At 61.3% G+C, this 101,493-nt stretch carries 87 protein-coding genes and 2 pseudogenes; 54 read left to right on the top strand and 35 right to left on the bottom strand.

Annotated features, from left to right (window positions below):
• The first annotated feature begins 251 nt into the window (after positions 1-251).
• Together rhtA and NTD85_RS08680 are read left to right on the top strand one after the other, a co-directional pair.
• Positions 252-1,139 (top strand): threonine/homoserine exporter RhtA, encoded by an 888-nt coding sequence (rhtA, locus tag NTD85_RS08685; RefSeq protein WP_003226634.1) that lies wholly within the window; start codon positions 252-254, stop codon positions 1,137-1,139.
• A gap of 169 nt (positions 1,140-1,308) precedes the next feature.
• Positions 1,309-1,590, top strand: coding sequence for a hypothetical protein (locus NTD85_RS08680; RefSeq protein ID WP_007965435.1), 282 nt, complete (start codon positions 1,309-1,311; stop codon positions 1,588-1,590).
• 1 nt (position 1,591) lies between these two features.
• Here NTD85_RS08680 and NTD85_RS08675 read toward each other — a convergent pair whose 3' ends face one another.
• Positions 1,592-2,170, bottom strand: coding sequence for a TetR/AcrR family transcriptional regulator (locus NTD85_RS08675; RefSeq protein ID WP_103486599.1), 579 nt, complete (start codon positions 2,168-2,170; stop codon positions 1,592-1,594).
• A gap of 92 nt (positions 2,171-2,262) precedes the next feature.
• Here NTD85_RS08675 and NTD85_RS08670 point away from each other — a divergent pair, with 92 nt between their 5' ends.
• On the top strand, positions 2,263-2,991 hold the full coding sequence (locus NTD85_RS08670) for an SDR family oxidoreductase (protein WP_103486598.1): 729 nt from the start codon (positions 2,263-2,265) through the stop codon (positions 2,989-2,991).
• A gap of 37 nt (positions 2,992-3,028) precedes the next feature.
• Positions 3,029-3,625, top strand: coding sequence for a 2-hydroxychromene-2-carboxylate isomerase (locus NTD85_RS08665; RefSeq protein WP_262141968.1), 597 nt, complete (start codon positions 3,029-3,031; stop codon positions 3,623-3,625).
• A 49-nt stretch (positions 3,626-3,674) separates the two neighbouring features.
• Here NTD85_RS08665 and NTD85_RS08660 read toward each other — a convergent pair whose 3' ends face one another.
• The 4 genes from NTD85_RS08660 to NTD85_RS08645 form a co-directional block, all read right to left on the bottom strand.
• Positions 3,675-5,483, bottom strand: coding sequence for an aminopeptidase P family protein (locus tag NTD85_RS08660; protein WP_262141967.1), 1,809 nt, complete (start codon positions 5,481-5,483; stop codon positions 3,675-3,677).
• A gap of 55 nt (positions 5,484-5,538) precedes the next feature.
• The gene (locus NTD85_RS08655; RefSeq protein WP_262141966.1) at positions 5,539-6,705 is read right to left on the bottom strand and encodes an aminotransferase class V-fold PLP-dependent enzyme; all 1,167 of its coding nucleotides are present in this window, start codon (positions 6,703-6,705) and stop codon (positions 5,539-5,541) included.
• Positions 6,706-6,910: 205 nt separating this feature from the next.
• The gene (locus tag NTD85_RS08650; RefSeq protein WP_262141964.1) at positions 6,911-7,525 is read right to left on the bottom strand and encodes a LysE family translocator; all 615 of its coding nucleotides are present in this window, start codon (positions 7,523-7,525) and stop codon (positions 6,911-6,913) included.
• A 101-nt stretch (positions 7,526-7,626) separates the two neighbouring features.
• Entirely contained in the window at positions 7,627-7,884 is a 258-nt protein-coding gene (locus tag NTD85_RS08645) for a hypothetical protein (protein ID WP_041069780.1), read from the bottom strand.
• 392 nt (positions 7,885-8,276) lie between these two features.
• Here NTD85_RS08645 and msuE point away from each other — a divergent pair, with 392 nt between their 5' ends.
• The 4 genes from msuE to NTD85_RS08625 all read left to right on the top strand — a co-directional run bounded on the left by msuE (position 8,277) and on the right by NTD85_RS08625 (position 12,460).
• Positions 8,277-8,840, top strand: a complete 564-nt coding sequence (gene msuE, locus NTD85_RS08640) for an FMN reductase (RefSeq protein WP_201136976.1) — start codon at positions 8,277-8,279, stop codon at positions 8,838-8,840.
• A gap of 10 nt (positions 8,841-8,850) precedes the next feature.
• Positions 8,851-9,996 (top strand): FMNH2-dependent alkanesulfonate monooxygenase, encoded by a 1,146-nt coding sequence (gene ssuD, locus NTD85_RS08635; RefSeq protein WP_262141963.1) that lies wholly within the window; start codon positions 8,851-8,853, stop codon positions 9,994-9,996.
• Between the two features lie 147 nt (positions 9,997-10,143).
• On the top strand, positions 10,144-11,331 hold the full coding sequence (locus NTD85_RS08630) for an acyl-CoA dehydrogenase family protein (protein WP_262141962.1): 1,188 nt from the start codon (positions 10,144-10,146) through the stop codon (positions 11,329-11,331).
• Between the two features lie 25 nt (positions 11,332-11,356).
• Positions 11,357-12,460, top strand: coding sequence for a sigma-54 interaction domain-containing protein (locus tag NTD85_RS08625; protein ID WP_003226649.1), 1,104 nt, complete (start codon positions 11,357-11,359; stop codon positions 12,458-12,460).
• On the opposite strand, the gene NTD85_RS08620 is transcribed toward NTD85_RS08625, so the two are convergent.
• Positions 12,457-12,822 carry an antibiotic biosynthesis monooxygenase gene (locus NTD85_RS08620; protein ID WP_003226650.1) on the bottom strand — a complete coding sequence of 122 codons (366 nt, stop codon included), beginning with the start codon at positions 12,820-12,822 and terminating at the stop codon, positions 12,457-12,459. The two genes, NTD85_RS08625 and NTD85_RS08620, sit on opposite strands and share 4 nt — an antisense overlap.
• Positions 12,823-12,917: 95 nt before the next feature.
• On the opposite strand from NTD85_RS08620, the gene soxR reads away from it, so the two are divergent.
• From soxR to NTD85_RS08600, 4 genes are all read left to right on the top strand, one after another.
• Positions 12,918-13,367 carry a redox-sensitive transcriptional activator SoxR gene (gene soxR, locus NTD85_RS08615; protein ID WP_003226652.1) on the top strand — a complete coding sequence of 150 codons (450 nt, stop codon included), beginning with the start codon at positions 12,918-12,920 and terminating at the stop codon, positions 13,365-13,367.
• Between the two features lie 103 nt (positions 13,368-13,470).
• Positions 13,471-13,929 (top strand): VOC family protein, encoded by a 459-nt coding sequence (locus tag NTD85_RS08610; RefSeq protein WP_003226653.1) that lies wholly within the window; start codon positions 13,471-13,473, stop codon positions 13,927-13,929.
• A 239-nt stretch (positions 13,930-14,168) separates the two neighbouring features.
• On the top strand, positions 14,169-15,044 hold the full coding sequence (locus NTD85_RS08605) for an alpha/beta fold hydrolase (RefSeq protein WP_262141961.1): 876 nt from the start codon (positions 14,169-14,171) through the stop codon (positions 15,042-15,044).
• Positions 15,045-15,068: 24 nt separating this feature from the next.
• On the top strand, positions 15,069-16,019 hold the full coding sequence (locus NTD85_RS08600) for a LysR substrate-binding domain-containing protein (protein WP_262141960.1): 951 nt from the start codon (positions 15,069-15,071) through the stop codon (positions 16,017-16,019).
• 123 nt (positions 16,020-16,142) lie between these two features.
• On the opposite strand, the gene leuD is transcribed toward NTD85_RS08600, so the two are convergent.
• Positions 16,143-16,757 carry a 3-isopropylmalate dehydratase small subunit gene (gene leuD, locus NTD85_RS08595; RefSeq protein ID WP_262141959.1) on the bottom strand — a complete coding sequence of 205 codons (615 nt, stop codon included), beginning with the start codon at positions 16,755-16,757 and terminating at the stop codon, positions 16,143-16,145.
• Positions 16,754-18,172: a 3-isopropylmalate dehydratase large subunit gene (gene leuC, locus NTD85_RS08590; protein WP_262141957.1), complete on the bottom strand. Its 1,419-nt coding sequence runs from the start codon at positions 18,170-18,172 to the stop codon at positions 16,754-16,756. The genes leuD and leuC overlap by 4 nt, the downstream gene beginning before the upstream one ends.
• 408 nt (positions 18,173-18,580) lie before the next feature.
• On the opposite strand from leuC, the gene NTD85_RS08580 reads away from it, so the two are divergent.
• From NTD85_RS08580 to NTD85_RS08545, 8 genes are read left to right on the top strand one after another with little or no spacing between them, the layout of a single operon-like run.
• Complete coding sequence (locus NTD85_RS08580; protein ID WP_262141956.1) at positions 18,581-19,780, top strand: PepSY-associated TM helix domain-containing protein; 1,200 nt, start codon at positions 18,581-18,583, stop codon at positions 19,778-19,780.
• Positions 19,777-20,319, top strand: a complete 543-nt coding sequence (locus NTD85_RS08575; RefSeq protein WP_262141955.1) for a thiamine pyrophosphate-binding protein — start codon at positions 19,777-19,779, stop codon at positions 20,317-20,319. The genes NTD85_RS08580 and NTD85_RS08575 overlap by 4 nt, the downstream gene beginning before the upstream one ends.
• Complete coding sequence (locus NTD85_RS08570) at positions 20,316-20,657, top strand: hypothetical protein (RefSeq protein WP_003226659.1); 342 nt, start codon at positions 20,316-20,318, stop codon at positions 20,655-20,657. Before NTD85_RS08575 ends, NTD85_RS08570 begins: the two co-directional genes overlap by 4 nt.
• Positions 20,654-21,229, top strand: coding sequence for a DUF6162 family protein (locus NTD85_RS08565; RefSeq protein ID WP_262141953.1), 576 nt, complete (start codon positions 20,654-20,656; stop codon positions 21,227-21,229). The genes NTD85_RS08570 and NTD85_RS08565 overlap by 4 nt, the downstream gene beginning before the upstream one ends.
• Before the next feature lie 35 nt (positions 21,230-21,264).
• Positions 21,265-22,194 (top strand): metal ABC transporter substrate-binding protein, encoded by a 930-nt coding sequence (locus NTD85_RS08560; RefSeq protein WP_262141952.1) that lies wholly within the window; start codon positions 21,265-21,267, stop codon positions 22,192-22,194.
• A complete protein-coding gene (locus tag NTD85_RS08555; RefSeq protein ID WP_262141951.1) occupies positions 22,191-23,039 on the top strand; it encodes a metal ABC transporter ATP-binding protein in 849 nt (282 codons plus the stop codon). Before NTD85_RS08560 ends, NTD85_RS08555 begins: the two co-directional genes overlap by 4 nt.
• On the top strand, positions 23,039-23,938 hold the full coding sequence (locus NTD85_RS08550; RefSeq protein WP_033059198.1) for a metal ABC transporter permease: 900 nt from the start codon (positions 23,039-23,041) through the stop codon (positions 23,936-23,938). Before NTD85_RS08555 ends, NTD85_RS08550 begins: the two co-directional genes overlap by 1 nt.
• Positions 23,939-24,844 carry a metal ABC transporter substrate-binding protein gene (locus tag NTD85_RS08545; protein WP_262141948.1) on the top strand — a complete coding sequence of 302 codons (906 nt, stop codon included), beginning with the start codon at positions 23,939-23,941 and terminating at the stop codon, positions 24,842-24,844. It abuts the gene before it with no gap.
• A 186-nt stretch (positions 24,845-25,030) separates the two neighbouring features.
• On the opposite strand, the gene NTD85_RS08540 is transcribed toward NTD85_RS08545, so the two are convergent.
• The 5 genes from NTD85_RS08540 to NTD85_RS08520 all read right to left on the bottom strand — a co-directional run bounded on the left by NTD85_RS08540 (position 25,031) and on the right by NTD85_RS08520 (position 29,598).
• On the bottom strand, positions 25,031-25,255 hold the full coding sequence (locus tag NTD85_RS08540) for an MbtH family protein (RefSeq protein ID WP_003226665.1): 225 nt from the start codon (positions 25,253-25,255) through the stop codon (positions 25,031-25,033).
• An 83-nt stretch (positions 25,256-25,338) separates the two neighbouring features.
• On the bottom strand, positions 25,339-26,751 hold the full coding sequence (locus tag NTD85_RS08535; protein WP_262141947.1) for an aspartate aminotransferase family protein: 1,413 nt from the start codon (positions 26,749-26,751) through the stop codon (positions 25,339-25,341).
• Positions 26,752-26,894: 143 nt separating this feature from the next.
• Positions 26,895-27,380: a GNAT family N-acetyltransferase gene (locus tag NTD85_RS08530; protein WP_262141946.1), complete on the bottom strand. Its 486-nt coding sequence runs from the start codon at positions 27,378-27,380 to the stop codon at positions 26,895-26,897.
• A gap of 215 nt (positions 27,381-27,595) precedes the next feature.
• Positions 27,596-28,918: an ATP-binding protein gene (locus NTD85_RS08525; RefSeq protein ID WP_003226668.1), complete on the bottom strand. Its 1,323-nt coding sequence runs from the start codon at positions 28,916-28,918 to the stop codon at positions 27,596-27,598.
• On the bottom strand, positions 28,918-29,598 hold the full coding sequence (locus NTD85_RS08520) for a response regulator (protein WP_003226669.1): 681 nt from the start codon (positions 29,596-29,598) through the stop codon (positions 28,918-28,920). Before NTD85_RS08520 ends, NTD85_RS08525 begins: the two co-directional genes overlap by 1 nt.
• A gap of 283 nt (positions 29,599-29,881) precedes the next feature.
• Between NTD85_RS08520 and NTD85_RS08515 the strand changes: the two genes are divergently transcribed.
• The 4 genes from NTD85_RS08515 to dsbG all read left to right on the top strand — a co-directional run bounded on the left by NTD85_RS08515 (position 29,882) and on the right by dsbG (position 34,358).
• A complete protein-coding gene (locus NTD85_RS08515) occupies positions 29,882-30,577 on the top strand; it encodes a hypothetical protein (RefSeq protein WP_262141944.1) in 696 nt (231 codons plus the stop codon).
• A 432-nt stretch (positions 30,578-31,009) separates the two neighbouring features.
• Entirely contained in the window at positions 31,010-32,743 is a 1,734-nt protein-coding gene (dsbD, locus tag NTD85_RS08510; protein WP_103521870.1) for a protein-disulfide reductase DsbD, read from the top strand.
• Positions 32,743-33,612 carry a TlpA disulfide reductase family protein gene (locus NTD85_RS08505; protein ID WP_003226672.1) on the top strand — a complete coding sequence of 290 codons (870 nt, stop codon included), beginning with the start codon at positions 32,743-32,745 and terminating at the stop codon, positions 33,610-33,612. The genes dsbD and NTD85_RS08505 overlap by 1 nt, the downstream gene beginning before the upstream one ends.
• The gene (gene dsbG, locus NTD85_RS08500; protein WP_201136961.1) at positions 33,588-34,358 is read left to right on the top strand and encodes a thiol:disulfide interchange protein DsbG; all 771 of its coding nucleotides are present in this window, start codon (positions 33,588-33,590) and stop codon (positions 34,356-34,358) included. Before NTD85_RS08505 ends, dsbG begins: the two co-directional genes overlap by 25 nt.
• A 30-nt stretch (positions 34,359-34,388) precedes the next feature.
• Here the strand turns inward: dsbG and NTD85_RS08495 are convergent, their stop codons facing one another.
• The 3 genes from NTD85_RS08495 to NTD85_RS08485 form a co-directional block, all read right to left on the bottom strand.
• Positions 34,389-35,423, bottom strand: coding sequence for a ParB/Srx family N-terminal domain-containing protein (locus tag NTD85_RS08495; RefSeq protein ID WP_262141942.1), 1,035 nt, complete (start codon positions 35,421-35,423; stop codon positions 34,389-34,391).
• Between the two features lie 177 nt (positions 35,424-35,600).
• On the bottom strand, positions 35,601-36,425 hold the full coding sequence (locus tag NTD85_RS08490) for an alpha/beta fold hydrolase (protein ID WP_262141941.1): 825 nt from the start codon (positions 36,423-36,425) through the stop codon (positions 35,601-35,603).
• A gap of 198 nt (positions 36,426-36,623) precedes the next feature.
• Positions 36,624-49,622 carry a non-ribosomal peptide synthetase gene (locus NTD85_RS08485; RefSeq protein WP_262141939.1) on the bottom strand — a complete coding sequence of 4,333 codons (12,999 nt, stop codon included), beginning with the start codon at positions 49,620-49,622 and terminating at the stop codon, positions 36,624-36,626.
• A 370-nt stretch (positions 49,623-49,992) separates the two neighbouring features.
• On the opposite strand from NTD85_RS08485, the gene NTD85_RS08480 reads away from it, so the two are divergent.
• The gene (locus NTD85_RS08480; protein WP_003226680.1) at positions 49,993-50,547 is read left to right on the top strand and encodes an RNA polymerase factor sigma-70; all 555 of its coding nucleotides are present in this window, start codon (positions 49,993-49,995) and stop codon (positions 50,545-50,547) included.
• Between the two features lie 134 nt (positions 50,548-50,681).
• Here NTD85_RS08480 and NTD85_RS08475 read toward each other — a convergent pair whose 3' ends face one another.
• The 3 genes from NTD85_RS08475 to NTD85_RS08465 all read right to left on the bottom strand — a co-directional run bounded on the left by NTD85_RS08475 (position 50,682) and on the right by NTD85_RS08465 (position 53,294).
• Positions 50,682-51,695: a GNAT family N-acetyltransferase gene (locus NTD85_RS08475; RefSeq protein WP_262141938.1), complete on the bottom strand. Its 1,014-nt coding sequence runs from the start codon at positions 51,693-51,695 to the stop codon at positions 50,682-50,684.
• An 84-nt stretch (positions 51,696-51,779) separates the two neighbouring features.
• The gene (locus NTD85_RS08470; protein WP_262141937.1) at positions 51,780-52,577 is read right to left on the bottom strand and encodes a substrate-binding periplasmic protein; all 798 of its coding nucleotides are present in this window, start codon (positions 52,575-52,577) and stop codon (positions 51,780-51,782) included.
• 93 nt (positions 52,578-52,670) lie between these two features.
• Entirely contained in the window at positions 52,671-53,294 is a 624-nt protein-coding gene (locus NTD85_RS08465; RefSeq protein WP_045122564.1) for a TetR/AcrR family transcriptional regulator, read from the bottom strand.
• Positions 53,295-53,477: 183 nt separating this feature from the next.
• Between NTD85_RS08465 and NTD85_RS08460 the strand changes: the two genes are divergently transcribed.
• From NTD85_RS08460 to NTD85_RS08425, 9 genes and pseudogenes are all read left to right on the top strand, one after another.
• A complete protein-coding gene (locus NTD85_RS08460) occupies positions 53,478-55,268 on the top strand; it encodes an acyclic terpene utilization AtuA family protein (RefSeq protein ID WP_262141936.1) in 1,791 nt (596 codons plus the stop codon).
• Positions 55,269-55,280: 12 nt separating this feature from the next.
• Complete coding sequence (locus NTD85_RS08455) at positions 55,281-56,150, top strand: SDR family oxidoreductase (protein ID WP_201136957.1); 870 nt, start codon at positions 55,281-55,283, stop codon at positions 56,148-56,150.
• Positions 56,151-56,153: 3 nt separating this feature from the next.
• The gene (gene atuC / locus NTD85_RS08450; RefSeq protein WP_262141935.1) at positions 56,154-57,770 is read left to right on the top strand and encodes a geranyl-CoA carboxylase subunit beta; all 1,617 of its coding nucleotides are present in this window, start codon (positions 56,154-56,156) and stop codon (positions 57,768-57,770) included.
• 30 nt (positions 57,771-57,800) lie between these two features.
• Positions 57,801-58,958 (top strand): citronellyl-CoA dehydrogenase, encoded by a 1,158-nt coding sequence (gene atuD, locus NTD85_RS08445; protein ID WP_003226692.1) that lies wholly within the window; start codon positions 57,801-57,803, stop codon positions 58,956-58,958.
• Entirely contained in the window at positions 58,955-59,752 is a 798-nt protein-coding gene (locus NTD85_RS08440) for an enoyl-CoA hydratase/isomerase family protein (protein ID WP_226501865.1), read from the top strand. The genes atuD and NTD85_RS08440 overlap by 4 nt, the downstream gene beginning before the upstream one ends.
• Before the next feature lie 118 nt (positions 59,753-59,870).
• Positions 59,871-61,347, top strand: a pseudogene (locus NTD85_RS08435) (acetyl/propionyl/methylcrotonyl-CoA carboxylase subunit alpha); the annotation flags it as partial.
• A gap of 125 nt (positions 61,348-61,472) precedes the next feature.
• A pseudogene (locus NTD85_RS27725) lies at positions 61,473-61,832 on the top strand (acetyl-CoA carboxylase biotin carboxyl carrier protein subunit); the annotation flags it as partial.
• A gap of 70 nt (positions 61,833-61,902) precedes the next feature.
• Positions 61,903-62,445 (top strand): exonuclease domain-containing protein, encoded by a 543-nt coding sequence (locus tag NTD85_RS08430; RefSeq protein ID WP_003226699.1) that lies wholly within the window; start codon positions 61,903-61,905, stop codon positions 62,443-62,445.
• Positions 62,446-62,559: 114 nt separating this feature from the next.
• Positions 62,560-62,844, top strand: a complete 285-nt coding sequence (locus NTD85_RS08425; RefSeq protein WP_003226701.1) for a pyrimidine/purine nucleoside phosphorylase — start codon at positions 62,560-62,562, stop codon at positions 62,842-62,844.
• 72 nt (positions 62,845-62,916) lie between these two features.
• Here NTD85_RS08425 and NTD85_RS08420 read toward each other — a convergent pair whose 3' ends face one another.
• Positions 62,917-63,723 carry an MOSC domain-containing protein gene (locus tag NTD85_RS08420; protein ID WP_003226703.1) on the bottom strand — a complete coding sequence of 269 codons (807 nt, stop codon included), beginning with the start codon at positions 63,721-63,723 and terminating at the stop codon, positions 62,917-62,919.
• 191 nt (positions 63,724-63,914) lie between these two features.
• On the bottom strand, positions 63,915-64,850 hold the full coding sequence (locus NTD85_RS08415; RefSeq protein WP_003226705.1) for a chemotaxis protein CheV: 936 nt from the start codon (positions 64,848-64,850) through the stop codon (positions 63,915-63,917).
• 454 nt (positions 64,851-65,304) lie between these two features.
• Here NTD85_RS08415 and NTD85_RS08410 point away from each other — a divergent pair, with 454 nt between their 5' ends.
• The 3 genes from NTD85_RS08410 to NTD85_RS08400 all read left to right on the top strand — a co-directional run bounded on the left by NTD85_RS08410 (position 65,305) and on the right by NTD85_RS08400 (position 67,816).
• On the top strand, positions 65,305-65,775 hold the full coding sequence (locus tag NTD85_RS08410; RefSeq protein ID WP_103483810.1) for a hypothetical protein: 471 nt from the start codon (positions 65,305-65,307) through the stop codon (positions 65,773-65,775).
• Positions 65,776-66,266: 491 nt separating this feature from the next.
• The gene (locus NTD85_RS08405; RefSeq protein WP_003226710.1) at positions 66,267-67,160 is read left to right on the top strand and encodes a sensor histidine kinase; all 894 of its coding nucleotides are present in this window, start codon (positions 66,267-66,269) and stop codon (positions 67,158-67,160) included.
• Positions 67,157-67,816 (top strand): response regulator transcription factor, encoded by a 660-nt coding sequence (locus tag NTD85_RS08400; RefSeq protein ID WP_003226712.1) that lies wholly within the window; start codon positions 67,157-67,159, stop codon positions 67,814-67,816. The genes NTD85_RS08405 and NTD85_RS08400 overlap by 4 nt, the downstream gene beginning before the upstream one ends.
• Here the strand turns inward: NTD85_RS08400 and yegS are convergent.
• Positions 67,800-68,717, bottom strand: a complete 918-nt coding sequence (yegS, locus tag NTD85_RS08395; RefSeq protein WP_262141933.1) for a lipid kinase YegS — start codon at positions 68,715-68,717, stop codon at positions 67,800-67,802. The genes NTD85_RS08400 and yegS overlap by 17 nt on opposite strands.
• Positions 68,718-69,035: 318 nt before the next feature.
• Between yegS and NTD85_RS08390 the strand changes: the two genes are divergently transcribed.
• Positions 69,036-69,344 carry a hypothetical protein gene (locus tag NTD85_RS08390; protein ID WP_177434688.1) on the top strand — a complete coding sequence of 103 codons (309 nt, stop codon included), beginning with the start codon at positions 69,036-69,038 and terminating at the stop codon, positions 69,342-69,344.
• A 58-nt stretch (positions 69,345-69,402) separates the two neighbouring features.
• Here NTD85_RS08390 and glp read toward each other — a convergent pair whose 3' ends face one another.
• Together glp and moaB are read right to left on the bottom strand one after the other, a co-directional pair.
• Complete coding sequence (gene glp, locus NTD85_RS08385; protein ID WP_262141932.1) at positions 69,403-70,629, bottom strand: gephyrin-like molybdotransferase Glp; 1,227 nt, start codon at positions 70,627-70,629, stop codon at positions 69,403-69,405.
• Positions 70,613-71,152, bottom strand: a complete 540-nt coding sequence (gene moaB, locus NTD85_RS08380) for a molybdenum cofactor biosynthesis protein B (RefSeq protein WP_262141931.1) — start codon at positions 71,150-71,152, stop codon at positions 70,613-70,615. The genes glp and moaB overlap by 17 nt, the downstream gene beginning before the upstream one ends.
• Positions 71,153-71,234: 82 nt before the next feature.
• On the opposite strand from moaB, the gene mobA reads away from it, so the two are divergent.
• Both mobA and NTD85_RS08370 read left to right on the top strand, forming a co-directional pair.
• Complete coding sequence (mobA, locus tag NTD85_RS08375) at positions 71,235-71,837, top strand: molybdenum cofactor guanylyltransferase MobA (RefSeq protein WP_262141930.1); 603 nt, start codon at positions 71,235-71,237, stop codon at positions 71,835-71,837.
• A gap of 77 nt (positions 71,838-71,914) precedes the next feature.
• Positions 71,915-72,136: a YgdI/YgdR family lipoprotein gene (locus tag NTD85_RS08370; RefSeq protein WP_003226722.1), complete on the top strand. Its 222-nt coding sequence runs from the start codon at positions 71,915-71,917 to the stop codon at positions 72,134-72,136.
• A 76-nt stretch (positions 72,137-72,212) separates the two neighbouring features.
• Here NTD85_RS08370 and NTD85_RS08365 read toward each other — a convergent pair whose 3' ends face one another.
• The 3 genes from NTD85_RS08365 to NTD85_RS08355 form a co-directional block, all read right to left on the bottom strand.
• Positions 72,213-73,103: a pseudouridine synthase gene (locus NTD85_RS08365; protein ID WP_262141929.1), complete on the bottom strand. Its 891-nt coding sequence runs from the start codon at positions 73,101-73,103 to the stop codon at positions 72,213-72,215.
• 80 nt (positions 73,104-73,183) lie between these two features.
• A complete protein-coding gene (locus NTD85_RS08360) occupies positions 73,184-73,501 on the bottom strand; it encodes a transcriptional regulator (RefSeq protein WP_003226726.1) in 318 nt (105 codons plus the stop codon).
• Between the two features lie 144 nt (positions 73,502-73,645).
• Positions 73,646-73,882 (bottom strand): glutaredoxin family protein, encoded by a 237-nt coding sequence (locus NTD85_RS08355; RefSeq protein WP_103483816.1) that lies wholly within the window; start codon positions 73,880-73,882, stop codon positions 73,646-73,648.
• A gap of 201 nt (positions 73,883-74,083) precedes the next feature.
• Here NTD85_RS08355 and NTD85_RS08350 point away from each other — a divergent pair, with 201 nt between their 5' ends.
• Positions 74,084-75,796, top strand: a complete 1,713-nt coding sequence (locus tag NTD85_RS08350; protein WP_003226730.1) for a cation:proton antiporter — start codon at positions 74,084-74,086, stop codon at positions 75,794-75,796.
• On the opposite strand, the gene NTD85_RS08345 is transcribed toward NTD85_RS08350, so the two are convergent.
• Positions 75,793-77,001 (bottom strand): ammonium transporter, encoded by a 1,209-nt coding sequence (locus tag NTD85_RS08345; protein ID WP_103483818.1) that lies wholly within the window; start codon positions 76,999-77,001, stop codon positions 75,793-75,795. The genes NTD85_RS08350 and NTD85_RS08345 overlap by 4 nt on opposite strands.
• 305 nt (positions 77,002-77,306) lie before the next feature.
• Between NTD85_RS08345 and NTD85_RS08340 the strand changes: the two genes are divergently transcribed.
• From NTD85_RS08340 to NTD85_RS08305, 8 genes are all read left to right on the top strand, one after another.
• Positions 77,307-77,621, top strand: a complete 315-nt coding sequence (locus NTD85_RS08340; protein ID WP_003226733.1) for a YqjD family protein — start codon at positions 77,307-77,309, stop codon at positions 77,619-77,621.
• A gap of 2 nt (positions 77,622-77,623) precedes the next feature.
• Positions 77,624-78,010: a phage holin family protein gene (locus NTD85_RS08335; RefSeq protein ID WP_003226735.1), complete on the top strand. Its 387-nt coding sequence runs from the start codon at positions 77,624-77,626 to the stop codon at positions 78,008-78,010.
• Entirely contained in the window at positions 78,007-78,345 is a 339-nt protein-coding gene (locus NTD85_RS08330; protein WP_003226737.1) for a hypothetical protein, read from the top strand. Before NTD85_RS08335 ends, NTD85_RS08330 begins: the two co-directional genes overlap by 4 nt.
• 123 nt (positions 78,346-78,468) lie before the next feature.
• Entirely contained in the window at positions 78,469-79,632 is a 1,164-nt protein-coding gene (locus NTD85_RS08325) for an EAL domain-containing protein (RefSeq protein WP_003226739.1), read from the top strand.
• Positions 79,633-79,708: 76 nt separating this feature from the next.
• Positions 79,709-81,037, top strand: a complete 1,329-nt coding sequence (locus NTD85_RS08320) for a deoxyguanosinetriphosphate triphosphohydrolase (RefSeq protein ID WP_103521606.1) — start codon at positions 79,709-79,711, stop codon at positions 81,035-81,037.
• A gap of 347 nt (positions 81,038-81,384) precedes the next feature.
• Complete coding sequence (locus tag NTD85_RS08315; RefSeq protein WP_003226744.1) at positions 81,385-82,011, top strand: response regulator transcription factor; 627 nt, start codon at positions 81,385-81,387, stop codon at positions 82,009-82,011.
• 8 nt (positions 82,012-82,019) lie between these two features.
• Positions 82,020-85,664 carry a transporter substrate-binding domain-containing protein gene (locus NTD85_RS08310; RefSeq protein ID WP_262141928.1) on the top strand — a complete coding sequence of 1,215 codons (3,645 nt, stop codon included), beginning with the start codon at positions 82,020-82,022 and terminating at the stop codon, positions 85,662-85,664.
• 48 nt (positions 85,665-85,712) lie between these two features.
• Entirely contained in the window at positions 85,713-88,658 is a 2,946-nt protein-coding gene (locus NTD85_RS08305; RefSeq protein WP_262141927.1) for an HD domain-containing phosphohydrolase, read from the top strand.
• A gap of 8 nt (positions 88,659-88,666) precedes the next feature.
• Here the strand turns inward: NTD85_RS08305 and NTD85_RS08300 are convergent, their stop codons facing one another.
• Entirely contained in the window at positions 88,667-89,149 is a 483-nt protein-coding gene (locus NTD85_RS08300) for a GAF domain-containing protein (RefSeq protein ID WP_262141926.1), read from the bottom strand.
• Complete coding sequence (locus NTD85_RS08295; protein WP_003226753.1) at positions 89,146-90,036, bottom strand: ATP-binding protein; 891 nt, start codon at positions 90,034-90,036, stop codon at positions 89,146-89,148. Before NTD85_RS08295 ends, NTD85_RS08300 begins: the two co-directional genes overlap by 4 nt.
• Before the next feature lie 166 nt (positions 90,037-90,202).
• On the opposite strand from NTD85_RS08295, the gene NTD85_RS08290 reads away from it, so the two are divergent.
• On the top strand, positions 90,203-92,524 hold the full coding sequence (locus tag NTD85_RS08290; protein WP_262141925.1) for a response regulator: 2,322 nt from the start codon (positions 90,203-90,205) through the stop codon (positions 92,522-92,524).
• On the opposite strand, the gene NTD85_RS08285 is transcribed toward NTD85_RS08290, so the two are convergent.
• The 3 genes from NTD85_RS08285 to msrB form a co-directional block, all read right to left on the bottom strand.
• Positions 92,508-92,969, bottom strand: coding sequence for a MarR family winged helix-turn-helix transcriptional regulator (locus NTD85_RS08285; protein ID WP_045122566.1), 462 nt, complete (start codon positions 92,967-92,969; stop codon positions 92,508-92,510). The genes NTD85_RS08290 and NTD85_RS08285 overlap by 17 nt on opposite strands.
• A complete protein-coding gene (locus NTD85_RS08280; RefSeq protein WP_201136941.1) occupies positions 92,966-93,451 on the bottom strand; it encodes a glutathione peroxidase in 486 nt (161 codons plus the stop codon). The genes NTD85_RS08285 and NTD85_RS08280 overlap by 4 nt, the downstream gene beginning before the upstream one ends.
• 166 nt (positions 93,452-93,617) lie before the next feature.
• The gene (gene msrB, locus NTD85_RS08275) at positions 93,618-94,013 is read right to left on the bottom strand and encodes a peptide-methionine (R)-S-oxide reductase MsrB (RefSeq protein ID WP_003226759.1); all 396 of its coding nucleotides are present in this window, start codon (positions 94,011-94,013) and stop codon (positions 93,618-93,620) included.
• Positions 94,014-94,236: 223 nt separating this feature from the next.
• Here msrB and NTD85_RS08270 point away from each other — a divergent pair, with 223 nt between their 5' ends.
• Positions 94,237-95,448 carry a pyridoxal phosphate-dependent aminotransferase gene (locus NTD85_RS08270; protein WP_003226761.1) on the top strand — a complete coding sequence of 404 codons (1,212 nt, stop codon included), beginning with the start codon at positions 94,237-94,239 and terminating at the stop codon, positions 95,446-95,448.
• Between the two features lie 304 nt (positions 95,449-95,752).
• The gene (gene htpX / locus NTD85_RS08265; protein ID WP_045122567.1) at positions 95,753-96,640 is read left to right on the top strand and encodes a protease HtpX; all 888 of its coding nucleotides are present in this window, start codon (positions 95,753-95,755) and stop codon (positions 96,638-96,640) included.
• Between the two features lie 200 nt (positions 96,641-96,840).
• On the opposite strand, the gene NTD85_RS08260 is transcribed toward htpX, so the two are convergent.
• Positions 96,841-97,497 carry a thiopurine S-methyltransferase gene (locus tag NTD85_RS08260; protein WP_103522134.1) on the bottom strand — a complete coding sequence of 219 codons (657 nt, stop codon included), beginning with the start codon at positions 97,495-97,497 and terminating at the stop codon, positions 96,841-96,843.
• 103 nt (positions 97,498-97,600) lie between these two features.
• Here NTD85_RS08260 and NTD85_RS08255 point away from each other — a divergent pair, with 103 nt between their 5' ends.
• Positions 97,601-98,368: a DODA-type extradiol aromatic ring-opening family dioxygenase gene (locus NTD85_RS08255; RefSeq protein ID WP_262141924.1), complete on the top strand. Its 768-nt coding sequence runs from the start codon at positions 97,601-97,603 to the stop codon at positions 98,366-98,368.
• A 182-nt stretch (positions 98,369-98,550) separates the two neighbouring features.
• On the opposite strand, the gene NTD85_RS08250 is transcribed toward NTD85_RS08255, so the two are convergent.
• Positions 98,551-100,224, bottom strand: coding sequence for a DEAD/DEAH box helicase (locus tag NTD85_RS08250; RefSeq protein ID WP_003226768.1), 1,674 nt, complete (start codon positions 100,222-100,224; stop codon positions 98,551-98,553).
• A 423-nt stretch (positions 100,225-100,647) separates the two neighbouring features.
• Here NTD85_RS08250 and NTD85_RS08245 point away from each other — a divergent pair, with 423 nt between their 5' ends.
• Complete coding sequence (locus tag NTD85_RS08245) at positions 100,648-101,439, top strand: crotonase/enoyl-CoA hydratase family protein (protein WP_262141923.1); 792 nt, start codon at positions 100,648-100,650, stop codon at positions 101,437-101,439.
• The last annotated feature ends 54 nt before the right edge of the window (positions 101,440-101,493 follow it).

The raw sequence follows: 101,493 nt of genomic DNA, 5'->3' as shown, positions 1-101,493 counted from the left end.
TTCGATGAACTGAAGCAAGCCACTGTCGAAAACTTCGTAACTCATTGAATCTCAAGGAGTTTTCCGTTTCAACTGCGCCGGAAGTGGGGCGAATTATAGACCTCCAGAATCTGCCGTCAACCGTTAATTTCAGTTTTCTGTCGAGCCCCTGAAAAAGCCTGCTTATATATAGACGCAGTGTCAGCGAATGAGCAGTATATTGCCCAAACCCAAAGCAACACCCTGCTCTCACCTTCGGATGATGCCTCGCAATGACTGACCAACCTCGCTCTCTGGCCTCAATGCTGTTCCCGGTTGGCCTGTTATTAATCGCCATGGCTTCCATCCAGTCCGGCGCCTCTCTGGCCAAGAGCATGTTCCCGGTGGTTGGCGCCCAAGGGACGACCACCCTGCGCCTGGTTTTCGCCAGCGTTATCATGCTGTTGCTGCTGCGCCCGTGGCGCGCCAGGCTGACCGCTCAATCCTTGCGCACGGTGATCGTTTACGGAATGGCGCTGGGCGGGATGAACTTCCTCTTCTATATGTCACTGCGCACCGTGCCACTGGGGATCGCAGTCGCACTCGAATTCACTGGCCCGCTGGCCGTCGCCATTTATGCCTCGCGCCGCGCAATCGACTTTCTCTGGATTGCCCTGGCAGCGGTCGGCCTGCTGCTGTTGATCCCGACCGGAGCGACATCAGCGGGAATTGATCTGGTTGGTGCCGGTTATGCCTTGGGCGCCGGCGTGTGCTGGGCGCTGTACATTCTGTTCGGCCAGAAGGCCGGTGCCGACAACGGCGTCACGACTGCGGCCCTCGGCGTGATGATCGCCGCATTATTCGTCGCCCCGATCGGCATCGTGCATGCCGGTGCAGCGCTACTCACCCCGTCGCTGATCCCGGTCGCCATCGGCGTCGCCATCCTCTCAACTGCCTTGCCCTATACGCTGGAAATGGTCGCCCTCACCCGCATTCCAGCCCGCACCTTCGGCACCTTGATGAGCATTGAACCGGCCTTTGGTGCGCTGTCGGGGCTGTTGTTTCTGCAGGAATACCTCACGCTGTCACAATGGATGGCGATCCTCTGCATTATTCTCGCCTCGGTCGGAGCAACCATGACCATGGGCAGTTCCGCCAAGCCCGCCATTGCGGCAGATTGAAACAGGATTTGACGAAGGTCTGGCAATTGGCGTTCATTTAGGCCATGTTTAGGCCCCTTAACTCAGTGCCAGGCATGGATTTTTTCGGATAGGGATATCGAACCGCTTAAAGCGCAGGCGAATACAGGCAGACCCGAGCGCCAGACTCGCGGCTACCATAAGGACGGTAATGAAACGAATTTTGATACTGATCGCTGTATTGGCAGTAGCGGGGTGCGCAGCGACCTCCAAGACCCAGGTGAAGCACGGTAAAAAAGGGCTACACATCAACTGTTCCGGGCTGTCGTCCTCTTGGGACAAGTGCTACACCAGCGCCGCCAATGCTTGCGCCCCAAAGGGCTACAAAGTCATCGCCAAATCAGGGGACGCCGTGGAAGAGCCAGGCGACTACCCATTCGGTCTCAATCCGGCCGGCTATACCAGCCGCAGCATGATCGTCATCTGCAAATGAATCATTCTGGCTGCTCGCCTCGTCGAGCAGCCAGCTGACGCCCGATCTCCTCATGGCTGGACTTCAAGACCGTCCGTTGAATGTCCGGTGTCACCAGCATCCTCGCCACCACCAGTGCCCCGACACATTGCGACAGAATCGCCCATGCCAGGCTGTCGCTCTCCAGAATCTGTGCCCAACTGGCTTGCAGCCGACAAATCCACAACTCTGCCTGCTCACGAACCTGATCATCTGAACGGGCAATTTCCGCGCCCAGCGTCGGCAAGGCGCAGCCCGATTCTGGCTGCTCTACGTGGGCCATGCTCAGGTATTGTTTGAGACAGCGCTCCAGCCGCTCACGATCCTGTGCTCCCTGCCCTCCGAGTCGCTCCAGGCTTTGACACAGTTCGCGCTCGACGATGGCCGTGAACAGCGCGTCTTTCGAAGAGAAGTGACTATAAAAAGCTGCGCCACTGAGGCCGATAGCCTTCATCAAACCATCGACCCCGACAGTCGAAAAGCCCGAACGCTTGGCTGACAGCGCGCTGCTGTTCAGCAGTTTTTCTCGGGTTTCCAGCTTGTGACCAGCGGAATACCGCATGTACTTGCCCTCTTTATCGACCGCCTTGACGTTATCCGGATCCTAGCATAACGTTCGTTCACTTAACGATCGTTTACTAAAGGGATTCACCCATGAATAACAAGAAGGTCGTGTTAGTGGTTGGTGCCGGTGATGCCACGGGCGGAGCGATTGCCAAGCGTTTTGCCAAAGAGGGTTTTGTCGCTTGCGTCACCCGCCGCAGCGCCGACAAATTGCAGCCGCTGGTCGACGCGATTCAGGCCGAAGGTGGCGAAGCACACGGTTTTGCCTGCGATGCGCGCAAGGAAGAAGACGTCATTGCCCTGATTGAAGACATCGAAACCCGCCTCGGCCCGATCGAAGCGTTTGTCTTCAACATCGGCGCCAACGTGCCTTGCAGCATTCTTGAAGAAACCGCACGCAAGTATTTCAAGATCTGGGAAATGGCCTGTTTCTCGGGTTTTCTCAATGCCCGCGAAGTGGCCAAGCGCATGGTCACCCGTAAACGCGGCACCATTCTGTTCACCGGCGCCACCGCCGGGCTGCGTGGTGCTTCCGGATTTGCCGCATTTGCCGGCGCCAAACACGGTATCCGTGCACTGGCGCAAAGCATGGCGCGCGAGTTGGGCCCGATGAATATCCATGTCGCCCATGTAGTGGTCGATGGCGCTATCGATACCGACTTCATCCGCAACAGTTTCCCCGAGAAGTACGCGACCAAGGATCAGGACGGCATTCTCAACCCCGAACATATCGCCGAAAACTATTGGTACCTGCACAGTCAGCCACGGGATGCCTGGACATTCGAGCTGGACCTGCGCCCCTGGAACGAACGCTGGTAAGCCCCTCCTCCATAACAATAATCAGAGAGCAGCGAAGATGACGAAAACCGTGGAGTTCTATTTCGACCTCGGCAGCCCTGCCACCTACCTGGCCTACACGCAGTTGCCGAAGATCTGTGCCCAGACTGGCAGCCAACTGATCTACATCCCGATGCTGCTGGGCGGTGTGTTCAAGGCGACCGGCAACGCCTCACCGGCAATGATTCCGGCAAAGGGCCGCTACATGTTTCAGGATCTGGATCGCTACGCCAAACGTTATGACGTGCCGCTCAAGTTCAATCCGCACTTCCCGATCAACACGCTGACATTGATGCGTGCCGTCACTGGGATACAACTGCACCAGCCAGAACGCTTTCAGGCGTTTATCGATTGTCTTTTCAAGGCGCTGTGGGTGGAGGGGCGCCCTCTCGATAAGCCGGCCACCGTCGCTGCGGTATTGAGCGAACACGGCTTCGCCCCCGATGAAGTACTGGCCCTGACCAACGACGAGTCGGTCAAGGCTGTACTCAAGGAGAATACGGAGACAGCGGTAAAACGCGGCGTGTTTGGTGCACCGAGCATGTTCATCGGCAACCAGATGTTCTTCGGACAGGACCGGCTCGACTTCGTCGAAGAAGCCCTGCGCCAAGCCTGAATCAGCAGCAGAACTCAGGCGCTGGCAATAGCGCCTGAGCTTCAACCATTCAGATCGCCGCTGTGCGCGTGTTCAGCCACTCCAGCGCGGCCCCCTCAAGCAATGGACTCAGACGCTCACGCACTTCGGCATGGTAGGCGTTGAACCACTGCTTCTCTTCCTGCGTCAGCAAGGATGGCTCCAGGCAACGCGTGTCGATCGGGCACAGGGTCAGCGTTTCAAACTTGAGGAACTCGCCAAACTCGCTGCTCCCCGCCCCGCGGTTCATTGCCAGATTCTCGATCCGCACGCCCCAACGACCCGGACGATAGGTGCCCGGTTCAATCGAGGTGATCATCCCCGGTTGCATCGCCGTTTGCGGTGCCGGTGCTGCCTGATAGGCGATCACCTGCGGGCCTTCGTGCACGTTGAGGAAATAGCCGACCCCATGACCGGTGCCATGACCGTAATCCACGCTTTCCGCCCAGATCGGCGCGCGAGCGATGGCATCGAGCAACGGCGACAGAATGCCTTTCGGGAACTGCGCCCGCGACAGGGCGATCACGCCCTTGAGCACGCGAGTGCAGTCACGCTTCTGCTCAGCCGTCGGCGTACCCACCGGCACCATTCGAGTGATGTCGGTAGTACCACCGAGGTATTGGCCGCCCGAGTCGATCAGCAACAAGCCGTCGCCCTCGATCACCGCATGTTCTTCTTCGGTAGCGTGATAGTGCGGCATTGCACCATTGGCATTGAACGCGGCAATCGTATTGAAACTCAGCGACACGTAATCCGGACGGCGCTCACGGGCAGCGGTGAGTTTTTCATCGATGGTCAGTTCGGTGATGCGCTCGCGGCCCCAGGCCGATTCCAGCCAGGCGAAGAATTCACACAACGCCGCGCCATCCTGCTCCATGGCCTTGCGGATGTGCTGCGCATCGGCCTCGCTTTTTTGCGATTTGGCGAGGGTGGTCGGGTTCAAGCCTTCGATCAGTTTCACCGCACTGTTCAAGTTATCCAGCAATCCGCTGGTCACCCGCGCCGGATCCACCAGCAGGCTCGCGCCGCCTGGTACAGCGCGCAAGGCGTCGGCGACTTCACGGTAATCGCGCAGGGTCACGCCGTCCCGCTCCAGCACCGCACGCAGCTCGGCATCGACTTTGCTCAAGGCCACGAACAGCGTTGCTTGCTGTTGATTGATCAACGCAAAAGAAACAAACACCGGGTTGAACGACACGTCGCCGCCACGCAGGTTGAACAGCCAGGCGATATCATCGAGGGTGGCGATGAAGTGCCAATCGGCGCCACGTTCCTGCAGGGTCTCGCGCAGTTTGGCGAGTTTTTCGCCACGGCTGACCGTCGCTTGCGGTGGCAGATGTTGATAGATCGGCGCGTTCGGCAGGCTCGGGCGATCCGACCAGACTTCATTCAGCAAGTCGATGTCGGTACGCAGACGCGCGCCGCGGGCCTCAAGCTTGCTGCTCAGGGTTCGTGCCGAAGCCACGGCCATCACCGCACCGTCGACCGCGACTACGCCACCTTCCGGGGTCTGCTCGGCCAGCCAGTCCAGCGGGCTCGGCTGCCCCGGTTGCAGCTTGACCAGTTCGATGCCGCTGCCCTTGAGTTCCTTGGTCGCCTGTTCCCAATAGCGACTGTCGGCCCAGACCCCGGCGAATTCAGCAGTCACGATCAAAGTGCCGACCGAACCATGGAAGCCCGACAGCCATTGCCGCCCCTGCCAGTAGCCCGGCAGGTACTCCGACAGATGCGGGTCGGCCGATGGCACCAGCAACGCATGAATGCCTTCGCGGCGCATCAGTTCACGGGTGTGCGCCAGGCGCTGGGGAACCGTTCCTTCGGTCAAAGTCTGGGTACTCATCATGTCTCCTGCCAATCACTTCATCGTTATTGTTCGTAGCCGTATAAACGGCTGGTTAAAGCCCTGTCGTCCAGAATGCCGGGGCACTGGCGCAGGCGCTTTTGATCAGTTCTGCCGCCTGATCGATATCGTCGGCGGTGGTAAAGCGGCCAAGGCTCAGGCGAATCGTGCGACCGGCCAGCCGTGCGTCGTGCCCCAGCGCCAGCAACACGTGAGAGGGTGTGTTGCTCGCCGAATTACAGGCCGAGGTTGCGGAAAAAGCGATCGAATGGCTCAAGGCTGCACTGTTGAACTCACCTTCGCTGAAGGTCAGGCTCAAGGTATGCGCGATGCGCTGGCTGGCGCTGCCGTTGAGGCGCACGCCCGGCAGGCTCAGCAACTGTTCAAGCAACCGCTCACGCAGCGCCACGATGGACTTTTTCTCGGCATCGAATTCGGCAGCCGCCAAGGCGAATGCCGCGCCCATGCCGGCGATCTGATGCGTCGCCAGAGTCCCGGAGCGCAGCCCGCCTTCGTGGCCGCCGCCATGAATCTGCGCCTGCAAACGCTGTTGCGCGCGCGGGCCGACATACAACGCGCCGATGCCTTTGGGGCCGTAAAGCTTGTGCGCGGAAAACGACATCAGGTCCACCGGCCACTGCTGCAGATCAATCGCCACTTTGCCGGCGCCCTGAGCGGCATCGACATGGAACAACGCCCCACGGCCGCGCACCACTTCACCGATGGCCGGGATATCGTTGAGCGTGCCGAGTTCGTTGTTGACCAGCATCAACGACACCAGAAAGGTGTCGTCGCGCATTGCTTCGCTGACCGCTTGCGGGGTGATCAGACCCTCGGCGTCCGGCACCAGATAGGTCACCGCGACGCCGGCATCCTGCAATTGCCGGGCGGTATCGAGGATGGCTTTGTGTTCGATCTGACTGGTAATGATGTGGCCGCCGGCAACACCGCGCGCCTGGGCCACACCCTTGAGGGCGAGGTTGTTGGATTCGGTGGCGCCGGAGGTCCAGACGATCTGCGCAGCCTCGGCACCGACCAGTTCGGCGACTTGCCGACGGGCCTGCTCGACCGTTTGCCGGGCCTGCTGGCCGAAGGCGTGGGAGCTGGAAGCCGGGTTGCCGAAGTTACCGTGAAAACCCAGACAGTCGATCATCACCTGAATGACCCGCTCGTCCACCGGGGTGGTGGCGGCGTAATCGAAATACAACGGACGTTTATTCATAAAAGACTCGCAGAGCGTGTTCCGGGATCAGGAGGCTCGTGTCTGCAAACGGCACAGCGCAGCCTTGTGAGCTGCGCCTGGGTTCGAGACCGTCATCAATACCTGATCGGATGCCGTTAAAGAAGAACAACTTCATTTAAAAGTGCGTAGGAACGCTCCTGAAGTCGAGCTTAACAGGCATCGGGCCGACGGTTGAAGCAATGCGTCAGTGAAAGCTTTCGAGAAGCAGCGGGTACAGCGAAATCACCAACAGCGCCGCCATGCCCCAGTTGAACACGCGCAACCAGCGCGGGTCCTTCAGCACATTGCGCAGCAGCGTGCCGCACGCCGCCCAGACACCGACGCTGGGCAGGTTGATGATGGCGAACACGGCGGCGATGACCACCACGTTGGTGAAATAACCCTGCATCGGCGTGTACGTGCTGATGGCACCGATGGCCATGATCCAGGCCTTGGGATTGACCCATTGAAACGCGGCGGCACCGAGATAGCTGATCGGCTTGGCCTCACCTTCGACGCCCTCGCCTACCGGGCCCGAATGGGCGATTTTCCACGCCAGGTACAGCAAATACGCGGCACCGAGATAGCGCAACACGGTGTAAAGAATCGGGTAAGTCTGGAACACCGCGCCGAGGCCAAAGCCCACTGCGACCACCAATACGAAGAAACCGCAGGTGATGCCGAGCATGTGAGGAATGGTGCGGTTGAAGCCGAAGTTCACGCCCGATGCCAGCAACATGGCGTTGTTCGGCCCCGGTGTAATCGAGGTGACAAGGGCAAACAGGGCAAAGCCCAACAGCAGATCAAGCGAGAGGGTCATGGGAGCAATCCGTCGGGGGTCATTCAGGTGTTGACCCTATCGCACGGCAGCCCGCAAACCCACGGACAGTTACGCGAAAATACGAGCAGTACAGTTTTCGATTAACTTGGACGACCGTGCAGCTGTATCGCACGTCCGGCGCTCATTTCAGCTTTCTTGTCGAATTGCGATTCGCCCAGCAGTGCCGCTTTCTTCGCGTGATATTCGTCGAAGGACAAGCCGCTGCGGTTCAGCGCTTCCATCGCCAGTTCGCGGGTTTCTTCGGCGGTGTACGGCCGTTGTTCAGGGGAAACGTGGGTCGCGCAACCGGCAAGTACGGAGACGGCGAGCAGCAGCGAAACAGTCAGTAAACGATTCATGGGGAGCGTCCTGGCGAGCGGTGGTAGTCGATGGACAAAGGCTACGCCCGCGCCCGTGCGGGCAAAAATCAACGCTCTCAATAGTGGCTATCAGGATTTCAGCTTTAACGCTCTCATATCTCCTAACGATCTATAAATATCGATTAACGTTCTTTTACGGAATAACCAGCAGCCGCTATAAATCCCTGCACGCGGCGAACAACTGTTGCTCCAGCAACTGTTGCCCAGGCAACAGCAGATCAACAAACCCGCCTGATATCTGCACAACCGACTCCCGCCAGAACGCTCAAGCCCAGGTAATCCGGGCCTCTCAGGAATTGGTACAGCGCTTGCTCAAGCCTTGGCACTTACTCACTGCTCGCTGAGCAACTGTTGATAAAAAGGAACTCATCATGTCGCGTCCCCTGAAAGTCGTCGCTCTCTCCGGCGGCACCTGGCGTCCATCGCGCACTCTGGTGCTGACCCAGGCGCTGTTGGCCGAGTTGGCTGGGCACTTGCCGGTCGAGAGTCATCTGATCGAGCTCGGCGATATCGCCCGCCCACTGGGCAGCGCTCTGTCGCGTCAGGAGCTGAGCGCCGAGGTCGAGGCCGAACTGCAAGCCATTGAACAGGCCGATCTGCTGATCGTTGCCGCGCCGGTGTATCGCGGCTCCTATCCGGGCCTGCTCAAGCATTTGTTCGATCTGATCGACCTCAACGCGCTGATCGACACCCCGGTGCTGCTCGCCGCCACCGGTGGCAGCGAGCGCCACGCACTGGTGCTCGATCACCAGTTGCGTCCGCTGTTCAGTTTCTTCCAGGCCGTGACCCTGCCCATTGGCGTGTACGCCACCGAGGCCGACTTCGCCGATTACCAGATCACCAGCGAACCGCTGAAAGCGCGGATTCGCCTGGCTGCCGAACGCGCCGCGCCACTGTTCGGCACGCAAATCAAACCGTTGCTGAAAATCGCTTAAGGAGCTGCTCATGGATGTTTTCTGGTTCCTGCCGACCCACGGCGACGGCCATTACCTGGGCACCACCCAAGGCGCGCGCCCGGTCACCCTGAATTATCTGAAACAAGTGGCGCAAGCCGCCGACAGCCTCGGCTATCACGGCGTGCTGATTCCCACCGGGCGCTCTTGCGAAGACTCGTGGGTGATCGCTTCGGCGCTGGTACCGTTGACCGAACGTCTGCGTTATCTGGTGGCGATCCGGCCGGGGATCATTTCGCCAACCGTTTCGGCCCGTATGGCGGCGACACTCGATCGACTGTCCAACGGTCGTCTGCTGATCAACGTGGTGACCGGCGGCGATCCTGACGAAAACCGTGGCGACGGCAGCTTCCTCAGCCACAGCGAACGCTACGAAGTCACCGACGAATTCCTCAAGATCTGGCGCCGGGTGTTGCAAGGCGAATCAGTGGATTTCGAAGGCAAGCACCTGAAAGTACAGAACGCCAAGGCCCTCTATCCGCCAGTGCAGAAACCCTATCCGCCGCTGTATTTCGGCGGCTCGTCCGACGCGGCGCACGACCTGGCCGCCGAGCAGGTGGACGTATACCTGACCTGGGGCGAACCGCCCGCCGCCGTCGCCGAAAAACTCGCCGATGTGCGTGAGCGCGCCGCTCGGCATGGACGCAAGGTGAAGTTCGGTATTCGCCTGCACGTGATCGTTCGCGAGACCGCCGAAGAGGCGTGGAAGGCTGCGGACAAATTAATCGAACACATCAGCGACGAGACCATCGAGGCGGCGCAAAAGTCCTTCTCGCGCTTCGATTCCGAAGGTCAGCGGCGCATGGCGGCGTTGCACGATGGTCGTCGCGACAACCTGGAAATCGCCCCCAATCTGTGGGCCGGCGTTGGTCTGGTACGCGGCGGTGCCGGTACGGCGCTGGTGGGCAATCCGCAGCAAGTGGCCGCGCGGATCAAGGAGTACGCCGACCTCGGTATCGAGAGTTTTATCTTCTCCGGCTATCCGCATCTGGAAGAGGCGTACCGCTTTGCCGAACTGGTGTTCCCGCTGTTGCCCGAGCCGTACGCAAGTCTGGCCGGACGCGGCGTGACCAACCTCACCGGGCCGTTTGGCGAAATGATTGCCAACGATGTGTTGCCCGGCCAAGCCAAGGCCTGACCAAAATCCCCTGTGGGAGCGGGCTTGCTCGCGAAGGCGGAGTGTCAGGCACCAGAATATTGACTGAACTGACGCCTTCGCGAGCAAGTCGAACCGTCGCACCGCCGCTCCTACAGGGGGGATTGCATCGATTTTGAGGAACACCGTGTGACCGCCAAACCACAAAGCACCCTGCTCTCCCCGCTGCAGACTGCCCGCCAACTGGCTGCCGAATTCGCCCTCACCGCCGTCGAGCGTGACGAGCGCGGCGGCACGCCGAAGGCCGAACGCGATGCCCTGCGCGACAGCGGCCTGCTGGCCCTGAGCATTCCCACCCGCTACGGCGGGCTCGGCGCGACATGGAGCGAAACCCTGCAGATCGTGCGCGAGTTCGCCAAGGTCGACAGTTCCATCGCCCACGTCTTCGGCTTTCATCACCTGATGCTCGCCACCGTGCGTCTGTTCTCGCGGCCGGAACAATGGCAGCCGTGGTTCGAACAGACCGCGCGACAGAACTGGTTCTGGGGCAACGCCCTCAACCCGCTCGACACCCGCACCGTGGTCAAGGATTTCGGCGGTTGGCGCGAGTTTTCCGGGAAGAAAAGCTTCTGTTCCGGCGCCAGCGATTCACAAATGCTGATCGCCTCGGCCGTCGACGAAAGTGCCGGCGGCAAATTGCTGATCGCGGCGATCCCCAGCGGTCGCAGCGGCATCACCCTGCACGACGACTGGAACAACATCGGCCAGCGCCAGACTGACAGCGGCAGCGCCACGTTCGAACGGGTGCGGGTCGAAGAGTCCGAGCTGCTGCTTGATCCCGGCCCGTTGAGCACACCGTTCGCCTGCCTGCGTCCGCTGATTGCGCAATTGACCTTCACCCATATGTTTCTCGGGATCGCCGAAGGCGCTTTTGAAGAAGCCCGGCTATACACCCTGAGCGAAACCCGTCTCTGGCACAAATCCGTAGCCCGCAACGTGCGTGAAGACCCGTACGTGCTCGCGCATTACGGCGAGTTCTGGGTCGCGCTGGAAGGCATTCGCTTGCTGGTCGAACGGGCCGCCGCGCTGCTCGACGAGGCCTGGGCCAAAGGCCCGAACCTGACCGCAGAGGAACGTGGACATCTGGCCACGGCGATTGCCACCGCCAAGGTCGCCGCCAGTCGTCAGGGGCTGGAGATTTGCAGCCGCTTGTTCGAAGTCACTGGCGCGCGTTCGACCCACGCCTCGCTGCGCCTCGACCGGCACTGGCGCAACCTGCGCACGCAGACCCTGCACGACCCGCTCGATTACAAACTTCATGAGTTGGGCGACTGGGCGCTGAATCAGGCGCTCCCGGTGCCGACGTTCTATTCCTGATCTTGCCATTAATGGAGCGAGTCCCATGCAACTGTTGACCCTTCCGCCCTCACCCGCTCTGGCGACGTCGATCCGCGCCACCGCGCAGGTCTTCGAAGACCCCAAGTCCCAGGCCCTGCTCGCGCATCTGCAACAGGTCGCGCCGAGCGAAGCCAGCGTGCTGATCATTGGCGAGACCGGCACCGGCAAGGAGCTGGTGGCGCGGCATATCCACAATCTGAGCCACCGCCGGCATCGGCCGTTTGTCGCGGTCAACTGCGGTGCGTTCTCCGAATCGCTGGTGGAAGCCGAGCTGTTCGGCCATGAAAAAGGCGCCTTCACTGGCGCCCTCAGCGCCAAAGCCGGGTGGTTCGAAGAGGCGGATGGCGGCACCTTGTTCCTCGACGAAATCGGTGATTTGCCGATGGCGATTCAGGTCAAGTTGCTGCGGGTGTTGCAGGAGCGCGAAGTGGTGCGCCTCGGTTCGCGCAAAAGCATTCCGATCGATGTGCGCGTGCTGGCGGCGACCAACGTGCAACTGGAGAAAGCGATCAATGCCGGCAACTTCCGCGAAGACCTGTTCTACCGATTGAACGTGGTCAATCTGGAACTCAGTCCGTTGCGCGAGCGGCCCGGTGACATCCTGCCGCTGACCCGGCATTTCATCGAGGCCTACAGCCAGCGCCTGGGTTACGGACGGGTCAGCATCAGCCCCGGCGCCGAACAGAAACTGCGCAGCTACAGTTGGCCGGGCAATATTCGCGAACTGGAAAACGTCATCCATCACACCCTGTTGATCTGCCGCAACGGCGTGATCGAACGCGACGATTTGCGCCTGTCGAACCTGCGCATCGAGCGCCCGGACGATCAGCAGTCGAACGCCGACGATTCACCGGAAGCGTTGCTGGAGCGGGCCTTTCAAAAACTCTTCGAACAACAGGCCGGCGCCCTCCACGAAAAAGTCGAAGACGCCCTGCTGCGCGCCGCCTATCGCTTCTGCCATTACAACCAGGTACATACCGCCGCGCTGCTCGGTCTGAGCCGCAACGTCACCCGCACGCGATTGATCAAGATCGGCGAACTGGCGGTGAACAAGCGGCGACTCACGGAGAACCTGCACGGTGAACGCCTGATTCAGTTGTCGATCTAGCCCACCAGATTGCAGTGCAGCGCATCGTCATGACTGCGGGCGATGCTGCTCAACACCTGGAATGAATTGAAGGTCACGGTTTTCGCCTGATGGGCGCGGATCAGCTGCCAGAAATCCTGCTCGCCGCTTTCATAGCGACAGAACGCCGCCTCTCCTGCCTCACGGCTCTGCCATTGCAGCAAGCTCAGCACCCGCCGACCGTCGTCGCTGACCTGGACGCTGGCGCTGACGAAGCCTGCGTAGCGCTGCGCCAGATGTTCGCTCTGCTGCGACAGCGCCGAGACCAATGCCGGTTGCTGGCGCGGCTCGATCTCGAATTCGATCAATTGGGTGAAACTGCGATTTTTCGCTGAAGTTTGCATGAGAAGTCCCCACTCATCGTAAGACGAGTCTTGCGACTCGAAGGCCTGCAGGGTAAAACCTCTAGTTAAGTCAAGGTCAAGAGTCATTTTGCAAAATGATCACCAAGGAAAACCTGCACAAGCAACTCACCGTGGGCGAAGTCGCAGCGCGCAGCGGTGTCGCGGTGACTGCCCTGCACTTTTATGAATCGAAAGGCCTGATCAAGAGCCAGCGCAATGCCGGCAATCAGCGGCGCTATCCACGGGAAGTCTTGCGTCGAGTGGCGTTGATCAAGGTCGCGCAGCGCCTGGGCATTCCGCTGGCGGAAATCGGCGAGGCGCTGAAAATCCTCCCGGACGACCGTGCGCCGACCGCGGCGGACTGGAAAGTCCTGTCCGAACAATGGCGCCGCGAACTGGATGAGCGGATCAATCAACTGACGTTGTTGCGCGACCGGCTGACCGGTTGCATCGGTTGCGGTTGCCTGTCGATGGAGGCCTGCCCGTTGCGCAACCAGGGCGATGTGCTCGGAGAGCAGGGGCCGGGGGCGCATTTTCCGGACTGACGGCTCGTCGGGGAAAAATGCTGGCCGCGCAGACAGTTCTATAGTGAATCCTCCACAAATCCGGTGGAGTTCCACCCCGAAAACAAAGAACAGGGAGAACGTCATGAGCGTCAAACCCATTCCCGAGGGGTATCACAGCATTACCCCGTATCTCGGCATCCTCAAGGCCGCCGAGGCCATCGAGTTCTACAAGAAAGCCTTTGGCGCGACCCAAGTCATGCGCCTGGACATGCCCGACGGGCGCATCGGCCACGCCGAACTACGCATTGGCGATAGCGCGATCATGCTTGGTACACCGTGCGATCAAGGACCGTTGAGCGGCCCGGACAACGCGGTGTCGGTCGGTCTGCATCTGTATGTCACCGATGTCGACAAGTCCTTTCAGCGAGCGCTGGATGCCGGGGCGAGTGCGGTGTCCGAGGTCAAGGATCAGTTTTATGGTGATCGCAGCGGGACGCTGAAGGATCCCTATGGACACGTGTGGTTTCTCGCCACGCGCAAGGAGGATCTGACCGAGGAGCAGATCAAGCAGCGGGCGATGGAGATGTTCAGTCAGGGTTGAGATTTTCAGGGGCCGGGCTGGCCTCTTCGCGGGCAAGCCCGCTCCCACAGGGATCTCTGGTGTTTATACAATGGGTGTCACACAGAAAAACACTGTGGGAGCGGGCTTGCCCGCGAAGGGGCCGGCACTGCCGACACACATCACACTTCATGAACCACCACACCACGCTTCAACCCTTGCCCCGAATGCCGAACACTTTCAGGATGCATCCCACCCGCACCTGAACAAGGATCAGCCCGATGTTTGCCGGATTCGTCAAAGACCAGTGCCACGTCAACGGCGTCGACATCGCCTATCGCCTCGGCGGCAGCGGCCCGGGGCTGTTGCTGTTGCACGGGCATCCGCAGACCCACGTGATCTGGCACAAGATCGCCGAACAACTGGCCGAGCATTTCACCGTCGTTGCCGCCGACCTGCGCGGTTATGGCGACAGCGCCCGACCGGCTGCCGATGAACAACACCGCAACTATTCAAAACGTGAAATGGCCCGAGATAACGTCGCGTTGATGCAGGCGCTGGGGTTCGAACAGTTTTCGATTCTGGCCCACGACCGTGGCGCCCGGGTCGCCCATCGCCTGGCCCTCGACCACCGCGCTGCGGTGCAGCGGATGATGCTGCTGGACATCGCCCCGACCCTGGCGATGTACACGCAGACCAACGAAGCGTTCGCCCGCGCCTATTGGCACTGGTTCTTCCTGATCCGTCCGGCGCCGTTGCCGGAGACCCTGATCGAGGCCGATCCCGAAGGCTATCTGCGCAGTGTGATGGGCAGCCGCAGCGCCGGACTGGCGCCGTTCACCGAGCACGCGTTCGGCGAATACCTGCGCTGCCTGCAACGTCCCGGCAGCGCCCGGGGCATTTGCGAGGATTACCGCGCCAGCGCCAGTATCGACCTGGAACATGACCGGGCCGACATCGCTGCTGGCCATCATCTTGATCTGCCGCTGCGGGTATTGTGGGGTGCGCAAGGCACGGTCGGGCGTTGCTTCGATCCGCTCAAGGAATGGCAGCAAGTGGCGACCAACGTCAGCGGCAAGTCACTGCCCGCCGGGCATTATCTGGCCGAAGAAGTGCCGGAACTGCTGCTCGCCGAGGCGCTGGATTTCCTGCGCTGAACCGAGCCGTTCCTGGCCGATGCTATGCTGGCGGCTTGTGCCGCCAGTGCTCGTTCCCACATGTCCCAGAACAAAGACCCCGTGCCCCTGCCCGAAGACTTGCGCGTGCTGCTGACCGTGATCCGCAAGAACGGTTTCGCCGCTGCCGCCGATGAGTTGGGGCTGTCCCCGGCCTACGTCAGCAAACGCATCCAGATTCTCGAATCGACCCTCGGCACCCGCCTGCTGCACCGCACCAGTCGCCGGGTGTCGCTGACCGAGGACGGCGAGCGGGTGCAGCGCTGGGCCTTGCGCATCCTCGATGATTTCCAGCAACTGCACGACGACCTCGCCGACGCCCACGACAGCCCGCGCGGGCGTTTGCACATCTGCAGCAGTTTCGGCTTCGGTCGCAACCATGTGGCGCCTGCGGTTTCGCGGCTGGCCGAACGGCACCCGCAATTGCAGATTCGCCTGGACCTGTTCGACCGCGCAGTGGACATCGTCAACGAGGGTTTCGATCTGGAAATCCGCGTCGGCGACGACCTGCCCGGCCAGCACATCGGCCGGCAACTGGTGCGCAACCGCCGGGTGCTGTGCGCCGCACCCGAATACCTTGAGCGCCGAGGCACCCCGCAGACCCTGGACGATCTGCAACAACACGACTGCCTGGTGATCAAGGAGCGCGACAACGCGTTCGGCGTCTGGAATCTGGACCGCAACGGCACGCAGGAAAGTGTGCGGGTCAGTGGGCCGTTGTCTTCCAACCACGGCGAAATCGTCCTGCAATGGGCGCTCGACGGCCGCGGCGTGTTGCTGCGTTCATTGTGGGATGTAAAACCGTTGCTGGAACAGGGCCGACTGGTGCCGGTGCTGACCGATTACAGCCAGAGCGCCAATGTCTGGGCGGTGTACCCGACGCGGCTGGCCAACTCCGGCAAGCTGCGGGCGTGTGTGGAGTTTTTGCAGGGGCATTTCAAGGGTCTTTCTCTCTAGCCCAAACACCACAAAACCCTGTGGGAGCTGGCTTGCCAGCGAAGGCGTCAGCTCAGCCAATATAAATGTTGGATGTGCTGGCCTCATCGCTGGCAAGCCAGCTCCCACAGGGTCAAAGGTGTGTCAGGCCAGCCACGGGTTGGCGGCCAGGTGTTCGCGCTCGAACGCCTCGATCTGCTCACGCCGCTGCAAGGTACTGCCAATCGCATCCAGCCCCAGCAACAGCGCAGTCTTGCGTAAGCCATCAATCTGGAAATCAATCACTTCACCGTCCACCAGTCGAATCTGCTGGGCCTCTAGATCGACATTGATCTGCGCCGTGTCGGGCTGGCTCACCAGTCGGCCAATGCGCTGCACTTGAGCCTCATCCAGAGTGATCAGCAACACCCCGTTGCGCTGGCAGTTGTCGTAGAAGATCCCGGCAAAACGGCTGCCGATCAGCGCGCGAATGCCCATTTGCTGCAATCCCCACACCGCATGTTCGCGACTGGAACCGCAGCCGAAATTCGGCCCGACCACCAGAAAGTTCGCGCCCTGCCAGGCTGGCTGGTTCAACACGAATTCAGGGTTGGGCGTACCGTCGGCAAGAAAACGCAGATCGAAAAACAGCCCACGATCCAGACCCTGACGGTCGATACCCTTGAGAAACTGCTTGGGCATGATCACGTCGGTGTCGACGTTGGCCGCGAGCATTGGCGCAGCCTGACCGCTGACCTGAGTAAAGGGTTGCAGGCTCATGGGCGTTCTCCGAAGTGGCGGATGTCGGTCAGGTGGCCGTTGATCGCCGCGGCGGCGACCATGGCCGGGCTCATCAGGTGCGTGCGCGCCCCCGCGCCCTGCCGGCCTTCGAAATTGCGGTTGGTGCTGGAGGCGCAGCGGTCGCCGGGGGCCAGCACGTCATCGTTCATCGCCAGGCACATCGAACAGCCGGACTGTCGCCATTCAAACCCGGCGTCGATGAAGATCTGCGCCAGCCCTTCGGCTTCGGCCTGGGCGCGGACCTCACTGGAGCCGGGCACGATCATCGCCCGCACATGCCCGGCCACCCGCCGCCCGTGCACGACGCTGGCGGCGTCACGTAAATCTTCGATCCGCGCGTTGGTGCAGGAGCCGATAAAAGCGTGACTGATGACGATATCGCGCAGCGCCATCCCCGCCTCCAGGCCCATGTATTGAAGGGCGCGGCGCATGTCCTGTCGCAGGATCGGATCGTCGATGGTCTGCGGGTCCGGCACCCGTGCGCCAATCGCCGCCGCCTGATCGGGGCTGGTGCCCCAGGTGACCATCGGCTCCAGCAGACTGGCGTCGAGGTACACTTCGCGGTCGAACACGGCGCCGGAATCGCTGCGCAATTCACGCCATTTTTCCACGCCGCGCGCCCAGAGTTCGCCTCGTGGCGCGCGCGGTTTGCCGTTGAGATAAGCAAAGACTTTTTCGTCCGGCGCCATGAACGCGCCGCGCGCGCCCGCCTCGACCGCCATGTTGCAAATGGTCATGCGTGCTTCGACGCTCAGCGCATCAATGGTCGAACCCGAGAACTCGATCGCATAACCCGTGGCCCCCGACGCACCGATCCTGCCGATCAGCGCCATGATCACATCCTTGGAGGTCAGCCCCGGCGCCAGTTCGCCATCCACCGTCACCCGCATGCTTTTCAGGCGCTTGTAGACCAGCGTCTGCGAGGCCAGCAGATGCTCGATCTCCGAGGTGCCGATGCCAAACCCGAACGCCCCCAGCGCACCGTACGTGGTGGTGTGGCTGTCGCCGGCGGCGATGACCATGCCCGGCAGGATGAAACCCTGCTCCGGGGCGATCACATGCTCGATGCCTTGGCGCTTGTCGAGAATATCCAGCAGTTCGATGTCGAAGTCCCGGCAGTTTTCCGCCAGATACGACACCTGCCGCGCACCGCCCGCATCAGGCATCGCCGCCACCCGTTTGGGGGTGGTCGGATTGACATGATCGACCACCGCCAGCGCCGTGGCCGGCCGCCAGACCTTGCGCCCGGCAGCGCGCAGACCGCTGAATGCCTGTGGACTGGTGTATTCGTTGATCACCTGACGGTCGATATACAGCAGCACATGGCCTTGGTCGTCGAGGCGGCACACGGTGTGCGAATCGATGTGTTTGTCGTAGAGGGTTCTGGGGCTCATCAGGGTGCTCACTCAGGGAAATCCGGTGCTCTCCATCATAGGGAGCGCCGACCGGCCATCAATTGCCTGACAGTGAGTGCGGCATTCATGAATCGTGTTTGATCGGCTGATCACCAAACACTCCCTGTAGGAGCGGGCTTGCTCGCGAAAGCGTCCTCTCAGTCGACATCCTTATTGAATGAACCACCGCATTCGCGAGCAAGCCCGCTCCCACAGGGGGGTGGTGGCGTCTGGGAGGAATTGCGAAACATTTACTTTCATATCGTCTTTCGGGATTTGTCCGGCTCATCCGTCCTATAGAGATGCAGGCCGTTCGCGTAGGCAACAGCCACGACCGCGCCTTTTACGGATAACCATGCTGCGAAGCCCGTAGCAGAGGCTCCTCTCACCGAATCAAGACGCGCAATCATGTCAAAGAAATCCCGCTCGAAACTGTGGTTCCTGGTGCATAGCTGGCTCGCGTTGCCGATCTGGTTTTTTGTCCTGATCGTCTGTGTCACTGGCACGCTGGCGGTGGTCAGCCAGGAAATCGTCTGGCTGGCCAACCCGCAGATGCGCGCCAGCCCGCCGTCGGACGACGCGCCGCTGCTCAGTTACGATCAGGTACTGGCGGCGATCAAACAAGCCGAGCCGCAGACCCTGGTACAAAGCATCAGCCGTCCCGATGAGTCGCACTTTGCCCTGGACGTTGAAGTCAGCTACCCGGACGGTCGCTCACTGACGGTCTATGTCAATCCGTACACCGGAGTCATTCAGGGCACCGCCCCCAGCTTCGACTTCAAGGCGTTCACCCGCGCCCTGCATGGCTGGTGGCTGGTGCCGTTCACCAACGGTTTCAGTTGGGGCTGGTATCTGGTGTCGTTTCTTGGGGTGCCGATGCTGGTGTCGTTGATCACCGGGTTGGTGGTCTACAAAAAATTCTGGAAAGGTTTTCTGCGCCCGACCCTGCGCATACGCCACGGCGCGCGGATCTTCTGGGGCGACTTCCACCGACTGTGCGGCATCTGGTCGATCTGGTTCATCGCGGTGATCTCCATCACCGGCATCTGGTTCCTGATCCGCGCGATCCTCTTCGATAACCAGATCTCCATTTCCAGCGAGCCGATCATTCCCGCCATGTCCCGGGAGAGCGTGCCGATTTCGGCCGCCGGCACACCACCGCCGCGTATCAGCCTGGACCGCGCCGTCGAGATCGCCCAGCAGAAGATCCCAGGGCTGGAGGCCAGTTTCGTCAGCCTTCCAGGTAACGCCTACAGCCACATGAGCGTCGGCGGTCGCGGCTGGTATCCGCTGATGTTCCAGACCGCAACGCTCAATCCGTACAACGGCGACATCGCCGCGTCCCGCCTGCTGTCCGATCGCTCCTCGCTGGAGTTTGTCACCGAGTCGATGCGACCGCTGCACACGGGTGATTTCGGCGGTATCTGGATCAAGTTGATCTGGTTCTTCTTCGGCCTGCTGCTGAGCATGATGGTACTCAGCGGCTTGCTGATCTGGACCAAGCGCACGGCGCTGGCCACCGCCAATGCGCTGAAGCGCGAGGAAAAGAAAAACCGCATCCAGGCACAACCGGCCCGTACCCGTGTGCCTTCGAAGGTGAGCCTGTGAGCAAGTCCGGCACGATCACACCGCCCTCCCGACTGGCCCGTTTCTGGCACCAATGGCGCTTTCACCTCAATGTCCTGCTCCTGCTGATCCCGCTGGGCTTCATGCCCAAGTACTTCGCCGATGCCTCGCTGTTTCGCGGCGACAGCGGTTTGGGTCAGCGGGAGATTGGCAACATCCAGGTCGGCCCGTGGAGCCTGCGACTGGCCGAATTGCGCAACGAAGCACCGACTCTCACCGGACCGGCCGGCTATATGAAGGATTTCAGCGCCGCCCTGTGCGATGCCTGTATCGATCAGGTCAAGGCTACCTACCTGCGCATCGGCAAGCCGCGCAGCCTGCGCGCCGCTGGCACTATCTTCTTCGGTACGCCGTACCGCATGGGCACACAAATGCCGATTCCGGAAAAGACCCGTCCCGACGCCGAACTGTGGATCACCATGGAAGGCTGGGACGGCAGCATGCATCAGGCCTCGATTCCCCTGAGCCAGGCCTCCCCCGCGACACTCGCCTGGCTGAACAAACAAGGAGCCAAACCATGAACTGCGTTCAACGCCCTTCCCGTCTGCGGTTGCGCGCCGCGTTGCTGATGCTGTGCGCAGGTTTCAGCGCCGGCGCCCTGGCCCATAACCCGATGTGCGAATGCAAAGCCGTCGACGCCGAGCAGATCAAATGCACCGGCGGCTTTTCCGATGGCAGCGGCGCGCCGGGGGTGACCCTGGACGTGATCGGTTACGACGAAACCATTCTGGTGCCGGGCAAGCTTGGCGCCGATTCGAGCCTGACCTTCAAGAAACCGGCGGCCGAGTTTTATGTGCTGTTCGACGCCGGCCCCGGGCACGTCGTGGAAATCGACCAAGCCGACATCGAGGCCCCATGAGCACGCCCACCACCCAAGTCGTACGTCCGGCCGGCGCCGGGCATGAAACCCTTAATGTTCTGCTGTTGTGTTTGCTGATCCTTGCCGTCGCCGGATCAGTGGTGGCATGGCGCGGGGTGTCCCATGAGCCGGAGCCGGTTTCCAGCCATCAACTCGATGCACGGCGCGACCTGAGTGCCGCCGAGCAAGGCATCTATGCCGACCTGCGGGTGACCCTCGACGAGATCCGCCTGCTGCGTGAAGAGCAGCAAAGCCTGCCGACCCCGCAAAATCTGGCCGAGGAAGGTTTCGCCCCGTTCGCTCAGGATGCCAGCTCGGTCAGCCGTGGCGGCCATGCCTGGCAGTTACTGGCGGACCGCGCCTATTTCGGCCACAGCCAGTCACCCGCCGTCGCCGGTTCGTTCGTGATGTTGCTGAGCGCCGACGCCAGTGCCGCGCCGGACATCTGGCTTAACCGCGACGCCGATCTGCAAACGCCTGCCGAGTTGACCGACGCAGCGCTGTCCGCCGCTGGCTGGAAACAGATCGTCGCGCAGTTCGATGCCGGCGTGACCCGCGAACATCGCCACTGAACCTTCGCCTTCACCCGAGAGAAGACCGCTTGCCCATGCTTATTTCACTGACTCGCCGTCCCCTCCTGCGCACTCTGCTGATAGGCCTGTGCGCGTGCCTGCTGAGCCCGCTGGCCAGTGCCGAACCGGGCAAACGCCTGCGCATCGGCATCACCCTGCACCCGTATTACAGCTATGTGGCGAACATCGTCGGCGACAAGGCCGATGTGGTGCCGCTGATTCCCGCCGGTTTCAACCCGCACGCCTATGAGCCGCGCGCCGAAGACATCAAGCGCATCAGCGGCCTGGATGTGATCGTGCTCAACGGTGTCGGCCATGACGACTTCGCCGACCGCATGATCGCCGCCAGCGAAACGCCGAACATCAAGACCATCGAAGCCAACGAAAACGTGCCGCTGCTGGCCGCCACCGGGACCGCTGCGCGCGGCGCCGGCAAAGTGGTCAACCCGCACACGTTCCTGTCGATCAGCGCCTCGATTGCCCAGGTCAACAACATCGCCCGCGAGCTGGGCAAACTCGATCCGGACAACGCCAAGACCTACACCAAGAACGCCCGCGCCTACGGCAAACGCCTGCGGCAGATGCGCGCCGATGCGCTGGCCAAACTGACCCAGGCGCCCAACGCCGAACTGCGTGTGGCCACGGTGCATGCGGCCTACGACTATCTGCTGCGCGAATTCGGCCTGGAAGTGACGGCCGTGGTCGAGCCGGCCCACGGCATCGAACCCAGCCCGAGCCAGTTGAAAAAGACCATCGATCAACTGCGCGAACTCGACGTCAAGGTGATCTTCTCCGAGATGGATTTCCCTTCCACCTACGTCGAAACCATCCAGCGTGAGTCGGGGGTGAAGCTGTATCCGCTGTCGCACATTTCCTACGGCGAATACACCGCCGACAAGTACGAAAAGGAAATGACCGGCAACCTCGACACCGTGGTGCGGGCGATTCAGGAGTCCGGGGCATGACGGCAAAAGAAACCCTCTCTGACACCCCGCCATCCCCTGTGGGAGCGGGCTTGCTCGCGAAGGCGCCGGGTCAGCCAACATCTTTATCGAATGACACACCGCATTCGCGAGCAAGCTCGCTCCCACAAGGGGTAAATGGGCCGACTCTGGATTTTGCGCAAGTCTCTCTGACCCTCGGGCGCACCACGATTCTCGACAACGTCACCTTCCAGGTCCAACCCGGCCACGTGCACGCGCTGGTCGGCCCCAACGGCGGCGGCAAGAGTTCGCTGATCAAGACCCTGCTCGGGCAGATGCCGCATCAGGGTCAACTGAGCCTGCACTGGCCCGGCCAACCCGGCACCATCGGTTATGTGCCGCAGGCGCTGGAATTCGATCGCGGCCTGCCAATGACCGTCGACGATTTCATGGCCGCCATGTGCCAGCGCCGGCCGGCGTTTCTCGGCTTGAGCAAGCACTACGCCAAGGCCATCGGCGAGGCGCTGGAACGGGTCGGCATGCAGGACAAACGCAAGCGGCGCATGGGCGCGTTGTCCGGTGGCGAACGTCAGCGCGTGTTGCTCGCGCAAGGCTTGATCCCGGCCCCGCAATTGCTGGTGCTGGATGAGCCGATGTCTGCCCTCGACGAAGCCGGGATCCAGGTGTTCGAACGCCTGCTCGGCGACTGGCGCGCGGCCGGCATCACCGTGCTGTGGATCGAGCACGATCTGGAAGCGGTCAAGCGTCTGGCCAACCGGGTCACCGGCCTCAACCGCCGCGTGCTGTTCGACGCCACGCCGCAACAGGCGCTGACTCCGGAACGTCTGCTGAGTCTGTTTTCCACCCATCCACGGAGCGCGGTCTGATGAGTTACGAAGCCTTTCGTTTGATGGTTCAGGGCTGGGCGTCGTCCGGTTACCTGCCGGAGGCGCTGGCCTACGGCTTTGTGGTCAACGCACTGCTCGCCGGCCTGTTGATCGGCCCGGTACTCGGCGGCCTCGGCACACTGGTGGTGGTCAAGCGCTTTGCGTTTTTCTCCGAAGCGGTCGGACATGCGGCGCTGACCGGCGTGGCCATCGGCATTCTGCTCGGCGAACCCTACACCGGGCCCTACGGCAGCCTGTTCGGTTACTGCCTGCTGTTCGGCATTCTGCTCAACTACCTGCGCAACCGCACCGGCCTGGCGCCGGACACCCTGATCGGCGTGTTCCTCTCGGTATCGCTGGCCCTCGGCGCGAGCCTGCTGTTGATTCTGGCCGGCAAGATCAACGTGCACATTCTGGAGAACGTGCTGTTCGGTTCGGTGCTCACCGTCAACGGCAACGATCTGCTGGTGCTGGCCATCGTCGGTTCGCTGGTCATGGCGCTGGCGCTGCCGTTGTACAACCGGATCATGCTCGCCAGTTTCAACCCGCAACTGGCGGCGGTGCGCGGCGTGGCGGTGAAGACCCTGGATTACCTGTTCGTGATTCTGGTGACGCTGATCACCGTCGCGGCGGTGAAGGTCATCGGCGCGATTCTGGTCGGCGCGTTGCTGGTGATTCCGGCGGCGGCAGCGCGGTTACTGAGCCAGTCGCTCAAGGGCTTCTTCTGGTGTTCGGTGCTGATTGCCACCATCAGCACGTTATGCGGGATTCTCGCGCCGATCGTCTTCGATCTGCCGATCCCCTCCGGCGCCGCGATCATCCTGGTCGCCGGCATTGCCTTCGCCCTCGCCGCCATTGCGCGCGGGGTCGTCCCGAGTCTGAAAGGGAACCTTGGATAAATGACTTTCTCACTGCGAAAACTGACCCTGGCCATGGTCCTGTGCGGCGTGGTCGGCAGCCCGCTGATGGCGGCTGAAAACCCTGAACCGCTGCGCGTGCTGGCCTCGTTGCCCATCACTTACGGTCTGGGCGAAGTGCTGCTCAAGGGCACTGACGTCAGCCTGGAGCGCGCAGCTCCGGCGAATCTGCCGGGCAGCCGTCAGACCGCATACTTCACCGGTCGCGGCGCTCCGGCGCTGGGCAAACTGGCGAGCAATGCCGACGCGGTGATCGGCGTGCGCTCGCTGTGGGCCGATGATCCGCTGTACCCGATCGCGCGGCGCAGCAACATTCGCATTGTCGAAGTCGATGCGGCGCGCCCGGTCGACGGCGCCCTGCCGGGGATTGCCGTGCAGCCGGGGCTGAAGGTCGATGGTTTGAACAGTCAGCCATGGCTGGCGAGCAACAACATGGGACGGATGGCCGATGTGATCGCGGCGGATCTGGTGCGTCTGGCGCCGTCCGCCAAGCCGAAGATCGAGGCCAATCTGGCGGCGCTGAAACAGCGCCTGCTCAAGCTCAGCGCCGACAGCGAAGCGCGCCTGGCCGAGGCTGACAACCTGAGCGTGATGAGCCTCAGCGATCACTTCGGTTACCTGATCGGCAGCCTGAATCTGGAGCTGATCGGTCAGGACGCACGAGCAGATGCCGAGTGGACAGCCGAAGATCTGAAGAAACTCACGGCGACGCTGAAGGACAACGACGTGGCGCTGGTGCTGCATCATCGCCAGCCATCGGAGGCAGTGAAAGCAGCAATTGCCGCCTCGGGGAGTCATTTGCTGGTGTTGAGTACCGATGCGGCGGATCCGGTGGCGGAGCTGGAGGGGAATGTGGATTTGTTGCTCAAGGGGTTGAGCGGGGCGTAGTTTCAGTAATACCGCGTTATCGTTCTTCGCGAGCAAGCCCGCTCCCACAGGGGAGTTGTGTGCACCACAGATCCAATGTGGGAGCGGGCTTGCTCGCGAAGAGGCCCGCCAGAACAACACCATTGCCAGGAATGAAAAAACCCGCTGCCTGTCACCAGTCCAGCGGGTTTGTTTTTGGCGGATAAATTACTGAGCCGCCGCCTGCCCTTCCATCTTCTGACGCAGGCTCAGCGGACGCATGTCGGTCCAGACTTCCTCAATGTAGGCCAGGCATTCCTTCTTCAGGCCGCTCTTGCCCACGGTGCGCCAGCCTTCCGGCACAGCTTTGTAATCCGGCCAGATCGAGTATTGCTCTTCGTGGTTGACCACGACCTGAAAGAGGATGTCCTCGCGGTCGAATACTGACGTCATGCTGGTTCTCCATCGGTGTAAGGGTAGGCTGCACCTGGGGTGCAGCCGGGTATGTAGATAGAACGTTCGGCGCTGCGAAAAATTTACTCGGCGGCGGTGGCGGCGGCCAAGGCGCGGCCGAAGATCTCGGCGACACGGTCGATTTCGGCAGCGGTGATCACCAGTGGCGGCAGGAAGCGCACCACCGCACCGTGCCGGCCGCCCAGCTCCAGAATCAGCCCACGCTTGAGGCATTCACGCTGCACCAGCGGTGCCAGGCGCGCGAACGCGGGTGGATGACCGAGGGCGTCCGGCGCGCCGTTCGGGTCCACCAGCTCAACGCCCAGCATCAAGCCACGACCGCGAATGTCGCCCAGTTGCGGGAAGTCGCGTTGCAGGATTCGCAGATGTTCGCTCAGACGCTCGCCCATGGCGGCGGCGTGTTCGCAGACCTTGTGTTCCAGCAGATAACGCATCACCGCCGAACCGGCGGCCATCGCCATCTGGTTGCCACGGAACGTGCCGGCGTGGGCGCCCGGCTGCCAGGTGTCGAGCCAGTCACGATAGACCACCACCGCGAGCGGCAGGCTGCCGCCGATGGCTTTGGATAACACCACCACGTCCGGGACAATGCCGGCGTGTTCGAAGGCAAACATCTTGCCGGTACGGGCGAAACCGCTCTGGATCTCATCGACGATCAGCGCCACGCCAGCCTTCTCGGTGATCCGGCGCAAGCCACGCAGCCACTCGATATCGGCCGGGATCACCCCGCCCTCGCCCTGCACCGCTTCGACGATCACCGCCGCCGGCAACTGCACGCCGGCTTCAGGATCGTTGAGCAGGTTTTCCAGATAACTCAGATTGGCTTTCACCCCGGCCGCGCCGCCGAGGCCGAACGGACAGCGGTAGTCATACGGGAATGGCATGAACTGCACGCCGTTGCTGAGCAAGGCACCCAGTGGTTTCTTCGGCCCCAGGCTGCCCATCAGACTCAGCGCACCCTGGCTCATGCCGTGATAACCGCCGGAGAACGACAGCACGGTGCTGCGCCCGGTGGCGGTGCGCACCAGCTTCAACGCGGCTTCCACCGCATCGGTGCCGGTCGGGCCGCAGAACTGGATTTTCGCCTCGGCCGCCAATGCCGGCGGGAGCAACCCGAACAGGTCCTGGACGAACTGATCCTTGACCGGTGTGGTCAGGTCGAGGGTGTGCAGCGGCAGTTCATCGGCCAGCACTTGCTGGATCGCCTCGATCACCACCGGGTGGTTGTGCCCCAGCGCTAGGGTGCCGGCACCGGCCAGGCAATCGATGAACGTACGGCCCTCAACATCTTCGACATACAGGCCCTTGGCACGTTTGAGCGCCAGCGGAATGCGCCGCGGATAGCTGCGGGCATTGGATTCCTGCTGACTCTGCCGGGCCAGCAGTGGTGACTCGTTGAACTGATACAGGGTTTCGGCCGGCGCGGAGGTGATCCGGGCCGACGACTCTTCGATAAGGCTGGTGGCGACTGACATCTCTCGACCCCTCAATACGCTATGGATAGTGACCAAAACAGCACACCGCACAGGTGCGCGTTCCGGTCGCGGGGCGCACATGCAGGTTTTCCTGTTCTGGAAACGCTTAAGCGGGGCGAGGATTTAGACCCCAGATCGAGTTGTCAGTCGGGCACCGCCAATGGCTTGTGCAATGCAACGCGGTGCAGGCCCTGATCGGTTAAGGCCGGCGCCGTCTCGCGGTAACCCAGATGCCGATAAAAAGCCGCACCGATACGGGTGCTGGAAACGCTCACCTGTGGCACGCCACGAATCCGCAGCCAACCTTCAAGATCAGTCATCAGGGCGCGCCCTGCACCACGGCGAAACCATTCCGGCTGCACATGGCAAAAGCCGATGTCGCCGCTGCCCGCCGCCATGCCGACGCCCACCGGCTTGTCCTGCAGCAAGGCGATGTTCAAATAGAAATGCGGATCGGCAAGGTGCGCACTGATGACGTCGGCGGACTGTAGGTCAATCCAGCGGCTGAGCAGTTGCGGGTCGTTGCGGTGGTCGAGCGCACAACCGACGCGGATCGAGCGCTCGATGATGCGGCTGATAAGGCCGGCGTCGGCCGGCCTGGCCGGGCAAATGCAGATCGGTGCTTCCATGGCGCGTTCCCTCAATCCATTGAGTCAGAGCAGCCCGACCTTAACGCCGGGGCCGGCGAATCACCAATGCAGAGACGTTACATTTGATGTGCCACACCACAAATCCCAATTGTGGGAGCGGGCTTGCTCGCGAAGGCGTCCGGTCAGTGGATACGTTGCTGACTGGCACGCCGCCTTCGCGAGCAAGCCCGCTCCCACAGGGGATTTTTGGTGGTTCAGGCAGGTTGCAGCGGCATCGTCAGTTCCACCCGCAAGCCGTCCGGGCGGCTGTCGAAATGCAGGGAGCAAGCGCAGCGCTGGACGATGGCTTGCACGATGGCCAGGCCGAGGCCGCAGCCGGTGCTCTGGCCGTTACGCCAGAAGCGTTGGGTCAGGTGCTGCAAATCATCGGCGGCGATACCCGGCCCATGGTCGCGTACCACAAAGCGTGCGCGCTGGCCGACGGTTTCCAGACTCAATTCCACGCTAGCGTCCGCCGGGGTATGGCGCAGGGCGTTGTCGAGCAGATTGCGCAACGCGGCAATCGACAGCACCGCCGGCATTTGCACCGGCGCACTGGAGAGCTGCTTGGGCAATTGCAGCTTGATGCGCTGACGCTCACCGCCGGCCGCATCCTGCATCGCCAGTTTCGCCACCTGCTCGGCGCTGCACTGCACGCCGTCGTCGAACGACAGACTGCCCTCGACCCGCGCCAGCAAGAGCAATTGCTCCAGCGTGCGGTGCATGCGGTCGGCGCCCTCCTCGGCCCGCGCCAGCGACTGATCGCGGGCACTGCCTTCGGTCATGCGCGCCACCTGCAGGTGCGTCTTGATCGCCGTCAGCGGGCTGCGCAGTTCGTGGGCGGCGTCACCGGTCAGGCGGCGTTCACGCTCGATGGTCTTGCCGATGCGCTGGAACAGCTGGTTCTGCGTATCGAGCAAGGGTTTCAGCTCGCTGGGAAACGACTGCAACTGCAACGGCTCAAGCGAGTCGGCATTCCGTCGCATCAAGGCTTCGCGCAGTCGATTGAGCGGCGCCAGGCCCTGACCGATGCCCAGCCACAACAGGCACAGACAACCGAGCAACGCTACGCCGACCGGCACCGAGGCCGCCAGCAGGATCGACATGTTCAGGGCTTCGCGTTCGATCTGCCGATCGGCCGTGGTGATCCGCACATCCCCCCGCGCGAGAGTGAAACTGCGCCACGGCGCACCGTCGATCATCTGGTCGTGGAAGCCCATTTTTTCCGCTTCCAGGGTTTGCTCGGGGCTGCTGTGGCTGCGGGCCAGAATCTCTCCGCGCAGCGAACTGACCTGACAGGCCATGCCGCCGGGAATGTTCAATTGTTCGGCACTGAAATGGGTGCCCTCGCCCTTGCTCGGCAGCGCCGGCAATTGCTCGAGCAGCCCGGCGACCATGCGCGCCGAGGCTACCAGACGCTGGTCGAGGGAAAACATCATCTGATTGCGCAAGTCGCTGAGCATCCAGGCCGCGGCCAGCGCCCAGATCAGGGCGAAGGCGGCGCCGAGGGTCAGACTCAGGCGCAGACGCAGACTCATCACTTCTGTTGTTCTCCACCATCGGCCGGCCCGAGGCGATAGCCCAGACCGCGCACAGTTTCGACAATACCCTTGCCGAGCTTGCTGCGCAGGTGATGGATGTGCACGTTCAGCGCATTACTTTCCAGCTCGTCATTGAAGCCATAGACGCTGTCCTTCAACTGCTCGGTGGACAGCACCCGGCCACGGTTGTGCAACAGCGCCTGCAACAGCGATTGCTCGCGACGCGACAATTCCACCGGTTTTCCGGCCAGCGTGGTTTCACGGCTGCTCGGATCGTAGGTCAGCGCACCGTGTTCGATGAGGTTGACGCTGCGTCCGGCGACCCGGCGCAACAGGGTTTGCAGACGGGCGAACAGCTCCCGCAAATCGAACGGTTTGAGCAGGTAATCGTCAGCCCCGGCCTGCAGGCCATCGACCCGATCGGTGACCGAGTCGCGCGCGGTCAGGATCAGCACCGGAATTTCCAGACCCTGCTGACGCAGTTGTTGCAGCAACTTGAGGCCATCTTCGTCGGGCAGGCCAAGATCGAGCACCATCACGTCGAATTCGGCGACCTTGAGCATCGCCCGTGCTTTCGAGGCGGTGTTGACGTGCTCGACCGTCAGGCCCTGCGCCGTGAGACCGGCCACGATACCGCTGGCGATCAGTTCATCGTCTTCACAAACCAGTACGTGCATGGGGGCTCCATGAGCAAAAACGCCATTCAAGCAGCCGAAGATTAAGCCGCAGTTATGCCAAGTGTACCGTTTAACGAGAGAAACGCTGCGTAGCCGCCCCACCACCGCAGTACGTCAGGTAAAGAGTCGGTCATCTACCTGCGTTCCAATCTGATCGACAACCGCCAGGCGCAACTTTCAAATTGAAACATACCGGGCATATTAAAAATCAAGCTGTGCAACTAACATCGACTGCACACGATTAACAACAACGCTTTTTTCAACAACCATTAAAGGACTAAACATGTCTCGATTAGGAAAGGCCGTCGCTGTTGACTGGCGCTCAGGCAAAGACCAGATTTACTTCTTTTTCACGCACTACAACATATACTCGCGCTTCAGCCTGGCAGAAAACAAAGTACCTGAAAAATATCCTTTGGAGGTATCCGGGAATTGGGATGACTTTCATGACGCCTATCAGTTGCGGTTTGGTTTTACGACCACTGGACTCGACACTGACAGGATAGACGGAGACATCCTGTGGCTATTTCATTATGGAGAGGATCGACTCACTCCCTATGTCACCAAATATGATCAGGACGATGAACGCTGCATCAGCACGGTTCCAGTTCAGGAATCACGCTGGCATAAACTTGTGCCTTACTTCGACCGGATCATTGCAGGAACGTGGTGGCAAACCATACCGGGCCGAGCACAGTTGTTCCGTTTCCTGATGGACAACGGCAAGGCGCTCAGGCTTGATTTTGGTTATGAGACACTTGTCGAAGAAACCATTAATGATGAAACATGGCCTGGGTTGGCCCAGTATCAGGACCGAATCATGACGGGTGCGCAAAACGATCGTACGCTGGCGGACAGTTACTGGTATCTGTTTTTGGACAAGGATGAATACATCCGCTACAACATTCAGGAAAATCAGGTTGAGTCCGGTCCCATCCAGATTGACGACGAATCCTGGCCAGGACTGCTGCGCGGCTGAAAACACTTTTTTCAAGTGAGTTATTGTTGGCGATTAAGCATCGATTAATCGCCAACATTGCTACACACCTTGTCCCTACCCGCCAGAACAGTCAAACCCGCAACCATATTAATAAGATTTATCAAGCGAAGTTGAGCCATTGGCAAACAGCAAGATGTCAGCGGCAACGAATAACTCCGAGATACGAAATCTTGTCTTTATGTTTATCTGAATGACAACCGGCCCGCCGATATGATCAAGACGCGAAAAAAACATGTGGCGCGTATACAATCTCCGAAATCCGCTGGCCCGGGTTGCTGATAAACCGAGACCTCTTGCAGGCATCAGCGCATCTGCTTCGGGCCGTCCATCGGACAGCGTGCGGGGCGGTTAATCATCGGTTAATCGCCATCCACCATTGTGCCCACACTTGCACAGGGACAAGGCTCCTCCATGCGTCATTTTTTTCTTTTGTTTGCGCTGCTGATTTCCGGCCTGGCCCAGGCCGGAAACAATCCATTCGAGACCAAACCGGAGTTTCTGCCGGTCGACAAAGCCTTCGTGCTGACTTCCGAACGCCTTGAATCCGGGGAAACCCAGTTGTTCTGGCAAATCACCGACGGCTATTACCTGTACCAGAAACGCCTGAAATTCGACGGTTTGCCGGCCGAGCAACAGCCGGCATTGCCCGAGGGCGAGTCGCACAGTGACGAGTTCTTCGGTGAACAACCAGTGTATCGCCAGGGGCTGGAAGTCAAAGTCCCGGCCTCGGCCAGCGGTCAGATCAAGGTCAGTTACCAGGGCTGTGCCGATGCCGGCCTGTGTTATCCGCCGCAGACCCGGGTCATCGATCTGGGCGGCAAAGCGACGCCGACAGCCAGTGCCGAAGCGCCGGATCAGGCCTTGGCCAGCAGCCTGCAACAACGGGCGCTCGGCTGGAGCCTGCTGGTGTTCTTCGGCCTCGGCCTGTTGCTCGCGTTTACCCCATGTTCGTTGCCGATGCTGCCGATTCTGGCGGGCATGATAGTCGGTAGCGGTGCCACCCCACGCCGCGGTTTCGCCCTGGCCAGCAGTTATGTGATCTGCATGGCACTGGTGTATGCGGCGATGGGGGTGATCGCCGCCCTGCTCGGCGCCAACCTGCAGGCATGGCTGCAAAATCCGTGGCTGCTCGGTGCGTTTGCCGCAGTGTTTGTGGTGCTGGCGCTGCCGATGTTCGGCTTCTTTGAATTGCAGTTGCCGGTGGCCTTGCGTGATCGCCTCGAACACGCCTCGCGCAGTCGCAGCGGTGGCAGCCTGATCGGTGCCGGTGTACTCGGTGCGTTGTCCGGTCTGCTGGTTGGCCCGTGCATGACCGCGCCACTGGCCGGCGCTTTGTTGTACATCGCGCAAAGCGGCAATGCGCTGCACGGTGGTTTGATTCTGTTTGCGCTGGGCATCGGTATCGGGGTGCCGCTGTTGCTGCTGGTGACCGTGGGCAATCGCTTCCTGCCGAAACCTGGCGCGTGGATGAATCTGCTCAAGGGCATCTTCGGTTTCCTGTTCCTGGCCACTGCGCTGCTGATGTTGCGCCCGGTGCTGGACGCCTCGTTGTGGCTGGGCCTGTGCGGCGCGCTGCTGCTGATCGCCGCGTTCTGTGCCTGGAAGCAATCGGAAGGCTTCGGCCGGGTCGCCCAGGTGTTCGGCGCCAGTTCGTTGCTGCTCGGCTTGTGGGGCAGCCTGCTGCTGATCGGTGCTGCCGGTGGCAGTGACGATCCGTATCAGCCGTTGCAGGTGTACAGCGCCGGCCGGGTCGCCAGCGCCACGCCGAGCGGGCATGAGGCGTTTACCACGATCAAGGATCCCGCAGCCCTGCAACGCGAACTGGATAGCGCCAAGGCTCAGGGCCAATGGGTGCTGCTCGATTACTACGCCGACTGGTGCGTGTCGTGCAAAGTCATGGAGAAACAGGTGTTTGGCAAGGACAAGGTCATGCAGGCGCTGAGCGATGTGCGCCTGCTGCGCCTCGACGTCACCGCCGACAATGCCGCCAGCCGCGAACTGCTCGGCCGCTACAAAGTCCCGGGGCCACCGAGTTTTGTCTGGATTGGCGCCGACGGCGAAGAACGGCGTAGCCAGCGCATCACCGGCGAGGTCGATGCCGATACATTCCTGCAACGCTGGACCACCACTCGAGACGCCAACTGATGCTGACGTTCACCCTCGGCACCTTCGCCATCGCGCTTAACCACCTGCTGTTGATCAGTGCCTTGGCGCTGGCGACCTTTGTCGGCTGGCGGGTGGCCAAGCGTGGCGGCGATAACCCCGAGTCGGCGCTGTTCAGCCTGTTCCTGTTGGGCATGCTTGCGGCGCGCGTGGCGTTTGTCGCCCTGTATTGGGGGCACTATCGCAACGACCCGTGGCAGATCATCGACCTGCGCGACGGCGGTTTCCTCGCCTGGCCGGGGGTGATCGTACTGCTGCTGGCTGCACTTTATCGCGGCTGGCGCCGCCCGGGCCTGCGTCGGCCACTGGGTTTTGGTGTGGCCAGCGGCGTGCTGTTCTGGCTGCTGGCGACCCTGTCGCTGAACATCTACGAGCAAGGCACGCGCCTGCCGGAAATCACCCTGCGTAACGCCGCCGGCGAGACCATCCAGCTCAGCGACTATCAGGGCGGCCCGCTGGTGATCAACCTCTGGGCAACCTGGTGCCCGCCCTGCCGGCGTGAAATGCCGGTGCTGGAAAATGCTCAACAACAACGCCCGGACCTGACCTTTCTGTTCGTCAATCAGGCCGAAAGCATGCAAAGCGTTGCCACCTTCCTCGAAACCCAGGGCCTGAGCCTGAACAACGTGCTGTTTGACCGCAGCGGTCGACTGGGTCAAGCCGTGGGTTCCATGGCGTTGCCGACTACGCTGTTCTACAGCCCTGACGGTCGCTTGCTGAGCAGCCACCTGGGCGAACTGTCGAACGCCAGCCTGGCCCGCGCCCTGGAAAACTTCGACATCCCGAATCCAACCGCCGCACCGGCCACCTCTGCAAGGAAACTGCCATGCCCCGCCTCCGCCACCTGCTGACGTTGACTCTGGGCACTGCCCTGCTGCACCTGCCGTCGGTTCAGGCCGCCGAAGAATTGCCCGCCGCGATCAAGCAGATCGAAGCCAAGGGCGCGAAAATCGTCGGCCAGTTCGACGCGCCGGACGGCTTGCGCGGTTATGCAGCGCAGTACCAGAACCGTGGCATGGCGCTGTACCTGACACCGGACGGCCAGCACGTCTTGCTCGGCAATCTGTACGACGCCGACGGCAAGGACTTGAGCAGTGAGCCGTTGCAGAAACTGGTCTACGCGCCGATGGCCAAGGAAATCTGGGGCAAGTTCGAAGCCAGCAACTGGATTCAGGACGGCAACAAGGATGCACCGCGCACCGTGTACCTGTTCAGCGATCCGAACTGCCCGTACTGCAACATGTTCTGGGAACAGGCGCGGCCATGGGTCAAGGCCGGCAAGGTGCAGCTGCGGCACATCATGGTCGGGATCATCCGCGAAGACAGCCCGGCGAAATCCGCTGCACTGCTGGCCGCGAAAGATCCGGCCAAGGCGCTGGAAGACCATGAGAAGGCTGGCAAGGCCAGCACACTCAAACCCTTGAAAGACATCCCGGCGGCAGTTCAGACCAAACTCGCGGCGAACATGCAGTTGATGGAAGACCTGGAATTGCAGGCGACTCCGGCGATTTTCTACATGGATGACAAGGGTGAGCTGCAACAGCAGCAAGGGGCACCTTCGCCGGAGAAACTGGCGAAGATTCTCGGGCCGAAATAACCGGCGCTGGCTCCTGCACGCACTCAACCATCACCACTCACAAGGTTGGCAACGACCGATGATGTCTTCCAGATCATCGGTCACACCCTGTTCAGTCAGGAATCGCGTGACCTCAGCACTCCACTCATGATCCGAGGCAATCCCGGCCCATGTGTGGGTGCCGGCTCTAAGATAAGGGCGGTCATCGAACGTGTTGATCAGTGCCTGATTCAACGTTCGCACATCAAAATCCGGATTTTTCGCGCTTTGCACCGTCAGCGAGTTCAACACTCGTTGTTGGGTTTCTTCGCACAGTTTCACCGGACGGGCATCGATGGAACTCACGACGAGAAACGTAGGTTTAACGTCCTCGGCGAGCGCCGCATGCAAGCGGTAATGCCCGTCAATAATCACGTAAGAACACAATCCACCGATATACCAGAGCAAGATTGGAGGCAAGCTGCCTTCTCTGGCTTTTTTGCGCCACCATTTCAGCCGGCCCGCCAGCGGATCAACCGTGTGCAAACCAATCACATGGCCAAGATCCCAATCGAGCCAGTGCACGGTTTGCGGCTGCACGTTGTCGAGAATGCCATCGCCGTAAACGTACCACCTGGGATAATGGCTTGGCTGCTGCGGCGGCGTGCAGAAAAACCAGCCGCTGACACCTTCACGCTGTTTACCGCGCATAGCCGTGGGCACCATCGGGCGTACGACCCAATGGCCGGGATAAAGAAAATCAGCCTGAGTTTCCATCAACTTGTTGATGAAGTAGCGACACCAGTTTCGTAGGCGTTGATCGGACGGGAGATCAAAGTGCTCCTGAACGTCAGCCGAGCCGATGGCGGGGACAGGGGCTGACTCCAGCAAGGGCTGCGGGTTGCGCACCAGCCACGCACCGTAATATGAAGTGGCGAGAGTGCCCCAGAGCAGCGGGATATCATTCAGCATCAACTTTAATCGGTTGTTGTTCCCGCTTGATAGATGAAGCGGCGGTTTGCTGAACCCCGGACGATTGACCTCAAGGCCCAGTCCAATCCAACTGTCCTTGAAATCCTCGAGATCCCGCCAATAAAACTGGCTCACATCAGTCCCTTCTAAATGTGTTTGCGCGCAGAAGTATTTCAGATTCAGGTTCTTTTGGCGCCTGAATTGGCAACTTCGCGAGCAGGCTCACTCCTACAAGGAGTACAGGGTGCAGGCCAACTCCAAGCACATCTCAAACCCTGAGCGGCCAAGTGAACCGTGGCTGCAATCTTTTTATCATGAGCGCTGCGAGTTGCGCTCAGCCAAAAAAGTAAACAACACCTCGTTCACAAACTGCGGATTCTCCAGACTGGAGATATGCCCCGCCTCCGGCACCAGCACCCACGGGCAACCGATCAGTTCGGCCATTTCCTTAGCCTCTGACGGTGGCCGTGGTTTGTCCTGGTCGCCGCACAGCACCAGGGTGGTCGCGGCGTTCAGCTCGCCCAGACGCGGCAACAGGTCATCACGGCTGAACGTGATTCGGCCCATCGGCACGATGCTTTCGCGCAGGCGGTCCGTGGTGTAGGCCGCCAGTTTGGCGCGGAAGTCCTGATACAGCGGCGACTGCGGATCGATGCCCGGACGGAAGAAGATCGGCACCACGATGTCGAGTAACTGTGGCGCAATCTCGCCGCTTTCCTCGATCTGCTTGAACAGCGAGAAATAGTATTGACGGGTAGGCTCAGGCTCGACGCCGACGTAGGTGTCCATCAGCACCAGCCCGTTGATCCGCTGCGGGGCCGACAAGGCCAGCCGCACGCCCCACATGCCGCCGACCGACAGCCCCGCCAGCGTTATCTGCTCGATCTGCAGGTGATCGAGCAAGGCCTCGACCTGTCGTGCGATGTCATCCAGCGAGGTGGTGTCTGGCGGCAAGCGCCCGGATTCGCCGTGGCCCCACAGGTCCAGGGCAATCACCCGGTAGTGCGGCGACAGCGCAGCGATCTGGGGTGCCCACATGGCCGTGTCCCACAGATAACTGCCGGCCAGCAACACGGCTGGCCCGGTGCCTTGATCAATGTAGTGCAGCGCTTGTCCGTCAACCGTGAAGAAAGGCATCGACCACCCCCGCGACAAAAAAGAGAACCGGCAGACTGAGCTGCCGGTTGTTGATCGTCAACCTAGGAAATGATGCGGTGTGTGTTGATGCTACTGACGCCTTCGCGAGCAAGCTCGCTCCCACATTGGTTCTGCGTACACAGTACTAAATGTGGGAGCGAGCTTGCTCGCGAAAGGGCCAGTGCAGGCACTAGAGAATCAAAGCCCTTCCAGCTCCGCCATCAGATCATTCAAGCGATCCACCTTGTCCTCGGTCATGTCACTGGCCGAAAGGCCTTCGATGTACTCGGCCAGTTCCTGCACCGTGCTGCATTCGAACATCGCCCGCAGCGGCACATCGCGTTGCAGGGTTTTCTGCACCCGCGAAGCGATCTGCGTGGCCAGCAATGAATGTCCGCCCAGCTCGAAGAAGTTGTCGCGCACGCCGACCTTGTCGACCTTGAGCACTTCGGCCCAGATGTCGGCCAGGGTCTGCTCCAGTTCGTTGCGCGGGGCCAGGTAGTCCTCGCTCTGCAACTGACCGATCTCCAGCGCCGGCAGGGCCTTGCGGTCGAGTTTGCCGTTGGCGTTGTGCGGCAACTGATCCAGCCACAACCAGTGCAGCGGCACCATGTATTCCGGCAGTTCGCTGCGCAGGCGTTGCTTGATCCGCTCCAGACGTTCGCTCGGGTTGAGCGCCGAATCCGCCGCGACCAGATAGCCGACCAAGTGCTTGCCATTCACGCCTTCCTGCACGCCGACCGCCGCATCGCGGACTTCCGGTTGTTCGTGCAGACGCGCTTCGATTTCACCCAGTTCAATCCGGTAACCGCGAATCTTCACCTGATGGTCAACCCGGCCAACGTACTCCAGCACGCCGTCACTGCGCCGCCGCGCGAGGTCACCGGTGCGATACAGACGCTCGCCCGGCGCGCCGAACGGGTTCGGCACGAACACCGGCGCGGTGCGCAGCGGATCGCTGACGTAACCGCGACCGACACCCGTCCCCGCTACGCACAACTCACCCACAGCGCCCAACGGCACCAGTTCCAGCGCGCCATCGACCAGGTACAGCACGTTGTTGTCGGTCGGCGTACCGATCGGCAAATAGCTGCCGCGAGTCGAGGCCAGGTCAACGCGGAAGAACGCCACGTCATCCGAGCACTCCGCCGGCCCGTAAGCGTTGACCAGACCGATGTCCGGGTAACGCAGCAGCCACTGGTGCGCCAGTTCCGGCGGCATCGCTTCACCGGTCGGCAGCATCCAGCGCAGGCCGTCGAGGCTCAGGCGATCGGAGGCGAGCATGCCCTGAATCAGCGACGGCACACTCTCGAGCACGGTGATGCCCTGCGCCTGCACATGCACCAGCAAGCCCTGCGGATCGTGGGCGATGGTGTTCGGCACAATGTCCACCCGCGCGCCGAACAACGGCGCGGCGAGGAACTGCCAGACCGAAATATCGAAGCTTTGCGAGGCGGTCTGCGCGATCACGTCGGCGTCCGTCAATTTCAGGTACGGCACCTTGCTCAACTGGTTGTTGAGCATGCCGCGCTGCTCGACCATCACGCCCTTCGGCAACCCGGTCGAACCCGAGGTGTAGATCACGTAAGCGAGGTTATCCGGGCCACTGTGGATACCGAGGTTTTCCGCGGAGGTCGCCAACGCCTGCACCTCTTCCCAGACCAACAGCCGTGGACGGTTGGCGCAGCTGAATTCATCGAGCAAGGTCTGCGCCTGTTCGCGACAGGCTTCGCTGCACACCAGCACCGGCGTGCGGCTCAGCTCGATGATGCGTTGCAGACGCTGGCTCGGCAGGCCCGGGTCCAGCGGCAGGTAACCGGCACCGGCCTTGAAGCTGCCGATGATCATCCCCAGCAGATCGAGATTACGCTCGGCCAGCAACGCCACCGGTTGATCCATCTGCACCCCGGCCGCAACCAGTGCATGACCGAGACGGTTGGCATTGTGGTTGAGCGCGGCATAGCTCAGTTGCTGATCAAGGCAAGTGGCGGCGATGCGCTGCGGGTGCGCCGCGACCTGCGCTTCGAACAGCGCCACGTAGCTCTGCTCCAGCGGATAGTCGTGGGCGCTCTGGTTGCAGCCGTGCAGCAGGAAGTCCTGCTCATCAAAGCCCAGCAGCGGCAGATCGGCCATGTCGCCGTGGAAACCCTCGACCAGCGCCAGCAGCAGGCGCTTGAACTCGCCGAGCATGCGCTCGATGGTCGACTCGTCGAAGTAACGCTGGTCATACGACAGATGCAGACCGAGGTCATCGCCCGGGTAGCACACCGCCGTCAGCGGGAAGTTGGTGTGGGTGCGACCGGAGTCCGAAGTCGCATTGAGGCTCTGCGCGCGGTCCAGTACCGAGACTTCCACCGGGGCATTTTCGAACACGAACAGACTGTCGAACAGCGGCTGGCCTTTCGGCAGTTCACTCTGCTCCTGAATGTTCACCAGCGGCAGGTATTCGTACTCGCGCAGCTGCATGTTGCTGTCGAGCAGGCCGCTCAACCACTGGCGCACACTGGCGCGCTGATCGTCCGCCGGGATCTGCACCCGCAGCGCGATGCTGTTGATGAACAGGCCGACGGTGCGTTGCATCTCCGGCATTTCCACCGGACGCCCGGCCACGGTCACGCCGAACAGCACGTCGCGATCACCGCTCAGGCGTCGCAGCACCAAGGCCCATGCCGCTTGGGCGAAGGTGTTGATGGTCAGTTGATGGGCCTGGGCCAGCTCGCGCAGACGGGCGCCATCTTCAACGTTGAGACGGGTATAGCGATCACCGACGATCATGCCGCCGCTTTCGCCGGCGTGTTCGCGCAGGAACGGCCGGTCGCTCGGGATCGGCGTGGTGCGTTCGAAACCTTGCAGGTTCTGCTGCCACCACTGGCGTGCCTCGGCCAGGCTCTGGCGTTGCAGCCAGCCGATGTAGTCGCGGTAACGCGGCGGCACCGACAACTGTGCCTCGCGACCTTCACCGAGGGCGGTGTAGATCTCGAAGAAATCGTTCATCAGCAGCGAGCGGCACCAGGCATCAATGAGGATGTGGTGGTTGCTCATCATGAACCAGTAACGCGCTGCGCCGACCTTGATCAAACGCAGGTGGAACGGTGCCTGATTGAGCAGATCGAACCCGGCCTCGCGCTCGCTTTTCAGCAGCGCCTGCAGCTTCGGTTCTTGCTCTTCTTCGGCAACGGCGCTCCAGTCCAGGTACTCGATCGGCGTGCGACCCGGGCTGTGGATCACTTGCAGCATGTCTTCGCCGACATTCCAGCAGAACGACGCACGCAGCGCTTCATGACGGGCGACCACCGCTTGCCAGGCCTGGGCGAAACGCTCGGGATCAAGCTCGCTGTTGATGCGATAGCGATCCTGCATGTAATACAGACCGGTGCCCGGTTCGAGCAAGGTGTGCAGCAACATGCCTTCCTGCATCGGCGTCAGCGGATAGACGTCTTCGATCTGCGCCGCCGGCACCGGCAGTGCATCGAGTTGCGCCTGGGTCAGTTTCGCCAGCGGGAAGTCCGACGGCGTCAGGCCACCGGCCTGGTCTTGCAGGCAATGTTCGATCAGGCTTTGCAGCTCGCCGAGGTAGGCGTCGGCCAGATCGTTGATGGTTTGCGCCTCGTAACGCTCGGCGCTGAAAGTCCAGCGCAACAGCAGTTCGCCGCCATAGACCTGACTGTCAATGCTCAACTCGTTGGGCAACGGCGCCTGTGGATCGTGGGCCGCACCGACCGGCTCGTCCAACGGACGGAACAGCGCATCGCTGGCGAAACTCTGGTCGAACTGGCCGAGGTAGTTGAAAGTCACCGGAGCATTCGGCAACGCCGCCATGCTGCGCTGGCTGAGGTCATCGGCCAGATAACGCAGCACGCCATAACCGAGGCCTTTGTGCGGTACCGCGCGCAGTTGCTCCTTGATCACCTTGATCGAAGCGCCCTGCCCGGCGGCCTCTTCGATGTTGTGCGGGGTCAGGCGTAATGGATAGGCGCTGGTGAACCAGCCGACGGTGCGAGTCAGGTCGATCTCGTCGAACAGGGTTTCGCGGCCGTGGCCTTCCAGTTGAATCAGTGCCGACGGCTGACCGCTCCAGCGGCACAGCACACGGGCCAGCGCGGTCAGCAGCAGATCGTTGACCTGCGTGCGGTAGGCGCGCGGCGCCTGTTGCAGCAGTTGTTGGGTACGCTCGGCATCCAGGCGCACGCTGACGGTTTGCGCGTGACGATTCTGCTGTCCGCCCTGCGGGTTTTCGCACGGCAGGTCGGCGCTCGATCCAGCCAGTTGGGTCTGCCACCAGTTCAGTTCCTCGCGCAGCGATTCGCTGCCGGCATAGGCCTGCAAACGTGCCGCCCAGTCCTTGAAGGCACTGGTTTTCGCCGGCAGTTTTACCGACTGCTCGGCATCGAGCTGGCGGTACACGGTTTGCAGATCGTCGAGCAATACGCGCCACGACACACCGTCGACCACCAAGTGATGGATCGCAATGAACAGGCGTTGCTGCCCTTCGGGACCATCCACCAGCAAGGCGCGCAGCAGCGGGCCGTTCTGCAGATCGAGACTGCGCTGAGCATCGGCGAACAGCGCTGCGCACTGGTCCATCGCCGCCACCCGCACCTGCCACAACACCCCGGCGTCGGACACCGGTTGATGCGTTGCTTGCCATTGATCGTTGGCCTGAGTGAAGCGCAGACGCAGGGCGTCGTGCTGCTCGATCACCGCCAATAGCGCTTGCTCCAGACGATGCGGTTCCAGCGCCACGCTCGGCTCCAGCAGCAGCGCCTGGTTCCAGTGCTGACGCTGAGGAATATCAGTGCCGAAGAACCAATGCTGAATCGGCGTCATGGCCGACTCGCCGACCACCAGTCCCTGCTCGGCAGTGACTTGCTCGCTGCGGCTGGCCACGGCGGCCAGGGTCTGCACCGTCTGATGCTGAAACAGATCCCGCGGGCTGAAATGAATGCCCTGTTGCCGCGCACGGCTGACCACTTGAATCGACAGGATCGAGTCACCACCGAGTTCGAAGAAGTTGTCGTTGAGACCGACCTGCTCGACGTTAAGCACCTCACACCAGATCTGCGCCAGGGTCTGCTCCAGCTCATTGCTCGGGGCGACGTAGTGCTGACGGTTCAGCTCGGGATCCGGTGCCGGCAAGGCGCGGCGGTCAAGTTTGCCGTTGGCGGTCAGCGGCATGCTCGCCAGCAGGATCAGGTGCGTCGGCACCATGTAATCCGGCAGTTGTGCCTTGAGGTGCGACTTCAGCGCTTCACGCAACTCGGCTTGTTGCGCTTCGCCCTGCTCGGCGACTTCGCTGACCAGATAACCCACCAGTTGTTTGCCGCTCGGTGCATCCAGCGCCAGCACCACCGCTTCGCGGATCGAGTGGTGATCGAGCAGACGGGTTTCGATCTCGCCCAGTTCGATGCGGAAACCACGGATTTTCACCTGATGGTCGATCCGTCCCAGGTATTCCACCAGACCATCGGTACGCTGGCGCACCAGATCGCCGGTGCGGTACATGCGTCCGCCATCGGCGGCAAACGGGTCCGCCACGAAACGCTCGGCGCTGATGCCCGGACGGTCGTGATACCCCTGCGCCAGACCGGCGCCGCCGACGAACAACTCACCGGTCGCGCCTTGCGGCACCAACGCCAGATCGGCGTCGAGAATGTACGCCACCCGGTCACCGATCACGCTGCCGATCGGCACGCTGCCAGCGCCCTCTTCCAGCACCTCTGGCGCCAGACTGGCCAGTGGCATGACCACTGTTTCCGTCGGGCCATAGGCGTTGAAGAACAGGCTCGGTTTAAACGCGGCACGAATCCGTTGCAGGTGCTCGCCGGTCAGCGCTTCGCCGCCGGTGATGATCATCCGCACCGGCAGAGTTTCATTCTGCGTGGCGAGGAACTGCGCCAGCTGGCTGCCGTAGCTCGGGGTGAAGCCGAGCACATTGATCCGATGGGTGCGGATCAAGCCGCAGATTTCTTCCGCATCCCACTGCCCTTGCGCTCGCAGCACCACTTGCGCGCCGCTGAGCAACGGCACCAGCAGACGCTCGGTGGCGGCGTCGAAGTTGATCGAATAGAAGTGCAGCTCGCAGTCGTCCGGGCGCATGCCGAAACGTTCGATCACGGCCTGGCAATGCATGGCGATTTCACCGTGGGACACCACCACGCCTTTCGGCTTGCCGGTCGAACCCGAGGTGTAGATCAGGTACGCCTGATGCTGCGGCAGGCTGATAAAGGGCAGCTCAGTGGCCGGGTAATCCGCCAGCGCGGCGCTGTCGTCTTCCAGGCACCAGCGCGCCACGTTCGACGGCAGATCGCCAAGCGCATTGAACATCGCGCGGTCGCTAAGCAGCAGACCGATGCGGCTGTCTTCGATCATGTAGTGCAGACGGTCGAGCGGGTATTCCGGGTCCAGCGGCACGTAAGCGCCGCCCGCCTTGAGGATCGCCAGCAGGCCGACGACCATTTCCAGCGAACGCTCCAGCGCCAGACCGACCCGCACTTGCGGACCGACCCCACGCTCACGCAGGGCCCAGGCCAGGCGATTGGCCCGCGCATCAAGTTCGGCGTAGCTCAAGGTCTGGCCGGCGAAGGTCAGCGCCGGTGCATCTTTGCGCGCCAGCGCCTGCTCGGCGAACAGATGATGGATGCACTGATCGAGACGACGCTCGCCCGGTTCGACACCGAGGCTGTCGAGCAGTTGTTGCTGCTCGGATTGGTCGAGCAGCGGCAACTGGCTCAAACGCTGTTGCGGGTCGGCGATCAACGCTTCCAGCAGGTTGCGCCAATGCTTGGCCATGCGTGCGATGGTCGGTTCATCGAACAGATCGGTGCTGTACGTCAGGCAGCAACCGAGGCGATGGTCGAGGTCGGTGACTTCCAGGTTGAGATCGAACTTGGTCGCTCGCGCATCGTTGGCCAGGTACTCGACGGTCATCCCGGCGAGCATGCGGCTCTGCTGGAACTCCCAGCGCTGCACGTTGCACATCACCTGGAATAGCGGGTTGTACGCCGCGCTGCGTGGTGGTTGCAACGCTTCGACCAGATGGTCGAACGGCAGGTCCTGATGCGACTGGCCCTCAATCACGGTGTGACGCACTTGCTCGAACAACTCGCCGACCGACATCTGCCCGTCGAGCTGGCAACGCAGCACTTGGGTATTGAGGAATGCACCGATCAGCCCTTCGCTTTCCGGGCGGATACGGTTGGCCACCGGCGCGCCGATACGCAGGTCGGTCTGACCACTGTAGCGGTAGAGCAAGGTGGCGAGCGCGGCGGTCATGGTCATGAACAGGGTCAGACCGTTTTGCGCATTGAACGCACGGACGCGGGCGGCAAGATCGTCGCTCAGGTCGAAACGGAACAGCTCGCCCTGGTGGCTTTGCACCGGCGGACGCGGACGGTCGCCGGGCAGTTCCAGCAGCGGATGTTCGCGACCCAGTTGCGCGGTCCAGTAGTCGAGTTGACGCTGACGTTCACCGGACTCCAGCCACTGCCGTTGCCAGACGCTGTAGTCGAGGTACTGCACCGGCAACGCTTCGAGCGGCGAGTCGCGGTCATCGACAAAGGCTTCGTACAACGCGCTGAGTTCGCGGGCAAAAATATCCATCGCCCAGCCTTCGGTGACGATGTGGTGGAGGGTCAGCACGAAGTAATGCTCCTGCTCGGCGGTCTTCACCAGACAGGCGCGCAGCAGTGGGCCGCTTTCCAGATCGAACGGCAGATGCGCTTCGTCATCGGCCAGTTGCTGGACTTTCTGTTCACGCTGGTCAGCCGGCAGTTTCGAGAAATCTTTCCAACCCATGCGCACGCCGGTCTCGGCATGCACCTGCTGACGGGCCACGCCATCGACGCTCGGGAACGTGGTGCGCAGGGTTTCGTGGCGCAGGATCAGCGCCTGCAAGGCCGCCTCGAAATGCTCGACATGCAACACGCCGCGCAAGCGCGCCATGCCGCCGACGTTGTACGCCGGGCTGTCCGGCTCCATCTGCCAGAGGAACCACATGCGTTGTTGCGAATAGGACAGCGGCACGACTTGGCGGCGATCGACTTTGGCAATCGGCGGCTGCTGGTTGGTCTGGCCGCTGGCCTGGATCAGGCGGATCTGTTCGGCGAAGTCGCCGAGTTCGCTATGCTCGAACAACGCGCGCAACGGCAACTCGACGTCACAGGCCTGGCGGCTGCGCGAGATGATTTGCGTGGCCAGCAACGAGTGTCCGCCGAGGGCGAAGAAGTCGTCACGCAGACCGATCCGTGGCAGACCCAGCACTTCGCGCCAGATCGCGGCGATCTGTTGTTCCAGCTCGGTGACCGGTTCGACATGTTCACGCACTTTCCACTGCGGGTCGGGCAAGGCGCGGCGGTCGAGCTTGCCGCTCGGGCTCAGGGGCATTGCGTCGAGGCGCATCAGTTGCGCCGGGACCATGTATTCCGGCAGTTCGGCGGCCAGTGCGGTTTTCAGACGAGCGATTTGCGCGTCCTGATCTTCGCGGGCATCGATGGCGGTGAAGTAGCCGATCAATCGCGCGCCAGCGGCGGTTTCCCGCACCAGTACCACGGCTTGAGCGACGCCGTCCTGGGCCAGCAGGCGCGCTTCGATTTCTTCCGGCTCAACGCGGAAACCACGCAGTTTGACCTGCTGATCGAGACGCCCGAGGTATTCGATCACGCCGTCAGCGGTCCAGCGTGCACGGTCACCGGTGCGGTACAGACGTGCGCCCTGCTCGCCCAGTGGATCGACCACAAAGCGCTCGGCAGTCAGCGCCGGGCGACCGAGGTAACCCCGGGCCAGACCGATGCCGCTGATGCACAGTTCGCCCGGCACACCGGCCGGCACCGGATTGAGATCGGCGTCGAGCACGCGGCAGATCACGTTGCCCAGCGGCCGGCCAATCGGCGAGCGCTCGCCGTCGGCGCTGGTGCAGTGCCAATGGGTGACGTTGATTGCGGTTTCGGTCGGGCCGTAACGGTTGTGCAGTTGCACCGCCGGCAGTTGCGCCAGCACGCGGTTGCGCAGTTCTGCCGGCAGCGCCTCACCGCCGGAGAATAACCGGCGCAGGCTGGTGCATTCGGCGCTCAGCGGCTCGTCGATGAACAGCGCAAGCAGCGGCGGCACAAAGTGCAACGTGGTCACACCGTATTCCTGCACCAGTTGGGCGATGCGATGCGGATCGCGGTGTTCACCGGGGCCGGCGATCAGCAGACGTGCGCCAGTGATCAGCGGCCAGAAGCACTCCCACACCGACACGTCGAAACTGATCGGCGCCTTTTGCATCAGCACGTCGCTGTCGTTCAGGCGGTAACTGTGCTGCATCCATTGCAGACGTTCGGCCAACGCGGCGTGGGTGTTGCCGACGCCTTTCGGTTGCCCGGTGGAGCCGGAGGTGTAAATCACGTAGGCGAGGTTGTCGCCATGCAGGTGCAGACCCGGCGCCTGGCTCGGCCAGCTCTCCAGATGCAGCGCGTCCATGGCGATCACGCTGACGCCGTCGCTGGCCGGCAGACGGTCGAGCAATGCGGTCTGGGTCAGTAGCAGTTCGACGCCGCTGTCGCTGAGCATGTAAGCCAGGCGCTCGGCCGGGTAATCCGGGTCCAGCGGCACATACGCGCCACCGGCCTTGATGATCGCCAGCAGACCGATCAGCAGTTGCGGCGAACGCTCGGCAGCAATCGCCACGCACACATCCGGGCCGACACCTTTGTCGCGCAGATAATGCGCGAGGCGGTTGGCCTGGGCGTGCAATTCGGCGAAGTCGAGACTGCCGCCGTCCCACACTAGCGCGGTGCGTTCCGGGGTCTGCCGCGCCTGTTCGTTGAGCAGTTTTGGCAGCCATTGTTGCGCCGGCGTACACGGCGCGACGCTCCATGCCTGCTGCTGTTCGTGCTCACACGGAGTCAACATTGGCAGGTCGCCGATTGCCTGTTGCGGCTGTTCGCAAACGGCGCGCAGCAGGTTGCTGAAGTGTTCGGCCAGACACGCGATGGTCGCTGCGTCGAACAGCTCATCGGCGTAGTCGAAGGACAGGGTCAGGCGCCCGTTGCGATCTTCTTCGCTGTGCAGTTGCAGGTCGAACTTGGCCTCGCGGCTGTGCCACGGCAACTCTTCGGCGAGCAGACCCGGCAGGCGCTTGAGCGCACTCAAGTCGCGCTGCTGATGGTTGAACATGACTTGGAACAGACCCTGCTCGCGGGCCTGCGGGAACGCCTCGAGCAGTTGTTCGAACGGCAGATCCTGATTCGCCTGAGCGCCCAGTGCAGCGTCGCGGGTCTGCGCCAGCAACTCGACAAATGACAGCCGAGAATCAACCTCGGCGCGCAGCACCTGGGTGTTGATGAAGAAGCCGATCAGGCCCTGGGTTTCCAGGCGCGGACGGTTGGCGTTGGGGATGCCGATGCGGATATCGCGCTGACCACTGTAGCGGTGCAGCAGGCTCTGGAAGGCAGAGAGCAACAGCATGAACGGCGTCGATTGATGCGCCTGCGCCGTCTGCTTGATCGCATCGCTGAGGCTGACGCCGAGGCGCACACTGTGGCGCGCAGCGCTGTGCAATTGTTTGGCCGAACGCGGATGATCGGTGGCCAGTTCCAGCACCGGATGCTCGTCGCCCAGTTGGGCTTTCCAGTACGCCAGTTGCCGCTCGCCCTCACCTTGCGCCAGCCATTGGCGCTGCCAACTGCCGTAGTCGGCGTATTGGGTCGGCAGCGGCGCAAGTTCGGCGCGCTGGCCTTGGGATGCCGCAGCGTACAGGCGCGAGAATTCGTCGATCAGCACATTCAGCGACCAGCCGTCGGCAATGATGTGGTGCAGCGTCACCAGTAACTGGTGATCTTCGTCGTCGAGACGCACCAGCGTCACCCACAGCAGCGGGCCTTTTTCCAGGTCGAACTGGGTGCGCGCTTCGTCCTCGCGGATCTGTTGCGCGCGGGCTTCACGCTCGTGCGCCGGCAGGTCGCTGATGTCGATCAGTTGCAGGTTGAATTCAGGTGCGGCGTCGACTTGTTGCAGCGCCACACCGTCGCGTTCGAAGAAACGTGTGCGCAGGGATTCGTGGCGCTCGATGAGTTGCTGGAAGCTCGCACGCAACGCGTCTTCGTCCAGCTCGCCGCGCAGACGCAAGGCGCCGGGAATGTTGTAGGCGCTGCTTTGCGGGTCGAGTTGCCAGGTGATCCACAGCCGGTTTTGCGCCAGCGATTGCGGCAGTGCTTCGCTACGCGACAAGGTGGTTATTGCGCCTTGGGCGCTGCCGCCGTCCTGTTGCTGCTGCGCCACGGCAGCGGCGAATGCGGACAGGGTCGGGGCTTCGAACAACAGGCGCAGATTCAGCTCCAGCGCCAGTTCTTCACGCACTCGGGCGATCACTTGCGTGGCGGCAATCGAGTTGCCGCCGAGCAGGAAGAAGTGGTCGTCGGCACCGACCTGTCTGACGCTGAGTTGTTCGGCCCAAATCTTGCCGATCAAGGCTTCCAGCTCGGAGGCTGCCAGGGTCGATTCGGTACTTTGCACCTCGGCGGACGGGAACACCGCGTAGCTGTCGAGGCTGCCATCGGCCAGACGATTGCGGCACGCCGAGCGTTGCAGCTTGCCGCTGGACGTCTTCGGCAGCGCGCCCGGATTGAGCAGCACCACCACGCTCGGCGCTTGTTGATAGGCCTCGGCCACCGCTTGGCGAATGGCTTTGATCAGCGCTTCCGGCGGCAGGATTTTTTGCACGCTGCGGCTGATTTCCGCGGCGATGCCGATGCCGTCTTCGCCGTCCTGAGTGACCGCGAATGCTGCAACGCGGCCCTTGCGCACCACCTCCACTTCGCTCTCGACAGTCTTCTCGATGTCCTGCGGATACAGGTTGTGGCCGCGCACGATGAGCATGTCTTTCAGGCGACCGGTGATGAACAGTTCACCGTCGCGGCTGAAACCCAGGTCACCCGTGCGCAGCCAGGTGCGGCCGGCGTGCTGGACGAAAGTCTTGGCACTGGCCTCGCGATTGCGCCAGTAGCCGTGGGCGATGCTCGGGCCGGTGGCCCAGACTTCGCCGACCGCATTGTCATTGAGTTCTTGCAGGCTGCTCGGCTCGACGATCAGCACCGCATGCTCCGGCTGGCTGATGCCGCAACTCATGATCGGGCTGCCGTCGCCCGGCTCGGCACGATTTTGCGCCAGCGCCTGATCATCGACGCGCAGCGCAGGAATTCCGGTTCCACGGGGGGTGCCGGCGACGAACAGGGTCGCCTCGGCCAGACCGTAGGAGGCCATGAAGCTGTCTTCACTGAAGCCGCACGGGGTGAACTTCTCGGCGAAGCGTTCAAGGGTGTCGAGGCGGATCGGTTCGGAGCCGGAATAGGCCACGCGCCAGCGGCTTAGATCAAGGCGTTCCAGCGCCGATTCGCTGACCCGCTCGCTGCACAAACGATAGGCGAAATCCGGCCCGCCACTGATGGTGCCACCGTATTGGCTGATCGCTTCGAGCCAGCGCAACGGGCGGCCAAGGAAGTACGCAGGTGACATCAGGATGCACGGCACGCCGCTGAAAATCGGTTGCAGCAGGCCGCCGATCAGGCCCATGTCGTGGTACAGCGGCAGCCAGCTGACGATCACGTCATCGGGGTTCACGTCGATGCCGAAACCGTGACGAATCAGCAGCTCGTTGGCCACCAGATTGCCGTGGCTGACCTGCACACCTTTGGGCAACGCGGTGGAGCCGGAGGTGTATTGCAGGAAAGCAATGTGATCTTGCGGCAGAGCCGGCTCAACCCAGCGTTCAGCCTGCGCGCTGTCGAGCGTATCGACGCACAGCAACGGCGGCGCACCTTCGATTTGCTGCAAGGCATCGCGCAGGTCGGCGCTGGTCAGCAGCAGGCGCGGCTCGGCGTCCGCGATGATCGACAGCAGGCGTTCCTGATGATGACGACGGGCGGACTCCGGCGGATAGGCCGGCACCGCAATCACCCCGGCGTACAGACAACCGAAAAACGCCGCGACGTAATCCGCGCCGCTGGGAAACAGCAGCACCGCGCGATCACCGAATTCAGCCTGGGCCTGCAACGCGGCAGCAATGGTCCGCGCGCGCTGATCGAGTTCGCGGTAACTGAGCACCACGCCCTGCTCCTCGGTTTCGGCGAGAAAGCGCAGGGCCAGTCGATCCGGCGTCTGTGCCGCACGGCGCTGGAGGGCTTGGACCAGAGTGCTGGGGAGTTCGAACGCGTCGGTCATGAGGTTTCCTGCCTGAATTCGGCTTGCTAAATGGAATCGGGTTGCTGCGTCACGCCAGTCGAGGGCGTGCAGGGCGCGGTCTGTGCCGACCGCGCGAGGCTTGGGAATGCTGTCTGGCCGGGGCTGTGCGCCCGAAGCCATTCACCAATGAGAACGGATGACGTCTGGAAATAATTAGTCGGCGCGCAGGATCGCCAACGGGGGCCGAGGTGTGGCGGTGTGTCGCAGTTCTCGATTCGCACCTTTACGGAGCATTAGTTCTCTTTCTCAATTGACAATCATTATCATTCAACATAATTTGTCGCTCGATGTGTAGGACGGCCCCGTCCCCCAGGCGTCCCACTAACCTATTGGCAGCAAGGTGATTTCCATGACGGAACAAGTATCCACAAGCAGGTGCGATTCACCGCTACTTCAGGCCTTCGTCGACAATCGACTGATTCTGGTGAAGATTGCAGCCCGCATTACCGGCTGCCGTTCGCGCGCCGAAGACGTGGTTCAGGATGCGTTCTTCCGGCTGCAGTCGGCTCCACCGATCACGTCGTCAATCAAGGCTCAATTGAGTTACCTGTTCCAGATCGTGCGCAATCTGGCCATCGATCACTACCGCAAACAGGCGCTGGAGCAGAAATACGCAGGCCCGGAAGAGGAAGGGTTGAACGTGGTCATTCAAGGCGCTTCGCCAGAAACCTCGCACATCAATTTCTCGACACTGGAACACATCGCCGACGCGCTGACCGAACTGCCCAGCCGTACCCGCTACGCCTTCGAGATGTATCGCCTGCACGGGGTGCCGCAAAAGGACATCGCCAAGGAACTCGGCGTCTCGCCGACCCTGGTCAACTTCATGATTCGTGATGCGCTGGTGCACTGCCGCAAGGTGTCGGGCAGTCGTGGGGATGCGGCTTCGATGGGTCGTCGCTAAGCCCTGAATTCGGCGTCAAGCCATTCGCGAGCAAGCCCGCTCCCACATTTGACCGGCATACACAGGTCGATGGGGGAGCGGGCTTGCTCGCGAAGGCAGACTTGAGACCGCAATAGATCCCAGGCCTTGTCACCTCACGCCAACTTGCACCGATCGAAAAACCGCTCACGCCCCAGAATCATCAGCGCCGCACGCTTGTGCGGGAAGTCGAATTCCTTCTCGCAGTGGAAGCACTGGTTGTGCATGTGGCCGATCATCTTCGCGTTGTCGGCACGCGGTTCGGCAACCACGCGCTGAGTGCGCGGATCATCCAGAAACAGGTAGTGCACCAGGGCCGACAACCAACTCGCGACTTTGTGCGGGCCACGGTGATTCTCCTCCCCCACCAGCATGTGAATGCCACGGTCGTAATTGTCGGCGTCGTAGAACGGCGCGATACGATCTTCCTTGGCCCAGTAGGCTTCGAAATAGGCAAACGGCTGATCGTCGAAACAACCGATCAGCGTCAGGGTGTGCGGATCGGCGTCGAGTTTGCTCAGGTATTCGCGATGCTGCTCAAGACTGCCCTCCTCCTGCCAGAAACTGGCGACCCGCGGACTGTTCTGCCAACGGTTGAAGCGCGCCAGATCCTGCTCGATTTCCACCGTGCGCAGGGAAATCCACGCACCGAGACGCGCATCGAAGCGCCGATAGACTTCACCGCGCGGCTTCACCGGGCGCAGCGGATGGCGCTTGCCCTGGCTGATCACCATTTGCTGCGGGTAGCTGCCGCTCAACGAGGTGCCGAGCCATGGCTGCGGCAGTTGCCAGAACAGTGTGCGTTCGCAGCGATACTCACCGGCCACCTCGGTACTCACCAGCAAACCGCTGAGCAAGGCTTCGGTGGGTCGCTGATCCAGCTGCCAGAGCAATTGCTGGCGCTCCGGCTCACGGGCGAACAACCAGTAACAGGCCGCCCACAACGCCAGGCCGGGCGGCAGGGCAAAACGCTCATCGAGCTGAATCGGGCCGTTGCCGTCACGATCCATACGCAGGCGAATCAGCGGCTGCCCGTCCAGGCTCAGGCTCAGACGGCTTTCAGTTGCATCGGCTACCAATTGGCTGCCCGAAGGCAAGTCCAGGGCAGTCAGGTCATTCAGATTGGACATGGGTCGGGCTCACGATAATCGTCGACAGTTCAACGATGGGACGTGAGCCAAGGGAGGAAATTTAGCCGCCGGGGTGAAAAACGCTCAGGGCTGCGGCACCGGCACCACGGCAATCTTGTACGGCTCGAAGATTTTCAGCATCTGGCCGTTGTTGCGCAGCCCCTGCAGTAACTTGCTGAACGCCTCGCCGGTGATCGGTGCGCTCGGGCGCAAAATGGCGTAGTGGTGATAAATCTGATCGATGCGCTGCGACACCAACAGCTCGTCTTTAACCTTTTCGTTGCGCTTCAGATAATCGAACAGGTATGAGCGCGTCACCAAGGCAATGTCGGCGCGCCCGCGCAGGACCATCAACAGGTTGCTGTCGTGGGAATAGGTCAGCGTGGCGTTGAACGTATCAGCAAGGTATTTGGGATCGGCATTGAAGTTGGCGAACTCATAGTGATAACCGCTGTATAGCGCCAGGCGCTTGCCCTTGAGATCGGCGAAATAGTTTTCCTGGCGAGCATCTTTGCGTTGCGCGACAAAAATCTCGGCATCTTCCAGGCCCATATCGACCGTGGTATGTGGAATGTCCTTCCAGCCCCACTCGGGGTTTTCGAAGATGGCCATGTCGGTGCGACCTTCCTTCAGATCGCCGAAACGCCGGGGAATCGAGGTCGGTACCAAGACAAACTGATAGTCCGACTGCAACGCGTTGAGCGCTTCGACCAATTCCGGCAGCAGCCCGGTATCGGCGCCGCTTTCCGGGCGAATGGTGTAAGGGGGAAAGTGCGCGGCGCCCACTCGAACCAGTTGCGCCGCCTGCGCAGGCAACCCTGAAAATGCCGTCAGCGCGACGAGTACCAGACCCGTGGCCGTCCGAATTGGCGAAGACTTCAAAACACCCCACTCCCCGAAAAAATACCGATCAATGCATTCAAGCTAGGCGGTTTCGCCCAGTTAGCCAGTTTCCCGACCTTATAGAAAAATGGGTTAACGCTCTTCGAGCACCAGAATCAGCGCTTCATCGGCCAACTGATCGAGGCTCAGGCTACCGCCGGCACGGAACCAGGTGGTGGTCCAGGACAGCGCGCCGGTGAGAAAACGTCGGGTAACGAATACATCGCCACGGATAAAACCGGCCTCCTTGGCTTCCCCCAGCACCTGCAGCCAGATGTCCTCGTAGACGTCGCGCAGGGCCAGCACCCGGGCCTGACCGTCTTCGGACAACGAGCGCCATTCGTAGACCAGCACCGCCATGGCTTCGCCGCTGCCGCCCATGATCGATTGCAATTCGCAGCGGATCAGCGCCAGCACCCGCTCGCGGACATTGGTGGCTTCGGCCAGCGCGGCGCGCATCAGCGCGGTGTTGTAGCGGATGGTCTCCTCCATCACCGCCCGGAGGATTTCATCCTTGCTTTTGAAGTGATGAAAAATGCTCCCGGACTGAATCCCCACCGCCCCCGCCAGGTCACGCACCGTCGTGCGCTCGTAGCCCTTGTTGCGGAACAGGTGAGCCGCCACTTGCAGCAGTTTGCCGCGGGCACTGTCAGGGTCGGTCAACTGGCCCTGGTCGACCAGTTCGCGCATGACCCTCAGGGCTTTTTGCTCGTCCACCCGTTCTCTCCTACAGTCGATCAGTCTGTTGCCCCCTGAACACGCAGGGTTGCGCGCAATTTAAGCCGCGGGCCGCAACCAAGCAAGCGCTTGGGCAGAAGATATTTCAGTGGTTTACAAACCAAGCGCTTGCTTGGTAGCCTCCAGCCACTTCTGTCGCAGGTTCCTGAGTCGGAGATAAAAATGCCCACCACCGTTCGGATCGGATGCGCCAGCGCATTCTGGGGTGACACCAGTACCGCCGCCGCACAACTTGTGGCCGGCGGACAGCTGGATTATCTGGTGTTCGATTACCTGGCCGAGATCACCATGTCGATCATGGCCGGCGCCCGTATGAAGGACCCACAGGCCGGGTTCGCCGGGGACTTCGTCGAAGTGCTCGCCCCGCTGCTGCCGCAACTGGCTGAACAGAAAATCCGCGTCATCAGCAATGCCGGCGGGATCAATCCAAAAGCCTGTGCCGCCGCCCTGCAAGCCGCCTGCGACAAGGCCGGGGTCAAGCTGAAAATCGCCGTGCTGCTCGGCGACGACCTGCAACCGCAATTCAAGCAACTTGCCGCCCAAGGCATCCACGAAATGTTCAACGGCGCGCCGCTGCCGCCGATGTGCGTATCGACCAACGCCTACCTCGGCGCACCGGGCATCGTCGAAGCCCTGCGTCTGGGCGCCGACATCGTCATCACCGGGCGCGTGGTCGACAGCGCGGTGGTCAGTGCGGCGCTGGTGCATGAGTTCGGCTGGGCGTGGCACGACTACGACAAACTGGCCCAGGCCGCGCTGGCCGGGCACATCATCGAATGCGGCGCGCAATGCACCGGTGGCAACTTCACCGACTGGCGCGACGTGCCGGATTACGAACACATCGGTTTTCCCATCGTTGAAGTCAGCGCCGACGGCCAGTTCATCGTCAGTAAACCCGAAGGCTCCGGCGGATTGGTGACGCCGCTGACGGTTGGCGAGCAGATGCTCTATGAAATCGGTGATCCGCAGGCGTATCTGTTGCCGGATGTGGTCTGCGATTTCACTCAGGTCAAACTGCAGCAACAAGGCAAAAACGCCGTGCACGTCCACGGCGCCAAAGGCCTGCCGCCCCGCGACAAATACAAGGTCAGCGCGACCTGGCCGGACGGTTTCCGCTGCACCGCCAGTTGCCTGATCGCCGGTATCGATGCGGTGGACAAGGCCCGGCGCGTCAGCCAGGCGATCATCGACAAGACCTCGGAAATGTTCAGCCAACGCGGCTGGCCGCCCTACAGCGAAGTCGACATCGAACTGCTCGGCAGCGAAGCCACTTACGGCCCTCACGGCCAGCGTCGGGACAGCCGCGAGGTGGTGATCAAACTCGCCGTGCGCCATCCACTGAAACAGGCGCTGGTGCTGTTCTCTCGGGAAATCGCCCAGGCCGCCACTGGCATGGCACCGGGACTGACCGGCATCGTCGGCGGACGGCCGACGGTGTATCCGTTGATTCGCCTGTTCTCGTTCCTGATCGACAAAAACGCCTGCACCCTGCAAGTCGATATGGCCGGTGAACAGCACCCCTGCGCCCTGCCCGCGAAAATCCCCCTCGACAGCCACGATCTGCCCACCCCCGACCAGCCACCGAAACCCCAGGGCCGCGCCGACGCCAGTGTGCCGTTGGTGAAACTGGCGGTGGCGCGCTCCGGCGACAAGGGCAACCACAGCAACATCGGCGTCTTGCCGCGCCGCCCCGAATACCTGCCGTGGATCGCCGAAGCGCTGACGCCGGCAGTGATTGTCGACTGGATGAGCCACGTGCTCGACCCGATTCATGGCCGGGTCGAGCGCTGGTACCTGCCCGGCACCCACAGCCTGAATTTCCTGCTGGAAAACGCCCTCGGTGGTGGCGGTGTCGCGAGTCTGCGTATCGATCCACAGGGCAAGGCCTTCGCCCAGCAGTTGCTGGAAATCCAGATCCCGGTGCCGCAGAGCATCGCCGAACAGCTCGACTAGAGGATTCGCGTCATGGCTTATGAGTCAATTTTCCGTGCCGATCTGTTCAGCGGCCAGAACATCATCGTCACCGGTGGCGGCAGCGGTATCGGGCGCTGCACCGCCCATGAACTGGCGGCGCTCGGGGCCAATCTATTGCTGGTCGGGCGCAAGCCGGAAAAACTGCAAAAGGTCGCCGCTGAAATCACCGAAGACGGTGGCCGCGCGCACTGGCAAGCCTGCGACATCCGTGATGAGGAAGCGGTGAAACAACTGGTCACTGAGTTGATCGCCGAACACGGGCCGATCCACGGTCTGGTCAACAATGCCGGCGGCCAGTACCCGTCGCCACTGGCCTCGATCAATCAGAAAGGCTTCGAAACCGTGCTGCGGACCAATCTGGTCGGCGGCTTCCTGATGGCCCGGGAAGTGTTCAACCAGTCGATGAGCAAGCACGGTGGCAACATCGTCAATATGCTCGCCGACATGTGGGGCGGCATGCCCGGCATGGGCCATTCCGGCGCGGCACGTTCGGGGATGGACAACTTCACCAAGACCGCCGCGTTCGAATGGGGTTACGCCGGGGTGCGGGTCAATGCAGTGGCGCCGGGCTGGATCGCGTCCAGCGGCATGGATACTTATGAGGGCGCGTTCAAAGCAGTGATCCCGACCCTGCGCGAACATGTGCCGCTCAAGCGCATCGGTACCGAATCGGAAGTCAGTGCGGCGATCGTTTTCCTGCTCAGTCCGGCGGCGGCGTTCATCAGCGGCAGCACCTTGAAAATCGATGGCGCGGCCAGTCTCGGCAGCCGCGCATGGCCGTTGCACAAGGCGAGCCACAGCGAGTCGTTCAACGGTTTCCATCGGGCGTACTTGCCCGACGTCCTCAAGGACAAGGAGTAAGCCATGCCGCAGATCCAGTCCCAACTCGATCCGCACAGTGAGGCCTTCGCTCGCAATCAGGCGGCGATGCTCACGGCCATCGAGCACGTCCAGCAACTGGAACAGAACCTGCTGAACAAGGCTGCCGAAGCCAAGGCCAAATTCGACAAGCGCGGGCAACTGCTGCCCCGCGAACGCCTGAATCTGCTGCTCGACCCCGGCGCACCGTTCCTCGAACTGGCGAGCCTGGCCGGCTACAAACTGCACGACGACAAGGATGGCAGCGCCGCCGGCGGTGGCCTGATTGCCGGCATCGGTTACGTGTCCGGCATACGCGCGATGGTGGTGGCCAACAACAGCGCGATCAAGGGCGGCACCATTTCCCCGACAGGCCTGAAAAAGTCCCTGCGCCTGCAACAGATCGCCCAGGAAAACAAACTGCCGGTGATCACCCTGGCCGAGAGCGGCGGGGCCAACCTCAACTATGCCGCGGAGATTTTCGTCGAGGGTGCGCGCAGCTTTGCCAATCAGGCGCGCATGTCAGCCATGGGCCTGCCGCAAATTACCGTGGTGCATGGTTCGGCCACGGCGGGTGGCGCGTATCAACCGGGGCTGTCGGATTACGTGGTGGTGGTACGCGGCAAGGCCAAGCTGTTTCTTGCCGGGCCGCCGCTGCTCAAAGCCGCGACGGGCGAGGTCGCCACCGATGAAGAGCTGGGCGGCGCCGAGATGCACGCGCAAGTCGCCGGCACCGCCGAGTACCTGGCCGAGAACGATGCCGATGGCGTGCGGCTGGTGCGCGAGATCCTGCGCATGCTGCCGTGGAACGAGCAACTGCCGTGGCTGCCCGAGCCGCAATACAAGGCGCCGCTGTACCCGATCGACGAACTGCTCGGACTGATCCCCGACGACCCGAAAAAGCCCTATGACGTGCGCGAAATCATTGCGCGGATTGCCGATGAATCCGAGTTCCTTGAGTTCAAGGGCGAGTTCGATCAACACACCGTTTGCGGCCAACTGAAAATCCACGGTCGCGCCTGCGGTTTGATCGGCAACAACGGCCCGATCACCCCCGCCGGGGCGAGCAAGGCCGCGCAGTTCATTCAGCTGTGCGACCAGAGCCAGACGCCGCTGCTGTTTTTCCACAACACCACCGGGTTCATGGTCGGCACCGAGTCCGAGCAGCAAGGCGTGATCAAACATGGCTCGAAACTGATTCAAGCGGTGGCCAATGCCCGAGTGCCTAAACTGACGATTGTCGTCGGCGGTTCCTACGGTGCCGGCAATTACGCGATGTGCGGGCGCGGTCTCGATCCACGCTTCATTTTTGCCTGGCCCAACAGCCGCACCGCGGTGATGGGCGGCGCGCAGGCCGGCAAGGTGCTGCGCATCGTCACCGAGGCCAAACAGCTCAAAGAGGGCTTGGTGCCGGACCCGAAAATGCTCGACATGCTCGAACAGGTCACCGCGCAGAAACTCGACAGCCAGTCCACCGCGCTCTACGGCAGCGCCAACCTGTGGGACGACGGCCTGATCGACCCACGCGATACCCGCACCCTGCTCGGATACCTGCTGGATATTTGCCATGAAGCCGACATCCGCACGCTGCAACCCAACAGCTTCGGCGTCAGCCGCTTCTGACTGCCACGGATCCCAAGGAGAACAATAAAAATGATCTTCACCCCGGAACACGAAGCACTGCGCCGCACCGTCCGCCAATTCGTCGAGCACGAAATCAACCCGCACGTCGATGAATGGGAACAGGCCGGGCGCTTTCCGATCCACGAGATTTTCCGCAAGGCCGGCGACCTCGGGTTGCTGGGGATTTCCAAGCCGGAAAAATTCGGCGGCATGGGCCTCGACTACAGCTATTCGATTGTCGCCGCCGAAGAGTTTGGCACCATCCACTGCGGCGGCATTCCGATGTCGATCGGCGTACAGACCGACATGTGCACCCCGGCGCTGGCCCGCTTCGGCTCCGATGAATTGCGCGACGAATTCCTCCGCCCCGCGATTAGCGGCGAGCAGGTCGGCTGCATCGGAGTCTCGGAAGTCGGTGCCGGCTCCGACGTCGCCGGGCTCAAGACCAGCGCGCGCAAGGACGGCGACGACTACGTGATCAACGGCAGCAAGATGTGGATCACCAATTCACCGAGTGCCGACTTCATCTGCCTGCTGGCCAACACCTCGGACGACAAGCCGCACATCAACAAGTCGCTGATCATGGTGCCGATGAACACCCCGGGCATCAGCCTCAGCTCGCACCTGGACAAGCTCGGCATGCGCAGCTCGGAAACCGCGCAGGTGTTTTTCGATAACGTGCGTGTGCCGCAGCGCAACCGCATCGGCCACGAAGGCGCCGGGTTCATGATGCAGATGCTGCAGTTCCAGGAAGAACGCCTGTTCGGCGCGGCGAACATGATCAAGGGTCTGGAATATTGCGTCGACAGCACCATCGAGTACTGCAAGGAGCGCAAGACCTTCGGCAACGCGCTGATCGACAATCAGGTGATTCACTTCCGCCTCGCCGAATTGCAGACCGAAATCGAATGCCTGCGGGCGCTGGTCTATCAGGCCACCGAGCAGTATGTGAAGGGCCAGGACGTCACACGCCTGGCGTCGATGGCCAAGCTCAAGGCCGGACGCCTCGGTCGTGAAGTCAGCGACAGCTGTCTGCAATATTGGGGCGGCATGGGCTTCATGTGGGACAACCCGGTGGCCCGTGCCTATCGCGATGTGCGGCTGGTTTCGATTGGCGGCGGCGCCGACGAAATCATGCTGGGGATCATCTGCAAACTGATGGGCATCCTGCCGGGGAAAAAGAAATGAGCGCCCTGCCCGACTGCCAGACGCTGTTGCTGGAACAGCACGGCGGCGTGCTGCACATCACCCTCAATCGCCCGGAAAGCCGCAATGCGATGAGCCTGCAAATGGTCGCCGAGCTGCGTGCGGTGCTGGCGGCGGTGCGCGATGACCGCGGGGTGCGCGCTCTGGTCCTCAGCGGTGCCGGTGGACATTTCTGTGCGGGTGGCGACATCAAGGACATGGCCAATGCCCGTGCCCAAGGGGCCGACGCTTACCGCGAGTTGAACCGCGCCTTTGGAGCCCTGCTGCAAGAAGCTCAGGACGCACCACAAGTGCTGATCACCGTTTTACAGGGCGCAGTGCTCGGTGGTGGTTTCGGGCTGGCATGTGTCAGCGATATCGCAATGGCCGACCATCAAGCGCAATTCGGTCTGCCGGAAACCAGCCTCGGTTTGCTGCCGGCGCAGATCGCTCCGTTCGTGGTGCAACGCATCGGCCTGACCGAAACCCGTCGCCTGGCACTGACCGCCGCGCGCTTCGATGGCCATCAGGCCCGGCGGTTGGGGCTGGTGCATTTTGTCGAGCAGGATCCGCAAGCGCTGGCCGAACGCCTCGATGAAGTGATCGACCATGTTCTGTGCTGCGCGCCCGAAGCGAATGCGGCAACCAAAAAGCTGCTGCTGGCCAGTGCCGGTCAGCCTTCGAGTGAATTGCTGGATGAAGCGGCGCGGTGGTTCAGCGAAGCGGTGACCGGGGCCGAAGGGATCGAGGGCACCCTGGCTTTTGTGCAAAAACGTAAACCTGGGTGGGCCCCTTAAAAGCTTCGCGAGCAGGCTCGCTCCCACAGGTTTTGTGAACGATGCAAATTCCTTGTGGGAGCGGGCTTGCTCGCGAAGAGGCCAGCCAACCCACCGCCAAATACTCAGGAAGATCACCATGCCCGCCATCCACAAAATCCTGATCGCCAACCGCGGTGAAATCGCCTGCCGCATCCAGCGCACCGCCCAGGCCCTCGGCTATCGCACCGTTGCCGTATTCAGCGATGCCGACGCCAATGCCCTGCACGTGCAGATGGCCGATCAAGCGGTGAACATCGGCGCCGCACCGGTGCAACAGTCCTACCTGAACATCCCGGCGATCCTCGACGCCGCCCGCCGCAGCGGTGCCGACGCGATTCATCCCGGCTATGGCTTCCTCTCGGAAAATGCCGGATTCGCCCGCGCCTGCGCAGAGGCCGGCCTGACCTTTATCGGCCCCAGCGCCGACGCCATCGAACTGATGGGCAGCAAACGCCTGTCGAAAATCGCCATGCTCGAAGCCGGCGTACCGTGTATTGCCGGCTATCAAGGCGCCGCGCAGGACGACGCCACCTTGCTGCGCGAGGCCGAGCGCATTGGCTACCCGCTGATGATCAAGGCCAGCGCTGGCGGGGGTGGACGCGGGATGCGCCTGGTGCACAGCAGCGACGAGTTGCCGGCGCAATTGCGCACCGCCCGCTCCGAGGCGCTGAACGGTTTCGGCAGTGATGAACTGATCCTCGAACAGGCGCTGATCGAACCACGGCACGTTGAGGTACAACTGTTCGGCGATCATCGCGGCAACCTGATCTACCTCGGCGAGCGCGACTGCTCGGTGCAGCGCCGCCATCAGAAAGTCATCGAGGAAGCACCCTGCCCGGTGATGACCCACGAGTTGCGTCAGGCCATGGGCGAAGCGGCGCTCAAGGCTGGCCGAGCGGTGAATTACGTCGGTGCCGGCACCGTCGAGTTTCTGCTCGATGCCCGTGGGCAGTTCTACTTTCTGGAAATGAACACGCGTCTGCAGGTCGAGCATCCGGTGACCGAGTTGATCACCGGGCAGGATCTGGTCGCCTGGCAATTGGCCGTCGCCGAAGGGCAGCCGCTGCCGTTGACTCAGGATCAGGTCGCGCTGAACGGCCACGCCATGGAAGTGCGTCTGTATGCCGAAGATCCGACGCAGAATTTCCTGCCGCAGACCGGTCGTGTCCAGGCTTGGGAACCGGCAGTCACTCCGGGTGCGCGGATCGATCACGGCTTGCGCGAAGGTCAGTGGGTCAGCCCGTTCTACGACCCGATGCTCGGCAAACTGATTGCCCACGGCGCCACCCGCGAAGAAGCGCGGCGCAAACTGTTGCGCGCGGTGCAGGACAGCGTGCTGCTCGGCGTGCAGACCAATCAGCGTTTGCTGGTCAGCCTGCTGCAACATCCGCAGTTCATCAGCGGCGAGTTCAGCACCGCGTTCATTGCTCAGCACTTCACTGACCACCCTTGCCTGCACGCCTACGACCCCGGTGCGGAGGAACTGGCCATCGCCGCCGTGCTGTTTTATCAGTCTGGCGCGCGGGCGCATCGTGCGCCACTCAAGGGCTGGCGCAACAATGCCGGCGTGCCGCTCAATTACCGTCTCGGTGTGGAAGAACGGGACTGGACCTTGCAGCTGCTTGCGGACGGCGCTGGCCGATTCACCGTGAACGTGATGCAGCGCGCGCTGGCGCTGACCGTCATCGATTGCGACGAGCGCGCGGTGACGCTGGAAGTCGACGGCCTGCGCCAGCGTCACGCCTATCGGGTCGATGGTGCAGAACTCTGGCTGTTCACCCACCCCGGCAGCCTGCGCCTGGAGGATCGAACTCATGCGCTCATCAGCAGTCAGAGCAGCGTCAGCTCCGGCACACTCAAGGCGCCGATGGACGGTGCCATCGTCGATGTGCTGGTCAGCGAAGGCAGCCCGGTCAGCAAGGGTCAGTTGCTGGTGGTGCTGGAGGCAATGAAAATGGAGCATCCGCTCAAGGCCGGCATCGACGGCGTGCTCAAGCGGGTGCAGGTCAAGGTCGGCGATCAGGTAAAAAATCGTCAGGTTCTGTTGCAGGTCGAGTGAGTCGCCAGGCGCAAACGCGAGGTTTGACTACGCTCTGATCTATCAGGACGCGTAAATCAGGAAACCTGCGATGCCCCATTGGCTGGTCATTGATCTGGAAGCCACCACAGATGAAGGTGGCTGGCCGGTTACGGAAATGGAAATCATCGAAATCGGCGCGACGCTGGTCGATCGTGCCGGTCGCGAGCAGGATCACTTTCAGCGGTTCGTCAAACCGACCCGGCGGCCGTTGCTGACGCCGTTCTGTCGGGAGCTCACCCACATCACCCAAGCCAACATCGACGCCGCGCAGCCGTTGAGCGAGGTCTGGCCGGCGTTCGAACGCTGGCTCGGGCAACACCAGACGCGCCTCGAGGGCTGGGCCAGTTGGGGCGATTACGACCGCAAGCAATTGCTCCAGGAGTGGCAGCGCCTGCAACTCGACAGCGTATTGAGCCGGGTGCAGCACATGAACCTCAAACAGCGCTTTGCCAAGGCGCGGCGACTGGAACGACCGTTGGGCCTGAATGGCGCGCTGCAACTGGCCGGCATGCAGTTCAGCGGTCAACAGCATCGGGCCCTGGAAGATGCGCGCAACACCGCGCGGTTGCTGCCGCTGGTCTTGCCACTCTGAAGTCAGGGCGAGAACTCGCCGGACACACCCCGGGCAGGTGACGGCGCCGGGAGCCTTGTGCATACTGGCCGGCCCTTTTTAACCCTTTTAAGCCCCATTCAAGAGGAATCGCCCATGTTCAAAGTCAACGAGTACTTCGACGGCACCGTCAAGTCGATCGCTTTTGGCACCGCTGAAGGTCCGGCGACCATCGGCGTCATGGCCCCGGGCGAATACGAATTCGGCACCGCTCAGCGCGAAATCATGCACGTGGTCTCCGGCGCACTGACCGTAAAGCTGCCGGACAGCAGCGACTGGGAAACCTTCGCCGCCGGCAGCCAGTTCAACGTGCCGGCCAACAGCAAGTTCCAGCTAAAAGTCGCTGTTGATACCGCTTACCTGTGCGAATACCGCGGCTAAGCCCACGGCTTTTCCCGGTGCAAAAAAATGCCCGTGTCCATGGACACGGGCATTTTTCATTTCTGGCCTTGATTATTCGAGGATTTCCACCGGCATACCGACTTCCAGTCGCCCATTGCTGTCGTTGACCAGATTCTGCCCGAACATCGCGCCATCGGCCTGGGCGCGGTACTTCTGCAAGGTCGCCAGCGGTTCGCGATCGGCACTGCGCTCCCCGGTCTGCGGATCGATGGTGGTCAGGATGCAGCGCGAGCACGGCTTGACCACCCGGAATTCGACAGCGCCGATGCGAATGCGCTTCCAGCCATCTTCGGCGAACGCCGCACTGCCTTCGATCACCAGATTCGGCCGGAAACGCAACATCTCCAGCGGTCGTCCGACCTTTTGCACCAGATCCTGCAACGACGCCTCACCAATCAGCAACAGCGGGAAACCGTCGGCGAATGCCACCTGATCATCCTCGCGACCATAACCGGCCTGCGTCATGCGCGCGCGATCAAGTGGCACCTGCACCAGACGGGTCGGCTTGCCGATGAAATCGCTGACCCAGCGGGCCGCTTCATCACCGGCATCCGGCACGCGCAGGGTGTCACGCCAGATGGTCACGCCGCGCAGCTCAGCATCGTCCTCGGGCAACGGGATATCCAGCGCGGTGTGGTCGGGCGCACTGAGGGTCAGGCCGCCCTGCGCATTCCACAGCGCCGAGAGCTGGCTCATTTTCGCTTCGGCCCGTTGGGTCAGGAAGCGGCCGCTGGCCTCGTCTACCAGCATCCAGCGTCGGTCACCTTCCAGTCCAAGTTTATCCAGGCCAATCGATTGCAGAATCTCGGGCTTGCCGGATTTCAACGGGTAACGATAAAGCGCACTCAGACGCAGCATGTCCAGCTTCCTGATGGGCAAAAAAGCCACCCTATACGAGCTTTATCTGTGAATCAAAGGCAGAGTTCGGGCACTGCACGACAATGTAGGAGCTGCGGCACGCTGCGATCTTTTGACTTTGACTTTAAAGATCAAAAGATCGCAGCCTCGTTTCACTCGACAGCTCCTACAGGAGCGGTGTGGTGGTGTGATCAGGCTGGCACTTCATCGAGCATCAGGCGCTGACGCACCACATCGACCAGTTTGTCCGGCTGGAACTTGGAGAGGAAGTTGTCGCAGCCGACCTTCTTCACCATCGAGTCGTTGAAACTGCCGGACAGCGAGGTGTGCAGCACCACGTACAGGCCACGCAGGCGCGGGTCGTTGCGGATCTCGGTGGTCAGGCGATAGCCGTCCATTTCCGGCATTTCCGCGTCGGTGAACACCATCAGCAGTTTGTCGGTCATGTTCACCCCGGTATCGGCCCAGGCCTTGAGCATGTTCAGTGCCTTCAGGCCATCACTGGCGATGTGCATCTTCACCCCGAGCTGGCCAAGGGTGTCGCGCAGTTGCGACAGCGCTACGTTGGAGTCGTCCACCAGCAGCACTTCGCGGCCGCGGGCACGTTCCAGCACCGGATCGTCGAGCTTGTCACGCGAGACCTTGGCGTTGTACGGGACGATCTCGGCGAGGACTTTCTCGACGTCGATGATTTCCACCAGTTGATCGTCAACCTTGCTGATCGCGGTCAGGTAATGCTGGCGCCCGGCGCTGGTCGGCGGCGGCAGAATGGCTTCCCAGTTCATGTTGACGATGCGATCCACGCCACCGACAAGGAAAGCCTGCACCGAACGGTTGTACTCGGTGACGATGATGGTGCTGTTCGGGCCCGGCACCAGCGGACGCATGCCGATCGCCTGGGACAGGTCGATCACCGGCAGCGTCTGGCCGCGCAGGTTGACCACGCCGCAGACAAACGGGTGGCGCTGCGGCATCAGGGTCAGCTTCGGCAATTGCAGAACTTCCTGAACCTTGAACACGTTGATCGCGAACAATTGGCGTCCGGCCAGTCGAAACATGAGAATTTCCAGGCGATTCTCACCCACCAGTTGCGTGCGTTGGTCTACCGTGTCGAGAATGCCGGCCATCAATGACTCCTGGGCTTGTTCTGATGAATTCACTATTGAGGGGTTATCGGCTGTTTATGGCGATTCTTGATCCCCACAGAAATCAGTATCAAAATGCCATACACAGGCATTGATGTCACATTAACATCATGGTTTACTGGCTCGGTGTTTTCATCTGCTACATTCTCTTCTGGCGCGACCACGGTTGGCGTCACAGGTTCCCGCGTGTAAGGGAATCCCCTAGTAACAATCAGGCCCAACCTGATGTTCGCAATATCCAATAGCCATTAATGTGACGCCATTCTCATTGCATGAACGGAGTCAGGCTATTGTGTGCGATCGCAGGTCAGTGGAACCTTACCCTCTGGAAAACCTCAGCCAGTGCACTTGCACGGTGGGGCGCGATCTCCCGACGATTCATGATCGTCGACACACACGGCATTCCCTCATCAGACATGACGCTGTGGAGATAAGCATGCCAATCGACCGCAAAGACTGGGCACAACGCTTCCCCGAATTTCTCGTCGAAGCTGAAACACTCCTGGCCAAGTCCGAAGAATGCCTGAGCCACCTGCAACTGATCAGCAACGACAAGGACGCCATCGACTGCATGCGCAGCACCCTGCTCAAGCTTGCGAGCCGTGCAGAAGCGTTGGCACTGGAGGCGATTTCCGAGTTTTCCCTGCATATTCACAGCCTGCTCGACCACGCGCCGGAACATATCGACCTGCATGCACAGGCTCTGGATGCGCTCAAAGACTGTTTCACCCTGATGGCCTGGCAAATCGAACTGGTCGATCAGAACACTGGCCAGTTGAGCCTGGACGCCAGCGAACAGACCTCCCTGATCGAAGCCTTCGCGTTCCAGGTAGGTCAAGGTGAATTTCAGCCGTCACTTGCGACTCAACCGTTGTCACTCATGTCTTATTCGGAACGGCAGGCCTGATTCAGTGCTGAAATTGCACGAATCCAGATAGCTGATCCGCACCGCTGAATGTCGCAATTGAATAGTTCATACCTGCCAGCGACAAACCGAATTAAATAATCACACCTGACACCAGCGGAAATTTTCCTGCGGCCTCAGGGTTTGCCTGTGTCCGTGTAACGATCAACTTCGAGCAACATCGATATCTATCGAACACAATAAAGCGACTTTTCCATTATGGAACTCACGTCCAACATGGCCTCTTTCATGACTCAATGGACATATATGGCAAACGCGACCAACGGTATCTTAAGTGGTATTATGCCGGCCATTAGTTGCTTTCAATTTAATGGCACAGTGATTCAGTGACAGGCATCCATCGAAGTTTGCGGTCAAATGTCGTTCACTGACCCCGGTTAAAATCAATAACATAATTGACAGCATTTTCAGACAGAGATCCGCCCGCCACCGGCCGGTCTGCCCGCAGCGAACATCTATTGGCTCCATCCGTTATGTACGCCAGCCTCAAGTCAATCACCACATGGCCACCCTCCCGGGAAAATGCACGCCGGTTCACGCTCATATTGTGTGTCAGCGCAGCCGTTGGCAGCTTGCTGACCTACGGTTTTTCGGCGCCACTCTCACTCGGTCTGCTGCTGTTGAACATCGCCGCCACCGCTTGTGTCTGGGTGCAATATCGGCTGTCACGCAAATCGATCAAGTTCCAGCCTCAGGAGCTCGCCGACCGCTTGCTGGAAGTCCAGGAAAACGAACGGCACCGGCTCAGCCGCGAACTGCACGACGATATCGGTCAGTTGCTGACGGCGGCCAAGCTGCAAAGCGAATGGCTGAAAAGACGTCTGCCGCAAGACCTGCAAGAGCAATGCTCGACACTCTGCGAAACCCTTGAGGAAACCCTGAACAAGGTGCGCGACGTGTCAGCTATCCTCAATCCGCGCCAACTGACCAGCCTCGGGCTGGAGGCCAGTCTGCGTGCGCACTTGCTCAAGACTCTGGCCAACACGCCGGTGCACTGGAGCCTCGATTGCCAGCAGCGGCTCAACGGGATTCCCGAAGAAATGGCAGTCGCCGCCTTTCGCATTGCCCAGGAAGCGGTCACCAACATTCTGCGTCACGCGCAGGCCAGCAACCTGTTGATCCGCGTGCAACGACTGCCGCAAGGCCTGACGTTGTTGATCAGTGACGATGGCCAAGGGTTTGCGCCTGCTGCGGATCCGGGGCGGGAAGGACAGCGCGGCATGGCCGGGATGGCCGAAAGGATCGAACAGTTGGGCGGCACGCTGAACGTCATCAGCGAGCCGGGCAAAGGTACTCAAATCGAAGCACTATTCCCCTGGGCGCCCCGTGCACTCGAGCGGGCCAGTACGAATAAGGTTATGCGTTGACTTGTAACTTACTTCTGGTGGATGACCACTCGCTGATCAGGGCCGGCGTGCGTGCTCTGGTGCTCGACATTCCCGGTTACGCAGTCGTTGGCGAAGCCAGCGATGGCTCGCAGCTGCTCGAAATGGTCGAGCAACTGGTACCCGATATCGTGTTGCTGGATATCTCGATGAAGGAAACCGGAGGCCTGGAAGCCCTGCAACGGCTCAAGCGCGTGCGGCCACAAAGCAAGGTATTGATCCTGTCGATGCATACCGATCCGGCGCTGATCATGCAGGCACTGGAATCCGGGGCGCACGGTTATCTGCTCAAGGACACGACGGCCACCGAGCTTGAACATGCCCTCGAAGCCCTGCGCAACAACGAACGCTACCTGAGCCCGGCGATCGCCCACACCGTGATCAATCAGGCACTGACCCGCACGCAGAAAAACCAGCCGGAAGTGGCCGACTCGCACAACCTGACGGCACGCCAGCTGGAGATCCTGCGGTTGATCGTACGCGGCAAATCCACCCGGGAAATCGCCAACGGTCTGGGCCTGAGCATCAAGACTGTCGAAACCCATCGTTCGCAGATCATGAAACGCCTGCAGATCTACGACGTGGCGGGCCTGGTACTGTTCGCGGTACGCGAGCAGATCATCAGCCTGGACGACTGACCGACCGGGCACTGCCCAACAGCGGCGAATGCTCGGGCAAGTGCACCCGCAATGCTCCCGGACGGGCCTCGAAGCGCAGGCTTTCGCCTGTCAGCGGCTCGCCGTCAAGATTGATGCTCAAGCCCTCAGCGACCTTGATTTCAACCCAGGGCAAGCGGGCGCGCACAAACATGTTATCGAGGCCGAAACCATCGCTGAGCAGATTCTTCAGCGTGCCCACCAACTCCTGTGGCGCGGGCAGAATGCTGATGTCCAACAGGCCATCATCCGCCAGCGCCTGCGGGCACAATACGTGTCCACCGCCCGCCTGGCGGCCGTTGCCGATACCCAACGCGAGCAGCTCGCCACGCCAGTGAAAGTCCGGCCCCTGCAGTTCGCCATAGGCCGCGTGCAACTCACTGAAGCGCGATAAACCGGTGAACAGATAGGCGGCCCCACCCAACACTTTTTTCAGATCCTCGGACGTATTGGCCGTCACCTGGCTACCGAAACCACCGGTGGCCATGTTGAGGAAAATCTGCCCGCCAACTTCGCCCAGATCAATATCACGCGGCGGTACATCGAGAAGCTCAAGTGCCTCGGCCGGCTCCAGCGGGATCCCCGCCGCGCGGGAAAAGTCGTTGGCCGTGCCCAGCGGCAGCAGCACCAGACTGGCCTTGTGCGCATGCGCCGCCAGGGCTTCAGCGATATCCCGCAACGTACCATCACCACCCCCGGCGATGATCTGCCGATAACCGCCTGCCAGTGCCTCCTCCACCAGACGCTGAGCGTCACCCGCCTCCCAGGTCAGACGCACTGCCAGCTCCCAGCCCTGCTCGCGCTTTGCTTCGACGGCGGCGCGCACCGCCTCATTGAGTGCCTGCTTGCCATGCAAAATCAACAGCGCCCTGCGCTCACTCATAACGGTCACTCCCCACGGTTGAATCGGTATGAAACATCTTGACCTCTGGCACCCGCAAAAAAGCCATGGCAATTCCATTTAATTCAAACGATTGCCTGTTGCAGTCCTACACAGCGGTATTTTTTCTTACGATATGTGAGGAATCGGCTCAATTGACCAGACTCGATCATTGATTCACCGTGTGCAGGTGGTATCAATCTTCGATTTAACAACACAAGGACGTGCAGGTAATGAGTGGATACACCCTCGGTGCTGGTGACAGTTGGAATGACGGGAAGGCCAGCGCGCTTACATTTGAAACAGCCGATGGACATTTCCATGTCCAGCCATGAAGCCAAAATTCCAACTAGTCCGATTGTCCCTCTCGGTGAAAGTCGCACCAGTCACAAATCCGATTTCAAAAAAAACGCCAGAACCGCTGGAGAAGTTGATATGGAACCGCGCGTGACCGAACTGGAAACCCACCTCAAATACATTCGTCGCGATATGGACGAAGTCCGCGGGGATGTAAAGACCATCAAGCACCGTCTCGCCTATTCGGCGGGTGCTACGGCGGTGGTCTTGGGACTGTTGGGATGGGTTGCCAACAGCCGGTTCGATCAGTTGGTCACACTGATGAGCCATTGACGGAAGAAATGCAGGCATCGACGCGGTATCGGTCGAGCCTGCAGTCACCAGGCGCGGATCAGCCGAGCAGGTCGCTCAATGGAATGAACCCAACCTCATCGCCTTCTGCCAGCGTACGGCCTTCCAGCACTTCTACCAGGCCATCCGCCCAGGCAGCACTGCGCAGCACACCGGAACTTTGATTGCGGTAAATGACTGCCCGCCCCTGTTCGAGTCGACCGCGCAAGTATTCGCGCCGATTGCCGGCCACAGGCCAGACGAAACCTGCCGGCACCGTAAACTTCAGAGGCTCTGAATCCTGTACGCCCTGACGCCTCAACAAATAGGGCCGCGCGAGCAGAGCAAAGGTCACCAGAGTCGAAGCAGGGTTACCCGGCAGGCCGATGACCGGCACCTTGCGAAAATGGCCGAAGGTCAGCGGTTTGCCCGGTTTGATTGCCAGTTTCCACAGCGCCAGCTCGCCCTCTTCCCTCAACGCGATGCCAAGAAAATCCGCTTCGCCCACCGAAACGCCGCCGGTCGACAGAATCAGGTCGACATCCCGCAAGTCGCCCAAACGCGCCCGCGTAGTGGCCAGATCGTCCGGAAGAATGCCGGCATCAATCACCTCACAACCCAGGCGCTGCAACCAACTGCACAACACCACCCGATTACTGTTGTAAATCTGCCCCGGCCCCAACGGCTGACCCGGCTCGACCAGTTCGTCGCCGGTGGACAGCACCGCAACTCGCACCTTGCGTACAACATTCAGGCCGGCACACCCCAGCGACGCCGCCAGACCTTGCTCGATCGGTCCCAGTCGGGTACCTGCCGCCAGGATCAACTCACCGACAGTGGTTTCCTGCCCCTGCGGGCGAATGTTCTGACCGACACTCATGGTTTCGATGAAGCGGACGCTGCCGTCGGTCAGAACCTCGGCGTTCTCCTGCATTTCCACGCAATCGGCCCCGGCTGGCACTGGCGCACCGGTGAAGATCCGCGCGCAGGTACCGGGCTTCAATGGCTCAGGCGCCTGCCCGGCGAACACTTTCTGGCTGACCGGCAGCGGTTCGCCGGTCCAGTCCGCCAGATTCAGGGCATAACCGTCCATGGCGCTGTTTGGCCAGGGCGGCAGATCCAGAGTCGAAATCAGGTCGTCGCCCAGCACCCGCCCCTCTACTTCAGCCAACGGCAGAAACTCGCGCTCGACAATCGGCGAAGCGTCAGCCATTTCCAGCAGGCGGGCCAGCGCTTCCTCGACAGGCATCAGACTGCCAGTCTTGCCCGGCTTACCCACGGGATTCACAAGGCGCTGCCTGTTTCAGGTGAGGTACGAAATTGCATGGGCGATGCCGAGAGTCCAGCTGTTCGGCGAGAATCCCGTCCCAACCGGTGCGCACCGCATTGGTTGAACCTGGCAGGCAGCACACCAGCGTGCCATTGGCCAGACCGGCCAGAGCTCGCGACTGCACGGTTGATGTACCGATATCAACCACCGAGATCTGGCGGAACAGTTCACCGAATCCGTCAACCTGCTTGTCGAGCAGACAAGCCACGGCTTCAGGCGTGCTGTCACGCCCGGTAAAACCGGTGCCGCCGGTAATCAACACAACCTGCACCACGTCCTCGGCAATCCAGTGGGCAACTTGCGCGCGGATCTTGTACAGATCATCTTTGAGCAGGACCCGCTCGGCCAGACGGTGGCCGGCAGCGGTCAGACGGTCGACGAAGACCTGGCCTGATGTGTCGGTTTCCAGGGTTCGGGTGTCGCTGACAGTCAGCACCGCAATGTTCAGCGGTGCAAAAGGTACATCGGCCTTGGCTTTCATTAGGCTCGTCCAGTTGTAGGAGAAACAGCCCGGTGTTATATCACAGCGCCCGAATTTTTCGCCGCCCTGCTGGAGAGCTGCCATGACCTCGAATACGCCATTGCCACCTTGTTCCATTTTGCTCCTGGCAGGCGGACGCGGCCAGCGCATGGGTGGCCAGGACAAAGGGCTGATCGAGTGGCAGGGTCAGCCGCTGATTGCGCACTTGCAGCGCAAGGTCCGGCCGCTGACTGACGATCTGATCATCTCCTGCAATCGCAATCGTGAGCGTTATGCCGCGTACGCCGATCAATTGGTCAGCGATGAAGAGGGCGATTTTCCCGGTCCTCTGGCCGGTATCCTTGCCGGACTCAAAGCCGCCCGCCTGCCGCACTTGCTGGTGCTGCCCTGCGATGTGCCGCGAATCGACGCTGCACTGCTGCAGGACATGCGTGAAACCGCGGGCCGGTTTCCTGAGAAACCTTTAATGCTGCGTCACGATGACCATTGGGAACCGCTGCTGTGTGTGATTCCGGTCGCGCTGCTGCCCGTGTTCGAAACCGCCTGGAATACCGGCGAACGCAGCCCTGGCCGGGTCATGCGCAACCTCGGCGCGACGGCCCTGCAATGCCCCGACAATGACCCGCGACTGGCCAACCTGAACACCCCCGAACTGTTAAATGCGCATAACACTGTGTCAGACTGACAGCACTCAAGGAACTCTCACGCCTTGTACACGTCTCAAGCTCAGTAACCAAAGTATTCCCATTCGGAGACACACCCATGACTCAACGGACCCTCGCCACTTTCATGCTCGCACTGGGCCTGGCAACTCTCGCTGGTTGCTCGTCGCCAACAGTGATCACCTTGAATGACGGTCGCGAAATCCAGGCCGTCGACACCCCGAAATACGATGAAGATTCGGGCTTCTACGAGTTCAAACAACTCGACGGCAAAGAGACCCGCATCAACAAGGATCAGGTTCGTACCGTTAAAGAGCTGTAAGCTTTACGTCGACACCGGATACAGAAAAGCCCGCATTAATGCGGGCTTTTTCATGGGAGCGGGAAAGTGAATGGCGTCACCACTGCAGGGTGATCTGACTTTCGAACTCGCGTTTTTCGCCGGTCACCGGGTCGACAAACCGCAGCCCCTGTGCCAACAGCTTCAACGGATTGGCATAGTCATCCTCAACGTCTTTCAACACATCCGGGTAGAACGGATCATTACAGATACTCGCCCCTAGCGCGGTCATATGCACCCTTAGCTGATGCTTCTTGCCCGTCACCGGGTACAGGCCGTAGCGCCACAGATCACCATTCTTTTCCCGGACTTCCACCGCCGTTTCAGTATTGGCGACACCTGGGCCTTCCTGCATGCGGAAGAACGGTTCGCCGTCGATCAGGCGACTTTTGTGCACCAGGGGAAATTCCAGTTCCGGCAGCGCACGGGCGATCGCTTCATAACGTTTATCGATCTGCCGGGTCGGGAACAACGACTGATAAGCCGAGCGGGTTTGCGGGTTGGCGGAAAAGATCACCAGCCCCGCCGTGTGCCGGTCAATGCGGTGCAGTGGCACCAGATGCGGATTATCGAGGCGACGGATCAGACGGCGCAGCAACGTCTGCTCGACGTATTCACCGGCCGGTGTCACCGGCAGAAAATGCGGTTTGTCCGCCACCACCAGATGCTCGTCCGCATACAGGATCGACTCGAGCACCGGAATCGGTTTTTCATCCGGCACTTCGCGGAAGTAGTGAATGCGCAGGCCTTCCTTGTACGGCAGATCCACCGCAATCGGCTGCCCCTGACCATCCAGCACCCGGCCCCGGGCGATTCTGTCCAGCCATTGCTCGCGGCTGATCGCACTGAAATGCTCACACAGGCAATCCAGCACGGTAAGCCACGCCCCCGGAGGCAGGTAAAGGGTGCTGGCCTGATTCTGAGCAGCGGAAAATGTTGGTGTGGACATACGGAAATTCGAACCCTCAATGCAGGCCGGCATTATCCAACACTGAGCGCAACGAACCTAGCGCAGAATCTGCGGCCCGCTCAGGCCGGAATCGACTTGAGCGCCGCGGCTTCGGTGAACTCCTTGAGCCAGCGCAGCACATCGACCGCCTCCCAGCGCCCCGGGTCATACAAGGCGTACAGCAAGCCCTGATAACCGACCACATCCAGCTGCTTGTGATAACCGGCACGCTGGAACAGCGCCTCGATCTCGGCAAAACAGGTGTTGAAATGCAGTTTGTTGAAAGGCGTCTTGCCCTCCGTGACCAGCCCGTCCAGGCGCAACTCGAGGACCGCCTCGCGCACCACGTCAACCGACATCCGGTTCACGCTGTTCTTCAACTGTTCGACATTGACCACGGTTCGTCCCTCTGACTGCCGGATTCACCTGCTCACGTCATCAAAAGCAGCAGGCCTTTCCAATTACTGTATGAACATACAGTAACCGAATAAACCCTAGAGTGCCAAGGACTGCCTGTGCAGGAGTGACCAGCGGAACGAGGATCAACGCAGGAAAGCAACCACTTGATCGGCGTCGAAAGGCCAGTCCAACTCGGCCCCGGTATCAATTCGGCGCAGTACCGGAATTCTTAGCCCATAAGCCTCAACCAACGGCTCACTTTCAGCGATGTCCACCAGCTCCACCAACAGCCCATGCTCGACAAGCGGCATCAGTTCGGCCTCTGCCAACTCACACAAATGGCATCCCAAGGTGCCGAACAACTGACATTCAGGAGGCATGATCGCTCAACCGGAAAAGTGAGCGTTCATTCTAGGCCTGCCTCGAAAACCCGTCGAGCGACTGCTGCCCGAAGACCCGAACACGGCGGGAAACACGCAAAACCCTGACGCAAATCAGTCCACGGAAAAGCCAATCAGGCGATGCTCCCGGGCTTTTTGCCTCTACGCTTGAGAAGCCTGAGCCTGACATCGGAGTGTCTTGTGTTTGCCAACCTGTTGATCATCCTCGCCTCATCCCTGGTGATGATTGCCCTGTTCCGCCGCCTGCGTTTGCCGCCGGTGCTGGGCTATCTTTGCGTGGGCCTGATGGTGGGGCCGACCGCGTTCAACTGGGTCAACGAGAGCGAACACCTGCCGGACGTGGCCGAGTTGGGCGTGGTGTTCCTGCTGTTCTCACTGGGCCTGGAGTTTTCCCTGTCGAAAATGATCGCGCTGCGCCAGGTAGTGTTTCGCCTGGGCAGTCAGCAGGTATTGCTCAGCACCGGGGTGCTCGGGCTGGTGCTGATCCTGCTGGGCATGCCGCTGGCCCCGGCAATGTTGCTCGGCGCCGGGCTGTCGTTGTCGTCGACGGCGATTGTCACCAAGGAGTTGAGCAGCCTGGGCGAAGTGTTCAGCAGCCACGGGCAGAACGCGGTCGGGGTCTTACTGTTTCAGGACGTGGTCGCGGTGTTGTTGCTGACCCTGGTGCCGGTGTTCGCCGGGAGCAGCGCGCAAGCCTGGTATTGGGCCTTGCCGCTGACGCTGGTGAAGACCGTGGTGCTGTTTTTCGGTCTGTTGCTGGCCAGCCGCTGGCTGCTGCCACGGCTGTTCCATGAAGTGGCCGCGTCCCGCTCGGCGGAATTGTTCGTGCTGCTGGCGCTGGTGATTGTGCTGCTGACCGCATGGCTGACGCATCTGCTGGGCCTGTCCCCTGCCCTTGGCGCATTTCTGGCCGGGATGCTGCTCGGCGAGAGCCACTATCGCCATCAGATCGAGGCCGACATCCGGCCGTTTCGCGACATCCTGCTCGGGGTGTTTTTCGTCAGCATCGGCATGCTGATCGACCTGCAACTGTTCATCAGTCACAGCGTGCTGATTCTCGGCCTGACCCTCGGCCTGATGCTGATCAAAGGCACGGTCGTCGCACTCCTGATCAAGTGGCGCGGCAGCGATCATGAAACCGCCTGGCGCAGCGGCCTGGCCCTGGCGCAGGGCGGGGAATTCTGCTTCGCCTTGATGGCGCAGATGCAACAGAACCAACTGCTCCCTGCCGAGTTGGGCGCCCTGCTGCTCGCGGCCACCTTCTGCTCGATGCTGCTGACACCGTTGCTGTTGCGCGCCGCGCCGAAAATCGCCGCGCGCCTGCACCGCAAGCCGAACCAGGAGGCACAAATCGAGGAAATCAGCGCCCTCAATGCCGGTCTGGATCAACACGTGGTGATCTGTGGCTACGGCCGAGTCGGCCAGTCCATCGGCCGCTTCATGCGCAATGCCAATCAGCCTTATATCGCGTTGGACAACGATCCGGTGCGCGTGCAGGAAGCCGCGTCCGGCGAAAGCGAGGTGCATTACGGCGACTCGTCACGCGGCGACCTGCTGACCGCCGTCGGACTGTTGCGCGCGCGGCTGCTGGTGATCGCCGTGGATCAGAGCGATGTCAGCCTGCGAATTCTCAAGGAAGCGCGCCGGCTCAATGCACAGATCCCGATTCTGGTGCGCACCCGCGACGATAGCCAATGGGCTGAACTCAAAGCGGCCGGCGCCACCGAAGTGGTGCCGGAACTGTTGGAATCGAGCCTGATGCTCGCCTCCCATGCCTTGATCATGCTCGGCCTGCCGGCGCATCAGGTGCAGGAGCAGATCGATCAAGTGCGCATCGACCGCTATCGCCTGTTGCACGGGTTTTATCCCGGCGCCGAAGACAAGGAAGCCTAGTCCTGACTCACCGCGCCGATCTTGTGCAGCGACAGGTCGGCGCCGTAATACTCTTGCTCCTGACTCAAGCGCAGGCCGTGCAAGGCCTTGATCACACCGTAGACGACGAAGCCGCCGAGCAACGCCACCAACACACCCAGCGCGGTGCCGATCACCTGACTGATCAGGCTGACACCGCCGAGACCACCCAGCGCAGTCTGGCCGAAGATGCCGCAGGCGATCCCGCCCCACACCCCGCACAAACCGTGCAACGGCCAGACACCGAGCACATCGTCGATGCGCCATTTGACTTGTGCGGCGGTAAAGCACCAGACAAACAGCGCACCGGCAATCGCGCCGGTGACCAAGGCACCCACCGGATGCATCAGGTCGGAACCGGCGCAGATCGCTACCAGTCCGGCCAACGGACCGTTGTGCAGAAAGCCCGGGTCATTGCGCCCGACAATCAACGCCGCCACCGTGCCGCCAACCATGGCCATCAACGAGTTGACTGCAACCAGACCGCTGACGCCTTGCAACGTCTGTGCGCTCATCACGTTGAAGCCGAACCAGCCGACAATCAGAATCCACGAACCCAGCGCCAGAAACGGAATGCTCGACGGCGCGAACGCTACCAGACGCCCGTCGCGATAACGCCCGTTGCGCGGGCCGAGCAGCAACACCGCCGCCAGCGCCAGCCAGCCACCCATCGCATGCACCACTACCGATCCGGCGAAATCATGGAACGCCGCGCCAAAACGCGCCGTCAGCCAAGCCTGCAGACCGAAGTTGCCGTTCCAGATCATGCCCTCGAAAAACGGGTAGATGAACGCCACGATCAGCGCCGTTGCACACAGTTGCGGAACGAATCGCGCGCGCTCGGCAATCCCGCCGGAGATGATCGCCGGGATCGCCGCGGCGAAGGTCAGCAGGAAGAAAAACTTCACCAGACCGTAACCGTGATCGGCACTCAGCACCGCCGCCGGTTGCATGAAGGTCACCCCGTAGGAGATCCAATAGCCTATAAAGAAATAGGCCAGGGTCGAGACCGCAAAGTCACTGAGAATTTTCGACAGCGCGTTGACCTGGTTTTTCTGGCGAACCGTGCCGACTTCAAGAAAGGCGAAACCGGCATGCATCGCCAGCACCATCACCGCACCGATCAGAATGAACAACGTGTTGGAACTGTGAACCAGTGTGTCCACAGCGCTTTGCAGATTTTCCATAAAGAGGCAGACCTGAAGGCTAAAAAGGCACCAAAGCGGTTCGCGCGGACAATTCATGCACCAAGTTGCGACCGGTCGGTCTGCGCAGCGACGCTGCGATGAACCGCTTTGGCGCACAAGGTCGATGTCCTGACACGAACCAGGATTATTTGAGTTAAGGTTTTGCTGCATGTACGCCCGCCAACAGCGCACGACGGCGGCAGGACGCACCACGACATAGCAAAAGCTGTACCAGTCATTTGTACTGAACCTTCGCGCAAGGCTCATACTCGAACGCTTCAGACGTCACTTACGGAGATCCACCCATGGCCAGCATCAAGGCAAAGACTGCTCAAGAAATCCTGATGAACGACTTCCAGACTCTGGTGGCCGATACCGAACGGTTGCTCGAACACACCGCGTCCCTCGCGGGTGATCAGGCCGATGAGCTGCGTGATCAGATCCACGACAGCCTGTTGCGCGCCCGGGAAACCCTGAAGCTGACCGAAGACACCCTGCGCGATCGCGGTCAGGCGGCGGTCACCGCCACCGAAGACTACGTTTCCGCCAATCCTTGGCAGTCGGTGGGCATCGCCGCCGGGGTGGGCTTCCTGATTGGCCTGCTGGCCACTCGGCGCTGATCATGTCGATCGGCGAATCCGGCCTGGGGTCGGGCACCACCTCCTCCACGCGGCGCCTGGGCGCCGCCGTTCTCGGCCTGCTGCACAGCCATGTCGAACTGTTCGGCATCGAGCTGCAGGAACAGAAAGCACGCACCGTCAGCCTGTTGCTGTTCGCAGGGCTGGCGCTGGTGTTTGCGTTGCTGTTGCTGATCGGCCTGTCTGCCTTGGTGTTGATCCTGCTCTGGGACACTTATCGCCTGGCCGGGATCATCGGCCTGTGCGTGTTCTATGTCCTGGCGGCGGGGTTCTGTGGATTGCGTCTGAAGGCCGCGGTCTTCGATGAATCCTCGCCCTTCCACGGCACCCTGGAAGAATTGGCCAACGACCGGGAGCGCCTGCTGCCATGAGCCTGCCTGAACTGCCACACAACAGCTCGCGCCGGGAAATGCGCAAGGCGCTGATCCGCCTGCGCATGGAAATGCATCGTCAGGAAATCCGCCACGAAGCCGGGCAAGTGCTGCAACCCTTGCAGCGCATGCGGGGGATGAAGCAAAACCTGCAAGACGGCTTCGGCATCAAGCATGCGCCGCTATGGGGCGTGGCCGCCGTCACCCTGCTGGGTTTCATCACCGGCAAAGGCGCAAAAAGCGGCGGCGTCGGCGGGTTGACCCGGCTGATCCGTCTGGGCACCAGCCTCGGGCCGCTGATCAGACTGGTGATGCAGAGTTCGGGCAAACGCTGAACCGACGTATCTGGCTGCATTCTTGCAATATCCGGGATTGAACCTCCTCACCCCGAGGTTCAATCCCGCACGCCTATCCGGCCGGCAGGGTTTACCCCGAACAAGAACGACTAAGGAGGCCCCGTGATCGACGGGCAACCGCTCGCCTGCTTTCAACCTTTCATCGATACCGCCACCGGACGAATTGCAGGCGTCGAAGCTCTCGGTCGACTGCGCCAGCCTGACGGCCAACTGGCCTCGGTCGGGCCCTTGTTCGCCGACCCGCGCACACCTGCCATCGCCCTGCGGCGCCTCGACCGCCAGATCCGTGACCACGCCCTGAGCCGACTGCATGAAGCCCCTGCCGAATGGTTTCTGAGCCTGAACATGTCGCCGCGCTGGATCAGTCGCCTGCGCGCGGATCAGCCCCTGCCCAGTCTCAAGCAAATGCTGCGACACGGCGTCGATCCGCAACGCATCGTGTTCGAGATCACTGAACTGGGCGGCAACAGTCAGCGTCTGACCGACGTGGTCGGCCGTTATCGTGAGGCCGGCGCGCGGATTGCCATTGATGATTTCGGTGCCGGTTACTCGCAGCTCGATCGGGTGCTGGCGTTGCAGCCGGACATTCTCAAACTCGACATGCGCCTGTTCCAGGCGGCGGCGCTGGGCGGGCCGAGCAGCGAGGTGGTCAAGGCCCTGGCGCAAATGGCTGAGAAAACCGGCTGCTGGATCATTGCCGAAGGCGTGGAGACCGAAGCGCAGCTGAATTTCGCCCTGGAATGCGGATCACGTTACGTTCAGGGTTTCCTGTTCGCCCGGGCGCAGGAAGCCTTCTATCCGACCGATGCCTTCGTGCAGCGCTTCGCCGAACTGCGTCAGCGGTACGTGCGGCAGAAGCTGGCCGAACGCGGGCGCTTGATGCAGATGCGCCAGCAGCTCGGCGAACTGATGGCGATCCTCCAGAGCTGGGCTCAGGCCCACGCGCCGCTGAGTGCGCTGCCGCAACTCGAAGCCTTCCCGTGGTTGCTGCGGTTCTACCAATGCGACCGGCATGGCACCCAACTCACGCCCAACCTTGAATGGCGGCATAACCGTTGGGTCGCCGACAACCGCTACCTGGGGCACAACTGGTCATGGCGTCCGTACTTCTATCATTTGCTCGCTGAAGGCTGGGAGGAGCGGCGCCTGACCCTGTCCAGCACCTACCGCGATGCCACCAGCAACCAGTATTGCCTGACCGCCGGCCAGTTCTTCGACAACGGCGAACGCCTGCTGCTGATCGACATCGATGCAGCCGGCTTGTAGTTCCGCTTGCAGGGGCGTGGCCGAACCGGGAAGCTAGGGCATTGATCATTCCAGTCACCGACGGAGAGAACCAGCCTTGGATTGGCAGACCCTGCTTAACCGCGAACGCCTTGGAAAGCCGCTGCACAGCCCGCAAGAGCTGGGCCGCAGCCCGTTCCACAAAGACCACGACCGCATCATTTTCTCCGGCGCTTTCCGCCGCCTGGGACGCAAGACCCAGGTGCACCCGGTATCGAGTAACGACCACATCCACACCCGTCTGACCCACTCGCTGGAAGTCAGCTGCGTCGGCCGTTCGCTGGGCATGCGCGTCGGTGAAACCTTGCGCAGCGCCCTGCCCGACTGGTGCGACCCGAGCGACCTGGGCATGGTCGTGCAATCGGCCTGCCTGGCGCATGACATCGGCAATCCACCGTTCGGTCATTCCGGGGAAGACGCGATTCGCCACTGGTTCCAGCAGGCGGCCGGGCGCGGTTGGCTCGACGGCATGAGCGAAGCCGAGCGCGGTGACTTCCTCAATTTCGAAGGCAACGCGCAAGGCTTTCGCGTGCTGACTCAACTTGAGTATCACCAGTTCGACGGTGGCACCCGACTCACCTACGCCACCCTCGGCACCTATCTGAAGTATCCGTGGACGGCCCGTCACGCCGACTCGCTGGGCTACAAGAAACACAAGTTCGGCTGCTACCAGAGTGAATTGCCGCTGCTCGAGCAGATCGCCCACAAACTCGGCCTGCCGCAACTGGAAGACCAGCGCTGGGCGCGGCACCCGTTGGTGTACCTGATGGAGGCGGCCGACGACATCTGCTATGCGTTGATCGACCTCGAAGACGGCCTGGAAATGGAGCTGCTGGAATACGCGGAAGTCGAATCGCTGCTGCTCGGCCTTGTGGGTGACGACCTGCCGGAAACCTATCGCCAGCTCGGCCCGCTGGATTCGCGCCGACGCAAACTGGCGATCCTGCGCGGCAAGGCCATCGAGCACCTGACCAATGCTGCCGCCCGGGCATTCGTCGAGCAACAGGACGCGCTGCTCGCCGGCACGCTGCATGGCGACCTGGTGGAACACATGCACGGCCCGGCCAAACGCTGCGTGCTCAACGCCAAGGACATCGCCCGCAAGAAAATCTTCCAGGACAAGCGCAAGACGCTGCATGAAATCGGCGCCTACACCACGCTGGAAATCCTCCTCAACGCGTTCTGCGGCGCAGCGCTGGAACAACATGGCGGACGCACGCCGTCGTTCAAGAGCCGACGCATCCTCGATCTGCTGGGCAACAATGCACCCGACCCCCACGGGCCGCTGCACACCTCGTTCCTGCGCATGATCGACTTTATCGCCGGTATGACCGACAGCTACGCCAGCGACATGGCGCTGGAAATGACCGGGCGCTCCAGCCACTGACGGGGCACCTTCCTCAACCGGGTCAGCGCGACTGCCCGGTTGAGTGCCTGATCCATTAAAGCGGCTCTGCGGTATTCAATGACCGCGCAGACCAAACGTAATCCGTTTAACTTCAAAACAACACAGACAAACGCTGTTTCTTCAATACTCTACAAGCAACTTAAAACATTCTGATAAACAAATACTCTAAACACATCCTTACGCGACATTGAGTTTTGTCGTAGTCAATTTCCCTTTAGTGTGTAGGACTTATCCTATATTGCTGCTAGAGCCATGTGAGTTCATGCGGCCGCTCATTTATCTGAGCTAAGGTGCGCGCTTTATTCGCGCACGTATGGGATTTGATTATGAACTCCGTTTTTATTGTCGATGATCACCCCGTCATCCGACTTGCCGTTCGAATGCTGCTCGAGCATGAAGGTTATAGGGTCGTCGGCGAAACCGATAATGGGGTCGATGCCATGCAGATGGTTCGCGAATGCATGCCCGACCTGATCATCCTCGATATCAGCATCCCCAAGCTCGACGGCCTGGAAGTCCTCGCCCGTTTCAACGCCATGGGCACTCCGCTCAAGACCCTGGTACTGACGGCGCAATGCCCGACACTGTTCGGTATTCGCTGCATGCAATCCGGCGCGTCCGGTTATGTGTGCAAGGAAGAAGACTTGAGTGAACTGGTCAGCGCCATAAAAGCGGTACTTTCCGGTTACAACTATTTCCCAAGTCAGGCATTGAATCCGGTACGCAGTGACGATGTACGTTACGCCGAACTGGAATTATTCAAAGCCGTGAATGACCGCGAACTCATGGTCCTGCAGTTATTTGCACAGGGGCGGACCAACAAGGAAATTGCCAAAGGCATGTTTCTCAGTAACAAAACCGTCAGCACTTACAAAAAACGCTTGATGCAGAAACTGAAAGCCAGATCCCTGGTGGAACTTATCGAGATGGCCAAACGCAACGCGCTAGTGTGAGAGCCTGAATGCCCAGTCGTTTGAAGATCTATCTCGTCATATTGTGTGCGAGCCTGTGCCTGACTCCTCAGGTATATGCCGACCTCGTCACAGCGCAGGATTATGTGCTGCGCAGCCGTTCGAGCCACGAAGCGCTGTCCATTTCTCTGCAGCCCGCGCAACGGCAATGGTTACAGACTCGCAGCGAACTGAGACTGGGCACCTCCGCACCGGATTATCCGCCGTTCGACATGACCGCCAGCGGCCGCGATTACGAAGGTTTTACCGCCGACTACGCCGGCCTCCTCGCACAGGCTGTCGGTTTACCAATCCGGGTCAAGCGCTTTGCCTCACGGGAAGCCGCCTTGCGCGCACTGATAGCCGGACAGGTCGATATGCTCGGTACGGCCAACGGTTTCGAGGCGAGTAATCCGGACATCCTGCTATCAACCCCCTATGCCATCGATCAGCCGGTACTGGTCACCCGTGAAGACGAGACCCGTACGCTCACCGAGGGCCTGGCCGGTCTGCGCCTGAGCATGGTCTATCACTATCTGCCGCAGGAGGAAGTCAAGGCGCTGTACCCCAAAGCCATCCTGACGTCCTACCCTTCCTATCAAAACGCAATCAATGCGGTGGCTTTCGATCAGGCCGACGTGTTTCTGGGCGATACCATCTCCACCCACTACATGATCAACAAGGGCTATCTGAACAACATTCGCATGGCCAATTTCGGCAAACAGGAAGCCCACGGTTTCAGCTTCGCCGTGCACACCGACAATCCGCAACTGCTCGCGATCATCAACACCGCGCTCCAGGCCATACCGGCCAGTGAACGCGACCGCATCGCCAAGCGCTGGAGCGCTGGCAGCGACATCCTGCTGACCGACCAGAAGCTGCAATTGACCCACCATGAAGAGCAGTGGCTCAAACAGCACCCGGTGCTGCGCGTCGTCGTCAATGAGGCGTTCGCGCCGCTGACGTTCTTCGACAGCGACGGCAATCTGCGTGGCATCACCGCAGACCTGCTCGAACTGCTGCGCCTGCGCACCGGCATGCGCTTCGAACTGGTACGCAGCCGCAGCGACGGCGACATGGTCGAGCAGATCAATCAGCACCGGGCCGATCTGATCGCGGCGTTGCTACCCAGCCCGCAACGGGAAAAGACCCTGCAATTCAGCCGTCCCTACCTGGAAAACTCGTTCGTCCTGCTGACCCGCAAAGCTACTGACAGCCCGACCCATCCGACGCAGCTCAAGGACAAATACCTGGCGATTGCCCAAGGCAGTCCCATGGCCGATTACCTGCGCCGCGAGTTCCCCAATATCCACCTGACCGAAACCTCCGACACCTTTGGCGCCGCGACCTTGCTCGCCGAAGGCAAGGCCGATGGCGCCGTCGCTTCGCTGGTGATTGCCAACTATCTGATTTCGTCGCGGATCTTCGAGCATCAGTTGCAGATCACCACCACCCTCGGCACCCGTCAGGCAGCCTTTTCGCTGGCCACGGCCCGCGACAACAGCGAGCTGGGGTCGATCCTCGACAAGGCGCTGCTGAGCATCAGCCCCGAAGAACTGGGGGTGATCAATAGCCGCTGGCGCGGTTTTTCCAATGCGGCGCAAAGCAACTGGCATCACTACCAGCGTCTGTTTTACCAACTGATTGGCGCAGCCTGCCTGCTGCTGTTGCTGTCACTGCTGTGGAATGCCTACATGCGGCGTCAGATCAAACAACGCCAGGCCGCCGAGCGGGCACTCAACGATCAGTTCGAATTCATGCGCTCACTGGTCAACGGCACGCCTCACCCGATCTATGTGCGCGACCGCCGGGGGCTGCTGCAAAGCTGCAACGACAGTTACCTCGAAGCCTTCAACGCCAAACGCGAAGACGTGATCGGCAAAAGCGTCATGCAAGGCACCCTGAGCAATGCCTTCGAAGCCCAGGCCTTCGAGGCGGATTACCAGCGGGTCGTGGCCGAAGGGACACCGATGGTACTCGACCGACCGCTGCACATCGGTGGCCGGCGTCTGACGATCTACCACTGGATCCTGCCGTACCGCGACTCCAGCGGCGATGTACAAGGGATCATCGGTGGCTGGATCGATATCAGTGAGCGCCGGCAACTGTTCGATGAACTGCGTACGGCCAAGGAACAGGCGGACAACGCCAACCGTGCGAAAAGTACCTTTCTGGCCACCATGAGCCACGAAATCCGTACGCCGATGAACGCCATCATCGGCATGCTCGAATTGACGCTCGAACGCATGACCGATCAGGCTCCGGATCGCTCATCCATCGAAACCGCCTATTGCTCGGCCAAGGACCTGTTGGGCCTGATCGGCGACATCCTTGATATCGCACGGATCGAGTCCGGGCACCTGAGCCTGAGTCCCGAGCGGGTCAATCTGGTGGAAACCGTTTCTTCGGTGGTGAGGATCTTCGACGGTCTGGCCCGGCAGAAAAACCTCGCCCTGCCCCTGACCCTCACTCCCCCGGGCCTCAATGTCGACGTGCAGCTCGATCCGTTGCGCTTCAAGCAGATCCTGTCGAACCTGATCAGCAACGCCATCAAATTCACCGAGTCCGGGCAGGTACGGGTCAATCTGGACGTGGTGCCCGATGGCGCGGGCCAGTGTTCGCTGATTCAATTGACGATCCAGGACACCGGGGTCGGCATCAGCATCGAAGATCAACAGCGCCTGTTCAAACCGTTCGCCCAGGCTGACGGTGGCCAACAGCCCGCGCGCAGCGGCGCGGGTCTGGGGTTGGTGATCAGTCGCAACCTCTGTGAAATGATGGGCGGTCAGCTGCAATTGAGCAGTCAGCCCGGGATCGGCACTCAGGTCTGCCTGTCGCTGCCGCTGCAAACGCTGCCGTGCAAGGTCGCCGCGACGAAAACCGCGCCACCGATCCACGCCGCGGGTACGCCGCTGAACATCCTCGTGGTCGACGACCATCCCGCCAATCGTCTGCTGATGTGCCAGCAACTGGAGTTCCTCGGGCACCGCTTCAGCCTTGCCGAGGAGGGGCGAAGCGGATTCGAGAAGTGGCAGCGCGGCGCATTCGATCTGGTCATCGCCGACTGCAATATGCCAGTGATGAACGGCTACGAACTGACCGAGGCCATCCGCCAGCACGAACAAAGTACCGGGCGTGCTCCTTGTACCGTGCTGGGCTTCACGGCCAATGCGCAACCCGAGGAAGTGCAGCGCTGCAAACAGGCCGGCATGAATGACTGCCTGTTCAAACCCCTGAGCCTCAGTGCGCTGAGCCAGTGGGTCAACGGCCTGCAACCGGCAACGCCTGAACCTGCGTTCAATCTCGAGGGTTTGAATCAATTGACGGGCGGCAACCCGCTTCAGGCCCAACGCCTGCTCACGCAATTGCTCAAGAGCAGCCGCCTCGATCGCGAGGAGCTGCTGGCCCTGGCGCCGCACAATGATCGCGAGGCATTGGCGGCGGTGGCGCACAAGATCAAGGGCGCCGCCCGAATCGCCCAGGCTTCGCGTCTGATCGTGCGCTGCGATGCCCTGGAACAGGCCTGCCTGCAGACCACGTCTGTGGCGGCCATCGTGCGCTGCATCGAGGCCACCGACGCGGCGATGGTCGAACTGGAGCAGGCGCTGCAGCAACAATTGGAACCGTTCGCAGAAAGCACAATGACCGAGCCTTAACTATGCTTGGGCGCTGAGCAGTGTGTTTACTTCAATGGAGAGTCAGCAATGCCCAGCCCACTGCGCCCGGATCAACGCCGGTTCCCGTTGCACGTGCACATCAGCGTCATGTTCACGTTTCTGCTGTTGCTGACCGGCGTGGTACTGGGACTGTTCAATTATCGCCAGACCACCCGAATCATCCTGTCGAGCAGCGAAAACCTGTTCAATCGCATCGAACAGGACGTGCGCCTCGACCTGCATTCAACGTATGAACCGATCCGTCATCTGCTGAGCCTGCTGGCCGACAACCAGGCGGCCGGGGCCTCGAACCTGCAACAGCGTCTGGCGCTGCTCAAGCCGTTCAGTCAATCACTCAAGGACAACACCGATCTCGCTTCGCTGTATCTGGGCTACGGCAACGGCGACTTCTTCATGGTCCGGCCGTTGCGTACCAGCGCCCTGAAAACCCTGCTCAAGGCACCGCCGGACGCGGCCTATCAGGTCTGGAGCATCGAGCACGACGCCAGCGGCATCGCGTCGTCGCAGTCACTGTTCTTCGACCAGGCGCTGATGCCTGTCGGGCGCCAGGACAATCCCGACGACCGCTACGATCCGCGCACCCGCAACTGGTACACCAACGCCCTGCAACAGGGTGATCAGATCACCACCGAACCCTATGTGTTTTTCTCCACGCACAACGTGGGCACCACCCTGGCCCGACGCAGCAGCGCAACCAGTGTGATCGGTGCCGACCTGACCCTGGAAGCACTCTCGGCCACCTTGCTCAAACACGTGGTCACCCCGTCTACCGAAATCGTGTTGTTCGATGCCGATGGCAATGCGGTGGCCTATCCGGACAGCCGCCGGCTGATTGTCGACGACAGCAGCGCACGCCTGGCCAAGGCTGCCGACCTGAGTCCGAACCTGCACGCGCTGCTGTCCACCGCTCATCAGGGCAAGCGACTCAATGTCGATGGCCGCCACTGGATCGTCGCCCGCAGCAATCTGCAAGAGGGCGGCCCGAGAGGATTGCAGATGGCCCTGCTGGTGCCGGAGGACGAGTTGCTGGCCGACGCCTACCGCATGCGCTGGCAAGGGGCACTGATCACCCTCGCGACCTTGCTGCTGTGTCTGCCGCTGGGTTGGCTGACCTCGCGGATTCTGGTCAAGCCGTTGCATGCGCTGGTCAAGGAAGCCGATGCGATTCGCAGCTTCGATTTCAACTTTCCGGTTACCCGTCGCTCGCCGGTTCTGGAGGTTGATCAGTTGAGCCTGTCGATGGCCCGCATGAAGGAAACACTCGCCAGTTTCTTCCGCATCACCGACAGCCTGTGCGCCGAAACCCGCTTTGCCCCGTTGCTGCAACGGGTGCTGTTCGAAACGGTGCAGATCGCCCAGGCGCAAGCGGGGTTGATCTATCTGCGCGAAAACGATGGCAACCGAGTGGAGCCTTACGGACTGGTAATTGATGGCGTCTCGCAGGAACCGGGCGAGTTCGCTGTGCTGGGCCGGGATCTTCTGGCCGATCAAGGGCCGGCGTGGTTCCAGCAACTGATCACCGCTGACAACGTGGTCAGCAGCCTTGGCTTTGAACAGGCCGGGGACTTGCAGAAAGTCTTGTTGGCCATGCAGTCGCCGCGCATCCACCTGATCGGTATCCGCCTGCGCAACCGGCACAACGAAACCATCGGCCTGCTGCTCCTGCTGATCAACGACAGCGGCAGCGCTCAGGACCTGGAAAAACTGCGCCCGGATCGCATCGCCTTCCTGCAAGCAGTCTCCGGCGCGGCGGCGGTGAGTATCGAAAGCCAGCGCCTGCAAGCGAAGCAGAAGCAGTTGCTCGATGCGTTCATCCAGTTGCTGGCCGGCGCCATCGACGCCAAGAGCCCGTACACCGGTGGCCACTGTCAGCGCGTGCCGGAACTGACCCTGATGCTCGCGCAGGCCGCGGCCGCCAGTCAGGCGCCGGCGTTCCAGAGCTATCAGCCCACCGAAGACGAATGGGAAGCCCTGCACATCGCGGCCTGGCTGCACGATTGCGGCAAGGTCACGACGCCGGAATATGTCGTCGACAAGGCCACCAAACTGGAAACCCTCAACGATCGCATCCACGAAATCCGCACGCGTTTCGAGGTGCTCAAGCGCGATGCCTGGATCAGTTACTGGCAGGCACTGGCGCTGGGCGGCAACGAGGCGCAACTGAGCGCCCTGCGTGACGCCACATTGGCTGAACTGGACGACGACTTTGCCTTTGTTGCCCGTTGCAATCTGGGCGGCGAGGCCATGGCGCCAGCCGACATGCAGCGTCTTGAGCGCATTGCCGAGCGCCGCTGGACGCGCACCCTCGATGATCGACTGGGGGTGTCATGGGAGGAAAACCGCCGTCAGGCGCAAACGCCGGTTGCGAATCTGCCGGTCAGCGAGGCACTGCTGGCGGACAAACCCGAACACCTGATCAAGCGCGCCGACAGCGAACTGATTCCGGAAGACAACCCGTGGGGGTTCAAACTGGATGTGCCGCGCTACAAATACAATCGCGGCGAACTCTACAACCTGAGCATTGCCCGGGGCACGCTGACCCGTGAGGAGCGCTACATCATCAATCACCACATGGTGCAGACGATCCTGATGCTCAGCCACCTGCCCTTCCCCGGGCATCTGGGCAGCGTTGCGGAAATTGCCGGTGGTCATCACGAAAAAATGGACGGCAGCGGCTACCCCAAACGCCTGAAGCGCGACGACATGAGCCTGCCGGCGAGGATGATGGCGATTGCCGATATTTTCGAGGCGCTGACAGCGGCGGATCGGCCGTACAAGAAAGCCAAATCCTTGAGCGAAGCCCTGGGGATCATGGCCACCATGTCCCGCGAGGCGCACATCGACCCCGAGTTGTTTGCGCTGTTCATCAACGACGGGGTGTACATGCAGTACGCCGCGCGGTTTCTCGATCCGCGACAGATCGATGCGGTGGACTCGGCCAGCCTGCTGCGCAAGGCTGGCCTGAGCGCCTGAGCGCCTGATCAGCAGTCGGTCAGACGCAGGAAGATCGCCGCCAGTTGCTCGATACCGGCCTGATCGTCCGCGCCGAAACGCGCGAGTTTCGGGCTGTCGAGATCGAGTACGCCAATCAACCGACCGTCCTTGACCAGCGGCACCACCAGTTCGCTGTTGGAGGCGCTGTCGCAAGCGATATGACCGGGGAACGCATGCACGTCTTCGACGCGCTGGGTTTGCCGACTGGCCGCTGCCGCGCCACACACACCGCGCCCGAACGGAATGCGCACGCAGGCGATCTGGCCCTGGAACGGACCCAGCACCAGTTCTTCGTTGCGATTGAGGTAGAAACCGGCCCAGTTCAAATCATCGAGCTGGTTGAACAGAAACGCCGAAAACTGCGCGGCGTTGGCGATGAAATCGCGCTCGTCCGCCAGCAGCGATTCCAGTTGTGCGGCCAACAGGCCATAGCCTTCGAGCCCCTGGCCGCTTTCTTGCAAATCAATCATGCCTTGTGCTCCAGCAATTTCAGTCCCACCCAGTAACGGGCGAATTGGTACGCGCAACGTCCGTTGCGATTGCCGCGCCCGGTTGCCCAGCGCACGGCGAGGATGTCCAGCTCTTCATCGCGCTGCCAGCTCAAGCCAGCCTTGGCGGCCAACTGGCCGATCCAGTGTTCGACGACGTTGAGGAAGTGTTCCTGGGTAAACGGATAAAACGACAGCCACAGGCCGAAACGGTCTGAGAGCGCGATCTTGTCTTCCACCGCCTCACTAGGATGCAGTTCGCCGTCGACGCGCTTCCAGTTTTCGTTGTCGCTTTCCTTTTCCGGCACCAGATGGCGACGGTTGGATGTGGCGTACAGCAAGACGTTGTCCGGTGCCTGCTCGAGCGAGCCGTCGAGCACGCTTTTCAGCACACGGTAGTCGCCTTCACCGGATTCGAACGACAGATCATCGCAAAACAGCACGAAGCGCTGCGGCAGTTTGGCGATCTGCTCGACCACGCGCGGCAGGTCGGCCAGATGGTCACGCTCGATCTCGATCAAACGCAGACCGGCACTCGCGTGTTCGGCCAGCAGCGCACGCACCAGCGACGATTTACCGGTGCCGCGCGAGCCCCAGAGCAGCGCGTGGTTGGCCGGCATGCCGTCGAGAAACTGTTGCGTGTTGCGACCCAGTTGCTCCAACTGACGGTCAACGCCGATCAGGTCGGACAGGCGCATGTCGAGGCTGACTTCCAGCGGCAGCAAATACCCGCTGCGCCCGTCACGCTGCCAGCGCGCCGCGAGGCATGTTTCCCAGTCGATCACCGGGCGCGGCGCCGGCAACAAGGGTTCGATCCGCGCCAGAACCGACTCGGCGCGTTCAAGAAAAGCATTTAATCGGGAATCCACGTCTTCTCCTCGGGCACGTTCAAAGCAATGATGGTGCTTCAGCGACGACAATCAGATCAACAACCCCCGCTCAGGCCTTGTTACAAGGCGATTCGGGAACCTCGGTATCCATACATGATCGACTATGCTTGAGCAGCGAAGGGAAACGGAAGTGGTTCAACACCCCATGGATATCAAATTCACCCACCGGCTGTCTTACAAGCAAGCCAGATTCACTGTGCTGGTCGGGTTCATTCTGGGCACGCTGCTCAGCCTGCTGCAAATCGGCATCGATTATGCCAGTGAAGACGCCTCCATCAACCGTGAAATCCTGTCTTTGCTGGAAATCAGCCACAATCCGGCATCGCGCATCGCCTACAACATCGACGCGGAACTGGCGCAGGAACTGACCTTGGGCCTGTTGCGTTCGCCGGCGATCATCTCGGCGCAAATGACCGACAACAACGGTAACGTCCTGGCCAACGTCAAACGCCCGGAACTGCAAAGCGGTTATCGGGTGATCAGCGATTTCCTGTTCGGCGCCAAACGCCAGTTCGAAGACCGCCTGTACCTCGACCATCTGCCCAACGAATCGCTGGGCACGCTGAGTCTGGAAGTCGACACCTACGCGTTCGGCAGCCGGTTCCTGCGTCGCGCCGAAGTCACCCTGCTCAACGGTTTTGCCCGCAGCCTGATCCTCACCGGCATCCTGCTGGCGCTGTTCTACGTGATGCTGACCAAGCCACTGGTGCGTCTGATCCGTGAGCTCAGCGCGCGCGACGCACGCAGCGCAGAACCGACAACTCTGGAATGTCCGGCCGGCCACGCCAACGACGAGATCGGCGTGCTGGTCAAAGTCGCCAACCAGCAGTTCGACAACATCGCCACGGAAATCCAGCAACGCCGCAACGCCGAAAACCGCCTGACCGATTACCTCGGGCAACTGGAACACATCGTCTCGGCCCGCACCGCCGAGCTCAAGGCCATCAACACCCGGCTCAGCCAGTCCAACGAGGAACTGGAGGTGGCCCGCAGCACCGCGCTGGACATGGCCGAAGCGCGCTCGGCATTCCTTGCCAACATGAGCCACGAGATCCGCACCCCGCTCAACGGCCTGCTGGGGATGATCGCCCTGTCCCTCGACGGGCCACTGAATGCCGAGCAGCAGCAACAGCTGTCGATTGCCCACGACTCGGGCAAGGTGCTGGTGGAACTGCTCAACGATATTCTCGACCTGTCCAAGTTCGATGCGGGGCAACTGGAGCTGGAACACATCCCGTTCGACCTCGCCTCGCTGATCGAGGACACCGCCAACCTGCTGTCGCAGAACGCCGCGCCCAGCGTTGAATTGACCTGCCTGATCGACCCGCACTTCCCCGCGCTGGTGCTGGGGGATCCAACCCGGGTACGGCAGATTGTCAGCAACCTGCTGTCCAATGCCCTGAAGTTCACCCGGTTCGGCCGGGTCGATGTGCGTCTGTCAGCGCATAACGACGGGGTGCGCATCGAGGTCTGCGACACCGGCATCGGCATCGCCCAGGAAGCCCAGGTGAAGATCTTCCAGCCGTTCACCCAGGCCGGTGCCGGCATCACCCGCCAGTACGGCGGCACCGGCCTCGGCCTGGCGCTGACCTACAACCTGTGTGAAGCCATGCAAGGCCGATTGACCATCAGTTCCGAGGCCGGTTTCGGCAGTCAGTTCTGCGCCGACCTGCCGTTGCCGTGCCACACCCGGGCGGTGATGCCGCCGCCGTTGCAGGGCAAGGTTCTGGCGATCACCGCTGCCAGCAGCGGCCTGGCGGAACTGCTCAAGACGCTGTTGCCAGTGTGGGGCGTGACCTATGAGCAGCGCACCATGGACGATCCGCTGCTGGGCCTGTCTCCCGACCTGGTGATCACCGACTGCCCGGAATGCCTGTTCAGCCTGCGCCCGACGCTCAGCACGCCGATCCTGGTGGTGACCGCTTATGGCAGCTTCATGCCCAGCGAAGAAGCCGCGGCGCTGGCGCCATTGCAGCAACAGGCCCGACCGCTGGCGCGCAACGCGCTGTATCAGATCCTGCGGCGCATTCTGCTGGCCGACATCACCACGATCAACGATGCGCGCCTCGAGAGCGTGCCCGTACAACGGCGCGGACGGGTACTGCTGGTGGAGGACAATCCGGTCAACCAACTGGTGGCCAAGGGCATGCTCGGCAAGCTCGGTTGCGATGTGGTGGTCGCCGCCCACGGTGCCGAGGCGCTCGATCAACTGGAGCACGATGAATTCGATCTGGTGCTGATGGACTGCAACATGCCGGTGATGGACGGCTACGAAGCGAGCCGGCAGATCCGCCAGAGCGGGCGCTGGCCACACCTGCCGATCGTCGCACTGACCGCCAACGCCATGTCCGAAGAACGCGAACGCTGCCGTGCGGCCGGCATGAGCGATTACCTGGCCAAGCCGTTCCGCCGCGAAGAGCTGGCGGCGGTGCTCGACCAGTGGATTCCGACTACGTCAGTGCTTTGATCTGCCCCAACAGGTGATCGAGGCCGTTGCGCAAATCGTTGAGTCGATCGAGATCCACCCCGCTGTCGCACAACAACCGGGCCTTGAGTGGCCCGACCTGCTCGCGCAGCGCCTGACCTTGGGTGGTCAGGCTCAGATGCACTTCACGCTCGTCGCGCGCCGAACGCTGGCGCTGCACCCACTGCAATTGCTCAAGACGCTTGAGCAACGGCGTCAGGGTGCCGGAGTCCAGCGCCAGCCGCTCGCCCAAGGCCTTGACCGTCGGTTGCTCCGGCGCTTTGTCCTGCCATTCCCACAGCACCAGCATCGCCAAGTACTGCGGGTACGTCAGGCCAAGCTGATCGAGCATCGGCTTGTAAGCGCGAATCACCGCCCGGGACGCGGCATACAACTTGAAGCACAACTGACTGTCGAGCTTCAGCGAATCGTCGGGCAGGCTGTTCATTTGAGCAGAGCTTCGATCTCGCCGCTCATGTCCTGCGGCTTGGTGGTCGGGGCGAAACGCTTGACCAGTTGCCCATCCTTGCCGATCAGGAACTTGGTGAAGTTCCACTTGATACCCTCGGAGCCGAGCAGACCCGGAGCGCGCTTTTTCAACTGTACGAACAGTGGATGCGCGTCAGAACCGTTGACGTCGATCTTCTTGAACAGCGGGAAACTCACGCCGTAGTTCAGCTCACAGAACTCGCTGATCGCGCCCTCGTTGCCCGGCTCCTGCTTGCCGAACTGATTGCACGGAAACCCCAGCACCACCAGGCCCTGATCCTTATAGGTCTGCCACAGCTCTTCCAGGCCTTTGTATTGCGGGGTGAAGCCGCATTTGCTGGCGGTATTGACCACCAGAACGGCCTTGCCGGCGAAATCGGACAGGGTCTTTTGCTCACCCTTGATGGTGGTGACAGGGATATTCAGCAGGTTGTCGCTCATGATCCGCACTCTGAATTCTGGAAGAAGGCGTAAACATAGCGAGCAATTAAATTGCGTGCAATTTAATTAACTGCACATAACCCTGTAGGAGCTGCCGAAGGCTGCGATCTGTTGATCTTGAAAATCAAAAGATCGCAGCCTTCGGCAGCTCCTACAGGGGCTCGCATCACTCGCGCGGCTCGAGATTCAGGCACACCGAGTTGATGCAATAACGCAGGCCGGTCGGTGGCGGACCATCGGGGAACACGTGGCCCAGATGCGCATCGCAGCGGGCGCATTTGACCTCTGTGCGGATCATGCCGTGGCTGGTATCGCGGATTTCGGTCATGGCGCTTTCGCCGATCGGCGCGTAGAAGCTCGGCCAGCCGCAGCCGGAATCGAATTTGGTCGTGGAGTCGAACAGTGGCTCGTTGCAGCAGACGCAGTGATAGACACCGTCAGTCTTGGTGGCGTTGTATTTGCCGGAGAACGGCCGTTCGGTCGCACTGAGCCGACACACGTTGTACTGCTCGGGGTCGAGCATCGCACGCCATTCTTCCAGGGTTTTTTCCAACTTTTCCATCATCACACCTCAGCGGCTGAAAAAGCCCGATCTGTACCTTTTCCACGGATCGGGTGGCACGTATGATTGCGCCTCGTCACACGCCAGTCTGGCAGCCAGACCGGGCGCATTCAAACGGATTCTCGGCGCCACGGCGCAAGACTCCGCCTGTGCGAAGACGCAGGAATCCCAGTACGGTTGGCCATTCGCCGTCTGGATCGTTCATTTTCGGGATCACATCGCCATGCAGTTCAGCAAATCGAACAAGCTCGCCAACGTCTGCTACGACATTCGCGGCCCGGTGCTCAAGCACGCCAAACGTCTGGAAGAGGAAGGCCAGCGCATCCTCAAGCTGAACATCGGCAACCCGGCACCGTTTGGTTTCGAGGCGCCGGACGAAATTCTTCAGGATGTGATCCGCAACCTGCCGACGGCCCAGGGCTACAGCGACTCCAAAGGCCTGTTCAGCGCGCGTAAAGCGGTGATGCAGTACTACCAGCAAAAAAATGTCGAAGGTGTCGGCATCGAAGACATCTACCTGGGCAACGGCGTGTCCGAGCTGATCGTGATGTCGCTGCAGGCACTGCTCAACAACGGCGACGAAGTGCTGGTGCCGGCCCCGGACTACCCGCTCTGGACCGCCGCCGTGAGCCTCGCCGGCGGTAATGCCGTGCACTATCTGTGCGACGAGGGCGCCGACTGGTTCCCGGATCTGGCCGACATCAAGGCCAAGATCACTCCGAACACCAAAGCGATGGTGATCATCAACCCGAACAACCCGACCGGCGCGGTGTATTCGAAGGAAGTGCTGCTGGGCATGCTGGAAATCGCCCGCGCGCACAACCTGGTGGTGTTCTCCGACGAGATCTACGACAAGATCCTGTATGACGACGCCGTGCACATCTGCACCGCTTCGCTGGCGCCGGACCTGCTGTGCCTGACCTTCAACGGTCTGTCGAAATCCTACCGCGTGGCGGGTTTCCGCTCCGGCTGGATCGCCATCTCCGGGCCAAAACACAATGCCCAGAGCTATATCGAAGGCATCGACATGCTGGCCAACATGCGCCTGTGTGCCAACGTGCCGAGCCAGCATGCGATCCAGACCGCCCTGGGTGGCTACCAGAGCATCAACGATCTGGTGCTGCCGCAAGGTCGCCTGCTCGAGCAGCGCAACCGCACCTGGGAGTTGCTCAACGACATCCCGGGTGTCAGCTGCGTCAAACCGATGGGCGCGCTGTATGCGTTCCCGCGGATCGACCCGAAAGTCTGCCCGATCCACAATGACGAGAAATTCGTCCTCGACCTGCTGCTCTCCGAGAAGCTGCTGGTGGTGCAAGGCACGGCGTTCAACTGGCCGTGGCCGGATCACTTCCGCGTGGTGACTCTGCCCCGTGTCGATGATCTGGAAATGGCCATCGGACGCATCGGCAACTTCCTCAAGTCCTACCGCCAGTAACCGGTCAACAGTGCGCAACGTGTCCTGCGTTGCGCGCTGTCTGATTCAGCAACACTTCTGCCCTCCCCGCCTCACTGCGCCTTCTACACTTGCGATTGATATGGCTTATACGCGCCTGACGTAATGGCGGCGGGTGGCGGCCGCCTGTCAGCCCTTTCGGTTTCGGTCGTGGGCAACGACCTGCAGACCTTGGAATCCGCTGTAGGACACAGTTTGAAATAGTCACTCGGTTGAATCACCCGGTGCCGCACCTTATATACCCCGCAGTACGCTACATCTTTAGCTTGAGGAGATTTCTACAACCATGATGCGCATCCTGCTGTTTTTGGCCACTAACCTGGCGGTCGTGCTGATAGCCAGCATCACCCTGAGCCTGTTCGGCTTCAACGGGTTCATGGCGGCCAACGGGGTTGATCTCAACCTCAGTCAGCTGCTGGTTTTCTGTGCGGTCTTTGGTTTCGCCGGTTCGCTGTTCTCGCTGTTCATCTCCAAGTGGATGGCGAAGATGAGCACCAGCACCCAGATCATCACCCAGCCACGCACCCGGCATGAGCAATGGCTGCTGCAAACCGTCGAGCAACTGTCCCGCGAAGCCGGGATCAAGATGCCCGAAGTCGGTATTTTCCCGGCCTACGAGGCCAACGCGTTCGCCACCGGCTGGAACAAGAACGACGCGCTGGTCGCGGTCAGCCAGGGCCTGCTCGAGCGCTTTTCGCCGGATGAAGTGAAAGCCGTGCTGGCCCACGAAATCGGTCACGTGGCCAACGGTGACATGGTCACCCTGGCGCTGATCCAGGGCGTGGTGAACACCTTCGTGATGTTCTTCGCGCGGATCATCGGCAATTTCGTCGACAAGGTGATCTTCAAGAACGAAGAAGGCCAGGGCATTGCCTACTACGTGGCAACGATCTTCGCCGAACTGGTTCTGGGCATCCTCGCCAGCGCCATCGTCATGTGGTTCTCGCGCAAGCGCGAATTCCGTGCCGACGAAGCCGGCGCACGTCTGGCGGGCACCAACGCAATGATCGGCGCACTGCAACGTCTGCGTGCCGAGCAGGGCCTGCCGGTGCACATGCCGGACACCCTGAATGCCTTTGGCATCAACGGTGGCATCAAACAGGGCTTTGCCCGCATGTTCATGAGCCACCCGCCGCTGGAAGAACGTATCGACGCGCTGCGTCGTCGCGGTTGATCGGTTTGACGCAGTAACGAAAAGGCCCGCAGTGATGCGGGCCTTTTTTGTACTCGGGATTTTGGATTGCCTGTTCTGGCCTCTTCGGGAGCAAGCCCCCCTCCCACAGTGGTTTTCGGTGTATTCGAGATTGTTAGAACACCGATGATCCCTGTGGGAGCGGGCTTGCTCGCGAAGAGGCTGTTAATGCCGAGACAAAACTATCGGCCAGAAACCCGATACACCCGCTCCTCCAACCGCGTCACTCCCGCCTGCAGAAACTTCCAGCTCTCCCCCAGCACATCCTGCTCTTCCAGCATCCGCACCTGCCAGTCACCACCCAGCAAGCGCTGCACCTCATCATCGGCCACTGCAAACGGTGGCCCGGACATCTGCGCCTGATCGTAATCCAGTGTGATCAATAACCCCTGCACGCCCGGCGGCAGGATCTGCTGCAGATGCGCTGCATAGCGCTCGCGCATGGGGGGCGGCAAGGCAATCAGCGCTGCCCGGTCGTACAACGCAGCACAGTCCGCTACATCGTCTGCCGTCAGCGCAAAGAAATCACCGCACCACAACTCGATGGAATCCGCGCGATAGACCTTGAACGGCCCTTTGTCGCTGACCTGCGGCGTTACCTGATGCTCGCTGAAAAAGTCCTCGATGGCCTTCTGCGACAACTCGACCCCGAGTACATGATGGCCGCGCCCTGCCAGCCACAGCAGATCCAGGCTTTTACCGCACAACGGCACCAGCACCCGCGCGCGGGCCGGGATAGCCAGCGGCGGCCAGTGACGCTGCAGATACGGGTTCACCTCAGGCAGATGAAAGCCGATCTGATTGGATTCCCACTTCTTGTGCCAAAACTCAGGCTGCATGCATCACCCCAAAAAAATCGATCAAAAGGCGTTAAAACTTATATTAGATTTAGATCAATGAACTGACTGAAGATGGGCCATCTTACCGCTCAGGAACCTCTCCATGTTTCCCAGCCTGTTTATCTCCCACGGCTCGCCCATGCTGGCCCTGGAACCCGGTGCCAGTGGCCCGGCTCTGGCGCGTCTGGCGGCCGAACTGCCCCGCCCCAAAGCCATCGTCATCGTTTCTGCGCACTGGGAAAGTCAGGAACTGCTGGTCAGCAGTAATCCGCAACCAGAGACCTGGCATGACTTCGGCGGTTTTCCCCGTGCCTTGTTTGAAGTGCAATATCCGGCACCGGGCAATCCGCAACTGGCGGCCGAAGTTGCCCAATTGCTGAACGCCGCCCATCTGCCGGCACGCCTTGATCCGCAACGACCGTTCGATCACGGCGTCTGGGTGCCGCTGTCGCTGATGTACCCGCAGGCGGATATTCCGGTGGTACAGGTGTCGCTGCCGAGCCGCAGCGGCCCGGCGCTGCAAACCCGTGTCGGACGTGCGTTGGCAAGCCTGCGCGATCAAGGCATTTTGCTGATCGGCTCCGGCAGCATCACCCACAACCTGCGCGAACTGGACTGGCATGCCGGACCGGAAAGCGTCGAGCCATGGGCACGGGACTTCCGTGACTGGATGATCGACAAGCTGGCGGCGAACGATGAGGCGGCGCTGCACGATTACCGTCAGCAGGCACCGAACGCCGTACGCAGCCATCCGAGCGATGAGCATTTGCTGCCGTTGTATTTCGCACGCGGTGCGGGGGGCGAGTTCAGCGTGGCGCACAGGGGATTCACAATGGGTGCGTTAGGCATGGATATCTATCGTTTCGGATAAATGCAGAATCAAAAGATCGCAGCCTTCGGCAGCTTGTGCAGTGGGGAATGAGTACACCCTGTGTAGGAACTGTCGCAGGCAGCGATCTTTTGATCTTCGATCTTTGCTCTTTCAGACAGGCAAAAAAAATCCCCGAACCAGTCGGGGATTTTTTATGTTCGATCAATCAGCCCGAGGGCGGATCAATCTTCGCGGTAGCGACGCAGTTTCAGCTGTTTGCCAGCGACGCGAGTGTCCTTCAGTTTGGTCAGGAGTTTGTCCAGACCATCTTCCGGCAGCTCGACGAGGCTGAAGCTGTCACGCACCTGGATGCGACCGATCGCTTCGCGGGCCAGACCACCTTCGTTGAGGATGGCGCCCAGCAGGTTCTTGGCGGCGATACCGTCACGCGCACCCAGCGCGGTACGGCAACGGGCACGACCTTCGCCCAGAGGCATTGGCGCACGACGCTCGCGGTCACCACGATCAGGACGATCACCGGAACGCTCAGGACGGTCGCCACGCGGTGCGTTGTTCGGCACCAGTGGACGTTCCTTCTCGATCGCGGCCAGGTTCAGCGCTTGACCGTTGGTAGCCTTGCGCAGCAGGGCTGCAGCCAGGGCACGCGGGGTGCAACCGATGTCAGCGGTCAGACGATCCAGCAGTTCGCCGTGAGTCGATTCGGCATCAGCGACCAGCGGCGACAGGCTGTTGGTCAGTTTCTTGATGCGTGCATCGAGAACAGCCTGAGCGTCCGGCAGACGCACTTCGGCAACCTTCTGACCGGTTACACGCTCGATCACTTGCAGCATGCGGCGCTCACGTGGAGTCACCAGCAGCAGCGCACGACCTTCGCGACCGGCACGGCCGGTACGGCCGATACGGTGCACGTAGGATTCCGGATCGTACGGCATGTCCACGTTGAATACGTGGGTGATGCGCGGAACGTCCAGACCACGGGCAGCTACGTCGGTCGCGACAACGATGTCCAGACGGCCATCTTTCAGCGAGTCGATCACGCGCTCACGCTGGTTCTGGGCGATGTCACCGTTCAGCGCAGCGGCTTTGTAGCCTTTGGCGTCGAGGGCACTGGCCAGATCCAGGGTCGCTTGCTTGGTGCGCACGAACATGATCAGCGCGTCGAAGTCTTCCACTTCCAGCAAGCTGAGAACGGCAGAGGTCTTCTGGTCAGCGTGAACCAACAGGTGAGCCTGTTCGATCGCGGTAACGGTTTGGGTCTTGGTCTGGATCTTGACGTGTTGCGGATCGCGCAGATGGCGTTCGGCAATGGCGCGGATCGACTGCGGCAGGGTAGCCGAGAACAAAACAGTCTGACGGGTCGATGGCAGAGCCTTGAAGATGACTTCCAGGTCATCCATGAAGCCCAGTTTCAACATTTCGTCAGCTTCGTCGAGAACCAGGTGGTTCACGGTCGACAGGACTTTCTCGTCGCGACGCAGGTGGTCACACAGACGACCCGGAGTAGCGACAACAATCTGTGCGCCATTACGGATAGCCTTGAGTTGCGGGCCCATCGGTGCGCCGCCGTAAACGGCGACAACGGTGACGCCAGGCATTTGCTTGGCGTAGGTTTCAAAAGCGGTTGCTACTTGCAGCGCCAACTCTCGAGTTGGCGCCAGGATCAGGGCTTGCGGTTCGCGCTTGGCAGGATCGATGCGGTGCAGAATAGGCAGTGCGAACGCGGCGGTTTTACCGGTACCGGTTTGCGCCTGGCCAATCATGTCCTGGCCGGCCATGATGATCGGGATCGATTGCTGCTGAATCGCCGAAGGCTCTTCGTAGCCGGTCGCTGCGACGGCTGCAAGAATATTCGGGTTAAGATTAAAAGCGGCGAATCCGCCGGTTTCCTGGGTCATGGGTCTGCCTCTAAGTGCATCCGCAAAGACCCATGCTCCAAAGCTGCGCATGCCGTGTTGAGACTCAAGAGTCGCCCTGGCAGCTTTGTCGGCGGGGATTTGCGAAAACGAATGAATGAAAAAAAGAATCGTCCGGGAAGAGCCCGCAATGCGGACGTGCAGCCGAAGCTGACTTCGGGAAATTGCGCTACCTAAACGCGGCCCGGTTAAAGGCCGGCGCGCACTATACCGGATTTTGCCCGAAAAGGGAGCTTTTTTTATCGTCTGAATCGGTGTGTCACCGCTGTGTAACGGGGTTTTGCGGATAATCGTGCGAAGGTCTATTTTTCAAAGGCCCGGCCCTGCGGGTGATGACGCTTAAACGATTCACCGATGTGCGGCATACCGTCGCTGCACCCGCCCTTCCCGCCCGAGGATCTCCCCATGAATCAGCCCTGCCCCGGCCGCGTCAGCCGTGAACGTCGTGGTCATGTCCACTTGATCGGCCTCGACCGAGCCGCCAAGCGCAACGCGTTCGACCTCGATCTGCTCAATGCCCTGAGCCTGGCCTACGGTGAGTTCGAGGCAGACAGCGAGGCGCGGGTGGCCGTGGTGTTCGGGCACGGCGAGCACTTTACCGCCGGCCTGGACCTGCTCAACGCCAGCGCCGTCCTCGCCGAAGGCTGGCAGGTTCCGACCGGCGGTTGCGACCCGTGGGGTGTTTTCGTCGGACCGCGAGTGAGCAAACCGGTAATTGTTGCCGCGCAGGGTTACTGCCTGACCATCGGCATCGAGTTGATGCTGGCTGCCGATATCAACCTGTGTGCGAGCAATACGCGCTTTGCGCAAATGGAAGTGCAGCGTGGGATTTTTCCCTTTGGTGGCGCGACGTTACGTTTACATCAGGTGGCGGGCTGGGGCAACGCGATGCGTTGGATGCTGACCGGTGATGAGTTCGATGCGCATGATGCGTTGCGTCTGGGCTTGGTGCAGGAAGTGATGGCCAGCGAGGATTTGCTGCCACGGGCGATCGAACTGGCCGAGCGGATTGCTCGGCAGGCACCGTTGGGGGTGCAGGCGACACTGATGTCGGCGCGCCAGGCGCGGTATGAAGGTGAGACAGCGGCAGCGCAGGGGTTGCCGGCGCTGGTGAAGAAGTTGCTGGGGAGTGAGGATGCCAAGGAGGGCGTGAGGTCACTGGTGGAGCGGCGGCCGGGCATCTTCAAAGGGGTCTGAGAAATCTGGTGCTCTTCAGGCCCTCTTCGCGAGCAAGCCCGCTCCCACATTTGG

Origin of the sequence: Pseudomonas sp. 13B_3.2_Bac1 (genome assembly GCF_025466205.1) — a bacterium.
Lineage (GTDB): Bacteria > Pseudomonadota > Gammaproteobacteria > Pseudomonadales > Pseudomonadaceae > Aquipseudomonas > Aquipseudomonas fluorescens_H.
This window is presented reverse-complemented; position numbering and strand designations above follow the sequence as displayed.

What these genes read in the sequence shown, in the direction of transcription:
- rhtA (WP_003226634.1), top strand. Translation starts at nt 252, where the DNA reads ATGACTGACCAACCTCGCTCTCTGGCCTCAATGCTGTTCCCGGTTGGC.
- NTD85_RS08680 (WP_007965435.1), top strand. Translation starts at nt 1,309, where the DNA reads ATGAAACGAATTTTGATACTGATCGCTGTATTGGCAGTAGCGGGGTGC.
- NTD85_RS08675 (WP_103486599.1), bottom strand. Translation starts at nt 2,170, where the DNA reads ATGCGGTATTCCGCTGGTCACAAGCTGGAAACCCGAGAAAAACTGCTG.
- NTD85_RS08670 (WP_103486598.1), top strand. Translation starts at nt 2,263, where the DNA reads ATGAATAACAAGAAGGTCGTGTTAGTGGTTGGTGCCGGTGATGCCACG.
- NTD85_RS08665 (WP_262141968.1), top strand. Translation starts at nt 3,029, where the DNA reads ATGACGAAAACCGTGGAGTTCTATTTCGACCTCGGCAGCCCTGCCACC.
- NTD85_RS08660 (WP_262141967.1), bottom strand. Translation starts at nt 5,483, where the DNA reads ATGAGTACCCAGACTTTGACCGAAGGAACGGTTCCCCAGCGCCTGGCG.
- NTD85_RS08655 (WP_262141966.1), bottom strand. Translation starts at nt 6,705, where the DNA reads ATGAATAAACGTCCGTTGTATTTCGATTACGCCGCCACCACCCCGGTG.
- NTD85_RS08650 (WP_262141964.1), bottom strand. Translation starts at nt 7,525, where the DNA reads ATGACCCTCTCGCTTGATCTGCTGTTGGGCTTTGCCCTGTTTGCCCTT.
- NTD85_RS08645 (WP_041069780.1), bottom strand. Translation starts at nt 7,884, where the DNA reads ATGAATCGTTTACTGACTGTTTCGCTGCTGCTCGCCGTCTCCGTACTT.
- msuE (WP_201136976.1), top strand. Translation starts at nt 8,277, where the DNA reads ATGTCGCGTCCCCTGAAAGTCGTCGCTCTCTCCGGCGGCACCTGGCGT.
- ssuD (WP_262141963.1), top strand. Translation starts at nt 8,851, where the DNA reads ATGGATGTTTTCTGGTTCCTGCCGACCCACGGCGACGGCCATTACCTG.
- NTD85_RS08625 (WP_003226649.1), top strand. Translation starts at nt 11,357, where the DNA reads ATGCAACTGTTGACCCTTCCGCCCTCACCCGCTCTGGCGACGTCGATC.
- NTD85_RS08620 (WP_003226650.1), bottom strand. Translation starts at nt 12,822, where the DNA reads ATGCAAACTTCAGCGAAAAATCGCAGTTTCACCCAATTGATCGAATTC.
- soxR (WP_003226652.1), top strand. Translation starts at nt 12,918, where the DNA reads ATGATCACCAAGGAAAACCTGCACAAGCAACTCACCGTGGGCGAAGTC.
- NTD85_RS08610 (WP_003226653.1), top strand. Translation starts at nt 13,471, where the DNA reads ATGAGCGTCAAACCCATTCCCGAGGGGTATCACAGCATTACCCCGTAT.
- NTD85_RS08605 (WP_262141961.1), top strand. Translation starts at nt 14,169, where the DNA reads ATGTTTGCCGGATTCGTCAAAGACCAGTGCCACGTCAACGGCGTCGAC.
- NTD85_RS08600 (WP_262141960.1), top strand. Translation starts at nt 15,069, where the DNA reads ATGCTGGCGGCTTGTGCCGCCAGTGCTCGTTCCCACATGTCCCAGAAC.
- leuD (WP_262141959.1), bottom strand. Translation starts at nt 16,757, where the DNA reads ATGAGCCTGCAACCCTTTACTCAGGTCAGCGGTCAGGCTGCGCCAATG.
- leuC (WP_262141957.1), bottom strand. Translation starts at nt 18,172, where the DNA reads ATGAGCCCCAGAACCCTCTACGACAAACACATCGATTCGCACACCGTG.
- NTD85_RS08580 (WP_262141956.1), top strand. Translation starts at nt 18,581, where the DNA reads ATGTCAAAGAAATCCCGCTCGAAACTGTGGTTCCTGGTGCATAGCTGG.
- NTD85_RS08570 (WP_003226659.1), top strand. Translation starts at nt 20,316, where the DNA reads ATGAACTGCGTTCAACGCCCTTCCCGTCTGCGGTTGCGCGCCGCGTTG.
- NTD85_RS08565 (WP_262141953.1), top strand. Translation starts at nt 20,654, where the DNA reads ATGAGCACGCCCACCACCCAAGTCGTACGTCCGGCCGGCGCCGGGCAT.
- NTD85_RS08560 (WP_262141952.1), top strand. Translation starts at nt 21,265, where the DNA reads ATGCTTATTTCACTGACTCGCCGTCCCCTCCTGCGCACTCTGCTGATA.
- NTD85_RS08555 (WP_262141951.1), top strand. Translation starts at nt 22,191, where the DNA reads ATGACGGCAAAAGAAACCCTCTCTGACACCCCGCCATCCCCTGTGGGA.
- NTD85_RS08550 (WP_033059198.1), top strand. Translation starts at nt 23,039, where the DNA reads ATGAGTTACGAAGCCTTTCGTTTGATGGTTCAGGGCTGGGCGTCGTCC.
- NTD85_RS08545 (WP_262141948.1), top strand. Translation starts at nt 23,939, where the DNA reads ATGACTTTCTCACTGCGAAAACTGACCCTGGCCATGGTCCTGTGCGGC.
- NTD85_RS08540 (WP_003226665.1), bottom strand. Translation starts at nt 25,255, where the DNA reads ATGACGTCAGTATTCGACCGCGAGGACATCCTCTTTCAGGTCGTGGTC.
- NTD85_RS08535 (WP_262141947.1), bottom strand. Translation starts at nt 26,751, where the DNA reads ATGTCAGTCGCCACCAGCCTTATCGAAGAGTCGTCGGCCCGGATCACC.
- NTD85_RS08530 (WP_262141946.1), bottom strand. Translation starts at nt 27,380, where the DNA reads ATGGAAGCACCGATCTGCATTTGCCCGGCCAGGCCGGCCGACGCCGGC.
- NTD85_RS08525 (WP_003226668.1), bottom strand. Translation starts at nt 28,918, where the DNA reads ATGAGTCTGCGTCTGCGCCTGAGTCTGACCCTCGGCGCCGCCTTCGCC.
- NTD85_RS08520 (WP_003226669.1), bottom strand. Translation starts at nt 29,598, where the DNA reads ATGCACGTACTGGTTTGTGAAGACGATGAACTGATCGCCAGCGGTATC.
- NTD85_RS08515 (WP_262141944.1), top strand. Translation starts at nt 29,882, where the DNA reads ATGTCTCGATTAGGAAAGGCCGTCGCTGTTGACTGGCGCTCAGGCAAA.
- dsbD (WP_103521870.1), top strand. Translation starts at nt 31,010, where the DNA reads ATGCGTCATTTTTTTCTTTTGTTTGCGCTGCTGATTTCCGGCCTGGCC.
- NTD85_RS08505 (WP_003226672.1), top strand. Translation starts at nt 32,743, where the DNA reads ATGCTGACGTTCACCCTCGGCACCTTCGCCATCGCGCTTAACCACCTG.
- dsbG (WP_201136961.1), top strand. Translation starts at nt 33,588, where the DNA reads ATGCCCCGCCTCCGCCACCTGCTGACGTTGACTCTGGGCACTGCCCTG.
- NTD85_RS08490 (WP_262141941.1), bottom strand. Translation starts at nt 36,425, where the DNA reads ATGCCTTTCTTCACGGTTGACGGACAAGCGCTGCACTACATTGATCAA.
- NTD85_RS08485 (WP_262141939.1), bottom strand. Translation starts at nt 49,622, where the DNA reads ATGACCGACGCGTTCGAACTCCCCAGCACTCTGGTCCAAGCCCTCCAG.
- NTD85_RS08480 (WP_003226680.1), top strand. Translation starts at nt 49,993, where the DNA reads ATGACGGAACAAGTATCCACAAGCAGGTGCGATTCACCGCTACTTCAG.
- NTD85_RS08475 (WP_262141938.1), bottom strand. Translation starts at nt 51,695, where the DNA reads ATGTCCAATCTGAATGACCTGACTGCCCTGGACTTGCCTTCGGGCAGC.
- NTD85_RS08460 (WP_262141936.1), top strand. Translation starts at nt 53,478, where the DNA reads ATGCCCACCACCGTTCGGATCGGATGCGCCAGCGCATTCTGGGGTGAC.
- NTD85_RS08455 (WP_201136957.1), top strand. Translation starts at nt 55,281, where the DNA reads ATGGCTTATGAGTCAATTTTCCGTGCCGATCTGTTCAGCGGCCAGAAC.
- atuC (WP_262141935.1), top strand. Translation starts at nt 56,154, where the DNA reads ATGCCGCAGATCCAGTCCCAACTCGATCCGCACAGTGAGGCCTTCGCT.
- atuD (WP_003226692.1), top strand. Translation starts at nt 57,801, where the DNA reads ATGATCTTCACCCCGGAACACGAAGCACTGCGCCGCACCGTCCGCCAA.
- NTD85_RS08440 (WP_226501865.1), top strand. Translation starts at nt 58,955, where the DNA reads ATGAGCGCCCTGCCCGACTGCCAGACGCTGTTGCTGGAACAGCACGGC.
- NTD85_RS08430 (WP_003226699.1), top strand. Translation starts at nt 61,903, where the DNA reads ATGCCCCATTGGCTGGTCATTGATCTGGAAGCCACCACAGATGAAGGT.
- NTD85_RS08425 (WP_003226701.1), top strand. Translation starts at nt 62,560, where the DNA reads ATGTTCAAAGTCAACGAGTACTTCGACGGCACCGTCAAGTCGATCGCT.
- NTD85_RS08420 (WP_003226703.1), bottom strand. Translation starts at nt 63,723, where the DNA reads ATGCTGCGTCTGAGTGCGCTTTATCGTTACCCGTTGAAATCCGGCAAG.
- NTD85_RS08415 (WP_003226705.1), bottom strand. Translation starts at nt 64,850, where the DNA reads ATGGCCGGCATTCTCGACACGGTAGACCAACGCACGCAACTGGTGGGT.
- NTD85_RS08410 (WP_103483810.1), top strand. Translation starts at nt 65,305, where the DNA reads ATGCCAATCGACCGCAAAGACTGGGCACAACGCTTCCCCGAATTTCTC.
- NTD85_RS08405 (WP_003226710.1), top strand. Translation starts at nt 66,267, where the DNA reads ATGTACGCCAGCCTCAAGTCAATCACCACATGGCCACCCTCCCGGGAA.
- yegS (WP_262141933.1), bottom strand. Translation starts at nt 68,717, where the DNA reads ATGAGTGAGCGCAGGGCGCTGTTGATTTTGCATGGCAAGCAGGCACTC.
- NTD85_RS08390 (WP_177434688.1), top strand. Translation starts at nt 69,036, where the DNA reads ATGTCCAGCCATGAAGCCAAAATTCCAACTAGTCCGATTGTCCCTCTC.
- moaB (WP_262141931.1), bottom strand. Translation starts at nt 71,152, where the DNA reads ATGAAAGCCAAGGCCGATGTACCTTTTGCACCGCTGAACATTGCGGTG.
- mobA (WP_262141930.1), top strand. Translation starts at nt 71,235, where the DNA reads ATGACCTCGAATACGCCATTGCCACCTTGTTCCATTTTGCTCCTGGCA.
- NTD85_RS08370 (WP_003226722.1), top strand. Translation starts at nt 71,915, where the DNA reads ATGACTCAACGGACCCTCGCCACTTTCATGCTCGCACTGGGCCTGGCA.
- NTD85_RS08365 (WP_262141929.1), bottom strand. Translation starts at nt 73,103, where the DNA reads ATGTCCACACCAACATTTTCCGCTGCTCAGAATCAGGCCAGCACCCTT.
- NTD85_RS08355 (WP_103483816.1), bottom strand. Translation starts at nt 73,882, where the DNA reads ATGCCTCCTGAATGTCAGTTGTTCGGCACCTTGGGATGCCATTTGTGT.
- NTD85_RS08345 (WP_103483818.1), bottom strand. Translation starts at nt 77,001, where the DNA reads ATGGAAAATCTGCAAAGCGCTGTGGACACACTGGTTCACAGTTCCAAC.
- NTD85_RS08340 (WP_003226733.1), top strand. Translation starts at nt 77,307, where the DNA reads ATGGCCAGCATCAAGGCAAAGACTGCTCAAGAAATCCTGATGAACGAC.
- NTD85_RS08335 (WP_003226735.1), top strand. Translation starts at nt 77,624, where the DNA reads ATGTCGATCGGCGAATCCGGCCTGGGGTCGGGCACCACCTCCTCCACG.
- NTD85_RS08330 (WP_003226737.1), top strand. Translation starts at nt 78,007, where the DNA reads ATGAGCCTGCCTGAACTGCCACACAACAGCTCGCGCCGGGAAATGCGC.
- NTD85_RS08315 (WP_003226744.1), top strand. Translation starts at nt 81,385, where the DNA reads ATGAACTCCGTTTTTATTGTCGATGATCACCCCGTCATCCGACTTGCC.
- NTD85_RS08310 (WP_262141928.1), top strand. Translation starts at nt 82,020, where the DNA reads ATGCCCAGTCGTTTGAAGATCTATCTCGTCATATTGTGTGCGAGCCTG.
- NTD85_RS08305 (WP_262141927.1), top strand. Translation starts at nt 85,713, where the DNA reads ATGCCCAGCCCACTGCGCCCGGATCAACGCCGGTTCCCGTTGCACGTG.
- NTD85_RS08300 (WP_262141926.1), bottom strand. Translation starts at nt 89,149, where the DNA reads ATGATTGATTTGCAAGAAAGCGGCCAGGGGCTCGAAGGCTATGGCCTG.
- NTD85_RS08290 (WP_262141925.1), top strand. Translation starts at nt 90,203, where the DNA reads ATGGATATCAAATTCACCCACCGGCTGTCTTACAAGCAAGCCAGATTC.
- NTD85_RS08285 (WP_045122566.1), bottom strand. Translation starts at nt 92,969, where the DNA reads ATGAACAGCCTGCCCGACGATTCGCTGAAGCTCGACAGTCAGTTGTGC.
- NTD85_RS08280 (WP_201136941.1), bottom strand. Translation starts at nt 93,451, where the DNA reads ATGAGCGACAACCTGCTGAATATCCCTGTCACCACCATCAAGGGTGAG.
- msrB (WP_003226759.1), bottom strand. Translation starts at nt 94,013, where the DNA reads ATGGAAAAGTTGGAAAAAACCCTGGAAGAATGGCGTGCGATGCTCGAC.
- NTD85_RS08270 (WP_003226761.1), top strand. Translation starts at nt 94,237, where the DNA reads ATGCAGTTCAGCAAATCGAACAAGCTCGCCAACGTCTGCTACGACATT.
- htpX (WP_045122567.1), top strand. Translation starts at nt 95,753, where the DNA reads ATGATGCGCATCCTGCTGTTTTTGGCCACTAACCTGGCGGTCGTGCTG.
- NTD85_RS08260 (WP_103522134.1), bottom strand. Translation starts at nt 97,497, where the DNA reads ATGCAGCCTGAGTTTTGGCACAAGAAGTGGGAATCCAATCAGATCGGC.
- NTD85_RS08255 (WP_262141924.1), top strand. Translation starts at nt 97,601, where the DNA reads ATGTTTCCCAGCCTGTTTATCTCCCACGGCTCGCCCATGCTGGCCCTG.
- NTD85_RS08250 (WP_003226768.1), bottom strand. Translation starts at nt 100,224, where the DNA reads ATGACCCAGGAAACCGGCGGATTCGCCGCTTTTAATCTTAACCCGAAT.
- NTD85_RS08245 (WP_262141923.1), top strand. Translation starts at nt 100,648, where the DNA reads ATGAATCAGCCCTGCCCCGGCCGCGTCAGCCGTGAACGTCGTGGTCAT.